Raw genomic sequence first — 113,193 nt, forward strand, 5'->3', positions numbered from 1 at the left:
AGAGGCCCGGCCCCCGCGCCCGTCCGGTACGCGTACCGGCCCGTCTGCGGCGACGGCACCGAGGCGTGCGAGCACTGGATCCTCGTCTCCACGCGGGGAGAGCGCTGGTGGCTGCCCTACGGCTTCGGCGACGGCCCGCTCGCCCTCAGCCGCGACGGCACGCGCGCCGCCTACTGGCACCGGAAGGAATGGCGGTACGCCGTCGTGGACCTGGCCCGGGGCACGACCACGTTCCTGCCCGAAGACCTCCCCCGGCCGCACGACCCGGGCGCCGGCGGCCAGGCCCCGTTGTTCTCCCTCGACGGCCGGTACCTGCTCGTCGCCGAGGAGCGGATCGACGTGGACACCGCGACGGTCGTCCCCGGCCCCCTCCGCGTCGTGGACGTGGCGCACGGCGGAGTGCGACGCCTGCCGCGCGGCGAGCGGGCCGCCGGCTGGACCGGCCGCGGCCTGGCCCTGGTGACCGTCGAGCGGGCCGGCCGCTCCCCCGGGCACGTCACCTCCGGCTCGTACGTCGTCCGCTCCCCGGACGGCGCGGTCGTCGGCCGCGCCGAGCTGACCGGCGGCCTGGCGGCGAAGGCCGTGCCGTCACCCTCCGGCGAGACCCTGGCCACGGTCGCCACCGAGCTCACCCCGGCCGGCCCCGCGTTCCGTGGCGTCGTCCTGACCGGGACGCGCACGGGGCGGCCGGCGCGCACCGTCGTGCCGCGGCTGCCCGCCGGATGGCGCGTCGACCGGATCGCGCGCTGGGAGGGCGAGGACGCGCTGGTCGCCGAGACGCGCGGCCCGCACCACGAGCTCGCGTACCACCTGCTCGGCCTGACCGACGGGAGCGCGTCACCGCTGGGCCTCGACGTGCCCCCGCCCGACGACCCGCCCACGGCGCTGCTCGACCCCTCGCTCACGGCCCCGCCCGACGACACGCGGCTCGTCATCGGCCGCGTCCGCTAGCACGGGGCCGGGCGCGCGTCAGTACGGCAGGGCGCGGGTCTTGTACGTGGTGCGCAGGAACGGGTCCTTGAACTTGGGGAACGCCACCGTCGTCACGTCGCCGTCCGAGGTGTAGCGCATGTCCGGGTTGTTCTTCAGCCAGTCCAGCCACGCCGTGGAGCAGAACTGGGCGCAGTCGCCCTTCTTGTCCATGGCCCTGATGCGCGGGATGCCGAGCGGGTCGAACGAGCGGCTGAACGGCGACGCCGCCGGGGTGTAGCCGGCCAGGAAGACGCCGCTGTGGTCGTAGGAGACGTTGCCGAGCTTGCCGCGGGCGGCCCACTCCTTGTGGCTCGGCTGGTTGCCGTACGGCAGGGCCAGCGTGACCGGCTTGACGTAGGCGAGGGCGCCGATCTGCTGGGCGATCGAGCCGATCTGCTCCTCGACCTCCTGCTTCGACTTGCCGCGCAGGTTGACGTGGTCGCGCGTGTGGTTGCCGATGTCGAAGCCGTTCTGCTTCAGCCACAGCAGCGTCTGCGCCTGCTCCTCCGGCGTCGCCTTGCCGAACATGTCGCGCGTCACGTAGAACGTCGCGACCGGCCGGAACCCGGGATGCCTGGCCGCCACCTCGCGCAGGATGGCGACCGCCGTGTCCGCCTTGGGCACGCCCACCTCGTCCAGGGTGACCTGGGACGGCGAGGAGTCGTCGAAGGTGAGCACGACCGGATGCGTGCCCGCGGGGATGTCCATCTTGCCGGTGACGAACTCGGCCGCGGTCACCGGCACGTAGCCGTCCCTGGCCAGCCGTTCGAGGTCGGCGCGGAACTGCTCGGGGGTCCTGTCGTCGGTGGTCGTCGGGTTCCTGATCACGCGGTGGAACATGAGCACCGGCACCTGGCCGAGCTCGTTGGCCTTGACCTTGGCCGCGGCCGCGAGCTTGGCCGCCCGGGTCTGCTTGGTCTGGGCCGCCGTGTCGGCCTTGCCGGTGCCGGACTTGGGCACGGGATCACTGCCACAGCCCGCGAGCGCGACCACCGCGGCCAGGCCCACCCCGATCGAGACACGCAGTCGCATCCGAACCCCCCGAGACAGGTACGACTCCTTTGGGAGGCTCCTACCCCGGTGATCAACTACGCCACGCCCGCCGGACTCCCAAGAGATGGCCCGGAACAGCGAAAAGGGCCGCCCTGAGGCGGCCCTTCCCCAACGGGACGATCAAGCCATCTTCTTCTTGAGGTTCTCGTCCAGCGCGGCCAGGAAGTCCTGGGTGGTGAGCCACTCGGCGTCGCCGCCGACCAGCAGCGCGAGGTCCTTGGTCATCTGACCGCCCTCGACGGTCTCGACGCAGACCCGCTCCAGCGTGTCGGCGAACTCGGTCACCGCGGGGGTGTTGTCGAGCTTGCCGCGGTGGGCCAGGCCGCGCGTCCACGCGAAGATCGAGGCGATCGGGTTGGTGGAGGTCGGCTTGCCCTGCTGGTGCTGGCGGTAGTGCCGGGTTACCGTGCCGTGGGCGGCCTCGGCCTCGACGGTGCGGCCGTCGGGCGTCATCAGGACCGAGGTCATCAGGCCGAGCGAGCCGAAGCCCTGCGCGACCGTGTCGGACTGCACGTCGCCGTCGTAGTTCTTGGCCGCCCAGACGTAGCCGCCCTCCCACTTCAGGGCCGCGGCGACCATGTCGTCGATCAGGCGGTGCTCGTAGGTCAGACCGGCCTTCTCGAACTCGGCCTTGAACTCGTTCTCGTAGACCTCGGCGAAGATGTCCTTGAAGCGGCCGTCGTACGCCTTGAGGATCGTGTTCTTCGTCGACAGGTAGACCGGGAAGTTGCGGGCCAGGCCGTAGCGCATGGACGCGCGCGCGAAGTCGCGGATCGACTCGTCCAGGTTGTACATGGCCAGCGCGACGCCGGGGCCGGGGAAGTCGTAGACGTCCAGCTCGATCGGCTCGGAGCCGTCCTTCGGGGTGTACGTCAGGGTCAGCGAGCCCTCGCCCGGGATCTTCAGGTCGGTCGCGCGGTACTGGTCGCCGAACGCGTGACGGCCGACCACGATGGGCTTGGTCCATCCCGGTACCAGGCGCGGCACGTTCGACATGATGATCGGCTCGCGGAAGATGACGCCGCCGAGGATGTTGCGGATCGTGCCGTTCGGCGACCGCCACATCTTCTTCAGGCCGAACTCCTCCACCCGCGCCTCGTCGGGGGTGATCGTGGCGCACTTCACGCCCACGCCGTACTGCTTGATGGCGTTGGCGGCGTCGATCGTGACCTGGTCGTCCGTGGCGTCGCGGTGCTCGATGCCGAGGTCGTAGTACTTCAGGTCGACGTCGAGGTAGGGAAGGATCAGCTGTTCCTTGATGAACTGCCAGATGATCCTGGTCATCTCGTCGCCGTCAAGCTCGACGACCGGACCCTCCACCTTGATCTTGGGCATGCGAATGGTTCCCCTTCAATGAATTGATGCGTCGAGGCTATCGGACCGCCGAGTCAGCGTGCGAAAAGGGAGAGGATGAGGGCTTTGAGCTCGTTGTTCCCCAGCAACAAGGAGGTCAGCACGAGCACGAAGCCGAACACGCCCAGCGTGACGACATCCGTCTTCTTGCTGCGCACGGCGAGCTGGCCGCCGTACCCCGCGAAGCGCAGGGCGGCGGCCACCATCACCGCGCCGCCCAGCGTGAACCCGCCCCACCGCGGGTCCACCAGCAGGGTCACGGCGACAGCCACGACCGCACCCGCCAGGATCAGCGGGTACGGCCCCCAACTCTCATCCGACGGAGTCACCTCTCCTCGATCGGCTTCCACTTCTGGTCCCGCTCTCCGATGTACTCGCTGTCGGGACGGATCAGGCGGTTGTCGGCGTGCTGCTCGATCACGTGGGCCGTCCAGCCCGCCATGCGGCTGATCGAGAAGACCGGCGTGAACAGATCCGTCGGGATGCCGAGGTAGTGGTAGACCGTCGCGGCGTAGAAGTCGACGTTCGGGTAGAGGCCCTTCTCCTCGAGGACGACCTCCTCCATCTCCTTCGACATCCGGTAGTACGTGTCGTCGCCCGACGCCTCCGCCAGCTCCCGCGACATGCGGCGCAGGTGCGTGGCCCGCGGGTCCTCCGTCTTGTAGACCCGGTGGCCGAAGCCCATGATCTTCTCGTGCGCGGCCAGCTTCTCCCTGACCGAGCGCGCCACGTCGTCCGGCGACAGCGACTCCAGCGTCTTCATGACCTGCTCGTTCGCGCCGCCGTGCAGCGGCCCCTTGAGCGTGCCGATGGCGGCGACGATCGCGGAGTGCATGTCGGACAGCGTGGCGGCGCACACCCGGGCGGCGAACGTGGAGGCGTTCATCGTGTGGTCGGCGTGCAGCACCAGGCAGGCGTCGAAGATCTCCACCTCGCGCGTCCCCGGCTCACGGCCCGTGACCTGGAGCAGGAAGTTGCCCGCGATGCTCAGCTCCGGGTTCGGCTCCGGCGGGGTGCCCCCCGTCCGGGCCGCGTGGTAGCCGGCCACGAGCAGCGGCTGCTGCGCGGTCAGACGGGCGGCCTTGCGCAGGTTGGCGTCCGGGGCGATCGAGTCACGGTCGGCATCGTCCGCGGCGGACAGGGAGACGAGGCTGCGCAGTGCCTCCATCGGTTTCTGCTTCTCGGCGATCTCGGCGATGTTCGCCGCGGCGAGCGCTCCGAGCTCACGGCCACGCGCCAGCTCTTCCCCGAAGGCGTCGAGCTCCTCCCGGTTGGGCAGTTTGCCCCGCTGGAGCAGATGGGCGGTCTCTTCGAACGTCGCTCTGCCTGCCAGGTCGTGGATGTCGTATCCCCGGTAGAACAGGCGACCGGCCTTACCGTCGATGTCGCTCAGCGCCGTGGACGCTGCTACGACGTCGGCCAGGCCTTTCGTGGGCTTGTCCGCCATGAGTGTTTCCTCCGGTTATCTTCGGTGGAAGTCTACCCGTGAGCAGGCAAAACCGTCCGCGAAGGTCCAGACCAATTTCACGCGTCATTCTCCTTATGGCAAAGGCGATTCCCCATCCCCTCGTTTGGGTAAGCCGGAGCTGTAGTAAGAGTTACGGCGGGCTACCTGGGGAGGAACTGCCGTGGAGGGGCCGTTCATACGCATCGAGGACACCGGCGAGGTGGTCCCGTTGCGCCCCGAGATCACGACGGTCGGGAGGGGCCGCGGTGTCGACATCCGGCTGACCGACCCCAGCGTGTCTCGGCTCCATGCCGAGTTCGTCAGGCGAGGACCCTACCTGTACGTCGTTGACCTGGGCCTGTCCCGCAACGGCACGCGGGTGAATGGCAGGCCGATCGCCCGGAGGGTCCTTGACGACGGCGACGTCGTCTCCTTCGGCGCGGCGCGCGGCCGCATCGGCGGTGTCCCCCGCGAGGACTTCGCCCCGGAGGTCGAGCTGCGCAGGGCCGCGGCGCCGGAGCTGACCAGGCGCGAGGTGGACGTCCTGACCTCGCTCTGCCGGCCGGCGCTGTCCGACGAGGCGTTCGTGGCCCCGGCGACGGCCCGCGAGATCGCCGACGACCTGGTCGTGACGGAGGCCGCGGTCAAGCAGCACCTGCTGCGGCTGTACCAGAAGTTCCGTATCCCGGAGGGCACCAACCGGCGCACCCGGCTGGCCAACGAGGTGGTCGCGCTGGGCCTGGTCCGGCCGACCCCCGTGGTGCCGCCGCAGCGCACGGGCACCCCGGCCGACCAGCCGTCCGCGGCGGGCCGCCGGGCCTCGTAGACCGGTTCCGTCCGATCGCCACACGAAGCCGATTCGGACGCCTACGTGAAGCGGATCGCCACCGGCGCCTCGGCCAGAGGCGCCGGCAGCGCCAGCGGATCGGAGCCCGGCGTCAGCGTGCCCAGCACCCGCGCCCCCGTGGCGCCGGTGCAGCTCGGCACGGTGGCGGGCAGGCCGTGCGCGGTCAGCCAGCCGAACAGCGAGAAGGCGATGGCCTCCTTGGCATCGGCGGGCACGCCGAGCTCGTCGCTGGTGAGCAGCCGGGTGTCCGGCACGCGGGCGCGCAGCATGCCCATGAGCGTGGGGTTGCGGACGCCGCCGCCCGACACGATCACCGTGTCGAGCCGGTGCCGGCGGATCTCGGCGGCCACGGTCTCGGCCGTCAGCGCCGTCAGCGTGGCCACCAGGTCGGGGAGCGGCAGGTCGGCCTTGACGTAGCCGGGCGCGAACAACTCTTTACCGGTGGATTTCGGCGGTTCCTCGGCGTAGTACGGCTCGGCCAGCAGCTCCGCCAGCAGTCTCTCGTCCACGGCGCCGGCCGCGCCGAGCGCCCCGTCCTCGTCGTACGGCGGGGCGGCGGCGTCGATGAGCGCGCACGCGGGCCCGGTGTCGTAGGCGATCGCGGGCTCGCGCACGGTCAGGTTGGCGATGCCGCCCAGGTTGAGCGCGCCCGAGCGGCCGGGCAGCCCGGCCATGAGCAGCAGGTCCAGGTACGACACGAGCGGCGCGCCCTGCCCGCCGGCCGCGACGTCGCGCGCCCGCACGTCCGAGACGACCGGCAGGCCGGTGCGCTCGGCGATCCAGGCGGGCTGGCCGAGTTGGAGGGTGCCCCTGACCCGGCCGTCCTCGACCCAGTGGAAGAGCGTCTGGCCGTGCGAGCAGATCAGCTCGGCCCAGGGCGCGCGCGCCGCCGCCTCGGCGAACGCCTGGCCGATCAGGGTGTCCAGCGCGCACACCTCGCCCATGTCCACCCGGTTCGGCGGCAGGGCGGCCACGATGCGGGCCCGCAGCCCGGCCTCGTACGGCTCCTCACCGGTGTGCTCGACCACGCCGGTGAGGACGCCGCCGCTCAGCGACCAGTCGACGACGGCGCTGTCGATGCCGTCGTGCGAGGTGCCGGAGATGAGGCCCAGAACCCGCATCGCGCTCCTTGCCCGTGCTAGATGACCACGAAGCCGTTGCTCGGCTTGCTGGTCCGGTTGACGCGGTCCACGGCCACCACGTGGTAGTGGTCTCCCCGCTTGCCCTCGGGGTCCACCCAGCGCACCTGCCGGTCGCCGGGGACGACGGCGACGAGGTTGCTCGCGTTGTCGAACGCGCCCTGGCCGGGCCGCCCGGAGAAGCGGAAGATCGCGAACAGGAACGGCTCGTCCCGGCCGGTCGCGACCGCCCGCACCTCGACGCCGCCGGAGCGGCGCAGCGCGTAGGCGAGCACGGGCCGGCGCGGCGGCTCCCCGCCGGCCAGGCGCGGCACGACCGGGGCGAGCGCGGGGCGCGTGTAGTGGTTGTTGACCGCCGTGCTGATCGAGCCGATGCGGTCGACGCGCACGTCGTTGGCGTTGTACCAGATGTCGCCGGACACCTGCGGATGCGCGCGGTTGAGCGTGAGGTGGTCGGACAGCTCCGCCGGGTCCTGCCAGTCGGCCGCCTGCGCCGGGTCGCCGGCCTTGTAGGCGGCCTGGCCGATCCACAGCAGCGTGTTCGTGCCGTTCGCCACGTCGGACCACCACGGGACGAGCTTGGAGTAGTCGGCCGGCGGCTGGCCCATGTACCAGTAGAGCTGCGGCGCGATGTAGTCCAGCCAGCCCTTCTTCACCCAGCCGCGGGTGTCGGCGTGCAGGCCGTCGTACGACTGCCCGCCGCTGGTGTCGGAGCCGAGCGGGTCGCTGGCCTTGTTGCGCCAGATGCCCGACGGGCTGATCCCCCAGGCGACCTCCGGCTTGGCCTCGCGGACGCGCTGCTGCATCTCCGAGACCATGAGGTCGACGTTGTGCCGCCGCCAGGTGGCCAGGTCGGGGAAGCCTGCGCCGTACTGGGCGAAGGCGGCGCTGTCGTCGAACGCCGTCGTGTTGGTCGGGTAGAAGTAGTCGTCGAAGTGCAGGCCGTCGATGTCGTAGCGGGTGAGCGCGTCGAGCATGGCGTCCTGGCAGAACTTGCGGACCTCCGGCAGGCCGGGGTTGTAGTAGAGCTTGCCGCCGAACGGCAGGATCCACTCGGGGTGCTTGCGGCCGGGGTGGTCGGGGTGCAGCTTGGACGGGTCGGTCTGCATCGACACCCGGTACGGGTTGAACCAGGCGTGGAAGGCCAGGCCGCGCTTGTGCGCCTCGGCCACGGCGAAGCCGAGCGGGTCGTAGCCGGGGTCCTGCCCCTGCACGCCGGTCAGCCAGTGCGACCACGGCTCGAACGGCGACGGCCAGAACGCGTCGGCGGTCGGCCGGATCTGCACGAACACCGAGTTCAGCTTGCGCTGCACGGCCAGGTCGACCCAGGCGATGAACTCGGCCTTCTGCTCGTCGGCGGACAGCCCCTGCTTCGAGGGCCAGTTGATGTTGGCCACCGACGCGATCCACATGCCGCGCATCTGGTGCAGCGGCGGGACGTACGCGGCCCCGTCGGCGGTGGGGCTGGTGGTCGGGTCGGCGTAGGCGGGCAGCGGCACCGCGGACGCGGCGGCGGCGAGGGCGAGACCTTTGAGGACTGTCCTTCTGCTCGGCATGGGGGGTGGCCTCTCGGAAGCGGTTGTGTCGAGGGCGACGATGACAGAAAATTACCTTCAGTTCAATAATCGTGAAGGAAAATGCCGCGCACGCCCGCCCCGGCGTCACCGGTGACATCCGTCCCCCACAGCCGCCTGGTCACGGGACCGGCGAAGGAGGTCCCATGACCACTGACCTGTACGGGCTCGCGTCCGCCGTGCTGCAACCCGGCTACGACGGCGTGGAGGTGCCCGACTGGATGCGCCGTGCGCTGGGCGAGGGCCTGGGCGGCGTGGTGCTGTTCGCCCGCAACCGGCCGGACGCCGAGGTGGTGCGCCGCCTGCGCGCCGAGAACCCGGCCGTCGTCGTGGCCGTGGACGAGGAGGGCGGCGCGGTCACCCGGCTGGAGGTCGAGCGGGGCAGCTCGTTCCCCGGCAACCGCGCGCTCGGCGTCGTGGACGACGTGAAGCTGACCGAGCGGGTCGGCCGCCAGATCGGCCGGATGCTGGCCGAGGCCGACATCACGCTCGACTACGCGCCCTCGGCCGACGTCAACGCCAACCCCGCCAACCCGGTCATCGGCGTCCGCTCGTTCGGCCCCGAGCCCGGTCTGGTGGCCCGCCACACGGCCGCGTACGTGCGGGGCGTGCAGGGAGCCGGGGTCGCCGCCTGCGCCAAGCACTTCCCCGGGCACGGCGACACCGTCACCGACTCGCACCTGGCGCTGCCCACCGTGCACGTCTCGCGGGAGACGCTGGCCGAGCGCGACCTGCCGCCGTTCCGCGCCGCCGTCGAGGCCGGCGTCCAGTCGATCATGTCCGGTCACCTGCTCGTCCCCGACCTGGACCCCGACGCGCCCGCGACGCTCAGCCGGACGATCCTGACCGACCTCCTCAGGGAGGAGCTCGGCTTCGACGGGATGCTCGTCACGGACGCCATCGAGATGCGGGCGGTCGCCGCGCTGCACTCCCCCGGCGAGATCGCGGTGCGCGCGCTCGCGGCCGGCGCCGACGCCGTCTGCGCCGGCCTGGTCACCGAGGACGGCCTGGCCGAGCTGCGATCGGCCATCGTGACGGCGGTCCAGGACGGGGTCCTGCCGGAGGAGCGCCTGGCCGAGGCGGCGTCCCGGGTGCGCGCGGTCTCCCGCTGGTACGCCGGGCAGGCGGCGGCCCGCGCCACGGCCGTCGCCGACGCCGACCCCGGCGTGGGCCTGGAGGCGGCCAGGGCCGCCCTGACCACGACCGGCACGGCCCGGCTCACCCGCCCGCCGCTCGTCGTGGAGGTCAACACGCGGCTCAGCCAGGCCGTGGACCCGTCCATGCCGACGGGCCTCACGGCGGCGCTGGCCGAGCTGCTGCCGGGGACCGAGCGGGTGCGCATGACCGACGGGGGCGAACTGCCGGCGTTCGACGAGCGGCCCGTCGTGCTCGCCGTCCACGACGCGGCCCGGCACGCGTGGGTGCGGGAACGGGTGGAGCAGGCCGTACGGGTGCGGCCGGACACGATCGTGGTGGACACCGGCATCGCCGGGCCGCCCCAGGGCGCGGCGCACGTCGCCACGCACGGCATCTCCCGCGTGTCGGCGCGCGCGGCGGCCGAATGGCTGACGCGATGACCGACCGCCTCACGGGCGCGGCGGCGGGCCGGGCCGCCCCGCCTCCCGAGCCCGCCAACCCCGCCGCCGCCGTCCGCGCCGTGCTCCCCTCCCTCACCCCGGCGGCGCGGGCCATCGCGCGCATCATCCTCGACGACCCCGAGCTGGTGGTACGCAGCACGATCACCGAGTTCAGCGCGGTGTCCGGCACGAGCGAGGCGACGATCGTCCGCACGGCCCGGGTGCTCGGCTACAGCGGCTACTCCCAGCTGCGCTTCGCGCTGGCGGCGGCCGTGGCGGTCGCCAAGGAGCCCGAACGCCTCGTACCGGGCGACCTCGGCCCCGAGGACCCGCTCACCGACGTGATCGCCAAGGTGGCGCGCGCCGAGTCGGAGGCGCTGGCGGACACGGCCGCCCAGCTCGACCCCGAACAGCTCGGCGAGGTCGTCACGGCCATCGCCGCCGCCCGCCGCGTGGACGTCTACGGGGTCGGCGCGTCGGGCCTGGTGGCGACGGACATGTCGCAGAAGCTGCTGCGGATCGGCCTGTCGAGCCACCCGTTCGCGGACGCCCACCTGGCGCTGACCAGCGCCGCCCTGCTCAAGGAGGGCGACGTGGCGGTGGCCATCAGCTGCAGCGGCGAGACGCCGGACGTGCTCGTCCCGGCCCGCACGGCGGCCGATGCCGGCGCCATGGTCGTCGGCATCACCAACAACCCGCGCTCGACACTGGCGGGACTGGCCCACCACACGATGGTGTCGGCGGGACGGGAGACCGCCTTCCGGCCAGGGGCGCTGGCCAGCCGCATCAGCCAGCTCCTGATCGTGGACTGCGTGTTCGTCGGGCTCGCCCAGCGCACGTACGACACGGCGGACGCCGCCATCCGCGCCACCCGCGAGGCCACGGAGCGCTACCGGCTCCGCTGACGTCCGAAGAGCAAGGTCCTCACGGGGGGCGCGCTCCGCGCGAGGGGCATTCGGGCCGCGCCCCCCAGGGAGCTCCCGCCCCCTTCGACCCCCGCCAACGGCATGGCCCTCGCTCCGCTCGGACGCCCCCAGCAGGGCTCCGCCCCGCACCCCGACCAGGGGCCTGCCGGCCCCCGGACCCCCGAGTCGTTGACCGGCCATGCTGGCGGGGCGGTTGCACGACCACTGCGCGAAGGACGACGATCGGCGACGCGTCGGCATCCGTCGTGGCCGCCGCCCTCGAGAAAGGCTTCCCATGGACCAGACCGCGCCCCCGGCCGACCTCGGCGAGGTCTTCGCCCAGCCGTTCACGCCCCGCTTCTACGAGATCGACGGCCAGGGCGTCATGTTCAACATGTGGTACCTGGCCTATGTCGACGAGGCGGTGACCGGCTTCTTCGCCCACCGCGGCCTGCCGTACGACAAGTGGCCCGAGCTGGGTTTCGACGTGCGTGTCGCCCACGCCGAACTCGACTGGAAGGAGGGCATCGAGGGCGGTGAACGGTCCGAGGTGCTGATCAGCACCTCCCGTATCGGAGGCAAGAGCTTCACCTTGGACTTCGCCTTCCGGCGCGACGGGAGGACGACCTGCACGGGCCGCGTCGTCTACGTCACGGTGGCGACCGGCGATTCCGCCACGATTCCGCTGCCGTCCCCCCTGATCGACGCGCTGGGCGCGATCGCCCCGCTGCGCTAGGGCCTGTTTTGTGGATCTCATGCAAGCCATAGCAGCAGGCAGGCGATGGTGACAGCTGCCTGGTAGTGAACGGCGAGCTTGTCGTAGCGGGTGGCGATGCCTCTGAACTGCTTGAGCCGGTTGAAACAGCGTTCGACGACGTTGCGACGTTTGTAACGGGCAGGGTCGAACGCGCAGCGCCGGTGCCCTCGATGAGCTCGCCCAGCCAGCTGGTCGACGCGTTCAGGGATGGTCGCGCTGATACCCCGCCGGCGCAGATAGGTACGGATGGCCCGGGAGCTGTAGCCCTTGTCAGCGATGACGTGCTGAGGCCGGGTGCGGGGACGGCCAAGGCCGAGCCGAGGGACGCGAACGGCTGCCATCACACGGGTGAACTCGGTGCAGTCGTTGATGTTGCCGCCGGTGAGAACGAACGCCAGCGGCAGGCCGCGTCCGTCGGTGGCCAGGTGGAGTTTGGTGGTCAGTCCGCCGCGCGAGCGCCCGAGCGCCTGTCCGCCTTGATCCCCAACGTGATGGTTCGTCCTTGCCGGGTTCCCCCTTTACGGGCGCCCGCGGCGTGCTGGTGGGCCCGGACAATGGTCGAGTCGACGCAGACGGCCGACCAGTCCACCGCTCCTGCCGCATCCTCGTGAGCCTGGACATGCTCCAGCAGCCGCTGCCACGTCCCATCCGCTGACCAGCGACGGAACCGCTGATAGATCGTCTGCCAAGGGCCATACCGTTCGGGGATGTCCCGCCAGTCGGCACCGGTGCGGATCTTCCACACGATGCCGTTGAGCACTTGACGGTGATCCCGCCACCGGCCACCTCGTCCTGGGTGGGCCGGCAGTAGCGGCGCGATACGTTCCCACGCGGCATCGGTTAACTCATGGCGACGGACCATGTACCCATCGAGCCACACCCGAGCTCATCGCGCTGCCCGAATCGGCGAATCAGGAGGTTGAACCCACCTCCTGATCCACAAAACACGCCCTAGGACCGGCGGCCCCGCCTGGCGGCGACAGCCGGGGCCGCCAGGGTCGTCACCTGTCGGCGACGAGCGTGCCGCCCACGGCGTAGCCGTCGGCCGGGTAGTCCTGGATCCAGATGTGCACGCTGTCCGCCGGGATCTTGTAGGCGTCCACGAAGGCGTCGGTGATCCGGTTGACCAGGTCCCGCTTGAGCTCGGGGTCCTTGGGGAGCTGCTGGATCGTGACGGCAGGCATGAGGTGTCTCCTCCATGAGTGGTGTGGATTGCTGCGCTTTGCGCACCATCAGTCAATCGGCGCCGCGCGCCGGGAACCAGACGCAGTCCGGACCTGCTGCGATCACTGATGCTGATCGTCACTTATGCTCGGGCCCGTGGAGCTTCGTCAGGTGCGCTGCTTCGTGGCCGTGGCCGAGGAACTGCACTTCGGGCGGGCGGCCGAACGCCTCCTGCTCGGCCAGCCCGCGGTCAGCCAGCACATCAGGCGGCTGGAGCGGGAGCTGGGGGTCGAGCTGTTCGACCGATCCCCCCGGCATGTCCGGCTCACCGCCGCCGGTGAGCTGTTCCTGCCCGGCGCCCGCAAGATCCTCGCCGCCGAGGAGGAGGCGCGGGCCGCCGTCGCCGCGCTGGCCGGGCCGGGAGAGGGGCGGGCGGGCGTGTTCCGGCTCGGCACCGTGACCGGCCTGGGCCCGCGGCTGGACCGGATCCTCGACGCCTACGAGCAGCACGCGCCCGGCGTGCGGGTCGAGCTGGTCTCCCTGCCCGTCAAGGAGAGACTCGCGCGGCTCGTCGGCGACCGCCTGCACGCCGCGTTCGTCCGCGCCGCCGTGCCGGACGACGACCCCGAGCTGCGGTTCATCCCGCTCTGGGAGGAGGAGCTCCTCGTCGCGCTGCCCGCCCGCCATCCCCTCGCCGCGGGGGACCCGCCGGCGCTGGCGGACCTCGCCGGCCTGCCGCTGCGGCTCACCGACCGCCGTACCAACCCGGCCCTGGTCGATCTGGTGGTGAACGCCTGCCATGAGGCCGGCTTCGAGCCCGTTCCGGCTCCGGCGGCCAGCACGATGCACGACACCCTGGCCGCCGTCGGGGCGGGCGCCCCCACCTGGACGGTCGTCTACGCGGCCAACGCCGCGATGACCAGTGTTCCGCGGGTGGTCTTCCGCCGTCTGCGCGACCGCGTCCTCACCCTGCCGACCTCGCTCGCCGTGCGACGCTCGCGTGCCGTTCCCCGTGTCCTGCTCGCGGCCTGCCGTGGTGACAGGACCTGACGACAACCTGTTCGCCTCGGGTCAGCCCTGCCCCATCCGCCTCCTGAGACGGAATAGGCTCATGCCTGCAGTCGGGCCTGGGCGCAAGGTAAGGGGAACAGGTGAGCGATTCGTTCGTGCATCTCCACGTACACACCGAGTACAGCATGCTGGACGGGGCGGCCAAGATGTCGCCGCTGTTCGGCGAGGCGGAGCGGCTAGGGATGCCGGCGATCGCGATGTCGGACCACGGGAACATGTTCGGCGCCTACGAGTTCCACAAGGTCGCCAAGGGCGGCGGCGTCAAGCCGATCATCGGCATCGAGGCCTACGTGGCGCCGGAGAACCGCTTCCACAAGAAGCCCGTCTTCTGGGGGTCGCGGGCCGAGACCGGCGTGGCCGACGGTGAGGGCGGCAAGGACGTCTCCGGCGGTGGCCGCTTCACCCACATGACGATGTGGGCCAAGGACGCCGACGGGCTGCGCAACCTGTTCCGGCTCTCGTCGCTCGCCTCGTTCGAGGGCTACTACAGCAAGCCGCGCATGGACATGGACCTGATCTCCCAGTACGCCTCGGGCATCATCGCCACCACCGGCTGCCCGTCCGGCGCCGTGCAGACCCGGCTGCGGCTCGGCCAGTACGAGGAGGCCGTCAAGGTCGCCTCGGCCTACCAGGACATGTTCGGCAAGGAGAACTACTTCCTGGAGCTGATGGACCACGGCATCGACATCGAGCGGGAGGTCCGGGCGGACCTGCTGCGCCTGGCCAAGCAGCTCGACATCCCCCTGCTGGTCACCAACGACAGCCACTACGTGACCGAGGACCAGGCCGACGCCCACGACAGCCTGCTGTGCGTGGGCGTCGGCAAGAACAAGGACGACCCCAACCGGTTCCGGTTCAACGGCTCGGGCTACTACCTCAAGAGCGCCGCGGAGATGCGGGAGCTGTTCTCCGAGCTGCCCCAGGCGTGTGACAACACGCTCCTGGTCGCCGAGATGGTCGGCGACTACAGCGAGGTGTTCGCCTACGTGGACCGCATGCCGCAGTTCCCCGACGTCCCGGAGGGGGAGACCCAGGAGTCGTGGCTGCGCAAGGAGGTCGAGCGCGGCCTGGAGCTGCGTTACGGCACTCCGATCCCCGATGAGGTGCAGGAGCGCTACGAGACCGAGATGAAGGTCATCGGTCCGATGGGGTTCTCCTCCTACTTCCTCGTCGTGGCCGACATCTGCAAGTACGCCCGCGACAACGGCATCCCCGTCGGGCCCGGTCGTGGAAGCGCCACCGGCTCGATCGTCGCCTACGCCACCCGCATCACCGAGCTCGACCCCCTTGAGCACGGCCTGCTGTTCGAGCGCTTCCTCAACCCCGAGCGCATCAACCCGCCGGACGTCGACCTCGACTTCGACGACCGCCAGCGCGACCGCATGGTGGCCTACGTCACCGAGAAGTACGGCAAGGAGATGACCGCCCAGGTCAACACCTTCGGCACGATCAAGGCCAAGGCCGCCGTCAAGGACGCCGCCCGCATCCTCGGCTACCCGTTCGTCGTCGGCGACAAGATCACCAAGGCGATGCCGCCGGACGTCATGGGCAAGGGCGTCCCGCTGGCCAAGCTGTTCGACAAGGACCACCCCCGCTACGTCGAAGGCGTGGAGATCCGCGCGCTGTACGACAACGACGCGGACGTCAAGAAGGTGATCGACACCGGCCGCGGCATCGAGGGCCTGATCCGCGGCACCGGCGTCCACGCCGCGGCGGTCATCCTGTCCTCGCATCCGCTGCTGGACCTGATCCCCATGCACATGCGGGACAAGGACGGCGTGGTCATCACCGGGTTCGACTATCCCTCGTGCGAGGAGATGGGCCTGGTCAAGATGGACTTCCTGGGTCTGCGGAACCTGGGCATCATCGACCACGCCATCAAGATCATCGAGCAGAACCGGGGCGTCAAGCTCGACACCCTCACCATCCCCCTGGACGACGAGACCACGTACAAGCTGCTGGCCCGCGGCGACACCCTCGGCGTCTTCCAGCTCGACGGCGGCCCCATGCGCCAGCTCCTCAAGCTGATGGAGCCCACCCGGTTCGAGGACATCGCCGCCGTGCTCGCCCTGTACCGGCCGGGCCCGATGGCCGCCAACGCCCACACCAACTACGCGCACCGCAAGAACGCCCGCCAGGACATCGAGCCCATCCACCCCGAGCTGAAGGACGCGCTCGACCCCATCCTCGGCCCGACCTTCCACCTGCTGGTCTACCAAGAGCAGATCATGGCCGTCGCCCGGGAGCTGGCCGGCTACACCCTCGGCGGCGCCGACCTGCTGCGCCGCGCCATGGGCAAGAAGAAGCCCGAGATCCTGGCCAAGGAGTTCGTGAACTTCCAGGCCGGCATGCGCGGCAACGGCTACAGCGACGAGTCGATCCAGGCGCTGTGGGACGTCATGCTGCCGTTCTCCGGCTACGCCTTCAACAAGTCCCACACCGCCGGATACGGTCTGGTCGCCTACTGGACCGCCTACCTGAAGGCCAACTACCCGGCCGAGTACATGGCCGCCCTGCTGACCAGCGTCGGCGACGACAAGGACAAGGCCGCCGTCTACCTGGCCGAGTGCCGCAAGATGGGCATCCAGGTGCTCCCGCCCGACGTCAACGACTCCCAGCTCGACTTCGTCGCCGTCGGCGACGACAAGGTCCGCTTCGGGATGGGCGCGGTGCGCAACGTCGGCGAGAACGTCGTCGAGGGCATCGTCAAGGCGCGCAAGGACAAGGGCGCCTACACCGACTTCAACGACTTCCTCGACAAGGTGCCGCTGGTGGTGTGCAACAAGCGCGTCATCGAGTCGTTGATCAAGGCGGGCGGGTTCGACTCGCTCGACCACCCGCGCAAGGGCCTGCTCATGATCCACGAGCAGGCCGTCGACTCCGTCATCGACATCAAGAAGAACGAGGCCCACGGCCAGGACTCCCTGTTCGGCGGCCTGTCCGACGCGGGCGACGACCAGAGCTTCACCATCGCCATCCCCGACCTGGCCTGGGACAAGAAGACCCAGCTCGACTTCGAACGCGAGATGCTCGGCCTGTACGTCTCCGACCACCCGCTGGCCGGCACCGAGCGGCTCCTCGCCCGCAACCGCGACACCACGATCGCCGACCTGCTGGAGAGCGGCCGCGACGACCGCGGCGACGTCCGCGTGTGCGGGCTGATCACCAAGGTCGACAAGCGGGTCAACAAGGCCGGCAACATGTGGGCGATCGCCACGGTCGAGGACATGGACGCCGCCGTGGAGTGCCTGTTCTTCCCCAAGACCTACGAGCTGTACGCGCCGTACCTGCGCGAGGACCTCGTGGCATCGGTGGGCGGGCAGATCAACAACCGCGACGGCGCCATCTCGGTCTTCGCCCAGGACCTGACCACGATCGACATCTCCAGCGTGACCAGCGACTCCGGGCACCCGGTCACCATCCAGATCCGCGAGGAGCGCCTCAACGAGCGGCTGGTCGAGGAGCTGCGCAACGTGCTGAAGATGCACGAGGGCAGCGTGCCGCTGCGGATCAACCTGCGGCGGCTGTCCGGCCAGACCATGGTGCTCGCCGTGCCGGAGTTCCCGGTCAACGCCGAGACGTCGTTCGCGGCCGACATCAAGGCGCTGTTCGGGCCGGAAGCCATCACCCTGTGACCGCGCGGCGGCGCATCGACCTGGCCGTCAGCGACGAGCCGCCGACCTGCCCCCGGTGCGCCGGCCGGGGGCTGGCTCTGGTGCGCGTCCCGTACGGCTGGACGAACGCCGCCGGCGTGCCGGTGCGCAGCCGTACCGGGATCGTGCTGTGCGAGCGCTGCGACGCCGACACGCCGCACGCGGCGCCGCTCATCACGTGGTTCCACGTGCACGGGCGGGTGCGGGACGACACCGGCGCCGAGTTCGCGCGCGTGCTCAGGGCCTGGGCCGAGCACGCCGAGGTGCCGCCGCTGGACGAGCGGGCGCTGGAGGACGAGATCGCGCTGTGGGGGCGCGGCGCGCTGTAACCCCATGGTTCTGCCCGACAGGCTCGACCGGGTGGTGAGAACTCGATCCGCCACATCGGGGAAAAACGGGCATGACACAAACGCACCCGGCGGAGACGGCCGAGGTGGACGACGCCGAACTGATCCGGTGGTCACGTGACGACCCGGAACAGTTCGGCGGCTTGTTCGACCGCTACATCGAGCAGATCCACCGTTTCGTCGCCAGACGGCTCGGCACCCAGGCGGCCGACGACATCGCGGCCGAGACGTTCCTGACCGCTTTTCGCAGCCGCGCCTCCTACGACCCCGCCCAGCGGCTCGCCGGCCCCTGGCTTTACGGCATCGCGACCAACCTCATCGCCAAGCATCGGCGCGGCGAGGAGAGGTTCCTGCGCGCCCTGAGCCGTTCCGGTACGAGCCCGATGCCGGAGCCGCCGATGGCCGACAGGGTCGTCGGCCGCGTGGCCGCACAGGAGGTGGACCGCCGGCTCGCGGGGGCGCTGGCGTCCATGTCCTCCGGCGACCGCGACGTGCTGCTGCTGGTGGCGTGGGGCGAGCTGACGTACGAGGAGGTCGCGGCGGTGCTCAGGGTGCCGATCGGGACGGTCCGCTCGCGTCTCCACCGAGCGCGCAAGAAGGCACGGATCGCCCTCGGGGGCGACGATCCGACAAGAGAGGTCGCATGATGGACGAGATCAAGCAGTTCCTCGGATCCACCCCGGTGATCACCCGGGAGGCGAAGGACGCGGCACGCGCCCAGCTCCAGCGGGCGATGCGGGACCCGCTCCCCCAGCCGGCGAGGCGGCGCACGTTCCGCCTCCCGCGCCTGGCCTGGCGGTTCGGGATCGCCGCCGTGGCGGCCTCGGCCCTGCTCGTCGGCTACGGCGTCGTGCGCGGTGGCGACCGGTCGGTCGCGTACGCCGACGTCAGGGACCTCGGCGAGCGGGCCGCCGAGGCAGCCGAACGTCACTCCGACGACGCCTACACGAGAACCCCTTCTCCGGGTCAGTGGCTGTACGTGAAGGAGTCGATCGCCCCGCTGCTCGCCGAGCCCCGGCCCGAGGTGGATCGCGACAGGCGCGAGACCCTGGAGCTCTGGTACAGCCTGGACGGCAGGCAGGTGGCGATGGACGACGGCGCGGGCAAGCTCGTCATCGAGGAGGTGAGCACCGGTCTCAAGGCCGCCGACCTGGCCCGGGAGCCGGTCACGCCCGACGGGGTGCTCGCCAAGGTCAAGGCGGCCGTCGCCGCGACCCCCGCCTCGCCGTTCGACCAGGGCAGGTCCGAGCAGGAGCGCGCCTTCCAGACGATCAGCACGCTCATGGGCGGGCAGCCGCTCACACCGCCGGTCCGCGCGGCGCTGTTCCGGGCACTGCCGAAGATCGACGGCGTCTCGGTCAAGCAGGACGCCGTGGACGCCGCGGGCCGCCACGGCGTCGCCTTCGCCTACACCGGGCCGCGGGAACGTTCTGAGATCATCCTCGACGCCGAGGACTACCGCTTCCTCGGCCTCTACGGCGAGAACCTCTTCGACCAGGCATGGCCGGGAGAGGGAATGCCGTTCTCCCCTCCTCCCGGGACGAAGAGGGGTACCGTCAAGGCCGGCGCTCCCCTGGTGTGGAGCGCGCAGCTGGAGACGAAGGTCGTCGACAAGCCGGGGAACCTTCCCCAGCGATAGGCGCCCCGCCAGGAGCGGACGCCGGCGGCGCGCGGGCGGTGATCCCGGTGGGTAGGGTCGGTCGCAGAGCCGGGCGAAGGGCTGGTGACGCGGTGGCCGACTCCGACGGACGCGACCTGCGGTTGCGCACCTACTGGGACCGCCAGGCCGTGACCTACGACCAGCGGATGGCGTTCGCCGAGCGGCGCTTCTTCGGCGACACCCGAGCGTGGCTCTGCCGCCAAGCCGTGGGCGAGGTGCTCGCGCTGTGCGCGATCCCCGACGAGTCGCGGGCGCTGGCCGAGATGGACCGGGTGCTGCGGCAGGGCGGCCTGCTTCTGCTGGCCGACCACGTCGCCGCGTCCTCCTGGCCGGTCCGGGTGGTGCAGGCGGCGGCCGACCTGGTGAGCGTTCCATTGCAGGGAGAGCACTTCCGGCGCCGGCCGCTGCCGCGGGTCACCGCCATGGGGTTCGCGGTGGAGCGGCACGACCGGTTCAAGCTCGGCGTGATCGAACGCTTCGCCGCCCGCAAACCCGCCCGCTGACGGCGTCCTCGGCGTGCCGGTCGGGCTGTCGCCGGAGCGCGGGCGACACTGGGATTCCGCACGCGAGGGGACCGCGAGGGGGACACGGTGAGCGTACGGGAAGCGACCTTCGACGTCCTGCGCAGAGCCGGGCTGACCACGGTCTTCGCCAATCCGGGATCCACCGAGGTCACGCTGCTCGGCGGGCTGCCGGACGACCTGAGGTTCGTGCTGGGGCTGCACGAGGGGTCCGTGGTGGGCATGGCCACCGGATGGGCCATGGGGCACGACGCGCCGGCGCTCGCCGTGCTGCACACCACGGCCGGGCTCGGCAACGCGGTGGGCGCGATCGCGACCGCCCGGGTCAACCGGGTGCCGCTGATCGTCCTCGTGGGCCAGCAGGACCGGCGGCACCTGGCGCTGGAGCCGTTCCTCGCGGGGCACCTGGCCGGGCTGGCGGGCGACTACCCGGTGTGGGCGGACCAGCCGGTCCGGGCCCAGGACGTGCCGGGCGCCGTGGCGCGGGCCGCCCATGAGGCGGTCACGTTCCGGGGGCCGGCGCTGGTCGTGGTGCCGATGGACGATTGGGACGCGCCGTACGAGGGCGAGATCCTCGCCGCGCCGGCGCGCCTGCTGCGCCCGCCCGCCCAGCCGGGTCCCGGTGGCGGCAGCGGCTCGGAGGCGGACCCGGCGCCGCTGGCCGAGCTGCTGGGCGGGGCGCGGGCGCCGGTCATCGTGGCGGGGGCGGGGGCGTGCGGCGCGTGGGAGCCGCTGGTCGCGCTCGCCGAGCTGCTCGGGTGCCCGGTGTGGCAGGAGCCGTTCGGGGCGCGGGCCGGGTTCCCGCAGGACCATCCGCTGTTCGCGGGCGTGCTGGCGGCCGACCGCCCGGGGCTGCGGGCCGCGCTGGCGGGGCACGACGTGGTGCTCGCCGTGGGCGCGCCGGTCTTCCGGCAGTACGCGTACACGCCGGGGCCGCTGGTGGAGCCGGGCACGACGGTGGCGCTGGTCACGGACGACCCGTCGGAGGCGCATCGCAGCCCGGCCGACCTGGCCTACCTCGCGGACCCGGCGGCCACCTGCGCCCGCCTGGCAGCCCTCCTCCCCGCTCGCCTTCGCGGGGCGGCGGGCGACGGCCCGGCCGCGCGGGTCCGGTCCGCGCGGGAGGCCGTGCCGCCCGTGCCCGCCGACGGGCGGCCGCTGCGGTCCGCGCACGTGCTGCGGGAACTCGCCCGCCGCCTGCCCGGCGACGCCGTGCTCGTGGAGGAGGCCCCGTCGGCGCGGCCCGACCTGCACCGGCTGGTGCCCGCCCGCAACCCGCTCGGGTTCGTGTCGGCCGCGATGGGCGGGCTGGGGTTCGCGCTGCCGGCGGCCGTGGGGCTGCGCATGGCCCTGCCCGACCGGCCCGTGGTGGCGGTGACCGGCGACGGCTCCGCCCTGTACGGCCTGCACGCTCTGTGGAGCGCCGCCCACTACCGGGTCGGCGCGCTGTTCCTGGTGCTGTCCAACAGCCGGTACGCGGTGCTGGACCGGCTCGCCGACCGCCACGGCGCGAAGGCCCCGTGGCCCGCCTTCACCGAGGTGGACGTGAGCGGCCTGGCCAGGTCGCTGGGCTGCCGGTCGCTGCGCGTTGAGACCCACGCCGAGCTGACCGCCGTCCTGGACGAGGTCGTGCCCGCGCTGGCCGTGCGGGAGGAGCCGCTGCTGGTCGACGTCACCGTGGCCGTGGACCACGACTACCGGCCATGACCATGTGACGGGTCAGGCGCCGACCCCGAGGAGCTTGCCGAGCAGCGTGCTCAACTGGCCGCGCTCCTCCGGCGTAAGAGCGTGGAAGGCGTCGTCGAGGAAGGCCGGGACGGACGTCTGGGCCTCGACCAGCCGCCGGCGGCCGGTGTCGGTGATGGTGACGGCGTAGGAGCGGCGGTCGCGGGGGTTGCGCTCCCTGCGCACGTGGCCCGCCCGTTCCAGGTCGTCGCAGACGCTGACCATGACGCTGCGGTCGATGCGCAGCTCCTCGCTGAGCGTCTGCTGGGAGCAGGGGCCGACGGCGTCGAGCATCTGGAGCACGAGATGCTGCCCGACCCCGAGGCCCTCCTCGGCGGCGTGCGTGTCCGCGGCGCGCGCGACGGCGGCTGATGCCCGGCACAGCGCGATGTCCAGCCGCTCGGCGGCGAGCTGCGGAAAGTACGTCAGCCGCGCGCGCTCGGCCGACCTGGTCGTGGTCGCCATCGGTCTCCTCTTCGCTCTGCCGCCACTCTACCGCAGACCATCTCCTCGCAGATCGTTTGACAGCAGATGATTTTTGGCCATACGGTCCCATTCGTCTGTCAGCAAATTGTTTGTACTCAGATGGAGTGTGGTCGTGCCACGAACCGACGGCCGCGAACGGACAGCCCTGGTGGTGCTGTGCGCAGCGGTGTTCCTGGACTCGATGGACCTGTCCCTGATGGGCGTCGCCCTGCCCGCCATCGGGCGCGATCTGTCACTGCCGGAGAGCCTCCTGCAGTGGCTGATGTCCGGTTACGCGATCGCCTACGGCGGGTTCCTGCTGCTCGGCGGCCGGATAGCCGACCTGTTCGGCCGGCGCCGCGTGTTCCTGCTGTCGCTGGCGGTCTTCGCCGCGGCGAGCCTGGCCGGCGGCCTGTTGTCGGACGGGTGGCCGCTGGTCGTCACCCGGGTGGTCAAGGGGGTGGCCGCCGCGCTCACCGCGCCCGCGGCGCTGTCGCTCATCACCACCACCTTCGCCGAAGGGCCGTCGCGCAACCGGGCGCTGGGGGTGTACGCGCTGGCCGGGGCGACCGGCTACACCGCCGGATTGATCGCCTCCGGCCTGCTGACCGAGATCAGCTGGCGACTGGTGTTCTTCCTGCCCGTACCGGTCGCGGTGCTGGTGCTGGTCGTGGCGCCGCTGGTGCTGCCGCGGGGCCTGCGGCCGCCCGGGGCACGTGAAGGCTTCGACGTCGCCGGCGCGGGAGCGGTCACCGGGGGCGTGCTGCTGCTGGTGTTCGCCCTGACCGAGCGGAACTGGCCGGCCGGCGTGGTGGCCGTGCTGCTGCTGGGCGCCTTCGTGCTCGTCGAACGCCGGCAGTCCGCCCCTCTCGTCCCGCTGGAGGTGTTCGGGGTCGCCACCGTGCGGGCCGCCAATCTCTCGGCGCTGGCCTGGGCGTGCGCGACCATCGGCTGGCAGTTCGTCGCCGTCCTGTACCTGCAGCAGGTGCTCGGCTACACCGCGCTGGCCACCGGGCTCGGGATCGTCCCGATGGGCCTGGCCATCGTCGTCACCGCCAACCTGGCCGGCAGGCTGATCGGCCGCTGGGGTCTGGGCCGGGTGGCCGCGACCGGGATGCTGGTCCAGGGCGCGGGAATCCTGCTGTTCCTGCGGGCCGGGGCCGGCGGCGACTACCTCACGGTGCTGCTGCCCGCCCTCGTCGTGCACGGCATCGGCAACGGGCTGTCCTTCCCCAGCCTCAACATCGCCGCCGTCGGCGGCCTGCCGGACGAGCGGCAGGGCCTGGCCTCGGGCCTGATCACCTCCTCCGTCCAGATCGGCGCCGGGATCGGCGTCGCGGCGCTGGCCGCCCTCATGACCCTGGGCGGCTCCGCGCTGGGCGGCTACCGGATCGCGTTCCTCACGGCGGGCGGCTTCTCCCTGCTGGGCGCCGTCATCGCCGCGTACGGCCTGCGCCCGCGCCGCCCGGCACCCGTACCCACCGCCTGAAAGGAGGCCCGTCGTGACGTTGCCCCTCACCCCCGACGAGCTGCTGAGCACCACCCGTGCCGTGCGCAAGCGCCTGGACTTCACCCGCCCCGTGCCGCGCGAGCTGATCGAACAGTGCGTGGACCTGGCCGTGCAGGCCCCGACCGGGCGCAACAGGCAGCGCTGGCACTTCCTCGTCGTCACCGAGCCCGCGCAGCGGCGGGCCGTGGCCGACATCTTCCTGCGCGCCCTGCCCCTGGCCGGCGGGCAGCCGCTCACCGAGCGCGACCTGTGGCGCATGAACTACCATCCCCGCTCCACCGAGCAGGTCTTCGACGGCCTGCGCCACCTGGCCGACAACATCCACCGGGTGCCCGCGTTCGTCATCCCCGCGGTGGAGGGCCGCACCGACCGCGCCCCGGTGACCGTGCAGGCGGGAGCATGGGGGTCGATCCTGCCCGCCGTGTGGAGCTTCATGCTGGCCGCCCGGGCGCGCGGCCTGGGCACGGTGTGGACCACCGCCCAGGCGCCGCTCGAACGCGAGCTGGCCCAGGTGCTCGGCGCGCCGCACGAGGAGGTCATGCTGGCGGCCTTCATCCCGCTGGCGTTCACCATCGGCACCGACTTCAGGCCGGCCCCCCGCATCCCACGAGAGGAGGTCCTGCACTGGGACCGGTGGTGAGCGCACCGGCCGGGCCGCCCCTGACCGCGCACCCGTCCGGCCGCGGCCGGTGACCGGGTCGTACCCTTGCCAGATGTCCTCGGCGAGATCCGCACTGCTGTACGCCGGCTTCGTGCTGGCCGCGCTCAACCTGCGCCCGGCCCTCGCCGGCCTCTCCCCCCTCCTCGACGAGATCATGACGGACGTCGGGCTCACGCCCCCGCAGGGCGGGGCGATCACCACGGTCATGGTGCTGTGCCTGGGCCTGTTCGGCTGGCTGACCCCGTTCCTGGCCCGCCGGACGGGGCTCGACCGGACGCTGCTCGCCGGCCTGCTGCTGCTGGCCGTCGGCGTGCTCGTCCGGGCGGCGGACGGCGCGCCCGCCCTCTACCTGGGCGCCGCCCTGGCGGGCACCGCCATCGCCGTCATGAACGTCGCCATGCCCGGCGTGGTCAAGCAGCACTTCCCCGACCGCGTCGGGCCCTGGACGTCGGTCTACGTCTCGGCCCTGGTCGTGGGCGCCGGGGCGGGGGCCGCGCTGATGGTGCCGCTGGAGCGGCTCACCGGGTACGGCTGGCGGGAGGTCTCCGCGCTGGCGGCGGTGCCGGCGCTGGCCGCCGCGCTGCTCTGGCTGCCCCAGGCGCTCCGCCGGCCCCAGGACGGCACGGACTCGCGGGGCGCGCCGCCCTGGGGCGCGGACTCGCGGGGCGCGGACTCCCGGGGCCCGGCCCCGGCCGTGCGGGCCAGGCCGTTCGCGGCGCTGTTGCGGAGCGGGACGACGTGGTGGGTGACCGCGTTCATGGGGCTCCAGTCGCTGACCTTCTACATCATGCTCGCCTGGCTGCCCACGATCTTCCAGGACGCCGGCCTGCCCGCCGACCAGGCCGGCTACCTGCTGAGCCTCACCAACCTGGCCCAGGTCGGGGCCACCTTCACGGTGCCGGTCCACGCGGGGCGGCGCCTGTCGCAGGTGCCGCACGTGGTGGCGTCGTCGCTGCTCACGATCGCCGGGTACGTGGGCGTGCTGGCCGCGCCCACCACCGTGCCGTGGCTGTGGATGATCGTGCTGGGGCTCGGCCAGGGCGCCTCGCTCGCGCTGGCGCTGCTCATCATCACCCAGCGCGCCCCCGACCCGGCGTCGGTGACGGCGCTGTCGGCGGTGGCGCAGTCGTTCGGCTACGTGCTGGCCGCGCTGGGGCCGCTGCTGATCGGCCTGCTGCGGCAGGAGTCGGGCGGCTGGACGGTGCCGCTGCTCGCGGGCGTCGCGGCCTGCGTGGTGCAGGCCGTGACGGGCGTCCGAGCCGCCCGCCCCCACCTGACCGCCTCCGGCGGTCGCTCGACGGCGGCGCGGACCTGAGCCTCGGCGATTCCGGCCAGGGCGGCGCGCGTCTCGGGCCGCCTCCCGGCGGGCGCGGGCCGGACGGGGGCGAAGAGCGTCACCTCGACGACCAGATGGCGGGTGGCGGCCACCCGCAGCAGGGAGGCGAGCAGCGAGTCGTCCCCTACGTAGCAGCCGCGGGTGGACGTCACCGCGCCCTCGCGGTAGCGCAGCGTCGCCGGGCGCACGGCGGCGCCCGCGTCGATCGCCGCCTGGAACACGGCCGGCCGGAACTCCCCCATCCCGCGCCCGCACCAGGTGGTGCCCTCGGGGAAGGCGACCACCGTGTCGCCCGCTCGCAGAGCGCCCGCGACCGTCGCGACGGCCGACGGCAGCGCGGAGAGCCGCTCCCGGTCGATGAACACCGCCCCGGAGCCCGCCGCCAGCGTACGGACGAGCGGCCATTCGCCGATCTCCCGCTTGGCCAGCGGACGTGACGGCACCACGGCGGCCATGACCAGCGGGTCCATCCACGAGACGTGGTTGGCCACCAGCAGGGTCCCCGTGCGCACGGCCGTCCGCGGTCCCGTGGGAAGAGTGGCGTCCGCCGCGATCGCGACCCTGACGCCGAGCGCGCGCAGCAGTGCCCGCGCCCAGGCCGTCGTGATCCGGGCCCGCCGGGACGTACGGGCCCGGCGGACCAGGAGGGCGACCGGGACACCGGCCAGCAGCACGAGCGCCGCCGCGAGGAGCCGCGACACGCGCCGGAGAGGCCCCGCGGCGGCGACCGGGGGCTCCACGCAGGCGGCGGGCGAGCACGGTCCCATCCGCAGCCACGGGTTGGCCTCCGCGAGCCGGGCGGCGGCGCTCACAGCGGCTCCCCGAGGAAGTGCCGCAGGTAACGGGTGTTCACCTGGGCCATCGAGAGCAGGACGAAGAAGTCGGCGGTGCCGAAGGCCCGGTCGTGCGCGGGCGCCCCGCACACCCAGGCACCCAGCCGCAGGTAGCCGCGCAGGAGGGCGGGGACCACGAACCGGTCGGAACCGGCCGTGCCCTTCGCCCGCCAGGGGTCGCGCGGCGTGACGCGATACTCCTCGGGGCCCAGGGGGACCCGTTGGGCGACACCGGCCGCGAGCGCGCCGCCGTCGTCGAGGGGGACCGAGCAGCAGCCCACCAGCCACTGGTGGCCGCCGCTCACCATGTACCGCGCGATGCCCGCCCAGAGCAGCCCGACCACCGCGCCCTTCCGGTGGCCGGGGTGGACGCAGGTGCGGCCCACCTCGACCAGGTTCCTCCTGAGGGGCGCGAGGGTGCCGAGATCGAACTCGGCATCGGAGTACAGCCGGTCGGCGCGCCCGGGAGGGAGCAGCCGGTAGGTGCCGACCACCGTGTCCCCGTCGCGCACCAGGAGGTGATCGCAGTAGGCGTCGAACCGGTCCACGTCCAGGCCGGAGACCGGGCTGTCGAGCCGCGCCCCCATCTCCTCCGCGAAGACCTGGTGCCGGAGGCGCTGCGCGGCCCGCACGTCGGCGGGGCTCGTGGCCAGGCCGACCGTGTACCGTCCGGTGTCGGGAGAGCCGGTGTCGAGAGAGCCGGTGTCGAGCGAGATGGTCATCGGCGCGAGTCCTTCCCTGGAGGCGTCTCGCGACAATGTCGACATATCGACGTGACGACGGAGTCTCCCGTCCGGGGCAGCGAGGCGTCCGCGGGATGAACCCATCGCCGCGCCCGCCGCGCCTCACCCTCCGTGCCTCACCCTCCGCGCCTCACCCCGCCGAGCGCGCCGGGGAGCGCCGGTCACCGCCCGGCACGGCCGGCTCGGGCAGCGTACGGAACAGCAGCCAGGCCAGGAACGGCAGCACGACCAGCGGCGCCAGGGCCGTGCGCAGGGAGGTGGCGTCGGCGAGCGCGCCGATGACCGGGCTGGCGAGCCCGCCGACGCTGACCGTCAGGCCGAGGGTGATCCCGCTGGCCGTGCCGACACGCGTGGGCAGGTAGTCCTGGGCCAGCGTGACCTGGAGCGAGAACGGGATGTAGAGGCCGGCGGAGGTCAGCGCCACGAACAGGTAGACCGCCGGCCCCGGCACGAACACGGTGCCCGCGACCGCCGCCACGGTGACCAGGTACGCCCACCGCACGACGGTGACCCGGTCCCAGCGCTCAGCGAGCCGGCCGCCCAGCACGGTGCCCACGGCTCCGCCCGCGTACAGCACGAACAGCGCGACCGTGCCCGCCGCCGTCCCGCTGCCGCCCACTTGTTCCGGCACGTACGACGAGATGAACGCGCTCAGCCCGACGAACACGATCGACCGGCAGACCACGGCCAGCGACAGCCGCGCGAACGCCCTCCTGTCGTCGCCCCCCTCGGACAGTCCGCGGCCCGCGCCGCCGCCCGCCGGCCGCCCCAGGGCGCGCAGGACGGGCAGGCACAGCACGGCGCCCGCCAGGGCGGGCACCACGAGCAGCGGCGTGAGCCGCAGCCCGCCGCCGGAGACGACGGCCGCGACCATGAGCGGCGCGCACGCGAAGCCGATGTTGCCGCCGAGCGAGAACCAGCCCATCGCGCTGTGGCTGCCCCCGCTGGCGATCCGGGCCACCCGGGCGGACTCGGGATGGTAGGCCGCGACCCCGATCCCGGACACGGCCACGAACGCCAGCGTCAGCGCGTACGAGCCGCTCAGCCCGCTCAGCGCGACGCCCACCCCGCCGAGGACCGTGCTCACGGGCAGCAGCCACGGCATGGCCCACCGGTCGGTGAGCAGGCCGAACACCGGCTGCGCCACCGAGGACAGCAGCGACGCGGCGAGCACGATCCCCGAGACGACGGCGTAGGTGTAGGCGCGCTCGGCCACGAAGAACGGCACGAGCGCCGCCACGGCCCCCTGGTAGACGTCCACGCAGGCATGCCCGACCGAGAGCAGCACGATCGCCCTGTTCTTCTCTCCCACCCCGCCATGCTCGCCCGGAGGCGGGGTGTCGTACTTCCGATAACCTGCCATGTGATGACGAACATCCGCCACCAGCCGACCGCGCCCACCCACGCCCGGTGGCTGGCGCCGGGGGCGGCCATCGACGCGCACCGCCACGACGACCACCAGATCGTCTACGCCGCGCGCGGGGTGCTGGCCATCACGACCGACGCGGGCACGTGGATCGCCCCGGCGACCCGCGCCATCTGGGTGCCCGCCGGGACCGTGCACGCGCACCGCGCCCACGGCGAGCTCGAACTCCACTTCGTCGGCCTGCCACCGGGCGACAACCCGCTCGGCCTCGGCGCGCCGACGGTGCTGACCGTCGGCCCGCTGCTGCGCGAGCTGATCCTCGCCTACACCCGCGCCCCGGACGACGACAGCCCTGAGCGCGGACGCCTGCGCGCGGTCCTGCTCGACCAGTTGCGGGCCTCGCCCCAGCAGCCCGTGCACCTGCCCGCCCCGACCGCGCCGCGGCTGAAGGCGCTGTGCGACATCCTGCGCGCCGACCCGGCCGACGACCGCACGCTCGCCGCCCTGGGCAAGCAGGTGGGGGCGAGCGACCGCACCCTGTCCCGGCTGTTCAGGAGCGACCTGGGCATGACGTTCCCGCAGTGGCGCACCCAGTTGCGGCTCTACCACGCCCTGGTCCTGCTGGCCGAGAACACCCCGGTGACGACCGTGGCGCACCGGTGCGGCTGGTCGTCGGCGAGCGCGTTCATCGACGTCTTCCGCCGCGCCTTCGGCCACACCCCCGGTGCTCACCTGCCCTGACGGGCCCGGTCCAGGAGGATGAACGGCACGGCCAGCACGGCGAGGCCGGCCCCGATCAGGCAGACCGAGGTGAGGGACGCCCCCTGCGTGAGGGAGACGGCCGCCACCACGGGGGTGATGCTGATGCCGAGCTGGAACGCCGACACGGTGGTGGCGCCGGCCAGGGTCGGCGCGTCGGCCGCGATGGCGAAGACACGTCCGTAGAGGGCGGGGTTGAGCACGAACGCGGCGACGCCGAGCAGGAAGACCGCGGGCACCACCGCCCAGACCTGCCCCATCACGACGGCCAGCACGACCGACAGGACCGCGATCGCCGGCGCGCCGGTGAGCAGCGCGAGGTGGGGCCGCCGGTCGGAGACGCGGCCCCCGATCGACAGGCCGGCGAAGGCGCCGACCCCGAAGAGCGCGAGGATCGCCGGGATCCACACCTCCGGGACCGCGGTGATGCCGGCCAGCATGGCCGCCAGGTAGTTGAACGTGATCATGTACGCGGCGGTGGTCAGGATCGTGATCGCGTAGATGCCCCAGAGGAGCGGCCGCCGCATCGTGGCGAGTTCCCGCGCGACACTCGGCCGGGCGGTCCGGTCGGCGCCCACGGGGGTGGCGGGGAGCCCGGCCAGGCAGCCGACGATCCCGGCGGCCGTCAGCGCCACGACGCCCCAGAACCCGCCGCGCCACTCGGTGAAGTGGCTGAGCAGCGTGCCCGCGGGACCGCCGGCGACCATCGCCACACTGAGCCCGCTGACGACGACCCCGGAGGCGCGGGCGTTCCGGTCCGGCGTCACCAGGCTGATCGCGGTCACCGACGCGACGGCGAAGAAGCCCGCGTAGGCGATGCCCGACACCACCCGCGTCAGCAGCAGGATCTCGTAGCCGCCGAGCAGCCCGGCCACGATGGCGGCGGCGAAGACGCCCTGGGTCACCACCAGGGCGGTGCGGTGCGGCCACCGCAGGCTGAGCACGGCGAACGGCGGCCCGCCGACCACGACGCCCAGCGCGAACGCGGTGATCAGGAACCCGGCCGAGGACAGCGTGACGTCCAGATCGACGGCCACCGCCGGCAGGACGCCGGCCAGCAGGAACTCCGCGGTCCCCATCGCGAACAGGCTGAACCCGAGCAGGTACACGCCGGCGGGCAACCGGTCGGCCGACGCGCTCCGGGACGTCGGCGCGGTGGTGGTCCCGGCCATCAGATCACGCTCCCGGCGCCGAGCCCGCCGGCCTGGACCGCGGCGGACAGCTCACGGTCGAGCAGCCAGGCCGCCATGTTGACGGCCGCGACCGAGCCGGCGCCCGCGGCGCTGACCACCTGCGCCCGGGGGTTGACCACGTTGCCCGCCGCCCAGAGCCCGGGGATGTCCGTGGCGCCGTGCGGATCGACGGCGACGAGCCCGCTGGCCGGGTCCTTGCCCGCGCCGAGCGCGGTCAGGATCGCGTCATGGGGGACGGGGCGGGGCGCCACGAAGACGGCCTCGCACGCGACCGTCCGGCCGTCGTCGAGCTCGATCACCGTCTCTCCCCCGCCTTCACCGTCACCGGTCCCGCTCACGCCCGGGGCGCCTTCCCTCGTCGCGATCCGGGTGACGCGCCCGTCGACCAGGCGCACCCCGTACGCGGTGAGCCGCCGCCGCTCGTCGGCGCCGACCTCGGCGCCGTTGACGCAGAACGTCACCAAGGAGCTGTAGCGGCGCATCAGCGCGGCCAGATGCACCGACACCGCCGCCCCGCCGATCACGGCGACGGCGCGCCCCCGCACCTCGTAGCCGTGGCAGTGCGGGCAGTGGTGCACCTCGGTCGCCCACCGCTCCGCCAGCCCGGGTATGCCGGGCAGTTCGTCCGTCAGCCCGGTCGCGACCAGCACCGACCGGGCGCGCAGGACGCGGTCGTCGCCCAGCGACGGCGCGTCGGCGCCATCCGGGACGCGGTCGTCGCCGAGCCGCAGCTCGAACGTGCCGTCCGGGCCGCGCCGCGCGCCGCTCACCGATGCCCTCATGAGCGTCCCGCCGTACCGGGCGAACTCGTCCTGCCCGGTGGCGACGAACTCCTTCGGCGCCATGCCGTCCCGCGTCAGGTAGCCGTGCATGTGCTCGGCGGGCCCGTTGCGGGGCTCACCCCCGTCGACGACCAGGGTCGTGAACTGTGCTCGCGCGAGCACGACCCCGGCCGTCAGGCCGGCGGCCCCACCGCCGACGATGATCGCGTCCCGCATCGGATCCGTTGTCGTGTCCACTCGGATCACCTCCACCCGGAGGATCGCGAGGATTGACCGGAATCGACAAAGTTCGTTGCTGTTTCCGGGACACATTGGTTGACTGCGTCCCATGGACGCCATGGACGAGCGCCAGCCCAGCGTCGGCGCCGTGATCGAGCAGATCGCCCCCCGGCTGCGGCGCGCCCGCGAGAAGAAGGGCGTCAGCCTGGCCGAGCTCGCGCGCGCCACCGGCATCTCGACCAGCACGCTGTCGCGGCTGGAGTCGGCGCAGCGCAAGCCGAGCCTCGAACTGCTGCTGCCGATCACCGCGGCCCTGGGCATCCCGTTCGACGAGATCGTCGCCGCGCCCCGGATCGTCGACCCGCGCGTGCCGCAGGAGCCCACCAGCAAGGACGGCCGGGTGCTGATCCCGCTGTCGCGCCAGCAGGGCGAGCCGCGCGCGTACAAGATGATCATCCCGGCGCACGACGAGGAGCCCCACCTGCGCACCCACGCGGGCCACGAGTGGCTCTACGTGCTGCGCGGGCGGCTGCGCGTCAAGCTGGGCGAGCACGACTTCGTCATGGGAGCCGGGGAGGCGGCCGAGTTCGACTGCCAGATCCCGCACTGGTTCGGCGCCGCCGGACGCGGCAGCGTCGAGGTGCTCAGCCTCTTCGGCAAGCAGGGCGAGCGCATCCACCTGCGCACGCAGCAGCGCTGACCGTCGCACCCGTCGGCACCGGCGGCCTCACCGCCAGGTTCGCCCTCACCGCCGCCGGCTCACCTCCGGCCGGTGACCGGGCCGGGATCACCGGAGCGGCGCGGCTCGCCCGGGATCGTGCCATCGGGCCAGGCGATGTCGTCGACCGCCAGGAACGGCTCGCCGGCCACCGCCGCCGGGGTCGTCCCGGTGAACGCCACGACGTCCCGATGCAGGTGCGACTGGTCGGCGTACCCGGCGTCGGCGGCGACCCTGGCCGGGCCCTCACCCGCGACCAGGCGGTGGACGGCGTGGTCGAAGCGGACCAGCTTCGCCGCGCGCTTGGGCGCCAGGCCGAGCTGCGATCCGAACCGGGACCACAGGCGCTTGCGGCTCCAGCCGACCTCGGCCGCCAGTACGTCGACCCGGAGCAGGCCGCGGCTGCCGACGATCCGGCGCCAGACCCAGGCCACCTCGGGGTCCACCGGCGGCCCCGACCCGTGCCGGCGGGCGAGCAGCGCGTCCGTCAACGCGAAGCGCTCCTGCCACGACCGGACGCTCCCCAGCCGCTCACGGATGCGCGACGCCTCCCGGCCCCACAGGTCGTCGAGGGCCACCACGGCGCCGTCCAGCTCGGCCGGGGAGACGCCCAGGACCGCGCGGGCGATCACCGGGGACAGGCGCACCTGCACGCACTCGACGTCCTCGCCGCGCGCCCAGAGCCCGCCTCCGGACCCGATCCCGGGCCCCGCGACGACGCTCCCCCGCTGCTGCCCGGCGGCATGGTCCATGACGGGCGAGCCGGCGCCGAACTCCAGCACCAGCGTGACGGCCGGGTGCGGGACCATCCGCAGCGCGGCGAGGTCACGTACGCCGAACCCGGCCATGGTGACACCGGCCACCCGGCTGGGCCGCTCGGGGCACGCGACATCCCACACGCCTTCACCATGGACGAACGTCCGCACGCTCCCATGCTACGAGCCGGCCGAGGGGGACATTCGTCCAATCCACCGGCCCGTACCGGCGGCGACAGTGGCCTCATGACCATCACGACCCTCCCCTTGGGCGACGGCGACCTGCACGTCCGCCAGGACGGCCCCCGCGACGCCCCCGCGCTCCTGCTCATCCACGGGACCGCCTCCTCGTCCGTCTCATGGAACGGGCTGGTCCCGCTGCTGACGGAGTCGCATCGCGTGATCCGGGTCGACCTGCCCGGGCACGGCCGGTCGGCCGAACCGGCCGGCGGCGACTACCGGGTCCCGCACCAGGCACGCCGCGTCGGCGAGGCCCTGGACCGGCTCGGCGTCGGGCACGCCGTGGCCGTCGGCCACTCCAGCGGCGGCCTGACCGCGACCGCCCTCGCCGAGCAGCGCCCCGACCTGGTGACCGCGCTCGCGCTCGTCAACACCGGCCCCGGCATGGACGCCTTCATCGCCCAGGAGACCGCCGCGATCGACCCGTCGCGGTGGCCGCCGTCCGACGAGCAGCTCCGCATGCTGGCGAGCACCGGTTTCGGCCGCGCCGACTACGAGATCCCCCAGGAGTTCATGGACGTTCTGCGCCACCTGAGCCTCGGCACGTTCGCCGCGACGACGCGGGCGGCCCAGGACTACCTGGAGCAGCGGAGGCTCCCGGACCGGCTGAAGGTCCTCGGCAAGCCGCTGCTGGTGATCTTCGGCGAGGACGACCGGAGATGGCGCTCCTCGTCGGCCGCCGGCTACCTCGCCGTACCCGGCGCGACCGTCGAGATGCTGCCCGGTGTGGGACACACGCCCATCGTGGAGGACCCGCCGCGCACCGCCGCCCTCCTCCTGGCCTTCACCGCGCTCCACTCCTGACGGGACCGCGCCGGCTACGCGCCCGCCTGGGGCTCCTGCGGGCCGAGGTCACCCTCAAGGGTGGTCCGGACGATCGGAGGGCGGTCCCAGAGTGCGAGGAGCTCGTCGGCGACGGCCACGATCGGCAGGGGGTGCCGGCCGCCGCGCACCTCGATGGCGGCAGCGGACAGACTCCGCGGGACGGCTCCCGCGTCGAGGAGGACCCGCCAGTCCTCCGGCCCGAGCTCCAGGAACTCCAGTCCGGTCAGCTTGGCGATCTCCAGCGGGTCGGCGAGCGTGCCCGGGTGTGCGGTGAGGGTCCGCAGGCGGGGCAGCCCGGCCACGGGCGCGAGACTGACGGGCTCACCGTCCAGGACGCCGACGCGCAGGACCTCCAGCTCCGGGTGAGCGGCGGCCTGGATGCTCGGCACGTCCCGGGCGTTGACGTCGGCCACGGCCGGTGTCTCGTCGATGCGACGGCGGGAACGCCGGCGCCTGCGCCGGTTCACCACCAGGTCGGTGAGGGAGTCGGCGAGCAGGACGGCGCCGATGTTCTGTTCGTGGTCGATCATGATGAGCTGCCCCACGTGCCCGCGCGGGCCCGGGGTGAGGTCGACCGCGATCCGGTCGCCGCCGCCGTTGTCGCCGAAGGCGATCCAGCCGGGCGAGCCGACCAGCCCCTGCACCGCCGCGTCGGGCGGGGTGACGACCGCCGCCGTCGCCGCGAACCGCCATGGGCAGGGCCGGGACGGCGCGTCGGCGACGTACAGGGCGTCCAGGGGGAACAGCTCGCAGCCGAGGGCCTCGTAGGCGCGCTCCGCCGCCGAGTGGTCGCCGCCCCAGTCCTGCCGTCGCCCTCGCGTCACCCGGTAGAGCACCTTGAGCTCGTCGGGCAACGTGACGCCGAGGCGCGCCTCCGTGGCGGCGATCTCCGCCTCGGTCGCGCCGACGGCGCCGGGGATCCGCTCGCGGAGCGTCCGCTCCAGAGCCGCCGTGTCCACCGACGGGGCCGGCACCGCCCCTGGGACCGGATCGGGACCGCGCCGCCAAGGCTCGGGGACGGAACCCTCGACCAGGATGAGAGAACCCGGGTACGGCCCCATGCCGAGCTCGACGGCGGGGCCGGCGTCGAGCAGGTGGAGCGCGGCTCGTCCGGTCGGCCGGATCTCCGCCACGAAGGAGATGCCGTCGGCGCCGGCGTCCGCGAGCGCGCCGCGTACCCGCTCCATCGCGTCGACCTCGTCCTGCATGTCCTCGACCTGGAGGGCCTGGCCGGGACGCGGGCGCCGCGGCGGAAGCGGCACGCTCCACCCGCCGAGGCCGATCCGCCCGGCCACGTGGCCGCCCGGGGCGGCGAGGCTCTCGGCGTTGCCCGCGCGCAGCAGCCGCAGGAGCGGCTGCCACGTCGCGAAATCATGGATCGAGGGCAACGGTGGCCTCCAGCCGTTCGGGTGATCGTGGTGGAGGCGATTATCACGGATATCGCACCATAGGGGCGTCACGCCCTGGGGGCCGGGGAGCGCGCGTGCCGTCACGCCGAGGCGGCGTCCCTCTTCAGCGGGCGCGGGTCGTCGGTGGGAGGTGGCGTCGGTCGGTCGGCGGGCGGGCGTGGGGTGCGAAGCACGAGGGCGGCGACCGCGATCGCGGCCAGGACGAAGCCCGCCCCGACCTGGAAGGCGAGCCGGTAACCGCCGGTCAGCGCGCCGGCCTGGGTGACGCCGCCGGCGAGCAGGGTGCCCGTGCGTGAGGCGGCCAGCGTGCTCAGGATCGCCAGGCCCAGCGAGCTGCCCACCTGCTGCATGGTGTTGAACATGCCCGAGGCCAGGCCCGCGTCGCTCGGTGCGGCGCCTGACATGGCCAGGCCGGCCAGGGACGGCATGGCCAGCCCGAACCCGACGCCGAGCGGGAACGTCGCGGGCAGGATGTCCGTCACGTAGGTCCCGTCCACGGAGATCCTGCCAAGGATGCCCAGGCCGAGCGCGATCAACGCGAGCGCGACGAGCAGGACGACGCGCGCGCCGAACCGGGCGATGAGGCGGGGGGCGAACAGGAGCGACATCAGGCCGATGAGCAGTGAGACCGGAACGACGCCCAGCCCGGTCTGCACCTCGCTCAGGCCGAGGACCTTCCGCATGTAGAGCACGGCGAGGAACTGGAAGCCGAACATGCCGCAGATCATGAGGGTGTGCGTGCCCAGCGCCCCCGGGACGTCGCGACCCTTGAACATCCGGGGTGGAAGGAGCGGATCGGCCGCTTTCGCCTGCCGCACGACGAAGGCGATCAGCAGCTCCACGGCGCCGATGCCGCATCCCAGCGTGTGGACGGAGTTCCAGCCGTGGCCGGAGACTCCCACGATGGTGTAGACGGCGAGCAGGAGCGCCGCGGTGGCCAGCGCCGCACCTGGCACGTCCAGGCCCGCGCCGAGGCCGGTGCCGCGCTCGGCCCGCAGGACGCGGACCGCCAATGCCAGTGCCGCGACGCCGATGGGCACGTTGACGATGAAGATCCAGTGCCAGCCGGCGGTCTGCGTCAACACCCCGCCCAGGAGCAGGCCGAGGGTGCCGCCCGCGGACTGGACGAAGCTGTAGACACCGAGCGCCCCCGCTCGGGCGCGCGGGTCGGCGTACATGGTCACGACCATGGCGAGGGTGACCGACGAGGCCACCGCTCCGCCCGTCCCCTGCAGGAAGCGGGCGGCCAGCAACATCGCCGGGCTTTCCGCCAGGCCGCACAGCAGAGACGCCCCGGTGAAGACGCCCAGCCCCGTGATGAACAGGCGCTTGCGGCCCAGGAGGTCTCCCATACGGCCGCAGAGCAGCAGGAGGCCACCGAACGGGATCAGGTAGGCGTTGACCACCCAGCCGAGCCCTGACGCCGAGAAGCCCAGGCTCTGCTGGATGGCCGGCAGTGCCACGTTCACGATCGTCCCGTCCAGGATCACCATGAGCTGACCGGCGCAGATGCCGGCCAAGGCCGGCCATCGTGGCGTCCGGCCGACGGGCGGCGAAACCGTTTGAGCAGACATGCAAACCTCTCCACAGGTGCGCTTTTGTGCCAAGGGACATCTTCTGTAACCATGGCCTGAGGTGGAAGGAGGCACTTTTTTGAGCCGCAGTAACACTCCTGTGACGGGCGCGGAGGAGAACCCGGCATGCCCGGTGAGCGAGGTCCTCGATCGTGTGGCGGGCAAGTGGGCGATCGGCATCCTGATCGCCGCCGCGAAGGGCCCGGTGCGCTTCAGCGAACTCGAGCGCGGCGTGACGGGCATCAGCCGGCGGATGCTCACGTTGAACCTGCGCAAGCTCGAACGTGAGGGTCTGCTTGTGCGGACGGTGTATCCGACGGTTCCGCCGAAGGTCGAATACACCTGCACGGACATGGCGCTGGAGCTGTGCGAAACGCTCCTGGGGCTGGTCGACTGGGCCAAGCGGCACGGCGCCGACATCGCCCAGGCCCACGCCGCCTACGACGCGGCGCAGGAGGCCCGGCCGTCGGTCACCGCTGCTCTATGACACACGCGGGGTCCGGCAGGCGCATCGAGGCGAGCCTGGCGGGGTCGGCCACGATCGCGATGGCGGCGATCCGGTCGTCCGCGACCGTGAAGGAGATGATCGAGAGCGGGGTGCCGTCCTCGCGCCACGAGACGTACCCGGGAAGGCCGTTGACGAGCACCGCGCGATGGCGGGCGACGGCGCCGGAGAGCATCTTCGCGCCGGTGGCCACCGCGGTGGCGCCGAGGGTGACGACCGTCCCGCCCGGGGTGTCGACGGACAGCCGCACGTCCGGGTCGAGAACGCGCAGCAGCGCCTCGAAATCCCCGCCCGCGGCGGCCGCGCGGAAGGCTCTGATGACGCGTCGTTGTTCCGGCCCGACAGTCGTCGGCCGCTCGGTTCCCCGTACCTTCCTGCGGGCGCGGCTGGCGATCATCTTGGTGGCGTCGGCGGACTTGCCGAGGATCTGGCCGATCTCGGCGAACGGCACCCCGAACAGGTCGTGCAGCACGAACGCCAGCCGCTCGCCGGGCCCGAGCGAGTCGAGGACGACGAGCAGCGCCAGCCCCACCGAGTCGGCGAGCGCCACGGTCTCCTCGGGTTCGGCGCCGTGGTCGATCGTGATCACCAGCTCGGACAACCCGTCCCCGTAGGACGCCTCGCGGCGCGACCGCAGGACGTCCAGGCTGATCCGGCCGACCACCGTGGTCAGCCAGCCCGCCAGGTTCCCGATGGTCGTCGCGTCCTGGCGGGCGAGCCGCATCCAGGCCTCCTGGACGACGTCCTCGGCGTCGGCGTGCGACCCGAGCACGCGGTAGGCGACCGCGCTCAGCCGGTCGCGCTGGGCCTCGAACGCCTCGGCCAGCAGGTCCGTCCGGTTGGGGTCAGTCATGGTGCGGTCTTCCTCGGGTGGGCTTGCTCATGGGTCATGACGGGCCGGCTCGTCGCGCGGCCCACGGCCGGTCAGCCGTCGGCACGGTTCCGGCGGCGCTGCTGGCGGAGCGAGATCTGGTTGCCGTCCGGATCCACCGCCTCGATGCGGACGCCGAACGGGTAGTCCTCCGGTTCGGGCCGATCGAAGGTCACGCCTCGCTGCCGGAACACCTCGACATCCTTCCTCAGGTCGTCCGACTCGAGGATGACCGGCCCGGCCGCGACACGCGGCCGCCTCTCGACCGGCTGGTCCGCCTCGGGTGCGTGCGGCCAGAGGAGGATCTCGACCGGGCCGCCGGGGACGCCCACGGTGAGGAAGCGCCCTTCCGGGCCGGGGTAGTCGATGCGCTTCTCCAGGCCGAGCCCTTCGGTGTAGAACTTCAGCGCGCGGTCCTGGTCGGTGACGTTGATCGTCACGTACATGATGTTCGTCAGCATCCTGGTCTCCAGTCTCGTTGTCGGATCGACGACCTTGGGCGTACGCGGCCGTCGCCCCTATGACGGAGGCGGACATCGGAAGGTAACGAAGGCACCGAACCTTTCGGCACGTCACCGGAGTCGGTAACGGTCGAGAGGAGTCTTCTTGGACCGCAATGACAGCTTCCGCGAGTTCGTCGCCGGCCATCAGCAGACGCTGATGCGCACCGCGTACCTGCTCACGGGAGACGCCCACCAGGCCGAGGACCTGCTGCAGAGCGTCCTGCTCAAGGTGCTCGGACGCTGGTCGAGGCTGTCGCGCGTCGAACGCCCCGAGGCGTACGCGCGCAAGGCGCTGCTGAATCAGTACATCTCGTGGCGGGGGCGGCGGGTCAGGAGCGAGCTCCCGACCGCGGAGCCGCCCGACCGGCCGTACTCGAGCGAGGACTCCACCATCGTGCGGCTCGTCATGCGCCGGGCTCTCATGCGGCTGCCGCCCCGGCAGCGGGCGGTGATCGTCCTGCGCTACTACGAGGACCGGACCGAACGTGAGACTGCCGAGCTGCTGAGCTGCTCGATCGGCACGGTGAAGAGCCAGGCCCACTACGCGCTGGCCCGTTTACGCGAACTCGCGCCCGAACTGGCGCCGAAGCTCGCCGACATGGAGATCGAGGAGGCCTACCGATGACCTGGCTGCGGAACGTGCTCGTCGACCTGGCCGACGACTCTCCACAGGTGGACCTGGCCGAACGCACCATCGCGACACATGACCGCAGGCGGCGTACCACGCTCTCCCTCCTCGCGGCGGGCATGGTCGTGGTCATCGCCTCTGGCTTGACGGCCGCCGTCCGGTTGCTGCCGGACAGACCGCAGGAGGCCGCCGCCCAAGGCGACGACCTGCCGGCCCGCGGGGTGGAGCCGCTGAGCCACGCGTACAAGACCTTCTGCAAGCCGGACAAGGGGAAGGCGCCGAAGGGCTGCCGGGACGGAGGCTGGCGGGTGGTCACGCGGAGCGGGAAGGCCTACGACGTCACCGAGGCGCTGCCCAGCCTCAGCTCCGGGCGTGGCGGAGTACGGGACAGCCCGCTGGCGATCAGCCGCGACGGCCGGAAGATCGCCTACTACAGCGCCAAGGAAGGCACCTTCCAGGTCCGCGACCTGGCCTCGGGCCAGACGACGACGGCGGCCGACAAGGTGCCGGAGGGCCGGCTGGGCAGCATCTCGCGCCTGATGCTGTCGGACGACGGCCGGTTCGTGGCCTTCAGCAAGGTCCCGGACTTCAAGGACCCCGCGCTGCTCATCGACATGCGCGACAGGGTCGTCCGCCGGCTGCCGAACCGCTGGGTCCCCATCGGCCTGTCCCAGGACGGCGCCACGATCACGCTCGCGGAATACTCACCCCACTCGCAACTGCGGACGATCTCGAACCTGTGGCCGCCGTCCTCGGCGGGCAAGTCCACATCGGTCATCCTGCCGAAGGACTACCGCTTCAGCCCGCTCGCTCCCGACGGGAAGACCGTCGCGGTGATCGAGAACCTCAGCGCCGCCGAGAAGCCATGCCGCCATGGGGACCTCGCCCTCATGGACACGCTCACCGGCAAACGGCGGAAGGCGACGGCTCTCAGCGGCCTGGCCCCGGACGTCTCCACCATCTCACTGCGTACCTGGATCGACGCCGAGGAGGTCACGGCTCTCACCATGTCGGTGCGGTGCAGGCCGGCGTCCCAGGTGCCGGACGACGAGCCCCCGGTGATCGACCCGCCCTATCAGAGCATGACCGCCTACGCGGTGAACGTCAGGACCGGCAGGGCCAGGAAGATCGCCACGTACAGAGCTCGGAACTTCTTCGAGATCGTCCTACCTGGGCCCCCCGGGGCGCCGTGACCTCAGGCGCCGCAGCCTGGTCTATGCCGTTGCCACTGAGCTCCTTGCGACCGTCCAAGCCGCCTCGATCATGCGGAAGATCTCGTCCACAGCGGTTCGCGGGTCGTCCGATTCGCGGGCGACCGAGAAGGCGTCCACCACGAAGCGCGCGATCGCGCCGCAGGTCGGCGTGGTCTGCGGCAGGTCCAGGTCAGCGGCGATGGCCGTCGCCAGCGACCGGGCGTGGCGCTGTCTCATCGACTCCTCGTACTGCCGCAGCGCCGGTGATTCCTCGATCATGCGCCACAGCGGGGCGGCGCCGTCAGCCGTGCAGTGCCGCACCATGGCGTGGATCTCGCGGCGCAGGGCGGGGATGAGCGCCTCGTGCGGCTCGCGGTCGGTGACCGCCCGCACGAGGCGCTGCTCGAAGTCCTCGTCCTGCTCGAAGACCAGGGCCTCCTTCGAGCTGAAGTGGGAGAAGATCGTGGTCACGGCCACGTCGGCCGCGGCGGCCACCTCGCGGATGCCCACCGCGTCGTAGCCGCGCTCGGCGAACAGGAGCCGGGCGGCGTCGGCGATCTTCTGGCGGGTTGCGGCCTTCTTGCGCTCGCGGCGTCCAGGCTGCTCGATCACGCGCCAACCCTATCAGGTCCGAAAACCTAACCGTTTCAAAACCCTAACCGTTAGTGCTACGGTCGGCGGCATGAGGAAAGTGAACTTCACCGAGTTCGGCGGTCCGGACGTCCTGCACGTCATCGAGACCGAGGAACCCCACGCCGGCCCCGGCCAGGTACGCATAGCGGTGCGGGCAGCGGGCGTGAACCCCGTCGACTGGAGGATCCGTGAAGGCCAGATCCTGAAGGCCCATCCGATCCGGCTGCCCGCCGGAGTCGGACTGGACGCCTCAGGAGTGATCGACGAGATCGGGGAGGGTGTCGAAGGGTTCGACATCGGCGACCGCGTGTTCGGTGAAGGCGCCGACACCTACGCCGAGTACGCCGTGCTCTCGGCCTGGGCTCGGATGCCCGACGGCCTGTCCTTCGCAGAGGCGGCCGGCTATCCCTCCGTGGTCGAGACCGCGCTGCGCATCATCGGCCAGGTCGGCGTCCAGCCCGGGCAGACGCTCCTCGTCAGTGGCGCCTCCGGCGGGGTGGGGTCCGCGGTGCTGCAGATCGCCCGCGACCGTGGCATCACGGTGATCGGCACGGCTGGGGCGGCGAACCAGGACTATCTACGCAGCCTCGGTGCCCTCGCCACGACATACGGCCCCGGCTGGGTCGACAGAGTGCGGCGGCTCGGTCCCGTCGACGCGGCCCTCGACCTCGCCGGCTCGGGCGTGATTCCCGAACTCCTGGAGCTGACCGGGGACCCGCGGAAGGTCGTCTCCATCGCCGACCTCGGCGCGCCGCAGTTCGGCGTCCGGTTCTCCGGCGAGGCCGGAAGCGTGCCGGAAGCACTCGCGGAGGCCACCGCGCTCATCGCGCGGGGGAAGCTCCACATCCCGGTCGACAAGACGTACACGCTGGACGAAGCCGCGAAGGCACACATCGACAGCCGCGCCGGCCACACACGCGGCCGCCGCGTCATCCTCGTCTAGCGCCGCCTTATGCGGCGTTGGGCCTGGTGGCGCTCCGACGGAGGCGGACGTTGTCCACATACCGGTTCCGCTCCGGCGGCGTGACCATCACACCGGCAAGGCGAACGCTGCCGCATGTCCGTCCGCGCCGGCAGGCCATCGACTGCCTCGCCGAGGTTGGGCCCACGCTGGGGCGGCCACTCGTCGACACTCTGGAGCACAGCAACCTGAGGAACCTGAAGGAGCTGCGGCGGGCTCACGCAAGCGATCAGAGATCCGAATGCTCTTCGTCTTCGACCCCGACCGAGCAGCGATCTTCTTGGTCGCGGGCGATATAGCGGGACCATGGTCCCGATGGTACGACGAGGCAATACCGCTCGCCGAAGCCCGCTACGCCGATTACCGGGCCCAGCAAGACAAGGAGGCCGATCGATGAGTACCGCCCGCCGGTGGCAGGACGTCAAAGCCGAGGCACACCGCCGTCACCCCGAGTTGGCAGACCCTGAACGTCAGGCCACGGCCCGCGCCGAACTGGAGGCATACGTCGCCGGCCACCACCTCAAGGAACTCCGCAAGTCCATCGGAAAGACCCAGGCCGAGATCGCCCAGATCCTGGGTGTGTCCCAATCCCGGATCTCGCAGATCGAGAACGGCAACATCGAGGCTATGGAGCTGGAGACCCTCCGCGCCTACGCTGCCGCGCTCGGCGGACAGCTGGACATCACCATCAGCGTCGGCCCCCACTCGGTGAAGGTGGCATAGCTCTCTTTGTCGCGTCTATGGAGACAACCACGGTCACTCGCAGCGGGCCTCACTCCCAGGTCGCAACCCAACGAATGGAATCTCTGCAAGTCCCCGCCACGTTCACGGCATCGACGCTGTCCGTCTGGCGACCTGCTTCGACAGTAGGCGATTCGGCATACGGACAGCGCTTTTCGTGCTTCAAGCAGGTGCGCGAGCGTCCGCATGACCGCGTGTGAAACGGCCAGCACGGAAGGAGGAACCAGTGTCATACCCGCAACTGCTCACCCCCGAGGAGAAGCTCGCCGACGCGAAGAAGCAGCTGGACCTCCCGCATATCGTCGTGATCTGCGGCTCCACCCGTTTCATGACCGAGATGACCGAGGCCGATCTGCGGGAGACCGCAGCCGGAAAGATCGTCGTCAAGCCGGGGTGCGACCTGAAGTCGCCGCACGAACTTTGGTGCGATCCTGTCGAGGTCGAGGCGCTGAAGGTTCGACTCGACGATCTGCACCGGGCGAAGATCCGGCTCGCTGATGAGGTGCTCGTAGTCGGCGACTACATCGGAGACAGCACCCGAGCCGAAATCGCCTACGCCCGGTCGCTGGGCAAGCCCGTGCGGTTCACGCACCCCGAAGTCGACCCCGACGCCTGACCGACCGCCCAGGCCGCATCGGGGCCCGCCGCCGCATCACTCGAAGCGATGCCGTCCGGCTGCCCACCATTCGGCTCCACCGAAGCGGCCGACTCCGGCGATCAGATGTCGCCTGGAGCCCGATTCGCCTACGACCTTGCCTCTCGCCGATCTGCTCCGGAGTTGGGGCGGTAAACCCGCGGCGAGGCGGTCGCAGAACGGATCGCGGGAGACGCTCGGGAAGCATCGTCGAGGATGGCTTCATGACCCACGTGATCGAAGCTCCCCGTGCTGACGACGCCGCGTCTCTGGGGCCGCTTCAGTTGAGGGCCTGGTTGCAGACGTATCCCTGCGAGGACGTGGGGATCGACGAGAACTGGATCCGTGAGCACCGTGGCTCTTCTGCCACAGAGGAGGGAATCGCCCAGTGGCGGGAGTTCATCGAGGCGACGAGACAGCAGCCGGATCTGCTGTTCTGCCGCGTCGTCCGCTCCGGGACGGAGATCGTCGGCTTCCTCTGCGGCCGAGCCGCATAGTCTGCACGGCTGTGGACAGGGAACGCAGCGCTCGGCAGCTTCGAATGATCGGCGAGACGGTGGAACTGGCGAAGGCCCTCAGCGTGGAGGTCTGGCTCCGCGGGGGGTGGGCCATGGACTTCTTCATCGGTGAGGTCACGCGCGACCATGTGGACATCGACTGGTTCACCTGGGCGGAGGACGCCTCCGCGCTGACCGACGGCCTGCTGCGTTCCAGCTATGAACCCCTGTCCGGGCCGCCCGCCGACCAACAACTCGATTTCCGCAAGCAAGGCGTGGAGAGCAGCTTCGCCCTCCTGGACAAGGACCGGTTCGGGCGCGTTGTGGTCGCCGGCGGCCCTTGGGCCGGGGAGGTATGGCCGGAGGGCATGCTCGATGCCCCTGAGGGCCGTATCGGGGCGCTGCGGTGCCGGGTCATCAATCCGCACGCCCAGATCGAGATCAAGCAGATGATGCCGGTGTGGGTTCCAGGCCGGCCTCGCCGCACGAAGGACGCCGAGGACATCACCCGGTTGAAGGCGGCCCTGCGAGAGGACACCCACCGGGCATGAGGACGTGAACCCGCAGGGTCGATGACGATGAGGCCCGGCGACTGCCTGAGGATCATTCGCCGCTGCTCCGGCCCGATGGCCGCAGGTTCACGAGACACTGCCGCTGCGCCAAGGGCAGGGACCGGGTGCGGGGCGGGGCCCCGCTCGGAGCGTGGGCCATGCCTTCGGGAGTGGCGGGTCACTCCTAGCGCTATGACGGTCAGAGCAGACGAATGCCGTCGTGGCTACGGATGGCCGGTACCTGGACATGGTGCATGGCATCAAGGACCCGGACGGCGAATGCCTCGGACGCGAGTTCCCGAACCTCTTTCTCAGTGACCCAACGAAAGGCGCGGGTCTCGTCGGTTTCGGTGAGCCGGCCGCCGATGACCTTGCAGCGGAAGACCAGGGCGACGACACCGCGCGTCATGTTCTTGTAGACACCGGTCAGGCCGACGGGTTCGACATCCAGGCCGGTTTCTTCATGGATCTCGCGAAGGAGGCCCGTGGTGATCTCCTCGCCACGCTCCAGGATGCCGCCAGGGGCTTCCCAGTGGCCGTTGTCGCGGCGTTGCGTGAGGAGTGCGCGGCCCTGGTCGTCAATGATCACGCCTGCCACGCTGACCGAGTGCTGCGCGCTGTGATGATCCATCGGACGCCCTCCGGACTGCTGATCGCTACTGAGGGGTGGTCGTGGCCGACCTGCCCTTGCCCGATCTGGACCCGACCAGCGACCGGGCCGTCTTCAGACAGACCCGGTGTCATCTCCCGGTACGGTACGCTCTCGCGGCCCACCGCCGGCGACGGCGTTCGCGAGGTCGAGCCAGGTCTCGTTGTCTGTAGTGTGCGGAAATGACGAGAAGCGAGCGACTCGCGGACCAGCTGGACCGGCACTGGCACAAGAACCTGCGGCCGCGGCTGCACGGTCTTACCGATGAGGAGTACTTCTGGGAGCCGGTGCGCGGCTGCTGGAGCATCCGCCCACGTGGCACGTCGGCCGCACCGATGTCGGCGTGTTCGGGGGAATGGACGATGGACTTCGCGTCCCCTGACCCGGTGCCGGCGCCGGTGACCACGATTGCCTGGCGGCTGGCGCACATCATCGTCTCCTGCCTGGGCTATCGGGTCGGATGGCACTTCGGCGGCCAGGACATCGACTTCCAGACGTTCGCCTACGCGGGGACCGCTGATGAGGCGCTGAAGCAGCTCGATGAGATGTATGGGAGATGGAACGCGGGGGTCCGCGAGCTCTCGGACGCTGACCTGGAGAATCCGCCCACGGTGGGTCACGAGCGGTTTCCCATGGAGGGCATCGTCCTGCACGTCAACAGGGAGCTGATCCATCACGGCGCCGAGATCTCCCTGCTGCGCGACCTCTACCGCTGGCAGGACGGAGCCGTACCGCGCCGGATATGACTCTCCGGCAACCGGCGATCGAGCTTCGGAAGCCTACACGGATTCCGTGACGCTCCGTGACTGTGAGCTTCAGTGACGTCTGGGCATGGCAGACCGGACGCATCATTCGCCGCCTGCTCCGGTTCCGTGGTGACCTGGCGGCGGGCTCCCGAGACAGCGCTTGTGAGCCACGGCCAGGGGCCGGGGGTCCGGGGGCCGGTAGGCCCCCGGATGGGGTGCGGGGCGGAGCCCCGCTCGGAGCGTCCGAGCGGAGCGAGGGCCGTGCTTTTGGGGGTCGAAGGGGGCGGAGCCCCCTGGGGAGCGCTGTCCGAGCTCCTTTGCGCGAAGCGCCCCCTGTGAGGGCCTTGCCTTGAGGCCCTTAAGACCTTGACCTACGCGAGGGCCTTCTCGGCGGCTTCCACCACGTTGGACAGCAGCAGTGCGCGCGTCATCGGGCCCACGCCGCCCGGGTTGGGCGTGAGGAAGCCCGCCACGTCCTCCACGTCCGCCGCCACGTCGCCGGCGATCTTGCCGTTGACGCGCGAGACGCCCACGTCCAGAACGGCCGCGCCCGGCTTGACCATGTCGCGGGTGATGAGGTCGGGGACGCCGGCCGCGGCGACGACGATGTCGGCCCGGCGGACGTGCCCCGAGAGGTCCTGGGTGCCGGTGTGGCAGAGGGTCACGGTGGCGTTCTCGCTGCGGCGGGTGAGGAGGAGGCCGAGCGAGCGGCCCACGGTGATGCCGCGTCCGACCACGGCCACCTCGGCGCCCTTGATGGGCACGCCGTACTCCTGAAGGAGCAGCACGATGCCGTGGGGCGTGCAGGGCAGCGGGGCGTCGACCATGTGGACGAGCCGGCCGAGGTTGACCGGGTGCAGGCCGTCGGCGTCCTTGGCCGGGTCCATGCGCTCCAGCAGCGCCATGGTGTCGAGGTGCTTGGGCAGCGGGAGCTGGACGATGTAGCCGGTGCAGGCGGGCGAGGCGTTGAGCTCGTCGATGGCGGCCTCGACGTCGGCCTGGGTGGCGGTCTCGGGGAGGTCCACGCGGATGGAGGCGATGCCGACCTCGGCGCAGTCGCGGTGCTTGCCCGCGACGTAGATCTGGCTGCCGGGGTCGTCGCCGACGAGGACGGTGCCGAGGCCGGGCGTGACACCTCGCTCCTTGAGCGCGGCCACCCGCTTGGTGAGGTCGTCCTTGATGCGGGCGGCGGTGGCCTTGCCGTCGAGTTTCACTGCGCTCATGCCAACCCATCCTTCCATGTCGGGGCGGGAGTCAGGCAAGCCGGGGGGCATGGATTGACATCGTTGTCATCGAGCCGCGGACGGCATAGTGTGACGCTCGCCAGCCACCTGTTCACCGACCCGAAGCCATCGGGACGCGACGGCGCCGGCTCGACCCCGCCCACGGCGGAGCCGACCGGCCGTCACACTCGACCAGCGCGCCGAAAGGATCCGACCCGTGCCCGGACTCGACCACCCCCGCGCCTCCCGCCGGCCCGACCCCCTCCGCCGGCACTGATGGGCCGCGTCCTCGCGATCGACATCGGCGGCACCAAGCTGGCCGCCGCGCTGGTGGACGCCGACGGCTCCGCCGCCCGCTCCGCGACCCGGCCGACGCCGCGTACCGAGGTCATGGCCGCCCTGGCCGGGCTGATCGGCGAGGTCGTCGGCGACGGCCCGGCGCCGCTCGCGGTCGGCATCGGCTGCGCGGGACCGATCAACGTGGCCGACGGCACGGTCAGCCCGGTGAACATGCCGAGCTGGCGCGGGTTCCCGCTGCGCGACGAGGTGCGGGAACTGACCGGGGCTCCGGCGGTGCTCGCGGGCGACGCCCAGTGCTTCGCTCTGGGAGAGCACTGGCTCGGCTCGGGGCGGGGCAGCTCCGCGTTGCTGGGCATCGTGGTGTCCACCGGCATCGGCGGCGGGCTGGTGATCGACGGCGCGCCGCTGCTCGGCCCGACCGGCAACGCCGGGCACGTCGGTCACATGACGATCGACCCGTACGGCGAGCTGTGCGAGTGCGGCGGACGCGGCTGCGTCGAGCGCTACGCCAGCGGCCCCAACCTGGCCCGCTGGGCGCTGGCCAACGGCTGGAAGGCACCCGACGGCGAGCCGGCCGACGCGCGGACCCTCGCCGCCGGCGCCGCGAGGGGCGAGCCGGTGCCGGTGGCCGCGTTCGAGCGGGGCGCGCGGGCGCTGGCCGGGATGATCGCCTCCACGGCCGCCGCCGTCGAGGTGACCAGGGTGGTCATCGGCGGCGGGGTGTCGGCGGCCGGGCGGGTGCTGTTCGAGCCGCTGGATCGCGCGCTGGACGAGGTGGCGGGGCTGGCGTTCGTCCGGGCCGTGGAGGTGCAGCCGACCACGCTGGGTGTACGGGCGGCGCTGGCGGGCGCGGCCAGGCTCGCGTGGGACCACCACGCCACCACCCGTTAGCGACACCACCCGTCAGCGGCACCGCGGCCGGTTCGAGCCGGCCGCGGAAGAGACAACGGTGAGACGCGGCCGGCCCAGGATCTACTCGGCCTCGCCGGTCGCGGCGTTGCGCCGCTCGATGATCCTGCGCGTGAACGGGATGATCTCGACGAGCCGCGCGCCGAGGTAGGCGCCCACGAACGCCAGCGCGATCAGCACGAAGGGGCTCGTCGACAGGCCGTTCAACGTCACGAAGGCGTACAGGATCGAGTCGAGCAAGGCCATAGGGACACTCCGAGGCGAGGTTTAAGGCGGGACCCACAGGGTAACCGCCCGCCCCCCGTGCTCGGAGCCCTTCTGACCTGGTTCAGTGGAAGAAGTGTCGGGTCCCGGTGAAGTAGAGCGTGATGCCCGCCTTCTCCGCGGCGTCGATGACCTCCTGGTCGCGGATGGATCCGCCGGGCTCGACGATCGCCTTGACCCCGGCCGCGATCAGCACCTCGGGGCCGTCCGCGAACGGGAAGAACGCGTCGGAGGCCGCGACCGACCCGGCGGCGCGCTCACCGGCGCGGGTCACCGCGAGGCGGCAGGAGTCGACCCGGTTGACCTGCCCCATGCCGACGCCCACGGTCGCCCCGTCGGAGGCCAGCAGGATGGCGTTGGACTTGACCGAGCGGGAGGCCCGCCAGGCGAAGGCCAGGTCGGCCAGCACCTCGGGCGAGGCGGGCGCGCCCGCCTTCAGCTCCCAGGTCTCGGGCGCGTCGCCGGGCGCGTCGACCTTGTCCACGGTCTGCACGAGCAGGCCGCCGTCGATCTGGCGCCACTCGGCGGGCCGCGACGGGCCCTGCGGGCAGAGCAGCAGGCGGATGTTCTTCTTCTGCGTCAGGATCGCGAGCGCCTCCTCGGCGAACGCGGGAGCGACGACGACCTCGGTGAACACCTCGGCGATCTGGCCGGCCAGCTCGGGCGTGACCTCGCCGTTGACCGCGATCACGCCGCCGTACGCCGACACCGGGTCGCAGGCGTGGGCCTTGCGGTGCGCCTCGGCCACGTCGGCGCCCACCGCGATGCCGCACGGGTTCTGGTGCTTGATGATCGCCACGGCGGGCTCGGAGAAGTCCCAGGCCGCGCGCCAGGCCGCGCTGGCGTCGAGGTAGTTGTTGTAGGACATCTCCTTGCCGTGGAGCTGCTCGGCGTTGGCCAGGCCGCCCTCGCCCTCGGTGTAGAGGGCGGCGCGCTGGTGCGGGTTCTCGCCGTAGCGCAGCGGGGTCTTCAGCGTCCAGGTCTCGCCGGCGAACGCGGGCCAGGCGTCGCCGCCCTCGGCGGCGGCGGCCGAACCACCCTCGGCGGAGCCGCTCCCGGCGGCGGTGGCCGAGAACCAGTTGGCCACGGCCACGTCGTAGGAGGCGGTGTGGGAGTAGGCGAGGCCGGCCAGCCGGCGGCGCTCCTCCAGTGTGAAGCCGCCCTGGGCGAGCGCGTCGAGCACGCCGCCGTAGAAGGACGGGTCGACCACGACCGCGCACGTGCTGTGGTTCTTGGCGGCGCCGCGGATCATCGCCGGGCCGCCGATGTCGATCTGCTCCACGCACTCGGCGTCGCTCGCGCCCGAGGCGACGGTCTGCCGGAACGGGTAGAGGTTGACCACGACGAGCTGGAACGGGTCGATCTCCAGCTCGTCGAGCTGGGCCACGTGGTGCGGCTTGGTGAGGTCGGCCAGCAGCCCGGCGTGGACGCGCGGGTGGAGCGTCTTGACCCGGCCGTCGAGGCACTCGGGGAACCCGGTGAGCTGCTCGACCTTCGTCACGGGCACGCCGTAGGACGCGATCGCGGCGGCGGTGCCGCCCGTGGAAACGATCTCCACGCCCGCGCCGTCGAGAGCCCTGGCCAGCTCCTCCAGGCCGGACTTGTCGTACACCGCGATCAGCGCGCGCCGGATGGCGATGCGAGTCACTTGGATTCCTCTCCTGTTTCTTTGCCGATGCGGACCGTGCGTCCGCTGACCGTCCAGCCCTCCCGGGCCATCCGGCCGACGATCTCCACGAGCAGGCGGCGCTCGACGACCTTGATGCGCTCGTGCAGCACCGCCTCGTCGTCGCCGGGCAGCACCGGCACGGCCTCCTGCGCGACGATCGGCCCCGAGTCGACGCCCGCGTCGGCCAGCATCACCGTGCAGCCCGTCACCTTCACCCCGTGCGCGAGCGCGTCGCGCACGCCGTGGGCGCCGGGGAACGACGGCAGCAGCGCGGGATGGGTGTTGAGCACCGTGTGGGCTTCGAGCGTCGGCGCGCCGAGGATCTTCATGAAGCCGGCCGACACCACGAGGTCCGGCTCGTAGGAGGAGATCCGGGCGGCGATGGCCTCGTCCCACTCGCCACGCGTCGGGTGGTCGCCCAGTTTCTCCACGAAAGTCGGCACACCTGCCCTGGTCGCGCGGGCCAGTCCTTCGATGCCGTCGCGGTCGGCCCCGACGGCGACGACCTCCGCCCCGTACGCCGGGTCGGCGGAAGCGTCCAGAAGGGCCTGTAGGTTGGTTCCAGAGCCGGAGACGAGGACGACGAGCCGCCCAGCCTTTGACACGCGCACTCCAATGAGAAAACCGGGGTGGGCTGCCAGCGTATCCGCTCCTCGCCCGGTCACGCAGAGGAGGTCAGGTGTCGTCACCGGTGCAGGCGCCGGCGGGTCAGCAACCCGCCGATTCCGCGGGCCGCCGCGCGATCTGGTTGTCCATCGCAGCGCTGGCCATGACGTTCATGCTGCCGCTCGCCGGGCTGGTGATGGCGGCGTTCGCCCTGATGGCGGGCATCCGGGCGCTGCCCAGGCTGAGGGAGGCGGGCCTGCCCACGGGCACCGCGGTCGGCGGCATCGCCGTGTCGGCCGTGGCGCTCGCCCTGTCGGCCCTGGCCACGGCGTTGCAGCTCTACCTGATGGACGAGTACTCCGCGTACCAGGAGTGCATGAAGGGCGCGGGGACCGTCTCGTCGCAGGGCGAGTGCTTCATCCAGTTCAGGGACGCGGCGCAGCGCAAGCTGCCCTCCGACGTGCTGGACGTGCTGGGCGCCGTCCAGCCCTGACGCTCCGCCTCTCGCGATCCCCGGGGCCGGTGAGAACGGCCGATCTTCTGTCTACACTATTCCTGTAGGTAATGTAGGCAATCGCGGAAGGGCTGTTGTCCTGCGCCTACGCGATGGCACGATCAGGGGCACCGACTGAGGAGACCGTCATGTCCGTGGCAGATGCGATCAATCGGTCAATAACGCCCACGTCGTCGCCCACTCCGACCGCCACAGCAACGCCCACCCCGACCCCGACGCAGCCGAGCCCCACAGGCACCCCCACGTCCGAGCCGACGGCGTCCCCGAGTCCGAGCCCCCCGACTCCCACACCGAGTCCCAGCTCCCCGACGCCCACGCCCACGCCCAGTTCCAGCTCACCGACGCCCACGCCGAGCCCCTCCACGCCGGATCCCACGCCGAGCCCCTCGACACCGGATCCCACGCCGAGCCCCTCGACACCGGATCCCACGCCGAGCTCCTCGACACCGGATCCCACGCCGAGCTCCTCACAGCCGACCCCCACCCCGACGCCGACCTTCCCCGCTCCCACCTACCCCCCTCCCACCATCCCGGCTCCGCCGACGTCGCCCTCTCTTGAACGCCCAGCCGGTCCGGGGCTGGACGTCCACGGGAGCACGTTCACGAAGGCGGCCGGCGGGTTCGTCACCGAGCACAGCGAGCTGGCCGGGTATACCCGCGCGATTCTCGACGCCATCGCCTCGCTGGGGAACTTCGCCGGCACGGACGACACGGCGAACACGTTCAGGCAGGGCTATTCCACGGCGCTGAAGAAGGTCGAGACGTACGTCAACGCGCTGCGCGACGTCTATCCCGAAGTCGCCGATCGGCTGGCGGGCATGAACAGCACCCTGGACATCGCCAACTGGGCCACCATCGAATCCCTGCCCAAGGTGTCCGACCCGCCGAAGTTCTCGGAGTCGGACGGAAAGCTCACACCCTGACGTTCCTGGAGACCTGATGACCACACCAGACGACGGCGCCTCCTTCCTCGACGCGGAGATGAGCCGTTTCCTCGCCCAGTTCGAGGCGGAGGTCCGGCCGCTGGAGGAGTTGCAGGAGCGCGTCCAGGCCGTTCGCGGCCGGGGCGAGGCGGCCGACGGCCTCGTGCGGGCCGAGGTGCTGGCGAGCGGCGCGCTCGCCGGCCTGCGGATCGACCCGCGGGCGATGCGGCTGGGCGCGGACGCGCTGGCGGAGGCGGTGCTCGCCGCCGCGAGCGAGGCCACCGCGGACCTGACCACACAGATGGCGGGGATGATGACGGACGGCCTGACCCCGTTCGCCGAAGAGGCCAGGCGTCTCAACGAGGACTGACTGCTTGGGCTACTTGGGCATCGCCGGGGCCGGGTAATACCCGCGCCAGCGCCTGAACTGGTCCTGGCCCGCGGCGACACCCAGCTTGGCGAGCATCTGGTTCCAGGTGGGCAGCAGGCTTATCGGATCGTCGACCACGTCGCCGGGCCTGCTGATCACGTTCGAGGTGGTGGTGAAGATGGTGGAGCCCGTCAGGAACATGACGGCGTTCCGCGCCGCCCCGTTCTGCGGCAGCACCTTCAGCTCCCTGACGCCCTTCGGCAGCCACTTCACGTTCCTGAGCCACCGGAAGTTGGCCGGGTCCACGTGGTAGAAGACCATGGCCGAGGCGAAGTTGTTCAACATGTACATGCCGTGGTCACCCCACGAGCCCATGTCCTCGCCCCTCGCCAGCTTGATCCCGTCGACGAGCACCTCGTCGAGGGCCGTGTAGGCGAGGCTGCCTCCCATGGCGAAGATGAACCGCTTCCCCACGGCGTTCTGGAAGATCCTGAGCAGCAGTCCCGCCTGCTTCTTCTTCATCGCCCAGTTGATCAGCGCCTGGACCTTCCTGTCGACCGTGGGCCAGCAGAAGAACATCATCAGCTCGCACCACTGGATGATGGCCATCGTCCGCAGCGCGTGCTGGGTCCGCTCCAGCATGTCGGCGTAGTCGTCGATCGCGTCGGCAAGCCCGCGGATGTAGGCGGACACATGCGGCGGATAGGGCGCGATCTTCTCGTTGAAGTACTTCTCGAACGCCTCGATGCCCGCGCCGTAGCTGGGCGGCCGCCACACCCTGCTCGCGATCTCCTGCACCTCTTCCAGGCTGACGTCCACCCGCGTGGCGAGCTGCCGCAACAGCCGCGCGGCCTCGCGCGCCTTGGCCGGGTCGCCGTCGGGGTAGGTGACGTCCAGCATTTTTTTGACCACGCCGGCGACGCCTACGGCGGAGAAGACGAAGCCCCCGATGGGAAGCGCCTTGGGGGATGGACTCACGTGTCAGACCCTTTCTCCACCGCCGGTCGTCCTGATCGTCCAGACCAGGATCATCCGGTCATCCTGCCAATATCATCCGCCACGTTAGTCCCACAGTTGGGCAAATCCCACCGAATGTGGTCTCCAGCGTCCGGACCGGTTCTAGTCGCGGTCCTCGCGGTCGCGGTCCCAGGCGTACGGGTCGACGTAGATGACGTGGCCGCCGCGGTCGTCCGACACGTCCACGATGTCGGTACGCGGCGCGCCCGCGCGGCCGACCCCCGGCCGGGGCCTGGCCTGGGCGCGGGTCTCGGCCTCGGCCGAGGCGTGCTCGTCCGTCCAGTCGTCGCGGATGACCGGGATGGGCTGCGTGTCGGCCTCGGTGGCGTCGAGCCAGTGGCCGGGCAGCGGCTTGCCGTCGGACTCGGCCAGCCCCACCTTGCTCGCCGCCCGGGCGATCGCGGCCCCGGCCTTGCGCACGGGCGCCGCCGCCTTGTCCAGGGGTACGCGGGCCCGCCGGTTGAGCAGCAGGATGTTGGTCACCCCGGCCGAGATGCCCGCCGCCACGCCCACCTCCAGCGCGACCGACAGGGCCACCTCCCACGGCGACGGGCCGACGGCCGCCAGCCTGCCGCCGCCGATCGGGCCGCCGGACAGCGCCGCGAGCCCCGCGGCCACCAGGCCGGTCGTGACGCCGGTCAGGAAGCCCCACAGCGGGGCGGCCTCGTACGAGGGCGAGGGCGAGATCCGGGCGACCACCACGCCCGCCACCGCGCCGGCCGCGAACGGCAGCGCGACGACGGCCATCATCCAGGCCGGCACGGGACCGCTGTCGGGCAGCGCGCCCAGCAGCGGCAGGCTCGGCACCGTGCCGAGCTGCACCCCCGTGGGAGCCACCAGCGTGCCGGCGCCGATCGCGAAGCCCGGCCCGGCGACGTACGACAGCGCCCAGATGACGACGTTGAGCAGGTACAGGACCTGCACCAGCAGGAGCAGCAACCCGCCGACGAAGCCGGGCGACAGCACGTCGGTCAGCTCGCGCACCTGCCCGAAGTTGACCACCACGGCCACCAGCACCAGCGCGAACCCCATGACGAGCAGCACCGCCGTGGCCACCGCCGTGCCGACGGTCAGCGCCCGTACCCGCTCCGGCAGCAGCCGCAGCATGGCCCGCCACGGCCCGATGGTGCGCGCGGTCGCGACCGAGCCGGCCAGGAACGCGAGCGTGAAGTGGCTGAGCAGCGCCTCGCCGATGAACGGCTGGGTCACCTCGTTGCGCGCGACGAGCGCGATCAGGCCGGCCAGCAGCGCGTACGGCGCGGCCAGCGACACCCCGGCCTGGACCACGAGCACGAGCTGCGCCCGCCGCCGGGCGTTGGCCTTCTCGCGCGGGCTGTTCTTCGGCAGCCGGGCCGGCAGCCGCAGCCGCAGGTCGGCGTCGCGCGCCATCCAGCGGGCGGCGCGGTAGAGCAGGATCGCGGGCAGCACCACGAGGCCGAGCGGCAGCAGCCCGACCCGGCCGCCGGGCATCGCGAAGCCCGCGTGGTGGGCGGCCAGCCAGATCTGCGCCGCCGTGCGGAACACCCCGGGCAGGCCCGAGCCGAGCGCCCCGCTGGGCGCGGCGATCCAGCCGACCAGGGTGAGCGTGGTGAGCGCCGCCAGCCCGACGCCGAGCGTGGCGGCCGCGGCGAGCATCCCCGAGACGGGCAGCGGCCGCCGGGACTCGTCGTCGTCCGAGACCCCGGGGATCTTGCCGAGGACCGAACGGGGGGCCGTCCGCAGCTGGTCGAGAAGCGCCGTCACAGTAGGCGATTTTCTCAATCTTTTCCGACCGGCGCTTGGTTGACGCGCCGCAGCGGCCAGCTTTATCCGGCTCTGCCGCCCTTTCGCGCCGTACGGGTCACGTCTCAAGCGCTTTCAGGCCGTACGGGCGCGCCGGGAGCTCTGCGGGCGGAGACGCGGAAGGCCCCGCACGGCCGGAGCCGGTGCGGGGCCTTCCGCGGATGTGCGCCGGGTCAGCGCGCCTGCATGATCTCGCGCATGAGACGGGCCGTCTCGGAGGGGGTCTTGCCGACGCGGACGCCGACCTTCTCCAGGGCCTCCTTCTTGGCCTGCGCCGTGCCGGCCGAGCCGGACACGATGGCGCCGGCGTGGCCCATCGTCTTGCCCTCGGGGGCGGTGAAGCCCGCGACGTAGGCGACGACCGGCTTGGTGACGTGCTGCTCGATGTAGGCCGCGGCCCGCTCCTCGGCGTCGCCGCCGATCTCACCGATCATCACGATCGCGTCGGTGCCCGGGTCGTCCTGGAACGCCTGGAGCGCGTCGATGTGGGTGGTGCCGATCACGGGGTCGCCGCCGATGCCCACCGCGGTCGAGAAGCCGAAGTCACGCAGCTCGTACATGAGCTGGTAGGTCAGCGTGCCCGACTTGGAGACCAGGCCGATGCGGCCCGCGGTCGTGATGTCGGCGGGGATGATGCCGGCGTTGGACGCGCCGGGCGAGGCGATGCCGGGGCAGTTCGGGCCGATGATGCGGGTCTTGTTGCCCTTGGCCACCGCGTACGCCCAGAACTCCGTGGAGTCGTGGACCGGGACGCCCTCGGTGATGACCACGCAGAGCGGGATCTCGGCGTCGATGGCCTCCTTGACGGCGTCCTTGGTGAACGCCGGGGGCACGAAGACGACCGACACGTCGGCGCCGGTCTTCTCCATGGCCTCCTGGACCGTGCCGAAGACCGGCAGGCCCTCGTGCGTGATGCCGGCCTTGCGGGCGTTGACGCCGCCGACGACGCGGGCGCCGGAGGCGAGCATGCGGCGGGTGTGCTTGGTGCCCTCGCCGCCGGTCATGCCCTGAACGATGATCTTGCTGTTCTCGGTCAGCCAGATAGCCATGTCTCACGCACCTACCGCAGCGAGCTCAGCGGCGCGCTTGGCCGCGTCGTCCATTGTGTCAACCAGCTCGACGCGCGGGAGCGCGGCGTCGGCCAGGATCTGCCGCCCGAGCTGGGCGTTGTTGCCGTCGAGGCGGACCACCAGCGGGTGGGTGACGGCCTCGCCGCGGCTCTCCAGGAGCTTGAAGGCCGCCACGATGCCGTTGGCCACGGCGTCGCAGGAGGTGATGCCGCCGAAGACGTTCACGAAGATCGACTTCACCGACGGGTCGGAGAGGATGATCTCCAGGCCGGCGGCCATGACCTCGGCCGAGGCCCCGCCGCCGATGTCGAGGAAGTTGGCCGGGGACGGCTTGCCGGGGAAGGCCTCGCCCGCGTAGGCGACCACGTCGAGGGTGGACATGACCAGGCCCGCGCCGTTGCCGATGATGCCGACGTCGCCGTCGAGCTTGACGTAGTTGAGGTCCTTCTCCTTGGCCCGGGCCTCCAGCGGGTCCTCGGCGGCCTTGTCGGCGTACGCCTCGTGCTCCGTCTGACGGAAGGAGGCGTTGTCGTCGAGCGTGACCTTGCCGTCGAGCGCCTTCACCTGACCGTCGGCCGACAGGATCATGGGGTTGACCTCGACGAGGGTGGCGTCCTCGTCGACGAAGCAGCACCAGAGCTTCTCGATGAGCTCGGCGGCGCCGTCGAGCGACTGCTCCGGCAGGCCGCCCGCCACCGCGATCTCGCGCGCCTTGGCCCGGTCGACGCCGTCGAGGGCGGAGACGGGCACCTTGGCCACCTTCTCGGGCGAGGTGTGGGCGACCTCTTCGATGTCCATGCCGCCCGCGGCGGAGCAGATCGCGAGGAAGGTACGGTTCGCGCGGTCGAGCAGGAAGGAGAAGTAGTACTCCTCCGCGATCGCGCTGGCCTCCTCCACGAGCACCTTGTGGACCGTGTGGCCCTTGATGTCCATGCCGAGGATGGCCTGGCCCTTCTCGACGGCGTCGGCGGCGTCGTCGGCCACCTTCACGCCACCGGCCTTGCCACGCCCACCGGTCTTCACCTGGGCCTTGACCACGACGCGGCCGGTCAGCTGCTCGGCAGCCGCCCGCACCTCCTCCACGGTGTGGGCGACGATGCCCTTGGGCACCGGGATGCCGTAGTCCGCGAAGAGCTCCTTCGCCTGATGTTCGAACAGGTCCACGAGGGTCCGTCCTTGCTTATCCGACTGATGTTCGACGGCCCGGGCCACCCCGTGCGTGCCGGGCGTTTCCGCCAGTGAAGCCTAGCCCCAAGCTTGACGTCCCCTGGTCACCGGGTCGTGGATATGCCGTGATGTGACGGTGATCTCACTTCCGCACCATGTCTGCCTCCATCGGAAGACCGGGGACGGCCAAAAACGCCCGTACAACGTCATTTACTGACAAAGCCCCGCAGGGGCCGGGCCTCCCACGAGATCGCGCCCCGGCGAGGACGCCGGGGCCGGTCTCCCCCGTCCGCCATGGCGGGGACGCCGTTTCCGCGTCACTCGCTCGAATACCCGTGGCAGAGGCCGAAATCAGAACGTGTTCCATCCACCGGGGAACCGGCGCGCACCGGAGACGCCGGCCCCGCGAGCGGCCCGCGCCGATCTTCACCCGCCGCGCCGCCGGCCACGCACCGGCCGCACGCGCGGAAACTCCGACGTGACGCGCCACTCACGCAGCGTCGCGCTTTCCCGCCCGCCGCAAACCGGCCATGTTCTGTACGCGTTCAGAACGAGATACAACCTGCACAAGAAATACACATATTTCCCGCCACTGCGCCCCTGTCACGAGATATCCTCGTGATCTTTCTTTGCCATGATCCACGAACGTCCGATTGAGAAACGACAAGGATGAAAATGAAGCGAATCCTCACCGGCGTCGCCTTGGCGTCCACCGCCATGATCATCTCGGCCGGCCCGGCCCTGGCCGCGCCGGTGAACCCGGTCGCGCCCGTGCAGAAGCAGTTCGTGGCCGGTCACGGCGTCAAGTTCGCCGAGAGCGTCAAGATCATCGCCGGTGGCCAGCGGCAGGTGACCATCCGGCGCAGCGGCTCCCTGGAGTTCGGCCCCTCCGGCGTCATCGCCTCCGACGTCACCGGCCAGTTCAACATCAAGAAGGAGGAGGCCGAGAAGCTCGCCGACGCGCTCAAGGAACTGGGCGACGAGGACTTCGGCATCGACCTCGTGACCGCGCTGACGATGCCCGAGCGGATCGTCACCAAGGGGCAGTACACCTACCTCACGGGCGGTCTGTGGAGCGCCGTGTTCAACTCGAACAAGTCCTGGATCCGGGTTCCCGGCGTCCAGCCGATCGGCGCGACCACCGCGTACAGCCAGCCGCTGAACATCCTGTCCGAGCCCGCCACGCTCAAGACCCTGCTCAAGGGCGCCAAGGCGACGAAGGACGGCTACGCCGGCAAGATCCAGGCCAAGGACCTGAGCAAGACCTCCCCGCTCTTCGGCGGGATCATGATGCTGGCGGCCCCCGCCAAGTCGTCCCCCAAGGCCGCCGGCGCCATCAGCTGGAAGCTGGCCGTGGACGCCAAGGGCCTGCCGACGCGGCTCGTGTCGGTCATCCCGGCGACGGCGCTGGGCGTCAAGGACGCCAAGGGCCTGGCCTTCAGCGTCGAGACCACCTTCAGCGACTGGGGCACGCCCGTGACCGTCACGGCGCCGCCGGAGCTGGAGGTCGCCAAGACCCTGGACGAGGCGATCGTGGTCCCCGGACCGAAGACGCTCCCGCTGAGCGCCATCGCCCACTGAGAACCGGTCGCGCCCGTCTCCCCCGTGCTGGCGCGGGAGGCGGGCGCGCCGCCTTTCCAGGCTCCGCCGAGCCGTCCGTCCGGACCCCTACGAAAGGCGGGAGTCGCGGACGTCCGCCCAGGCCAGCGAGTGCCTGATGCCCTCCTCCAGCGAGTAGCCCGCGCGCCAGCCCAGCAGCCGCTCGGCCAGGTCGCTGCGCGTGTACGCCCCGGCCACGTCACCCGGGCGGCGCTCGGTCTCCACCACCTCCACCGGGCGGTCCACCACGCGGTTGAACGCCTCGGCCAGCTCGCGCACCGTCGTGCCGGACCCGGTGCCCAGGTTGATGACCGAGCCCTCCGGGAACAGGTCGTCGAAGCGCCGCAGCGCCTCCACGTGGGCCTGCGCGAGGTCCCAGACGTGGATGTAGTCGCGGATGCCGGACCCGTCCCGTGTCGGGTAGTCGGTGCCGGTGATCTGGAACGGCGTGCCCTCCTCGTACGCCTCGATGAGCTTGCCCAGCGCGTGACTGGGCCGCCGGAGCTGGAGCCCGGTGCGCAGCCGCGGATCGGCGCCGATCGGGTTGAAGTAGCGCAGCGACAGGATCCTGATCGGCTGGGTGGCCGCGATGTCGGCGAACATGGCCTCGCACATCGCCTTGGTCCGCGCGTACGGGCTCTGCGGGTCGAGCGGCGACCCCTCGTCCACGGTGTGGTCCTCGCCGGTGCGGTAGATGGACGCCGACGAGCTGAACACCATCCGCCCGCACCCGTTGCGCAGCAGGTGGTCGACGAACTCCAGGCTCTTGGCGACGTTGGCCCGGTAGTAGCCGACCGGGTCGGCCACCGAGTCGGGCACCACGATGAGCGCCGCGCAGTGGATGACGGCCTCGATGTCGGACCGCTCGGCGAAGATCTTGTCGATCAGCGCGCCGTCGCTGATGTCGCCCTCGTAGAAGGCCCGGCCCTCGGCGAACTCGCGCCGGCCCGTCACGAGGTTGTCGAGGATCACCGGCTCGATCCCGGCGTCCAGGCACGCCGAGGCCACCGTGCTCCCGATGAACCCCGCGCCGCCGGAAATCAACACGCTCATGCCAGCCCCCTGCTTCTCACGCTCCACCGCCCCCCGGCCTGCCCGGCGGGGCTCCCCACCACACCCGCCGGCGATCGCCTCGGCCCGGCGGGGCCACGCGGCGCCCGCGCGCCGTGCCCGACCATCCTCGGCCACCGCGCGGAGCGCTCGTGACCATTCAGGACGGCCCGGCGGCGTCGCTCCGCCACCGGCCGGACAGCGTTACGTGATCGTTACAACTTCCGGCCCTCGCGACAGGCGTTTTGTTTGTCTACCTATGAGACGCATGCGAAGCACTTAGTCCTGGAGTACCCCGTGAATCCCCTCTTCCGGAAGCCGGCCCTGCTCGCCGTGGCCGCTCTGGTCTCGATGACGGCCTGCGCGGCGGAGAGCGCGCCCGCGACGCGGGCACAGGCGGCCCCCGCCGTCAGCGCCCCCGCCAAGGCCGCCGCCGCGGCGCCGACGCCGCTCCCCCAGGCGGCCGGCGCCGCCAAGCACACCGCGCCCAAGAAGCCCAAGCTGGAGATCGCCGACATCACGCCCATGGGCGAGGACAGCGAGAAGGTCGGCGTCGGCTTCCCGATCATCGTGACGTTCGACCGCGACGTACGCGACAAGGCGACGGCCGAGGCGGCCCTGGAGGTGGAGGCCGACAAGCCGGTCGAGGGCGCCTGGCGCTGGGTCAGCCCCCGCAAGGTCATCTACCGGACGAAGACGTACTGGAAGCCGCACCAGAAGGTGCTGTTCACCGCGCGCCTCAGCCAGATCCCCGGCAACGAGGCCGCCGAGGACGTCTCCCGCCGCTTCGCCGTGGGCACCGCCAACATCTCGGTGGTGGACACGCGCCGGCACGTCATGAAGACCTACCGCGACGGCAAGATCGCCAAGCGGATCGCGATCAGCGCCGGCCGCGGCGGCCTGGTGCGCAACGGCGTGGACGTGTACCTGACGACCAGCGGCACCCACCTGACCATGGGCAAGAAGCGGGTCGAGACCATGACGTCGTCCTGGATGGGCGTCACCGACCCCAAGGACCCGCAGTACTACAAGGAGGAGATCCCCTGGGCGGTGCGGATCTCCGACAGCGGCGAGTACGTGCACCAGAGCGCCGGCTACTACCAGTACCTCGGCCGCTCCAACCAGAGCCACGGCTGCGTCCGCGCCACCCCCGAGGGCGCCCGCTGGTTCTACACGATCGCCCAGCGCGGCGACGTCGTGAAGATCACCGGCACCAAGCGCAAGCTCGACTGGCGCAACGGCTGGAGCTACTGGCAGCTCAACTGGACCGAGTGGAAGCAGGGCAGCGCCCTGGGTCTCAAGATGACCAAGAAGAGCTGACGTCCCCCGGAGGCGGCCGGTGAGGAACGCACCTCACCGGCCGTCGCCCGTACGGGGCCTCAGAGCTTCTCCAGCGGGGCGTACGCCAGCAGCAGCGTCTTCTCTCCCCCGCTCCCAAAGTCGATCTTCACCTTGGTCTTCTCGGCCTGCCCGTCCACCGACACCACGGTGCCCAGCCCGAACGCGTCGTGCGACACCCGGTCGCCGGGGGTCAGCGACGGAAGCGCCTTGCCGCCCTTCTTCGGCGCGGCCGTCGCGGCGGCCGGCTCGCGGCGCGTCGCCGCGTTCCAGGCGGTCTTCTCCGGCGGCGTGCGCCAGTCGATGAGCTGGCCCGGCACCTCGCTGACGAACCGCGACGCCGGGTTGAACGACGGGGCGCCCCACGAGCTGCGCACCGCCGCCCGCGTCAGGTAGAGCCGCTTCTGGGCGCGCGTGATGCCGACGTAGGCCAGCCGGCGCTCCTCCTCCAGCTCCTTCGGCTCGCCGAGCGAGCGCACGTGCGGGAAGACGCCGTCCTCCATCGCCGTCAGGAACACGACCGGGAACTCCAGCCCCTTGGCCGTGTGCAGCGTCATCAGCGTCACCACGCCCTGGCCGCCGTCGGCGTCGGGGATCTGGTCGGCGTCGGCCACCAGCGACACCTGCTCCAGGAACTCGACCAGCGTGCCCTCGGGGTTGGCCTCCTCGAACTCCGAGGCGACCGAGACGAGCTCGTTGAGGTTCTCCAGGCGGGACTCGTCCTGCGGGTCCTCGGACGCCTCCAGCTCGGCGCGGTAGCCGGTGGCCACCAGCACCTCCTCCGCCAGCGCGGACGGCGGCACGCCCTCGGCCTTGGCGATCAGCTCCTCCAGCATGGCGACGAAGTCGCGCACCGCGTTGAGGGAGCGGGTGGCCATGCCCGGCGCCTCGCCGGCCCGGCGCAGCCCCTCCCAGAACGTGATCCGCTCGCGCGCGGCGAACGCCTCGATCATCGCCTCGGCCCGGTCGCCGATGCCGCGCTTGGGCACGTTGAGGATGCGCCGCAGCGACACCACGTCGGCCGGGTTGGCCAGCACCCGCAGGTAGGCCAGCAGGTCCTTGACCTCCTTGCGCTCGTAGAAGCGCACACCGCCGACGACCTTGTACGGCAGGCCGGTGCGGATGAAGATCTCCTCGAACACGCGGGAGGCCGCGTTGGTGCGGTAGAAGACGGCGACGTCGCCCGCCCGCACGCCCTCCTCGTCGGTGAGCCGGTCGACCTCCTGGGCGACGAACATGGCCTCGTCGTGCTCGTTGTCGGCGACGTACCCGACGATCTTGGGGCCGTCGCCCTGGTCGGACCACAGGTTCTTGGGCTTGCGCGACTCGTTGCGCGAGATGACCGCGTTGGCCGCGGCCAGGATGTTCTGGGTGGAGCGGTAGTTCTGCTCCAGCAGGATCGTGCGGGCGTCGGGGTAGTCGCGCTCGAACTCCAGGATGTTGCGGATCGTCGCGCCGCGGAAGGCGTAGATCGACTGGTCGGCGTCGCCCACGACGCACAGCTCGGACTGGTCGGCGCCCGACCGCACCAGCTCGCCGTCGGCGGTGCGCAGCTCGGGCCGGCCGACCAGCTCGCGCACGAGGATGTACTGGGCGTGGTTGGTGTCCTGGTACTCGTCGACCATGACGTGCCGGAACCGCATCCGGTAGTGCTCGGCCACCTCGGGGAAGAGCTGGAAGAGCGTCACCGTGTTCATGATGATGTCGTCGAAGTCCATCGCGCCGGCCTCGGTGAGCTTGAGCTGGTAGCTCTTGTACGCCTCGGCGAGGACCTTCTCCAGGTGCGAGCCCGCCTTGTCGAGCGCGGTCTCGTAGTCGATCAGCTCGTTCTTGAAGTTGCTCACCTGCGCCGAGAACGACCTCGGCGGGTAGCGCTTCGGGTCGAGGTCCATCTCGCGGCAGACCATGGCCATCAGCCGCTGGGAGTCGGCCTGGTCGTAGATGGAGAAGCTGGAGGGGAAGCCGAGCCGCTTGGCCTCGCGGCGCAGGATCCGCATGCACGCGCTGTGGAACGTCATCACCCACATCGCCTTGGAACGCGGGCCGACGAGCTTGTCGATGCGCTCCTTCATCTCGCGGGCGGCCTTGTTGGTGAAGGTGATCGCGAGGATCTCGCCCGGGTGGACGTTCCGCTCGGCGAGCAGGTAGGCGATGCGGTGGGTGAGCACCCGCGTCTTGCCCGACCCCGCCCCCGCCACGATCAGCAGCGGGCTGCCGTGATGGATCACGGCCTCGCGCTGCTGCGGGTTGAGGCCGTCGAGCAAGGGGTGGTCAACAGAGACGTGGGTCGGCACCCACCTAGGTTATGACTCCCCACCGACAAACGGCGCCCGGAATGCGGACCCCGGGAGCTCCGGTTGTCACGAGAAGACGTCCGATCGAGGACGCGAGGGAATGGAAAGGACCACCATGCTGGCCGAGAGCGAGATCACCCGGGTGCTCACCGTCACGGCGCACCCCGACGACGTCGACTTCGGCGCGGCGGGGACCGTGGCGCTGTTCGGCGACAGAGGCGTCGAGGTCACCTACCTGGTCGTGACAGACGGCGACGCCGGCGGTAACGAGCGCGAGCTGGACAACTCCGGCATGGCGGAGCTGCGCCGCGCCGAGCAGACGGCCGCCGCCAAGGCCGTGGGCGTCACGGACGTGCGCTTCCTCGGCTACGCCGACGGCAGCGTGGTGCCCTCGCTGGAGCTCAGGCGCGACATCGCCCGCGTCATCCGCCAGGTACGGCCCGACCTCGTGATCACCCACCACCCCGACCGCAACTACCAGTTCATCGCCCCGAGCCACCCCGACCACCGCGCGGTCGGCGGCTCGGCCCTCGACGCGGTCTACCCGGACGCCCGCAACCCGTACGCGTTCCCCGAGCTCCTGACGGAGGAGGGGCTGGAGGCGTGGACCGTGCGCGAGGTGTGGCTGACCGGCGGCTCGACGCCGGACCACTGGGTGGACGTGACGGACGCCATGGACCGCAAGATGACGGCGCTGCAGTCGCACGTCAGCCAGGTGGCGCACGTGGAGGGCTTCACCGACTTCGTCAGGAGCCGCTTCGCGAGCTGGGGCGAGCGCGCCGGCTTCGGCCCGGGCCGCTACGCGGAGGGCTTCCAGGTCGTGCAGACGGCCTGACGCCCGCTTGCTACGCGGAGGGCCTCCAGGTCGTTCAGACGGCCTGACGCCCCGGTCGCCACGCGGAGGGCCTCCAGGTCGTGCAGACGGCCTGACGCCTGCTCACCGGGGTGAGGACTTCGCGTCGCAGCGGGCGGCGAGGCGGGCGAACAGGTAGCCCAGGGAGTTGGTCGCCGTGTGCAGCATCGACGGCGCCAGCAGCCCGGCGCGGCGGCGCAGCTCGCAGAACAGCACCCCGGCCGCGCCCGTCGACAGCACGCTGCCCGCCACCACGCGTCCCGTGGCCAGCGGGCCCGGCTTCTCCCCCGCCGTGAGCGCGCCGAGGGCCGGGTTGGCGCGGGCCATGTCGATCGCGGGCAGCACGTGCCAGAGCCCGAACAGCGCCGACGAGACCGCCGTGGCCGCCGCCGTGCCATGGGTGCGGCGCAGCATGCCGTACAGGGCGCCCCGGAAACCGACCTCCTCCAGCAGGACCGTGCCGAAGGGCACCTGGATCAGGGCCTCCTCCAGGGCGCGGGCGTGCGACAGCGACAGGGCCCGCTCGTCGCGGAACAGCCGCCTGGTGGCGGGGACGGCGACGCCGGCCGTGTAGACGGCGGCCACGCCCACGGCCAGGACGCCGCCGGTCAGGACGCCTTTGCGGGGGTGCTCGAACCCGAGCTCCGCCCAGGACGCCCCGGACCGGCGCGCCAGCGCCAGCAGCGCGGCGGTCGCGGCGGCGGAGGTCAGGGGGGCCAGGCGGGGGGCGACCCGGTTGTTCAGCACGTTGGCCGCGGCCAGCACGGCGATCGACGCGATCAGCACCCCTGCAGGCTACGTCCCGGCCGACCGCCACGCCCTCCGCCGACGAACACCCGGCTTCGAGGGCGCGCGGCGCGGACACGGGGCGCCGAGCATGCCTTGCGCGGGCCCTGCCTGATCCGCCTAATCCGAGAGCACCGGACGCACCTGTCGCCAAGCGCGCCTTTCGCCAGGGCGCCTTTCGCGGACGCGGTCTGGTTCGCCGGTGCCGCGCACCCTTCGCCGCGCACCCTTCGCCGGGCGCGCTGCCTGCTCTCGCGTGCCGGGCGCACCTCTTGCGGGCGCGCGACCCGGTCCCGAGTGCCAGAGCGCGACATTCGCGCGCGACCTGGGCCGGTGCCGGGCTCACCTCTCGCGGGGCGCACCTCTCGCGGGGCGCGCGGCCCTATTCGCGAGTGCCGGGTGCGTGCTCCCTTCGCGCACGGACTGCCTTCGTGGGTCGAGGGCGTTCACGTGTGCAACGAGCGGGCGTCAGGCCGAGGCGCGGGTGCGCCAGCCTGCCGGGAAGCGGGAGCGGCGGCGCTCCTGGGGCGTGAGCCCGCCCCAGATGCCCTCCGTCTCCCCCGCGCGTAACGCGTAGGCCCCGCACTCCGCCAGAACCTCGCAGCGGGCGCACACCGCTTTGGCGCGCCGCTCCTGGGCCGACGAGGGCGCGAGCGGGAAGAAGAGCTCAGGATCGCTGGATCTGCACGCGCCCCGTCGCAGCCAGCCGGTCTCCTCCAATGGCATGGCGCCCACGGTATTGCCGGCCCATGATCGGCCGCATCATCCTCTGGGTTGACCTTCGTGTACGACCTGAGCGGGTGCTCCAGGCGAGCGGGGTCAGCAGGCCGTGACTCCCTCGTTGTAGCCGGTCGCGAAGGACTGCTGGCGCTGCTCGGCCGTGCCGTGGGCGGCCGGGTCGAGCCAGTCGTCCGTGGGGTCGCCGGCCGCCTCCAGGTTGAGCAGCAGCTCGTCCTCGTCCCCCGGCTCGGCGCGCAGCGCACCCGACCGGACCAGGGCCGACAGGGTGCCGCCCGCGTAGCAGTCGGCCTGCAGCTCCGCCTGGACGTTGAGCCGGAAGCCGGTCTGGAGCTGGGCCTGCACGGCGTGCCCGAACTCGTGGGGGATGATCAGGTAGACCGATCCGTCGCCCATCTCGTTCCAGAGGCTCTCCATCCAGTCCCGGTCGTAGGCGATGAAGTGGCCGTCCGGGCAGTAGAAGGCGTTCTGCGGTACGGCGGGCTCGCCGCCGCAGCTCGGGCCGTTGCTCCCCGAGTAGGCGACGAAACGGGAGATGGGCTGGTAGGTGCGCCCGGACGCGGCGAACTGCTGCTCCCAGAACGACTCCGTCAGCGACCGGGCCGCCCGTACGTCGCCCTCGAAGCTGTCGTCGCCCTGGACGTTGCGCGACGCGCGCTGGGTGAGGCCGCACGACGCCACCAGGGCGCAGGAGAGCAGGAGCGCGAGGGTGAGGACGAGCGCGCCGGGGCGTTTCACGCGCTTGACCGTTCCCGCGCCCGGGTCGGTCACACGTCCCACGTGTGCACCGGTTCGTTCGCGTGCATGTGCGTAATGTAGTCGAGCGTCATCCGCCGCAGCGCGTCGTACCTGTCGCCGCCCAGGGCGTTCACCTTGTCCACCTGCCAGCTCGCCCCGGTACGGCCGGTCAGGCAGCGCGCCTCGATGATCCCGAGCAGCCGGTCGGCGACGGCGGGGTCCACGCCCCGCACGGCGAGCCCCTCGTGGGCCATCGGGAGCAGGCGGCGCAGGATGAGCTCGGCGGCCGGCACCTCGCCGAGCCCCGGCCAGTACAGCAGGGCGTCCAGGCCGTGGCGGGCGGCGGCGTAGAGGTTCTCCTCGGCGGCGGCGAACGACATCTGGCTCCAGATGGGCCGTCCGGCGTGCGGCAGGACGCGCATCAGGCCGTAGTAGAACGCGGCGTTGGCGGCGATGTCGGCCACCGACGGGCCGGCGGGCAGCACGCGGTTCTCGACGCGCAGGTGGGGCCGGCCGCCGGCGACGGCGTACACCGGCCGGTTCCAGCGGTAGATGGTGCCGTTGTGCAGGGTCAGCTCGGCCAGCTCGGGGATCTGCCCGGCCTTGAGCGCGTCCTCGGGGTTCTCGGGCTCGCACAGGGGCAGCAGCGCCGGGAAGTAGCGGACGTTCTCCTCGAACAGATCGAAGACGCTGGTGATCCACCGCTCGCCGAACCACACACGCGGGCGCACGCCCTGTGCCTTCAGCTCGTCCGGCCGGGTGTCGGTCGCCTGCTCGAACAGGGTGATCCTGGTCTCGCGGTGCAGCTCCTTGCCGAACAGGTACGGCGAGTTCGCGGCGACGGCCACCTGCGGCCCGGCGATGGCCTGGGCGGCGTTCCAGTGGGCGGCGAACGCCTCGGGGCTGACCTGGAGGTGGAGCTGCACGCTGGTGCAGGCCGCCTCGGGCGTGATGCTGTCGGCGTGGGTGTCCAGGATCTCGGGGCCCTCGATGGACAGGTGGAGGTCCTCGCCGCGGGCGGCGAAGATCTGCTCGTTGAGCAGCTTGTAGCGGGGGTTGGCGGACAGGGTGGCCTCGCTGATGTCCTCCTCCCGCAGCGTGGGCAGGATGCCGATCAGGACGAGGTGGCCGCCCTGCGAGCGGGCGCGCGACTCGGCGTGGTTGAGGCGGGCGCGGACGTCGTCCTCCAGCCTGAGGGCGCCGTCGCCGCCGAGGTCCTGGGGCTCGATGTTGATCTCGATGTTGAACTGGCCCAGCTCGGTGGCCCAGTCGGGCTTCTGGATGGCGCCCAGGACGGCGGCGTTGCACATGGCGGGCTCGCCGATCGCGTCGACGATGTTGAGCTCGATCTCCAGGCCGGCCAGCGGCCGCTCGTCCTCGAAACGGGACTCGCGGAGCATCTGGGCGAAGACATCAAGGCATCGTCGTACCTTTTCCCGATATTTCCGGCGGTCGTCCCGGCTGAAAACGACGACCGGCACATCCCTTCCCATACACCGAAATTTCCCCAAGGCGGCCTTTTTAGGCCAGAAATCCCGGACTAAAGGAGGATTAAACGAGCCGACGTGCGGTGGCCCAGCGCGACAGCTCGTGCCGGTTCGACAGTTGCAGCTTGCGCAGCACCGACGACACGTGCGTCTCGACCGTCTTCACCGAGATGAACAGCTCCTTCGCGATCTCCTTGTACGCGTAGCCGCGCGCGATCAGCCGCAGCACCTCGCGCTCGCGCTGCGTCAGCGAGTCGAGCTCCGGGTCGATCGACGGCGCCTCCGACGAGGCGAACGCGTCCAGCACGAACCCCGCCAGGCGCGGCGAGAACACCGCGTCGCCGTCGGCCACCCGGCGGATCGCGTCGGTCAGCTCCCGGCCGCTGATGTTCTTGGTGACGTAGCCCCGCGCGCCGCCCCGGATGACGCCGATCACGTCCTCGGCGGCGTCCGACACCGACAGGGCGAGGAAACGCACCTGCGAGCCCGAGCCGAGCACCCGGCGCAGCACCTCCTGGCCGCCGCCGCCCGGCATGTGCACGTCCAGCAGCACCACGTCGGGCTGCAGCTCGGCGATCGCCTTCACCGCCGTCTCGACGTCCTCGGCCTCGCCCACCACCTGGATCGAGTCGCCCAGCTCGGCCCGGACCCCGGAGCGGAACAGCCGGTGGTCGTCCACGATCAGCACCCGCGTCATTGCTTCAGTCCTTCGTGATCTTCATCGTCAGCATCACCTCGGTGCCCTCACCGGGCTCGGTGCGCACCCTGGCCGTGCCGCCGTGGCGCTCCATTCTCCCGATGATGGACTCCCTGATGCCCATCCGGTCGAGCGGGACCGCGTCCAGGTCGAACCCCTTGCCGCGATCCTTCACGAAAATGGTGGCCTCGTCACCCTCGACTTCGGCGTACACCGAGATGGTAGGACTTTCCGAGTACTTGGCGGCGTTGACCATCGCCTGCCGCGACGCCTTCAGCATGGCGGCGAGCCGGCCGCCCGCGTCGATGTCCATGTCGCCGACGCAGACCACCTCGATGGCGACGCCGTGCGCGTCCTCCTCCTCGGCGGCGATCCGGCGGACGGCCGCGGCCAGCGTCGCGTCCGCGTCCTGCGCCGGCTGGTAGAGCCAGTTGCGCAGGTCGCGCTCCTGCGCTCGGGCGAGGCGCACCACCTCGCGCGGGTCGTGGGCGACCCGCTGGATCAGCGTGAGCGTGTGCAGCACCGAGTCGTGGACCATCGCGGCCACCTCGGCCCGCTCCTCCTGGCGGATGCGCTCACGCCGTTCAAGCTGGAGCTCCTTCCACAGGCCGGCCAGCCACGGCGCGGCGATCACGGTGAGGCCGCCGACCACGACCCCGGTGAACAGCAGTCCGGGCTGCGCGGCGGCCAGCTCCCCCTCGGCGGCCAGGAAGCCGATCGCGCCGATGACGACGAGCGTCACGCCGAGCAGCGTGCGCACCCGGTTGCCGCGGATGCTCTTGGTGGCGCCGCTCACCCAGCCCTTGCGCCGCTCGGGATCGGCCTGCTGCCACAGGATGAGCGCGCCGATGCCGCCCACCGCGAACGGCAGCATGCCGATGCCGCCCTTGGACGCCCCGGTCAGCCAGCCGAACGCGAGCAGCGCCACGCCGATCGCGCTGAACGCGGCGAGCTGGCTCCAGTCGCGCGGCGGCGGCGCCCCCTCGTACGGCTCGCGCGGCGCGATCATCCACAGCACCGCGTACGCCACCGCGCCCGCTCCGCCCGCCACGCACAGCAGCACGAACATCAGCCGGATCACGACCGGGTCGAGCTTGAGCTGCGCGGCGAGGCCCTGCGCCACGCCTCCGAGGAGGCGGCCCTCCATGGGCCGCGTCATCCGGCGGTAGGGCGCGTCGCCACCGGGCTCGGCAAGAGTCTTCTGGTCAGCCATAACACCGTCATCGTCACACGGAGCGGGCGAAAGCGGCATCAGGGAACGACCCCCGGGTCCGGTCAGGGGTGTCCCGGATGCGACGCGCCGCGCCCCCGCGCCACCATAGGGGCATGACAGAGGCACCGCCGAAGACGCCCGCCGCGCCTCCCCGGCCGCTGCGACGCAGCTCCGAGGGCCGATTCCTGCTCGGCATCTGCGCCGGCCTGGGGCGGCAGACCGGGATCGACCCGGTGGTGTTCCGGGTGGGGTTCGCGGTGCTGCTGTTCGGCTCGGGCATCGGCATGTTCCTCTACATCGCCGCGTTCCTGCTCATGAAGGAGCCGAACGGCCGGCCGGGCTGGATCGAGCAGTGGACCCGGCGCGACTTCGACGCCGAGACGGTGATGGCGCTGCTCACGGCGGTGTTCGGGTTCGGTCTGGCGATCAACCTCACGACGGTCTGGCTCGACACGGGCACGCTGGTGGTGGGGCTGCTGCTCGCGGTCTCGCTGCTCGCGGCGCACTCCAGGGGCGTGGACCTGCTCGGGCTGCTCCGCTCGATGCCGGAGCGGCTCAACCGCCGCCCGGCGCCGGGCGCCTACCCGCCGCCGCCGGTCTACCCGCCGGCGCCGGCCGCCTCCCGCCCGTACCAGCCGGGGCAGCCTGCGACGGGCGTCACCCGGGCCTTCGCCCAGGGGACGGCCCGCCCGTCCACCCAGGAGCGTCCGTCCACCCAGGAGTACGCGGGGCCGCCCTCCGGGCACGCGGCGAGCGCCGCCCCGGAGCAGGCCGCGCCCGAGCATGCCTCGGCTGCCGCGGACGTGCCGGACGCCCCCGAGTTCCGCACCGAGGAGCCGGGGGCCGGTGAGGGCGCCGAGCGGGCCGCCGCGCCGGCGGCCGGGCCGTTCGCGCCGCGTGGCCCGTTCCAGCCGAGCGGCCCGCAGCGGCCGCGCGACGCCTTCCCGCCGCGCCCCCCGTTCCCGCCGCCCCCGCCGGGCGACGCGTACCAGCCGCTGGACCCCCGTAGACGCGCCGGCGCCGGCTACTCCCCCTATGACCCGGTCCTGTACGGCCGGCCCGTTCCGCGCCCCCGCAGGCCGCGGCGGCCCCCGTCGTTCATCGGCCCCATCACCCTGCTGCTGGCCTTCATCGTTGGAGGGATCATCGTGGCCGTACAGGCCCGCTCGGGCGCGGATGTGAGCCCGGTCGTCGTCGGCGGCGCCGTGCTCGTGACGATCGGCGTCGGCCTGCTGGTGGCCGCCTGGTGGGGTCGCGGCGCGGGGCTGGTGGCGGCGGGCACGGGGGTGGCGTTCCTGCTGGCGTTCGCCATGATGGTGGGCGGCCTGCCGCGCAACGTCGGCGACTACGTGTGGACGCCGCGCACGGCCGCGGAGGCGAACCGCCCGTACGAGGTGGCGCTGGGCGAGGGCAGGCTGGACCTGTCGGAGCTGAGGATCGCGCCCGGCACGAGCCTGACCCTGAACGCGCGGGTCAACCTGGGCGAGCTGACCGTGATCGTGCCGTCGGAGACCCGGGTCGAGGTGCACGCGAGCAACAAGGTGGGCGACATCCAGATCGACCAGTCGATCAGGGGCGGCACGGACATCCGCTTCGACAAGGTGCTGGAGCCCGAGACGACGACCAAGGGGCCGGTGTCGACCATCGTGCTGAACCTGCGGAGCGGCTTCGGCGACATGGAGGTGCGCCGTGCCGCGTGAGCGTGAGGCGGGCGAGGACCTGGAGCCGGTGCGCGGCACCCACCGCACGGACTGGATGGCGCTGCTCAGCGGCATGCTGTTCGTGGCACTGGGCGCGCTGGTGCTGAGCGGCGGGCTGAAGGACCCGCTGGCGCTCGTGGGGCTCGTGGTGGTCGGGCTGGGCTTCTCGGGCCTGGTGGCGGTGATCGCCAGGGTCGCCAGGGGCCGCTGAGCGAGGCGGCCTCTTCGGGGACGCGGCGGCCTCCTCGGGGACGTGGGAACGAGTGGTACGGGGTAAGTGAACCCTTGACCGGGAAAAAGCCCGGCGTAATTTGGCATTTATCCACTTATTCCCCCCTGCCTCGAGGGAGGACTTATGCCCCGCATCACCATCACCGTCGATGGGATCAGGTACGAGGAGGACGTGGAGCCGCGGCTCCTCCTCGTCCACCTCCTACGAGAGCGCCTGGGCAAGACCGGCACACCCATCGGCTGTGACACCAGCAACTGCGGAGCCTGCACCGTGATGCTCGACGGCAGGAGCGCCAAGAGCTGCTCCGTCCTCGCGGTCCAGGCCGACGGCTGCGACGTCGTCACGATCGAGGGCCTCGGCGCGGACGGGTCCATGCACCCGATGCAGCGGGCCTTCCACGAGGAGCACGCGCTCCAGTGCGGCTACTGCACGCCGGGCATGGTCATGGCGGCGATCGACCTGCTCAGGGACGACCCCGACCCGTCGGAGGAGACGATCCGGCACGGCCTGGAGGGCAACCTGTGCCGGTGCACCGGCTACTGCAACATCGTGCGCGCGGTGAAGCGGGGCGCCCAGGAGATGGGGCAGGAGGTGCGGACGTCATGACCGAGCTGGACGCCGGACTGGTCGGCGAGCAGATCGCGGAGAGCGGCCAGATCGCGGAGCCGACGGGCCGCGGGGAGATCGGCCGGGCCCGCAGGCGCAAGGAGGACGCCCGGCTGCTGACCGGGCACACCCGCTGGACGGACAACCTCCAGCAGCCGGGCATGGTCCAGGTGATGTTCCTGCGCAGCCCGATGGCGCACGCCCGGATCACCCGGGTGGACGTGTCGGCGGCGAAGGAGCTGCCCGGCGTGCTGGCGGCCTTCAGCGGCCGGGACTTCGCCGACGAGCAGGGCAGCCTGCCGTGCGCGTGGCCGGTGAGCGAGGACATCGTGATCCCCGACCACCCGCCGATGGCGGTGTCGGAGGTGCGCTACGTCGGCGAGGCCGTCGCCTGCGTGGTGGCCACCGACCGCTACCGCGCCGCCGACGCCCTGGAGGCCGTCGAGGTCGACTACGAGCCGCTGCCGGCGGTCATGGACATGCACGACGCGCTCACCCCGGGCAGCCCGAAGGTGCACGAGAGCGGCAACAAGGCGTTCAGCACCACGATCACCTCGGGGGACGTGGAGGCGGCGTTCCGGGACGCGCCGGTGGTCATCGACCGGACCTACATCCAGCAGCGGCTGATCCCGAGCGCGATGGAGCCGCGCGCGGTGCTCGCGAGCACCGACGGCGACACGTTCACGCTCTGGTCGTCCACGCAGATCCCGCACGTGCTGCGGGTCATGCTGGCGGTCACGACCGGCATCCCCGAGCACCGGCTGCGGGTGATCGCGCCGGACGTGGGCGGCGGCTTCGGCTCCAAGCTCCAGGTCACCGCCGAGGAGGTGCTGTGCCTGCTGCTGACCCGCCGGCTCGGCCGCCCGGTCAAGTGGAGCGAGTCGCGCAGCGAGGGCAACCTGACGGTCCACCACGGCCGCGACCAGATCCAGCACATCCGGCTGGCGGCCGAGGCCGACGGCCGCATCCGCGGCCTGCGGGTGGAGCTGCTGGCCGACATGGGCGCCTACCTCATGCTCGTCACCCCCGGGGTGCCGATGCTGGGCGCGTCGATGTTCAACGCGATCTACAAGATGGACGCCTACGAGTTCGCCTGCACGGGCGTCTTCACCACGAAGATGCCGACCGACGCCTACCGCGGCGCCGGCCGGCCGGAGGCGACGTTCGCCATCGAGCGCGTCATGGACGAGCTGGCCGCCGAGCTGGGGATCGACCCGCTGGAGGCGCGGCGGCGCAACTGGATCCGGCACGACGAGTTCCCGTACACCACGATCTCGGGCCTGACCTACGACTCGGGCAACTACGAGGCGGCCACGGAGCGGGCGATGGCGCTGTTCGGCTACGACAAGCTGCGGGCCGAGCAGGCGGACCGGCGCGACCGGGGCGACCCGGTGCAGCTCGGCATCGGCGTCAGCACCTACACCGAGATGTGCGGCCTGGCGCCGTCGCGCCTGCTCGGCATGGCCAACTACGGCGCCGGCGGCTGGGAGCACGGCTCGGTGCGGATGCTGCCCACGGGCAAGGTCGAGGTCATCACCGGCACCTCGCCGCACGGGCAGGGGCACGTGACGTCGTGGAGCCAGATCGCCGCCGACGCGCTCGGCGTGCCGTTCGACGACATCACGGTGCTGCACGGCGACACGGCGGTCGCGCACAAGGGCATGGACACCTACGGCTCGCGCTCGCTGGTCATCGGCGGCGTCGCGGTGCTCCAGGCGTGCGAGAAGGTCAAGGACAAGGCCAGGAAGCTGGCCGCGCACCTGCTGGAGTGCTCGCCGGACGACCTGGAGTTCGAGGCCGGGGCGTTCAAGGTGCGCGGCACCGGGGCGAGCAAGACGATCCAGGAGCTGGCGTTCGCCGCGTTCACGGCGCACGACCTGCCCGAGGGCGTCGAGGCGCGGCTCGACTCCGACGCGACGTTCGACCCGGACAACTACTCCTTCCCGCACGGCACCCACCTGTGCGCGGTCGAGGTGGACACCGAGACGGGCATGGTCAAGATCCGCTCGTACGTCGCGGTGGACGACGTCGGCAAGGTCATCAACCCGCTGATCGTCGAGGGGCAGGTCCACGGCGGCATCGCGCAGGGCGTCGCCCAGGCGTTGTTCGAGGAGGCGGTGTACGACGCGGACGGCAACCTGCTGACCGCGACGATGGCCGACTACCTGCTGCCGTCGGCGGCCGACCTGCCGACCTTCACGACGGACCGCACCGAGACGCCTTCCACGGGCAACCCGCTGGGCGTCAAGGGCGTGGGCGAGGCGGGCACGATCGCCTCCACGCCGGCCGTCGTGAACGCGGTCGTGGACGCGCTGCGCCCGCGCGGCGTCCGCGACGTCCAGATGCCCTGCACGCCGGAGCGCGTGTGGCGGGCGGTCCAGGGCACCCGGGGAGGAGTGCGGTCATGATCCCTGCGCGGTTCGACTACCTGCGCGCCGGCTCGCTGGAGGAGGCGTGCCAGGCGCTGGCCGCCGACGAGGACGCCAAGGTGATCGCGGGCGGCCAGTCGCTGCTGCCGCTGCTGCGGCTGCGGCTGTCGTACCCGACGACGCTGGTCGACATCGGCCGGCTGCCCGGTCTGTCGGGCGTCGAGGACCGGGGCGACCACGTGCACATCGGCGCGATGACCACGCACGACGAGGTGATGCGCTCGCCCGTCGTCAACGCGGCCTGCCCGCTGGTGGCGATGGCCACCGCCACGGTGGCCGACCCGGCCGTGCGGCACCGCGGCACGTTCGGGGGCTCGCTGGCGCACGGCGACCCGGCCGGTGACCTGCCGGCGGTGGTGCTGGCGCTGGACGGGGTGCTCGTGGCCCGCTCGGAGCGCGGCGAGCGGGACATCCCGGCCGCGGAGTTCTTCGTGGACTACCTGGAGTCGTCGCTGCGGCCGGGCGAGATCCTGGCCGGGGTGCGCATCCCCAAGCTCGGCGAGGGCTGGGGCTACCACTACGAGAAGTTCCACCGCACCGCCCAGGCGTGGGCGATCGTGGGCGTGGCCGCGGCCGTCAGGCGCTCGAACGGCGCCATCCAGGAGGCGCGCGTCGGCCTGACGAACATGGGCTCGACGCCGTTGCGGGCCCGCGCGGTCGAGGCCGCGCTGCGCGGCGTGGAGGTCGGCGAGCAGGTACGGCCGGCCTGCGAGGCGGCGGCCGAGGGCACCTCGCCCCCGGCGGACCTGCACGCGCAGCCCGACTACCGCAGGCACCTGGCCAAGGTGCTGACCTACCGCGCGATCGGCAAGGCCGCCGGAGCGCCGTGACGCGAGCGGGGGCGCCCCTTCCCGGGCGTCCCCGTCCGGACGTAGTGTCGAAGGTGAGGAGCGTTCCGATGGCGATGCGGTTCGAGCACGAGTTCACCGTCCCGGTTCCGGTCGAGCAGGCATGGGCGGTGCTGCTCGACGTCGAGCGCGTGGCGCCGTGCCTGCCGGGCGCGACGCTCGACGTCTTCGAGGGCGACGAGTTCACCGGCCGGATGAAGGTCAAGGTGGGGCCCATCACCGTGACCTACCGCGGCTCGGCCCGGTTCGAGGACGTGGACAAGGACTCCCACACGCTCACGATCAAGGGGTCGGGCAAGGAGGCGCGCGGGGCCGGCACGGCGTCGGCCACGGTCAAGGCCCGGCTGACCCCGGCCGCGGGCGGCACGACCGCCGTGGCGGTGGAGACGTCGTTCCAGGTGACGGGGCGGCCCGCGCAGTTCGGGCGCGGCGTCATGGCGGAGGTGGGCCAGAAGCTCATCGACAGGTTCGCGGCGAGCCTGGCCGGGCTGCTGGCCGAGTCGTCCCACGAGACTCCGCTCGCGGCGCAGCCCCCGGCCGCGACAGAGGCCCAGGTCCCGACCCCGGCGGAGGTCCCAGTCGAGGCCCCGGTCCCGGCAGCCGGGGCGGTCGCCACCGGCGGGCCGGCGACCCCGGGCGCGGCGGGAGAGCGGCATCTCACCGCGGTCCCCGAGCCCGAGCCCGAGCCGGAGCTGCGGCCCGCGGGCACGCTGCGCACCTCGCGCAGCCCCGACGAGGAGGCCCTGGACCTGCTGGAGATCGCCGGCGCGCCGCTGCTGAAGCGGCTCGCGCCCGTCGCGGGCGCGCTGGTGGCGCTCGCGTTCGCGATCTGGCTGATCAGGCGGCTGATGCGATAGATATCCCCAAAACATCTTAAATCCGGACAAGTTACCCCGAACTTCGGGAATCCCCTCCCCACGTGACGCTCTCACGGGGGGAGGCGGCATGCCGGACTGCACCGTCGTCGTGATCACCTACAACGACGCGGCCCGCCTGCCCCGGGCCGTGCGCTCCGTCCTCCGCCAGACGCAGCGCGACCTGGAAGTGATCATCGCCGACGACGCGAGCACGGACGACACCGCGCGCGTCGCCGCCGAGCTCGTACGGTCCGACCCGCGCGTGCGCCACCTGCGCCGCGCGGTCAACAGCGGCGGCTGCGGCGCCCCGCGCAACGACGGGCTCGACGCCGCCACCTCGCCGTACGTCATGTTCCTCGACAGCGACGACGAGCTGCCGCGGCACGCCTGCAAGAGCCTGCTCACCGAGATCCGGCGCACCGGCGCCGACTTCGTCTCCGGCCAGATCTCCCGCCTGTACGAGTGGTCCGGCCGCAGCGAGCCCTACTACCCCGAGCTGTTCGCCACCCGCAGGGTCGTGGACGGCATCCGCGCGGAGCCCCGGCTGTTCCTCGACTCGTTCACCACCAACAAGCTCTACCGGGTGTCCTTCCTGCGCGAGCACCGGCTGCGCTTCCCCGAGGACATCAACTACGAGGACCACGTCTTCGCCACCGAGGCGTACGCCGTCGCCCGCCGTTTCGCGGTCGTGCCGTGGCCCGTCTACCTGTGGCACCGGGTGCGCGACGGCGCGTGCGGCCCGCCCAGCATCTCGCTGCGCATCCGCGAGATGGAGAACGTGCGCCACCGGCTGGTCGCCGCCTGGCGCAGCGACGACGTGCTGCGCGCGCACGGCCTGGCCGACCTGGTGCCGGACCGGCAGGAGCGGTTCCTGCGCCAGGACCTGCGCGTCTACCTCAACCCGCTGCCCCGGCGCGAACGGGTGTGGGTCAAGGAGTTCGCCTCGGTCGTACGGCCGTACATGGAGCGGATCCCCGCCGAGGTGCTCGGCCGGCTCGACCCGATGACGCGGGTGTGCTGCCACCTCATCCTGGAGGACCGGATCGACGACCTCATGGTGGCCGCGGGCTCGCTGACCGGCCACCACGCCCCGCCGCGCGCCGCGGTCCGGGCCGGCGGGCGGACGTACTGGGGCACCACGGTCTCCCCCGGCATGGACATCACCGCCCTGCGGCTGGCCGAGCTGCCCTTCAGCGCGAGCCGTCTGCGGCACGAGGTGACGGAGCTGTCCGCCGAGGGCGAGCGGGTGCGCATGACCGTGCGCACGTACGACCCGTTCGGCGCGCTGCCGCTGGAGTGGCGGGCATGCCTGCGGCTGGGCGGCGAGGAGGTGCCGATCCGGCCCGCCCCGTCGGGCGAGGGCGGCTACACCACCGAGGTGACCTTCACGGTGCGGCGCGGCTGCGAGCCGCGCATCGCCTTCACCAGCCTCGCGACCGGCCACACCACCTGCGACCGGCTCATCGTCCATCCCGGCGCCGAGCCGATCGACCTGCGCCGCGTGCGGCTCGAACCGTGCGGCCACACCGCGTACCTGCGGGTCCGCGAGCACCGGGGCGCCCGCTCGCTGCCGCGCCGGATCGCCCGCAGGCTGCTCAGGATCGCCGGCCGGCCGCGCCACAAGCTGCTGGTCTACCGCGCGCTGACCATGCTCCTGCCGGCGCGCCGCGACCTCGCCCTGTTCGAGTCGGACGTCGGCAAGGGCTGCACGGGCAGCCCGCGCGCCGTCCACGACGAGGTCAGGCGGCGCGGCCTGCCCGTCGAGACGGTCTGGTCGGTGGTCAGGGGCCGCGCGGACGTCCCCGCCGGGTCGCGGGCGGTGCGCCGCGGGAGCTGGCGCTACGTCTGGACGCTGGCCCGCGCCGGCATCTGGGTGGACAGCCACGGCTTCCCGCTCGACTACCCGAAGCCGCGCCGCACCCGCTACCTGCAGACCTGGCACGGCCAGGGCATCAAGTCCATCGGCTTCGACGCGCCCGACCTGCGCGCCGACTTCGACCGGCCGCGCGAGGTGTGGCGCGCCGCGGTGGCCCGCTGGGACGCGCTCGTCTCCCCCAGCGAGGAGTTCTCGCGGCTGTTCGCCCGCGCCAACGGCTACACCGGCCCCATCCTCCGGTACGGCACGCCGCGCTGCGACGCGCTGGTGCGCGGGGTGTCGCGGACCGACGTCCGCGCCCGGCTGGAGATCCCGCCGGACCGCAGGATCCTGCTGTACGCGCCCACCTACCGCGACCGGGCCAAGGGCGGGGGCGCGTCGGTCCGGGCCGACCTGGAGCTGATGGCCGAGGAGCTGGCCGCCGAGTGGGTGGTGGTCCTGCGCACCCATCCCGTCGAGCGGTACGCGGTGCCGGAGCACCTGCGGCACTTCGTCCGCCCGGCGGGGACGTATCCCGAGATCAACGACCTGATGCTGGCCTCCGACGCGCTGCTGACCGACTACTCGTCGGTGATGTGCGACTACGCAATCACCGGCAAGCCGATGCTGTTCCTCATCGACGACTGGGACGACTACCGGCTGCGCGAGCGCGGGGTGTACCACGACCTGCCGGCGATCGCCCCCGGCCCGTGCGTGACGACCACCGGGGAGCTCATCGACCGGCTGCGCGACCTGGCCGAGGTGCACGCCGCCCACACCGCCCGGTACGCGGCCTTCCGCGACCTGTGGTGCGCCGACGAGCGCGGCGACGCGGCGGCCCGGGTGGTGACCGCCTTCTTCGGCGACCTGCTCGGCCGGGGGACGGGGAGGGCCGGGTGAACGTCGTCTTCGCGTGCCTGGACGCCGACACGCTGGGCGGGATCCAGCGGGTCACGCACACCCTCGCGCAGGGCCTGGCCGGCCGCGGCCACGACGTCCGGGTGATCGGCCTGCACCGCTCGGCCGCGCCGTTCCGTTACGTGGCCGAGCCCCGCTACCGGCGGCACGTGGTCAGCCGGGCCCGGGCGGGACGGTCCGGCCGCCTGGCCCGGGCGCGGGCCGACCGGCGCCTGGCCCGGCTGCTGCGGGACTGCGCGCCGGGGTTCGCGGTGTTGACCTCGCCGAGCGTGGTGGCCCGGGTGGCGCCGCTGCTGCCGGACGAGCTGCGCTCGATCGGCCAGTACCACGGCTCGTACGAGCACGCGGGCGGCTGCTGGCACCTGGCCTCCATCCGCCGCCACTACCCGGAGCTCGACCAGGCGGTGTTCCTGAGCGAGGACGACGCCTGGCGCTTCTCCGAAGAGGCGCTGCTGCCCAACACCTGGTCGCTGCCGAACCCGCTGTCCGGCTGGCCGGAGCGGGTCTCCCCGCTGGAGGCCCCGCGCGTGCTCGGTGTGGGCCGCCTGGAAGGGGTCAAGCGGTTCGACCGGTTGATCACCGCGTTCGCGGCCTCCGGAGCGCCGCCGCCCTGGGAGCTGCATCTCGTCGGCGACGGCGCCGAGCTGGACCGGCTGCGCGCGCACGCCGCGCGTGAGGGGGTGGCCGACCGGGTGGTGTTCCGGGGGCGGGTGCCCGCCGAGCGGATGCCCGGCGAGTACCTGGCCGCCTCGATGGTGGCGCTGACCAGCGAGCACGAGGGACTGCCGCTGACGCTGCTGGAGGCGGCGGCGCACGGGGTGCCCGCGGTGGCGTTCGACGTGTCGGGCGGGGTGCGGGCCACGGGTCCGGTGCTGGTGCCGCCGGGCGACACCGGCGCGTTCGCCCTGGAGCTGGGCCGGCTGGCCGGCTCGCCCCGGGAGCGGCGGCGGCTCGGCGCCGCCGCCCGCGCCCGGGCCGAGGCGTTCCGCCCCGACCGCGTGCTGGACGCCTGGGAGACCCTGTTCGCCCACGTCAGGCGGTGACCGCGCCCGGCGTGCGTTTCAGGCGTGGGACCGCGCCCGGGTGCGTTTCAGGCGGGGACGGACGGTTGCGTCTCCTCGTGCCTGGACTCGGCCGGCAGCGGCGACAGCCCGGCCAGCGCCCGCTGGCGCGAGGTGAGCAGCGCCGCCACCGGGCCGGGCTCGCGCAGCCGCTGGAAGCGGTCGCGCAGGCGCTTGCGGGAGCGGGCGGCCTTGCGCTTCTGCATGACCCGCTGGAGGGTCGCGATGTGCTCCTTGGACGGCGCCGGCGCGCCGCTGAGCTCGTACCCGTTGGCCACCAGCCGGTCGCCGAGCGCCTGCTCGGCCAGCGAGATCTCCCAGGGCTCCAGCCGGCCGGTCCAGCTCCCCACCCGCGTGCGCAGCACGTCGCTGTGGGTGTTGCTGTGCCAGACCTTGTGCACGGGCACGGCCACCTGCGCCGCCTCGCGCGGCGAGACCATGGCCGGGTCGAAGTCCTCCTCCAGGAAGAGGCAGAGCTTCTTCAGCTCGGTCGACGGGTCGTCGGTCAGGTCCTCGTAGCGCAGCTCGTAGTAGCTGTCGGCGGGCAGGGTGCGGCGCAGCTTGACGCCCGCGTCCATGGCCTCGGCCCAGGTGGAGATGGCGTGGTAGGAGCTGTGGGTGTACCAGGGCATCTCCTTCAGGGAGGAGACGCAGTCGCGGCCGTCCCTGATGAGGTGGACGAACTGGGCGTCGGGGAAGAGCCTGCGCAGGATGTCCACCTGCTTGACGTAGCTCGGCCGCTTGTCGCCCCAGCGCGGCTTGCCGAACCTCGCCGCGTACATGCGGAACGTCGTGCCGATCACCGAGCCGAGCGAGCCGGGGCCCTCGACGCACTCACGGACGAACTCATCCTTGTCGATCTTGAGTTCCTTGAACTTCGTGGTGCGGTCGGTCGCGATCCACTCCGCGAGCGCGGCGCGGCGCTGGGCGAGGCGCATGTCGCCGAACTCGCGGCGGCGCTGGTACACGGGCACGACGTACCGCGTCTCCGGCGGGACCGCCATGCGCGGGTGGGAGTGCAGCATGAGCTGCAGCATCGTGGTGCCGGAGCGCGGGCAGCCCACGACGAAGACAGGCCGATCGGACATTACGTACTAACCCCCGAAAACTTAGACGAGAACGTGCTCTCGGCTCTCCTGCCGGGAGGACACGGTGTGCCGGCGCGTGAAGCGCCACATCCGGTAGACAAGGAAGATCTCGTTGGCGAGCAGCAGCACCCCGGCGACCGCGGACACCGGCACCAGCGCGGCCACGCCGACGACCGGCGCGACCACGAACACCGCGGCGTGGAACTCGATGCCGCTGATCACGTGGGTGCGGATGCGGCGGCGGGCGAGGTACCTGTTGAGCCGCCGGGAGAACTTGCGGTTGCGGCCCCTCCGGCGGGCGGCGGCCGCCACGTGCTCCACCGCCTCGTCGTCGTCGACGGCCGCGCCGCCGACCGGCTCGTCGTCGCCCTCGCCCAGCGACGGCTCATCGGTGATCCGCAGGTCGGGAACGGGCTCCCGGACGGCCGTCGCGTAGTCCCGATGCCAGACCCGGGCGGCCTCCCTCAGCTCGGCGGCCTCCACCCGCGACTCCCTGATGATCTCCCGCACCCGCTTCATCTGCGGCGCGTTGACGTACCGGAACAGGTCCAGCACGGCGACCCCCGCGCCAAGCAGGATGAACCGCACGTCACCGGTGAGCGCGTACTGCCCGTAGGCCAGGCCGGTCGCGCAGAGGACCACCCGCACCCGGTCGCCCACGTAGTCGAGCCAGAGCCCGAAGGGCGTCCCCGTGCCCTTCAGCCGGGCGATCTTCCCGTCCACGCAGTCGACCATGAAGCTGAGGTAGAACGCCGCCGCGCCCGCGACCAGCAGGTCCAGGGCGAAGCAGACGGCCGAGACCAGGCCGATGACCAGCGACAGCACGGTGAGCTCGTTGGGCGTGATCCGCGTCCGGTTGGCCACCAGCAGAGCCGTCCGGCAGGCCAGCGGGTCCACGAGGTACACGGTCCACCAGGAGTCTCTCCGCTTGCGTGTCGCGTGGACGTCATCGAGCGAATAGGACCTCATGGATTCCAGGATGACTACTCGCCGTGACCTCAGAACCACCGTCTGGAACTACTGGGTGATGTCCATGCCCGTTCTTGACCATCCCGGCACGGACAACCGCCACGTCCGGTTGCCGTCCCCGTCGCGGAAGCAGCCCTCCATCACCAGCCCACGCGTCTCCACCTGCGCGTGCAGGCGCCAGGTGGGGCCGCCGCGGCGCAGCCGGCGCGGGTCGATCTCGGCCACCAGGCGGCCCGGCCCGAGCCGCCTGGACGGCAGCGGCACCTTGCGGCTGCCGTCGCTCAGCCACACCTCGATCTTGCGCGGTCTGCGCTCCACCCGGTGCAGGGCCACCTCGCCGATCACGGCGAAGCCCTGACCGTCCCATCGGCACTCCTCGACCCGGGCCAGCACCTTGATCTCGTCGCGGGCGTCGTACACCTCGTCGGGGATGCGCAGCGACCGGTCACGGAAGTACGGGTAGTCGCCGTACCAGCCGACGCGGCGCAGCCCGCGCGGCACGATGCGCGCGGCCTCCTCCGACGACCTCCTGAACTCGCGCACCCGGCGCAGCTCCTTGACCAGCCCGCGCTCCACCAGGTGCAGCTCCAGCCGCCGCAGCGACGGCGCGGTCGCCAGCACGCCGGGACTGAGCACGGCCAGCCACTGGCGAGCGAGGTCCAGCAGCGGCTCCAGCTCGTCGGCCTCGGCGTGCTCCAGCGCCTGGAACAGGAAGACGATGTCCTTCTCCAGCACCAGGCCGTCGAAGGAGCGGGTCAGCTCCGGCGCCTCCTCCTGCAGGAACGACCGGACGGCCCGGATGGCCTCCAGCCGGTCGGCGAGGTTGGGCAGCTCGGCCCGCCGCTGCGTGATCGAGGCGCCCCCCGCCTCGCGCCTGCGCCAGTGGTAGACGACGTCCGGCAGCAGGTCCACGCTGGCGGCCAGCACGTGGGCGCGCATGCTGAGCGGCACGTCCTCGTAGATGCCCTGCCGGAAGCGCAGCCGGTGCTCGTACCAGAACTCCTTGCGGTAGAGCTTGTTCCACACCGTGCGGTCCCTGACCAGCGCCCGCCGGTCCATGATGTGCGTGCGCCGCACCTCACGCCTGAACAGCTTCTCGTGCAGCGACGACGGCGACAGCTCGCCGTCCTCCATGCGCCGCACCCCGCCGCACGCCAGGTCGGAGCCGGTCCGCTCCAGCGAGGAGACCAGCAACTCGTACGCCTCGGCCGGCACGACGTCGTCGCTGTCGGCGAACGCCAGGTACGACCCGCGGGCCCACCGGACCCCCTCGTTGCGGGCCGGGCCGGGCCCCCGGTTGGGCTGGCGCACCACGGTGAAGCGCGGGTCCCGGGAGGCGAACCCCTCCGCGATCCGGCGGCTGCCGTCCACCGAGCCGTCGTCCACCAGGATGACCTCGATGTCGTTCAGCGTCTGGGCCGCCAGCGACTCCAGGCACTCGGCGATGTACTGCTCCACGTTGAAGAACGGGACGACGACGCTGACCAGGGGCGCCATGCCAGGGCTCCTTGTGTGCGGGGGACGGGTCCGAGGGCAGCATGCCGCCGCCATGGCCCGGTGGCCGCTGTCGATGCCCCTCCCTGATCAGCTCTTTACCGGGCGCATAGTCCGCTACGGTGTGGACGTAACCAGACACAGAGCGTGAGGGGGTCCGGTGCTCCGACAGGTTCGCGACGACGATCTGCCCGCCATGCTCAGCTGGCGCAACCACCCGAGGGTTCGCCAGGCCAGCTTCACCACCCACGTGATCAGCGAGGAGGAGCACGCCCGCTGGTGGGCCGGGGTGCGCGCCGACCCGTCCCGGCTGGTGCTCGTCTACGAGCACGGCGGGACCGCCTGCGGCGTGGTCACCTTCTCCGGGCTCGGCCCGGAGCGGCCGATCGCCACCTGGGGCTTCTACCTCGACCTCGCGGGGCTGGAGCGGCGGGGCGAGATGATCGCCGCGTGGTTCGGCGTCGAGCGCGCGGCGATCCGCCACGCCTTCGACGTGCTGGAGCTGACGGCCCTGCGGGGCGAGGTGCTGGCCGGCAACCAGGCCGTCCGCCTCCTGCACGACCGCTTCGGCTTCAAGGAGACCGGCGGCTACCGGCGCGTCATCGACGGCACGACCGTGGACGTGGTGACCGTCGAGCTCACCCGCCCGGCCACCGGGAGGCGGGCATGAGGCCCCTGACGATCGCCGGCCGCCGCGTCGGCCCCGGCGAGCCGCCGTTCGTCGTCGCCGAGATGTCCGGCAACCACGACGGCAGCCTCGACCGCGCCCTGGCCATCGTCGAGGCCGTGGCCGCGAGCGGCGCCCACGCGCTGAAGCTGCAGACCTACCGGCCCGACACCATCACGATCGACGCCGACGGCCCGGCCTTCCGCCTCGGCTCGGGCCACGAGCTGTGGGGCGGCGAGCGGCTCTACGACCTGTACCTGCGGGCCCACACGCCGTGGGAGTGGCACGAGCCGCTCTTCGCCAGGGCGCGGGAGCTGGGGCTCGCCGTGTTCTCCTCGCCGTTCGACCCGACGGCCGTCGAGCTGCTGGAGAAGCTCGGCTGCCCCGCGTACAAGATCGCCTCGTCCGAGCTGGTGGACCTGCCGCTGATCCGGCTCGTCGCGGCCACCGGCAAGCCGCTCGTGCTGTCCACGGGCATGGCCACGGCCGGCGAGATCGACGCGGCCGTGACGGCGGCCCGCGAGGCCGGCTGCGCCGAGCTGGCCGTGCTCGCCTGCACCGCCTCCTACCCGGCCTCGCCCGCCGAGAGCGACCTGCGGCGGCTGCCGCTGCTGGCCGGGCTCACCGGCGCGGTGGTCGGCGTCTCCGACCACACGCCGGGCATCGGCGCGGCGCTCGCGGCGGTCGCCCTCGGCGCCTGCCTCATCGAGAAGCACGTGACGCCGGACCGGGCGGGCGGCGGGGTGGACGCGGCGTTCTCGCTGGAGCCGGCCGAGCTGGCGGCGCTGGTCGTGGAGAGCGAGCGGGCCTGGCAGGCGCTCGGCGAGGCCCGCCTGGGGCCCCGGCCGTCGGAGCGCGAGGGGCTGCGCTTCCGCCGGTCGCTCTACGTGGTCACCGGCGTGCGGGCGGGCGAGCCGGTGACGGAGCGCAACGTCCGCTCCATCCGGCCCGCGGGCGGGCTGCCGCCCGCGGCGCTGGCCGAGGTGACGGGGCGCCGCTTCACCCGCGACGTGCCTGCGGGCACGCCGCTCACCTGGGACCTCATCTGACGGTTCACCTGAGCCCGAGGAGGGCGTCGGCGACGCGCTCGCGGCCCTTGCCGTCCACGAGGCCGCTGCCCCGCCTGCCGTACTCCTCGCGCAGCCCCGGGTCGGCGAGCAGCCGGGCCAGCATCTCGGTGGCGGCGGGGCCCGGCGCGGGGCCGAGCCCGGCCGCGATGCCGCCGCCCACCAGCGCCTCGTAGCCGATGAGCTGGTTGCCGGTCACCCAGGTCAGCGCGGCCGGCACGCCGAGGTAGAGCAGCTCCCAGATGGTCGAGCCGGCGGCGGTGAGCACGAGGTCGGCCTCCGCCATGAGCTCGGGCAGCCGGTCGGTGGGCGGGATGACGGTGATCGGCCCGTCCGCCGCGAACGGCCGCGGGCTCACCACCGTCGCGCGGAACGGCATGCCGGTCGCCCCCAGCGCCTCGGCCCAGGCCGGCGTCACGCCCGCGCTGTCGGTGCCGCCGAAGAAGCACAGCACGCGCGGCACGTCACCGCGCGGCCCGGCCACCCGGCGCAGCCCGCGGACGCTGTCGCGCAGCAGCGCGTAGCGCACCCCGGCCAGCCGCTCGGCGAGCAGCGGGAACGGCCGCAGCTCGGCCCCGAGGTTCTGGTCGAGGTAGACGTCGGCCTCCTGGCCGAGCGGGTCGCCGTCGACGATCGCCAGCACGGCCGCGCCCGTCTGCCTGACCCGCGCGCCCGTGCCGGGGGCCAGGTCGTAGGAGTCGAGCACGACCGCGTCGAGGCGCAGGTCGCCCACCAGCTCCGCGAGCCGCCCGGGCCCGTCGGGCGCCGGGACGAGCGGCAGGCCGCGCGCCAGGAGCTGGGCCCGCGCCCACGCCGAACCCGCCAGGTCGCCCAGGAAGCTGACCTCGACGCCGCGCCCGCGCAGCTCCTCGGCGAGCGCCACGCAGCGCACCAGGTGGCCGACGCCCCTGCCGGCGCCGGCGTCGCAACGGACGCCGACCCGGCCGATCATGCCTCCTGCAGCGCTTTCTGCTGGACGTGCGCGTTGAGCCGGCAGATCTCCGGCCGGGCGCGCAGCCAGCCCACGAGCGTCGCGTACGGCACGCACCGGTCGCCGAAGGCGGCCACCACCCGCGAGATCAGCGCCCAGTCGTCCTCGGTGTCGAGCGTGACCCGCAGGTCGGCGGCCGACGGGGCGTAGGCCAGGCCGAGCAGCCGCGACGCGCCCGGATGCGTGTAGACGTAGGAGGTGACGTGGACGCGGTGGTGGGCGGTCGCCTCCCGCCCGGCCCGCGCGAGCGCCTCCCGGCTCACGATCTCCACGTCGAGGCCGCGGGGCAGGGTGCGGGTCAGGCTCGTGCTCAGATAGTCGAGGCCCGGCACCGCCCGGTGGACCAGCGCGGCCTCGCGGACGATCGCCGGGTCGAGCAGCGGGCAGTCGGCGGTGAAGCGCATCACCGCGTCGGCCGGGTGGAGCTCCAGCGTCTGCAGGAAGCGGCCGAGCACGTCGTCCACCGGCCCCCGGTGCCACGCGACGCCGAGCCGCAGGCACTCGGCCACCACGGCGTCGTCGGCGGGCTCGGTCGTGGTGGCGACCACCAGCTCGTCCACCGCGTCCGCCTGCCGCACGGCCCGGGCCACCCAGCTCAGCACCGACCGGCCGCCCAGCTCGCGCAGGACCTTCCCCGGCAGGCGCGTCGACCCCGTCCGTGCCTGAATGATTCCGACAATCCGCACTGAAGCCCCATTCCCCCGTGTGACCGTGCGTTGCTGAACGATCGCGCTATGCTACCGGCTCAGCTCCGGCGACTACAGGGCGTGAACACGATTCAGGGGGTCACGTGAGCATTCTGAGCGGATCGTCCGTACTGATCACCGGAGGCACGGGGTCCTTCGGCAAGGCATTCATCCGCCACGCGCTGCACGTCCTCGACGTGCGGCGCCTGGCGGTCTTCTCCCGCGACGAGCTCAAACAGTGGGAGGCGCGCCAGACCTTCGGCGACGACCGGCGGCTGCGCTGGTTCATCGGCGACGTGCGCGACCGCGACCGGCTCACCCGCGCCATGCACGGCGTCGACTTCGTGGTCCACGCCGCGGCGCTCAAACAGGTCGACACCGCCGAGTACAACCCGTTCGAGTACGTCCGCACCAACGTCACCGGCTCGCAGAACGTCGTCGAGGCGGCCATCGACAGCGGCGTGCGCAAGGTCGTCGCGCTGTCCACCGACAAGGCGTCCGGCCCGGTCAACCTGTACGGCGCGACCAAGCTGGTGGCCGACAAGCTGTTCGTCTCGGCCAACCACTACGCGGCCGGCCACGCCACCCGCTTCGCGGTCGTGCGCTACGGCAACGTGGTGGGCAGCCGCGGCTCGGTGGTGCCGTTCTTCCAGCGGCTCGCCGCCGAGGGCGCCAGCCTGCCGATCACCGACAAGCGCATGACCCGGTTCTGGATCACCCTCGACCAGGCGGTGCGCTTCGTCGTCGACTCCTTCGACCTCATGCGCGGCGGCGAGCTGTACGTGCCGCGCATCCCCAGCATGCGCATCACCGACCTGGCCGACGCCGTCGCGCCGTACGCCCCCGTCTACGAGGTGGGCGTCCGGCCCGGCGAGAAGCTGCACGAGGAGATGATCGGGCCCGACGACGGCCGCCGCACGCTGCGGCTCGGCGACCGCTACGTCGTCCGCCCCGCCATCGCCACCTGGGGCTACGAGCCGCCGGCCGACGGCGAGCCGCTGCCCGACGGGTTCGCCTACCGCTCCGACACCAACGACCTGTGGCTGTCGGCCGACGAGCTGCGCCGCATGCTGGCGGACGGCCGCTGGTGATCCCCTACGGCCGGCAGTCGATCACCGAGGACGACGTCCTGGCCGTCGCCGAGGTGCTGCGCGGCGACTGGCTCACCACCGGGCCCGCGGTCACCGCGTTCGAGGCCGGGCTGGCCCGCTGGACCGGCGGCGTCCCCTGCCTGGCCGTCACCTCCGGCACCGCCGCCCTGCACGTGGCCTACGCCGCCGCCGGCGTGGGCCCGGGCGACGAGGTCGTCACCTCGCCGCTGACGTTCGTGGCCACCGCCGCCACGGCCGCGCTGCGGGGGGCGCGGGTCGTCTTCGCCGACGTCCGCGACGACACCGGCAACCTCGACCCCGAGGCCGCCGGCGCGGCGGTCACCGGCCGCACGAGGGCGCTCACCGCCGTCGACTACGCCGGCCACCCCGCCGACTACGACGAGCTGCGCGCCGTCGCCGACCGGGCCGGCGCGCTCCTCGTCGGCGACGCCGCCCACTCCCTCGGCGCCTCCTACAAGGGCCGGCCGGTGGGATCGCTGGCCGACGTCACCACGTTCTCGTTCTTCCCGACCAAGACCGTCACCACCGCCGAGGGCGGCGCGCTGGCCCTGCCCGACGGCGAGCGCTTCGCCCGCGCGGCGCGCTTCCGCAACCACGGGCTGGTGCGCGACCCGGCCGAGCAGCGCGACCCCGGCCACGGCGGCTGGCACCAGGAGGTGCACGACTTCGGCCTCAACTACCGGCTGCCCGACGTGCTGTGCGCGCTCGGCCTGAGCCAGCTCGGGCGGCTGCCCGCGTTCCTGGCGCGCCGCGGCGAGCTGGTGGCCCGTTACGACGCGCTGCTGGCCGGGGTGCCCGGGCTGCGGCTGCCGGGGCGGCTGCCGTACGTCGAGCCGGCCTGGCACCTGTACCCCGTGCGGATCGGCGGCGGGCGCAGGCGCGAGGTGTACGGCCGGATGCGGGCGGCCGGCATCGGGGTGCAGGTCAACTACATCCCGGCGTACTGGCATCCCGTGTTCGAGGACCTCGGCTACCGGCGCGGCATGTGCCCGCGGGCCGAGGCGTACTACGCGGAGGAGCTGTCGCTGCCGCTCTTCCCCGGCCTCACCGACGACCAGCAGGACCGGGTCGTGGAGTGCCTGCTGGCCGTCCTGGCGTGACGCTTCACAGCGGCGGGCAGTGCTCCACGAGCATCAGGCAGCCGTCGTCGCCCCGGTCGGCCACGAACCTGCGGCCCGCCACGGTCGCCGCCGGGCGGGCCCGGGTCCGCACCAGCGGGCGGATCTTCCTGCCCTGGTCGAGCAGGACGTCCCAGCGCGGCACCCGGCCCACCGGCGCCTCGATGTCGCCGAGCCGGATCCGGCCGGTGAACGCGTGGCCGTCCAGGGTGACCGGGAAGTAGATCTCCTCACCGTCGCCGCGCCGCACCAGCCGCAGCACCGGATCGCCGTCGCCCGGGTCGGCCAGCTCGCCCGCCACCAGCAGGTCGCCGCCCTCGATCCGGCATTCGCCGATCAGCGCCTCGGCGCGGCGCACCCGCAGCCCCCACACCCCCTTGCCGGCGCGTACGGGCACCAGCCAGGAGCCGGCCCTGCGCACCGGCGGCGGCACCGCCGGGGGCAGCCACCGGGGCCCCGCGACCTTCCCCTCCAGCCGCAGCCCGCCGGCCCGCAGCTCGACGCGCAGCTCCCAGTGGCCGCGCCGGGCCAGCCGCGCCGGTGACAGCGTGGCGGGGTCGAAGGCGAAGCCGAACGGGAAGCCGTGCTCGGCCGCCACCCGGCCGTCCTCCTGGGGCACGCCGAGGCTGGCCGGCGTCACCCTGTCCTCCGAGAGGGGCACGGTGTCGCCCGTGCCGCGTTCCCGCAGCCACACGCGGACGCGGGCGCGGCCCAGCCCCCGCGCGTCGAACCGGCCGACCGACATCCAGCCCTCGCCGCGCAGCAGGCCGTCCCGCCAGCCGGCGGACAGCAGCCGCGTCTCCAGGCCCAGCTCGTCGGTCACCTCCGCCAGGTGCGCGGGCAGGGCGGGATGCCGGCCGTACCAGCGCCTGCCGCCCAGCCCGAACCTCGTGGAGGCCAGGGGCGGCCACAGGCCGCCCGCGCGCTCCTGCGCGAACACCGCGGCCAGCTCCTCCACCCGTCGCCGGTGCAGCAGGTGCGTCAGCAGCCGGCGCTGGTACGGCAGGCTCAGCCAGTCGTCCGGGGCGACGCCGTCGAGGTAGCGGGCCGCGAGGTCCAGGATCGCCGGGTCGGCCGCCGTCCCCATGCGGGCCACCGCCTCCACCGCCACGCTCATGTCGATGTCGAGGGTGTCGCGGTCGAAGCGCGGCTTGACGCCCGGCGCCCGGCGGGCGAGCAGCGTGGCCGTCTCCAGCACCGACAGCAGGCGGTCGCGCACGTTGCCCGGCTCCAGGCTGCGCTGGGTGACCGACCAGTCGCGCCGGCGCCAGTAGTAGACGACGGCCTTCAGCACGTCCACCGAGGTCGCGCCCACGTGCGCGGCCATGGCCACGGGCTGGTCCTCGTACAGGCGTTCCGGGAACGTCAGGGCGAGGGCGTCCCAGAAGGAGCGCCGGTAGACCTTGTTCCACAGCATGCGGTCGCGGACCAGCAGCGGGTGGCGGGTGATGTGGGTCCGCTCCAGCCGCCTGGCGAACGCCTGCCGGTGCGCCCACGACGGCACGAGCTGGTCGTGGTGGAGGCGCATGACGTTGCCGCAGGCCAGGTCCGAGCCGGTGGACTCCAGGGACGCCACCAGGCGGCGGAAGGCGTCCCTCGGCACCAGGTCGTCGCCGTCCACGAACGCCAGGTAGCGGCCGGTCGCGTGCCGCACGCCGATGTTGCGCGCCCGTCCCACGCCGCCGCCGGCCTGCCGGACGAGACGCACGCGAGGGTCGGCCGCCCGCCTGGCCTCGACCACGGCCGGCCCGCCGTCGCGGCTGCCGTCGTCGACGCAGATCACCTCCAGATCGCGCAGCGTCTGCGCGGTCAGCGAGTCGAGGCAGGGGCCGAGGTACTCCTCGACGTCGTGGAACGGGACGACCACCGACAGGATCGGCACGGAACCACCTTCTCTTCTTGGGCCGTGGAGGTTGCTCGGGCTGTCTCGGCGGGACTCTTCGAAGGAGGGCGCCCCACTCGGAGGCGTGCGGGTGGGAGCCGCATGTGCGGACGCCCACCTGCCGCGGGGTCCGGTCGCCCGTTTCAGCGGGCCAGGAGGCGCAGGACCTTGCGGGCGGCCCGGCGCGGGCGCGACAGGCGGCGGGACAGCCGGTAGCCGAGCGTCCGGCGCAGCGCGGTCGCCTTCCGCTGGCTCCTGCGCAGCTTGGCGCGGGTGCGCACCAGCTCGCGCTCGCGGAAGCTCAGCTTCGTCTCCAGGCGCGCGATCCTGGCCAGCGCGGCGGTGAGCTGCTCGGTCACCCGGTCGCGGGCGCTCAGCAGGTCCCGGTACGTGGGGGCGGCGCCGGCCAGTTCGGCGGGTCCCACTGGTTGCCCCAGCTCGGCCTCCAGCTTGCGGGCCCGGTCGAGGTCGTCCTGGTCGCAGGTCTGGCCGGCCATGCCGCAGAGCGTCAGCGCGAGCTGCCCGGCGTCGAGCGGCCACGGCCACGGGTGGTGGTGCCCGGCCGCGAGCAGCCGTACGGCGAAGCGCCACAGGATCCGGCAGAGCACCACGGGCGCGGGCGCCGGGCTTCCGGGGGCGGGGACCGGGGTGATGGCGGTGAACCGCTCGCCGTCCCAGACGAGGTTGTCGGCGGGGGCGTCCCCGCCGTCGGCCACCCACGCGGCCAGCGCGGCCAGCAGGTCGCGGACCGCGCGCACGTCCTCGCGGGCGCACGCCTCGACCAGCACCTCCTCGACGATGCGACCGCGCGGGATGGGGCGCTCGGTCCCGCCGGGCAGGCGCCGGGTGGAGGTGGCGGTGACCTCGTGCACGGCCCGGCCCACCTCGACCAGCCCTTGCGGCAGGAGGTCGCGGGGTGCTCGGTCCACGACCGCCGCCTCGCCCGCGTCCTGGGATGGAGCGCCCTCGGCCTCGGCGGCTGCCTCGTACGGCCACTCTTCGGCAGCCGCGACGCCCGCGCCCGGCTCGTGAGCGCTCTCCTCGGCCCCCGCCCCGTCAGGACCCTCCTCGGCGGCCACGGCGTGGGGTTCGCCGGCGTGGTGGGCGGTGAGGCCCGGCTCCCCGGCGTGGTGGGTGGTGAGATCCGGCTCGCCGGCGTGATCGGTCGTGACGGCGTCGGGGACGGCGGCGCTGAGGGGACGGGTCGCCACCGTGAGCCACAGAGGCGCCAGGTGCTCCCCGAGCCCGTGACGGAACGCCAGCCTGGTCAGCCGCAGCGGGTCGGCCACGAGCATGGTGTCGCCGCCGGGCGCCGTGAGCGGCACCGTGAGCGCCTCGGGCAGGTCCTCGCGCAGGAGTTCACGTCCGAACAGGGCACGGGGCGCGCGCCGTGACGGGTAGGCGGCGTAGCACCGCTCGGCCACCAGCCCCGCCGCCTCCAGCGCCGCGTCCAGGGCCTCCGGGCCGCCGGGATGGCTGGGGTCGAAGCCGTGCGGCTCCCAGTGCCCGTCGGCGCCCTCACGGTCGGGCGGCCGGGCGTCCACGAACCGGTCGACGCCGAGGTCGTTCGGCACCGCGAGGACGAGCCGCCCGCCCGGCGCCACGAGCGCGGCGAGGGCCTGGAGCGAGGCCCGCCACGGCGGCGCCTGCTCCTCGGCGGAGTGCGTGCGTTCGAGGCCGTCCAGGGCCAGCACCAGGTCGTACGGCTCGACCCCGGTGAGCGCCCGGAGCCGCCCGCAGTGGACGTCCAGCGCGGGGTGACGCTCGCCGAGGGCGCAGGCGTCGGGGTAGGAGCGCACGAGCACGGCCACCGAGGAGGCGGCGCCGGAGACGGCGCCGATGAGGCCCCTCGGGTGCGGCCCGGCCACCAGCACCCTCCCGCCGGGAGGGACGAGCCGCCGGACCAGTTCCAGGCCCGCGCCGCGCCAGTCGGTGGCCGCGTCGGCGTCGGACCACAGCAGCATCTCGCCGCCGATCAACCGGACGTTGCCGGGGGCCTCGGTCATGCGCATCGCACCCGCTTCCAGCCGAACATTCGCCGTAGCTCCTCAGGTGTCGCCTGATACTCGAATCCCAGCTCTCGCCGCGCGGCCTCGGCGGCCAGGCCGCGGTCGACGTGCTCGCCGTGCAGCTCGGGCCAGAGCCGCATGCGACGGGCCGTACCTCCGTATTCGGGGCGTTCGCCCTCGAACTGCATCGGATCGCCGTACACGGCGATGTCGCAGCCCACCGACGCGCCGTAGAAGAGCGCGCTGCCGAGCCGGTTGGAGGCCACCCTGCGGTGGCGGCGCAGCTCGGTGAGCTGGCCCCGCAGGAAGTCGCGCCCGGCGTCGTCCCATCGGGAGCCGCGGCTGCCGTGGCAGATGACACGGAATCCGGCCGACTCGTACGCCGCCCTGATACCGATATTTGCGAATTCGAGCCAGTAAAGGCACACGGTCACCGGACCGGTTTCCACCTCGCGGATGTGCGCGGCGAGCCGGCCGTGGTCACCGATCACCGCGTTCTTCTCCCAGCCGTGGAACGGGTACCAGATCGTGCCCTCCCGCTCTTCTTCCGGCATGAGGCCGAGGTCGGGCTCCAGGTCGAGGAGGTAGATCCACGGCGCGCCGATGAGGTAATGGCCGCGGCGGCCCATCGACCAGCCGCGGCGACGCAGCACGTCGGCCCAGATGAACCGGGGATATCCGGGTGTGCACCAATGGTCGTTCGGTGGGTATCCGTGGAGATAGTTCCAGCCATGCTGGACGAATCCCTGTATTCGACGGGGAACGTCGTCCGGGTATCCGCAGTACCTGGCGAGTATGCGGGAGTGCCCGTACCAGTGATTGGATTCGTCCATCATTCCCCCTGTAGCGGTTGGCGCGCCCCCAGGGACATTCGCAGCCTCGCCCGGACATCACCCGGCTTTATACGGTTCCATTACTCGCGACGGGGGCTCGGTTTGAGCCATGGAGGATCGCCGATACACTACGTTCTGGTTCGACCACGGAGAGTGAGGGAGCATGGGCCACCTCGACCGCCTGCGCGGCGTCTTCCGCGCCGCGCTGAGCCTTCCGGACGGCGCCGACGTCGACGACCTCGAATACCGGGCGATCCCGCAATGGGACTCCCTCGCCCACATGGCGCTGGTCGCCGCCATCGAGGACGAGTTCGACATCATGCTCGATACAGACGAGATCATCGACATGAGCTCGTTCGCCCAGGCCGCCCGGCTGCTGGAGAAGCACGATGCCGGCGCCGCGTTCTGACCCCACCCCCGGCCCGGCGACGACGCCCCTCGCCGCGCATCACTCCGTTCCCCATCGAGGCGGCCGCCTCGGCGCGCAACCCTCCGACACGACGGCCGCCCCGCACCGTGCCACCGCACTCGCCGAGGCCGACGATGGAGCAGCGGGCGGAGCAGTGGGTGAGGCCGTCGGTGGGGCGGGCGACGGCGGCGACAAGTGCGGCGAAAGCGGCGAAGAGGTCCTGGAGCCCGTGGCCGCGACCCCGGTCCTGACGACCACCACGTCGCGGGTGACACTGGTCACCGGCTCGACCTCGGGCATCGGGCGGGCCGTCGCCGTGGCGCTCGCCGCGGCCGGTGACGAGGTGATCGTCCACGGCCGCGACGCCGAGCGGGCCGCCAAGGTCGCCGCGGAGGTGGCCGCCGAGACCGGCGGGCCCACCTGGTCGGTCCACGGCGACGTGGCCGACCCCGGCGCGGTGTCCAGCATGATGCGCCGGATCCGCGAACGCCACGGCCGCCTCGACGCGCTCGTGATCAACGCCGGCGCCCACGACGCGGCGCTGCTCGGCCTGCTGCCCGGCATGGCGGTGTCCCGGCTGTTCGACGTCAACGCGGTGGGCGCGGTCCACACGCTGCAGTCGGCGATCAGGCTGCTGCGCAGGGGCACGAGCCCGGCCGTGGTGCTGGTCTCCTCGATCATGGCCCGTCGCGGTTCGGTGGGCCAGGCCGTCTACTCCGCGACCAAGGCCGCGCTGCTGGGCCTGACCGTGTCCGCGGCCAAGGAGCTCGGCCCCGCCGGCATCCGGGTCAACGCGGTGGCCCCCGGCTTCGTGGAGACGGCCATGCTCGCCACGCTCGACGACCGGGCCCGCGCCACGACCGTCGCCGCGACCCCGCTCGGCCGGGTGGGGCAGCCGTGCGAGGTCGCCGCCACCGTGGCGTTCCTGCTCTCGGGCCACGCCTCGTTCGTCACCGGCCAGGTGCTCGGTGTCGACGGCGGGCTGGTGCTGTGAGGTCCCGACACGATGGATGGACGTCCCATGGATGGTTTCCCGCACCCTGACGCGCGGCTCGTCGTCGCCGGCGAGCCGGGCGAGCTCACGGGCGACCTGCTGGCCGCACGCGTCGAGCGCGCCGCGCAGGTGCTCGTGCGCCTGCCGCCGGGCCCCGTGTTCTGCGGCATGCGCAACGACCTGGCGTCGGTGGTGCGCTACCTCGCCGCGTGGCGGACCCGCAGGCCGGTGGCGCTGCTCGACCCCGACCTCTCGGCGGGGGCGCTGACCGGGCTGATCCGCAGGTTCCGGCCGGCGGCGCTGTTCGGGTTCGCGCACGCCGTGGAGAGCGCGCCGCGCGGGCGCCGCGACGCCGACGACCCCCACCCCGACCTGGCCGTCCTGCTCGCCACCTCCGGCTCGACCGGCAGCCCCAAGCTCGTGCGCCTGTCGCGCCGGGCCGTGCTGTCCAACGCCACGGCCATCGCCACCGCCCTGGCCATCGAGCCCGGCGACGTCGCGCCGACGAGCCTGCCGCTCTACTACAGCTTCGGGCTGTCGGTGCTCAACAGCCATCTGGCAGCCGGGGCCACGGTGGTCCTCACCGACGCGGGCCTGCTCGAACGCTCGTTCTGGACCCACCTCGACGCCCACGGCTGCACGTCGCTGGCGGCCGTGCCGTACCAGTACGAGATGCTGCGCAGGCTCGGCTTCGACCCCAAGGAGCACCCGACGCTGACCACGCTCACGCAGGCGGGCGGCCGGCTGCGTGCGGAGCTGCTGACGGAGTTCTCCGGCAGGGCCGAGCGGTTCTTCGTCATGTACGGGCAGACGGAGGCGACGGCGCGCGTCTCGGTCCTGCCGCCGGACCGGCTGGCCGCCAAACCGGGCTCGGCCGGGGTCGCCGTTCCGGGTGGCCGGCTCAGCGTGGCCGACGGCGAGATCGTGTACGAGGGGCCCAACGTGATGATGGGCTACGCGGAGACGGCCGCCGACCTGGCCAGGGGCGACGACCTGGGCGGCGTGCTGCGCACCGGCGACCTCGGCCACCTCGACGACGAGGGCTTCCTCTACCTCACCGGCCGGATGAAACGCATCGCCAAGATCTTCGGCGTGCGGGTCAGCCTCGACGACGTGGAGGGGCTGCTGCGCGACTGCGGGCCGGTCGCGGCGACCAGCGGGGACGACCGGGTCACGGTGTGGGCCGAAGGGCTCGACCGCGACGCGTGCGCCCGCCTGGCCCGCCGCCTCGGCACGGAGCTGCGGCTGCACTGGAGCGGCTTCGACGTCCGCGCGGTGGACCGCCTCCCGCTGCTGACCACGGGCAAGGTCGATTACGGCGCGTTGGAGGCACGGACGTGAGCGCGCGGAGGTGCGAGCGAGTGGCCGCCGTCTCCTCAAGGCGCGTGGAGACCGCCGTCTCCTCAGGGCGCGGGGAGACCGCCGTCTCCTCAAGGCGCGGGGAGGCCACCGTCTCTCCAAGGCGGCGGGAGGACACCGTCTGCCCAAGACACCGGGAGACCGCCGTTCGCCCAGGGTGCGGGGAGACCTCATGAGCGTCTTCACCCTGACGGCGGACGAGCGGGAGTGGACGCTGGCGCCGCGGCTGGCCGAGCTGACCGAGCGGCACCGGCATGCCTGCCCGCCGTACGGGCGGATCCTGGCGGCGATCGGGTCGCACGGGCCGTACGAGCGCGTGGCGGAGCTGCCGTGGCTGCCGGTGCGGATGTTCAAGACGCACGAACTGCGCAGCGTCCCCAAGGAGGAGGTGTTCCGGGTCCTCACCTCCAGCGGCACGACCGGGCAACGGCCCAGCCGGGTCCACCTCGACCGGAAGGCCGCGGCGGCGCAGCCGCGCATGCTGGCGGCGACGCTCCGGGAGGTGCTGGGCGAGCGGCGGCTGCCCATGCTGATCGTGGACACCCGCTCGGTCGTACGCGCCACCACACTGAGCGCGCGCGGCGCCGGAGTGCTCGGCATGATGAACCTCGGCCGCGACCACACCTTCGTGCTGGACGACGGCGGCGAGGTGGACGCGGCGGCGGTGAGGGCGTTCCTGGCGCGTCACGGCGGCGGGCCGTTCCTGATCTTCGGGTTCACGTTCATGGTATGGCTGCACCTGCGCGAGCTGGGGCTCGACCTGTCGCGCGGTGTGCTGATCCACTCCGGCGGGTGGAAGAAGCTGGCCGACCTGGCGGTGGGCGCGGCGGAGTTCCGCGGGCGGCTGGCGAGCGAGTGCGGGCTGACCCGCGTCCACGACTTCTACGGCATGGTGGAGCAGATCGGCACGATCTTCCTGGAGGGTCCGGAGGGAGACGGGCTGTACTGCCCGGACTTCGCCGACGTGGTGATCCGCGACCCGGAGACGTGGCAGGAGGCGCCGCCGGGCGTGCCGGGGCTGATCGAGGTGGTCAGCACGCTGCCGACGTCGTACCCGGGGCACGTGCTGCTGACCGAGGACCTGGGTGTGGTCCACGGGGTGGACGACGGCACCTGGCCGGGCAAGCGTTTCTCCGTGCTGGGCCGGCTGCCGCACGCGGAGGCGCGAGGGTGCAGCGACACGATGGGCGCACCGATGGGCGGGGCGCTGTCCTCCACAGCGGCCGAGCGTGGTGACAGCGTGCGGAAGCCGGCGTCTCATGAGGCGGGTGAAGGCGGTGACGCCGCGGACGGGACGGCGGCCGCATGACGGGCGGCGACGAGCCCGCGCCCGCGCGGGTTCAGGCCAAGGTCGGCGCGGCCGTGCTCGCCGGGATCGGGCCGCGCGGCGCCGAGGGGAATCACGGCGCGCGACCTCACTCCGACGGCGGCGCCGGCGCGCGATCACGATCGGAGGAGACCGTGGACGTGCGGTTTCCCTTCGAGGGGACCGTCGGCCTGTGGGAGCTGCTTGACGACATGGCCGCCGCGCCGAGGCTGGTCGTGGGCGACGAGCGGGTACGGGCGTTCCTCGTGGACGTCGGGCGGAGGTTGCGGGCGCCCGAGGTGGCGCGGCGGCATCCCGAGCTGGCGTCCCTGGGATTCTTCCTGCGGCGGAGCGAGCTGGAGCGAGCGGCGGGCCCACTGCCCGGCGCGGCGGGCTCGCTGCCCGGCGCGGCGGGAGTAGGCGGGGCCGGGGAGTTCGTGCGGGTGCCGCGCGGGTTGGTGTTCCATGTCGCTCCGGCGAACGTCGACACCGTCTTCGTCTACTCCTGGGCCCTTTCCGCCCTCATGGGCAACCGCAACGTCGTCCGGCTGTCGGCACGCGCGGGCGGCACGGCCCAGGCGATCCTCACGATCATGCGGGACGCGCTCGACGACGCCGATCCCGTCGTGGCCCGCACCCAGCGCATCGTCTCCTACGGCCACCCCAGGCCAGGCGCTCGCAGGATCCCTGTCGAGCCGCCCCACAAGCAGCTCGAACACGCCTCCCCCGGCCATCACGCTTCCAGCGATCACCATCAGGGCGAGCACTCCGGCAAGCCGCCCCGGACCAGCCCCGTCACGCACCCCGAGCCCGTCGCCCCCGCCGACGCCGGTTCCGGGGGTGCGGCGGGGCCCACCGCGGTGCTGTCGGCGGCGTGCGACCTGCGGGTGATCTGGGGCGGCGACCGTACCGTGAACGAGATCCGCCGGCACCCGCTGGCCCCCCACGCGCGTGACCTCACCTTCCCCGACCGGTCGTCGTTCGCGGTGATACGCGCGCGGGCGTGGCTGGAGGCGACGCCCGTGACGCGGGAGACGGTGGCCGACAGGTTCGCGATCGACGCGTACTGGTTCGACCAGGCCGCCTGCTCCTCCCCCGGCACCGTCTTCTGGGTGGGCTCCCCCATCGAGTGCGCCATGGCCCGCGACGGGTTCGCCGCCTGCCTGGCGGAGGCCGTGGCCCGGCGCGGGTGGACGGTGGGCACGGCGATGGCCGTCGAGAAGCGGGTGGCCGCGTACGGGCTGGCGGCCGACGGTGTGGCGGACGCGGTCGAGTTCCATGGGAACGTCCTGGCCCAGGTGATCCTGACGTCGCCCGGCGCGATCCCGCGGCGGTGGCTCGGCACGGGGACGTTCGCGCACGCCCGGATCGGCTCGCTCGATGAGCTGGCGGACGTGGCGCGTCGGAAGGATCAGACGCTGACGCACTTCGGGTTCGACCGCGATGAGCTGGCCGGGCTGGCTCGGGCGCTCGGCGGGCGCGGGGTGGACAGGATCGTGCCGATCGGGAACGCGCTGGGGTTCCACCGGGTGTGGGACGGCGTCGATTTGCCGGCCGAACTCTCCCGCCTGATCACCGTCCGGTGAGCGCTAGGGCAGGATCTCGACGTACCCGTTCGTCCCGTTCACCCTGATCCGCTGCCCATCACGGATCAGCCGGGTGGCGTGCTCCACCCCCACGACCGCCGGCAGGCCGTACTCCCGGGCGATCACCGCGCCATGCGTCATCAGGCCGCCCACCTCCGTCACCAGGCCCTTGATCCTCACGAACACGGGCGACCAGCTCGGATCGGTGTACGCGGTGACCAGGATGTCGTCCGCTTCGAGATCGGCCTCGGTCATGTCCAGGATGACGCGGGCGCGTCCCTCGACGGTCCCGGCCGACACCGGCAGGCCGGCCAGGGCGTCGGCCGGCACGTCCTGGCGCCGGTAGGACCCGGCGACGGCCTCGCCGTCCGAGGTGAGCACCCTGGGCGGCGTGAGCGCCTGGTACGCGCCGAACTCCTGCTTGCGCCGGCGGATGAGCCCGTCATCGACCTGTCCGGTGCGTACGGCGTCGTGAAACTCCTGGAACCTGAGGTAGAAGACGTCCTCCCGGTCTCGGAGCGCGCCGGCCCGCACGAGGCGATCGGCCTCCTCCAGCAGCGCCCGCTTGTAGAGGAAGTAGCGGCTGACCTTGAAGTACTTGGGATACTCCCGGTACCCGGCGAAGGTCCGCAGGCGGTCGATCATCGCCTTGGTCTCGTCGGCTTTGCGCTCCCCGTCCGGCAGGGCCCGCAGGCGCTCCAGCAGCTCCTGTTCCTTCTTCCGCGCTTCCTGCCGCCCGTGCTCGAAGCGCCGCCGGCCGGCGCCGGGCTCGGCGTTGTCGATGTTGCCGAGGATCACGGGCACGAGGGTGGTGGGGCGCTCGCTCCAGCGCGGCCGCGTGATGTCGATCTCACCGACGCAGCGCATGCCGTACTTGTCGAGGTAGGCCCGGATCGCGTCGCGCGCCTCGCGCCCGCCCGCGAGTTCGGGCAGCCGGTCGAGGAAATCGTCGTCCTCGACGTCCCGCAGGAAGGCCACCACCTCCGGATGTGGGCGGATCGCATCCGCGACGTCCAGGAGCGCGAGTCCCATCTCCGAGGTGACATTGTCGGGGACGGACTGGGTGAGGACGTCGGCCGCGTTCTCCTCGCCCAGCCACGTGCGCAGCTCCCGGTTGAGCCACCACGCCGCCTCCATCGCCGCCACGATCACCTGGAGGCTCCGCGGCTCGAACAGGAGCCGCTGGAGTTCCTGGAGGTCCTCCAGGATGAAGTCGAACAGGTCCGATCCGTGCTTGCGCTTGATGTCGCGTCCGACGGCGGCCAGGGACGCCCGGCTGCGCGCGATCAGCTCCTCGACGATGGCCGGATCGGTCTCGACCGGCGCCGGCGCGCCACCGGCGGGCGGCCCGCCGGCGCCGTCCTCCGGCGGCTGCGGGACGAAGTCGCCGCGGTCGAGGACGGTCTCCAGCGCGTCCTTGATCAGCGGATCGGACCTTCCCAGGGTCTCCAGGAGTGCGTCGCGGCCGGCCGGCGACGCCAGGCCCGCGGTGACGTCGACGAACAGCCTCCCGCCGGCCTCGGCCATCGGCCGTGGCGTGGTGAGCTGCCAGACGGACAGGCCCAAAGGCTTCATCGGGTCGGTCATCATCTGCTGGTGACCGACGGAGACGTAGACGTGGTCACCTCCGTCGCCGGCCTCCGGGATGGGGAACAGCGTCGTGATCGGCCGGCTCTGCACGATCTGGAAGTCGCCGTCGACCAGGCACCACTCGATGTCCTGGGGCCGGCCGAAGTGCGCCTCGATCCGCCGGCCCAGCCGCGTGAGCCGCACGACCTGCGCATCGGTCAGCGCCGGCCGCCGCTGGGACTCCGGCTCGATCGCCTGCCGCCGCGTCCCGCCGTCCGGCGAAGCGAGGATGGCCAGGTGCTTGGCGCCGACCGTCCTGTCGACGACCTCGCCGTCCCGCACCTTGTAGACGTCGGCGTTCACCAGACCGGAGACCAGGGCCTCGCCGAGGCCGAAGCCGGCCTCCACGCTGGAGACCTTCCGGTTCGACGTGACGGGGTCGGCGGTGAACAGGATGCCGGACGCGTCCGGCGCGACCATCCGCTGCACGACCACGGCCATGGTGACCTTGCGATGGTCGAAGCCGTTCCGCAGGCGGTAGGTCACGGCTCGCTCGGTGAAGAGCGAGGCCCAGCACGATCTGACGTGTTCGAGGATCGCCGCGGGTCCCACGACGTTCAGGTACGTGTCGTGCTGGCCCGCGAAGGAGGCCGTCGGCGAGTCCTCGGCCGTGGCGCTGGACCGGACGGCGTAGGCGGTCTTCTCGTTCAGGCGGGCGAGCGGGCGAGTGATCGCCTCCGCCACGTCGTCGGGGACGGGGATCCGCTCGACGACCTCGCGGATCTCGGCGCTGAGCGCGGCGATCGCGTCCCGGTCGTCCGGGCCCAGGCGCGACAGCCGGTCGAGCCGGTCGTCCAGCGACGGCGCGTCCGCCATGGTCCGCCGGAAGGCGTCCGTCGTCACGCAGTAGCCGGCCGGCACGTGGATGCCGTCGATCCGGGCGAGCTCCCCCAGGTTCGCGCCCTTCCCCCCGACGACCGCGAGCCGGCTCCGGTCGATCTCCTCGAAGTCCAGCACGTAGCGACCGAGCGAGAAGGGCGTCGTCACACTGCTGTCCGTGTCAACCACTGTTTCCCCCATGTACGTCATCACATCGCGCGTGATGCTGTTGATGTCGACGGCGTCCGTTCCGGTGGGTGATTCTGCGGTACGACCCGGGTCTTGCCGCAAGCCCCCCACCCCGCTATACGTTGAAAGTGGCGGGGAGGGCGCGGGCGCACGCGGGGCACGGGGTTTGGCCATAAGGTGGCCCTTGTGCTGATTCACGGCTTACTGGTGACGTCACTGGTGATGAGCGGCGCCCCGGCCGCGGGGGCGAAGGCGCGGGTCAACTGCGCGAAGGTGACCTGCCTCGCGCTGACCTTCGACGACGGTCCGGGCAAGCACACGGGCACCCTGCTGGACGTGCTCAAGCGCGAGCACGTGCCGGCCACGTTCTTCCTCATGGGCAAGCACGTGGAGGAGCTCCCGAAGGTCGTCAGGCGGACCATGGCCGAGGGGCACGCGATCGGCAACCACACCTACTCGCACCCCTCGTTGCCGACCCTGCTCGACCAGGAGATCATCGACGAGATCCGGCTCACCCAGGACGCCATCCAGGGAGTGACCGGCCGCCGGCCGCGGATGTTCCGGCCCCCGTACGGGCATACCGACGACCGGGTGCTGGGGCTCGCCGGCTCCCAGGACCTCTCGCAGGTGCTGTGGACGGGCACGACGCTCGACTGGAAGCTGCGCGACTCAGCGAAGATCAAGGCGACGGTGCTGCGGCTCGCCAAGCGCAACGGCGTGATCCTCATGCACGACACGGTCCCGCAGACGGTCCAGGCCATGCCGGCGATCATCAAGGAGCTGAAGAAGCGCGGCTACCACCTGGTGACCGTCCCCACCCTGCTCGGCGGCAGGACGCCGGACGCGGGTGTGAGTTTTCCCTAGTTCGCGGTAGTAAGCAGGTCGGGGCGCCGGCCCCGGCAGCCGGGATTGGGAGCACATGCTGACGGAGACCGCGAAGCCATCGCGCTGGGCGACGCTCGCGACCTTCCTCGCCATCCAGGCCGTGCTCGTGGGTTGGTGGCTCGCGTACTATCCGGGCCTGTTCAGCCGCGACTCGGTGCTGTACCTGAGCCACACCATGGTCGGCCCGTGGGTGAGCGACCACTCGGTGACCTACGACGCGCTGCTGTGGCTGAGCGTGCGCCTGACCGGCGACATCGGCGCGGTCACGCTGCTGCAGACGACCGCCATGGCCGCCACCCTCGCCTACCTGGCCGCCGCGCTGAAGGCGCTCGGCGCTCCTCGGCTGGCGACGACGGCCGTGGCCGTGCTGCTGCCGTTCCTGCCTCCGGTGGGGGCGTTCTCGGTGGCGCTGTGGAAGGACGTGCCGTTCACGCTGTGCGCGGTCGCGATCGCGGCGTCCTGCGCGGGCCTCGCGGCGGCCCGGCGCGTCACCGCGTGGCGGCTGGCGGGCCTCGGGGCGCTCATGCTGGCGCTCGGGCTGTTCCGGGCGAACGGCTTCCTCATCGTGGGCGTCGCCGTGGTCGTGCTGCTGGTCGTGGTGAAGGGCGCGCGGGTACGGCTGGCGGTGACCGGGCTGGTCGCGGCGGCGGTGCCGCTGCTGCTGACGAACCTCGTGCTGCCGCGCGTGGGCATCGAGGCCCCGTCGAAGACGTACGTCTACCACACGGCGTTCGGCGACATCGCGGTCCTCTACCGGGAGCACCCGGAGCTGTTCGGCGACCGCGACCGGACGCTCATGACCTCCGTCGCCCCCCTGTCGCGGTGGAGCGAGGGCGGCACCTGCTACACGATCAACCCGCTGATCTGGCGGCGCGACTTCAGCTGGCAGCAGGCCGACCGGCACGCCGGCGAGCTGCTGGACCTGTGGCGGCGGCTGCTCACGCAGCGGCCCCTGGACGTCGTGGACGCCCGCCTGTGCCGGGGCTCGATCGCCTGGAACCCGGTGGAGGACGCCTGGGCCGTGGGCGGGCAGACGTACCACTTCTCGCGCCGGCCGAGCGCCGAGACGTACGTCGGCCCGAACAAGGTGCCCGACTACCCGCAGCGGTGGATGTTCTCGCTGCGGCCGAAGTCGGAGCACCTGCACCGGGTGGCCGACTCGTGGCTGGTGACCACGGCCGAGCCGGGCTACGACTGGTGGCTGTGGCGGGGCGCGACGTGGGCGTACCTGGCGTACGTCGCGGCGGGGCTGGCGGCGTGGGCGCTGCGCAACAGGTACGTGCCGGCGGTGGTGGCGGTGGTGGCCGGGCAGCAGCTCGCGGTGCTGGCCAACATCTCGGCGCAGGACTACCGGTACATGGCCACGCCGATCTTCGTCGGGATGCTCATGCTGCCGCTGCTGGTCGGCAGCCTGGTACGGGGGCTGCTCGGGAGGAGGCGACCGGCCGCCGAACCGGCCGGGAGCGCCGGACCGCCGGAGAGCGCTGAAACACCCGAGAGCGCCGAGCCCGCCGAACCCACCGAGCGCTCCGACGCGCTCCCAGACAACGAATAAATTTTGCGGACTCCGCATATTTGCCTAGCCCGCAAGATTATGTATCGTGGAGATCGTGGGAAGTGACGATCGTGAGCGCACGGGTCTGCGTGAACGCAAGAAGCGAGAGACGCGCATCGCGCTGAGCTGGGCCGCCATCCAGCTCACCGTGGAGCGCGGGTGGGACAACGTACGCGTGGAGGACATCGCCGCCGCGGCGGGCGTCTCCCCTCGTACCTTCAACAACTATTTCTCCAGCAAGGGAGAGGCGATCGCGGCCCGGCACGTCGAGCGGGCCCACGCGATCGCGGCCGAGCTGCGCGCACAGCCGGCCGACAAACCGCTGTGGGATGCCATCACCGACGCGGCGCTCTCCCAGTTCGCGCTCGGCCTCGACCCGCAGGGTGATACGTCCGACGAGCGGGCGGCGGGGCTCAGGGTGATGCTCGGCGAGCCGGCGTTGCAGGCCGAGTTCGCCAAGGCGTACATGGCCGCGGAGGCCGAGTTCGCCGAGGTGATCGCCGAGCGCACGGGCACCGACGTCACCACCGACCTGTACCCCGGGCTCGTCGCGGGCGCCATCGGCGCGGCCATCTCGGCGGTCACCCGGCAGCGGATGCACACCCCTGACGCGCCCATGGAGGAGCTGATCCGCGAGGCGTTCGGCCGGCTCGCCGCCGGACTCACCGCCCCGTAGCCCCGCCACAAACTCACAAGATCCCACATCGTACGAAGCCCGGCGCCGCCGGGCCGATGCGTCATGCCCTTGCGACGATCAGGAGGATCGCCATGAGCACGGACACCTCCCCCCAAAGCAGCACAGACGACAGCAGCACAGACGTCCTCATCGCGGGCGGCGGCCCGAACGGGCTCATGCTGGCCTGCGAGCTCAGCCTGGCCGGGGCGCGCCCCGTGGTCCTGGAGCGGCTGACCGCGCGCGCCGAGGAGAACCGCGCCAACGGCCTGGTCGGCCAGGTGGTGCGGGTGCTCGACCACCGCGGCCTGCACGAGCGCCTCACCGGCAGCGCGGAGCCGCCCCGGCCCGTGCCCGGTTTCGTGTTCGGCGCCCTGCCGCTGGACCTGAGCGCGGTCGAGGACAACCCGCTGCACATCCTCGGGGTGCCGCAGCGCCGTGTGGAGCGGGCCCTGGAGGAACGCGCGACCGAGCTCGGCGCCGAGATCCGCCGGGGACACGAGCTGACCGGCCTGTCGCAGGACGCGGAGGGCGTCACGGCCGAGATCGCGGGGCCCGGCGGCCCGTACCGGCTGCGCGCCCGCTACCTGGTCGGCGCCGACGGCGGCCGGAGCCTCGCGCGCAAGCTGTGCGGCATCGGCTTCCCCGGCGTGACCAGGGACGACACGATCTCCCGATCCGCGCACGTGGCCATTCCCGAGTCACTGATCGACCCCGCCACCGGCGGGCTCGACGTTCCCGGCTACGGCGTCGTCCCGCCGTTCATGCACCATCGCACCGAGCACGGCCTGATCGCGTACGCCCCCTTCCCCGGCCGCCCCGCGATACTGACCACCATGGAGTGGGGCGGCTCCGACCGGAGCGAGCCGCCGCCGATGTCCCTGGACGAGCTGCGGAAGAGCGTGCGCCGGGTGCTCGGCGTGGACCTGCCCTTCCTGCCGCCGGAGGGCGAGGGCCCGCACCTGCTGCGCCTGCTGACCGGCGGCAACACGCGGCTGGCCGACCGGTACCGCGCCGGTCGGGTGCTGCTGGTGGGCGACGCCGCCCATGTGCACAGCGCGATCGGCGGCCCCGGGCTGAACCTGGGCCTCCAGGACACGGTCAACCTGGGCTGGAAGCTGGCGGCCGTCGTCCGGGGGCAGGCGTCCGAGGAGCTGCTGGACACGTACGAGAGCGAGCGCAGGCCGGCGGCCGAGCGGGTCGTCATGCACACGCAGGCGCAGTCGGCGCTCATCGCGCCCGGCGCCGAGACCACCGCGCTGCGCGTGCTCTTCGGCGAGCTGCTGCGCGATCCCGGCAACGCGCGCCACATCGCCGCCACGATGGCCGGGTCCGACGTCCGCTACGACATGGGGAGCGCGGACGCGCATCCGCTGGCCGGCCGCTTCGCGCCGGACCTGACGATCGAGGTGGACGGCGGCGCGGTGCGGCTCGCCGAGCTGGCCCGGGCGGCCCGGCCCCTGCTGCTGGACTTCACGGGGGACGCGGCGGCGGCCAAGGAGGCGTCCGGCCGGCAGGACCGGGTCCACATCGTCACGGGGCGCTGCTCCGGCTCCTCGCACGGGGTGAGCGCGCTGCTGGTGCGCCCGGACGGGTACGTGGCCTGGGCGTCGTCCTCGCCGGAGCCGGACGAGGGCGAGCTGGGGACGCTGCGCACGGCCCTCACCCGCTGGTTCGGCTCCGCGACCTGAGGTTCTCCGGTAGGGGCGGGCCTCCTCGTCCGACCGGCGTGGGTCAGGTGGACGTGGCGGCGGACTGGCGGGCGTCGTAGCTCCGGTGCGCGGACGCCACACCCGCTCCGTGCCGCCGCGCCCAGTCGGTCAGCGTGAGCAGCGCCTCGCGCAGCTCCAGCGCCATCGGCGTGGCCCGGTACTCGACCTCCGGCGGGACCGTCGGATAGACCCGGCGCTCCAGCAGCCCGTCACGTTCCAGGTGGCGCAGCGTGAGGGTGAGCATGCGCCGGCTGACGCCCTCGACCGCCCGCTCCAGGTCGGTGAACCGGATCGGGCCGTCCGAGGCGGCCAGGATGACCTGGATCGCCCCATGGCCGGAGACCCGGTCGAGGAGGTCGCGCGCCGGGATCGAGCCGGAGCCGGGCCCGTCCGGCGAGCCGCCGCCGGGGCTCGCCGTCATGAGCCACCGCCGGAGGCCGCCGTCACGAGCCGCCGCCGGAGGCCGCCGTCACGCGGCGGTCGCCGGGGCTCGCCGTCACTCCCACTCGATGGTGCCCGGCGGCTTGCTCGTCACGTCGAGCACCACCCGGTTGACCTCGCGGACCTCGTTGGTGATGCGGGTCGAGATGCGCGCCAGCACGTCGTACGGCACACGCGCCCAGTCGGCCGTCATCGCGTCCTCGGAGGTGACGGGGCGCAGCACGACCGGGTGGCCGTAGGTGCGGCCGTCGCCCTGGACGCCGACCGAGCGGACGTCGGCGAGCAGCACCACCGGGCACTGCCAGATGTCGCGGTCGAGGCCGGCGCGCGAGAGCTCCTCGCGGGCGATCGCGTCGGCCTCGCGCAGCAGCTCCAGCCGCTCGCGGGTGACCTCGCCGACGATCCGGATGCCGAGGCCGGGGCCGGGGAACGGCTGGCGCCACACCATGGCGGCGGGCAGGCCGAGCTCCTCGCCGGCGCGGCGCACCTCGTCCTTGAACAGGGTGCGCAGCGGCTCGACCAGCGTGAACTGGAGGTCCTCGGGCAGGCCGCCGACGTTGTGGTGGGACTTGATGTTGGCGGTGCCGGTGCCGCCGCCCGACTCGACGACGTCGGGGTAGAGGGTGCCCTGCACCAGGAAGTCGACCGGGCCGTCGGCCATGATGGCGCGCTGCTCGTCCTCGAAGACGCGGATGAACTCGCGTCCGATGATCTTGCGCTTCTCCTCGGGGTCGCTGACGCCCTCCAGCGCCTTGAGGAAGCGGTCGGCGGCGTCGACGACGCGCAGCTTGACGCCCGTGGCGGCCACGAAGTCGCGCTCGACCTGCTCGGCCTCGCCCTTGCGCAGCAGCCCGTGGTCGACGAAGACGCAGGTCAGCCGGTCGCCGATGGCGCGCTGGACCAGGGCGGCGGCCACGGCGGAGTCGACGCCGCCGGACAGCGCGCAGATGGCCCGGCCGTCGCCGACCTGCTTGCGCACCGCCTCGACGGACTCCTCGACGATGTTGAGCATGGTCCAGGTGGGGCGGCAGCCGGCCGCCTCCAGGAAGTGCTTGAGCACCGCCTGGCCGTGCTCGGAGTGCAGCACCTCGGGGTGGAACTGCACGCCGTACAGGCCGCGCTCGCGGTGCTCGAAGGCGGCGACCGGGGTCTCGCGCGTGGAGGCGGTCACCTGGAAGCCGGCCGGGGCGGCCTTGACGCTGTCGCCGTGGGACATCCACACCTTCTGCACGGCGGGCAGGCCGGCGAAGATGACGCCCTCGGACAGCACGTCGAGCTGGGTGCCGCCGTACTCGGCGACACCGGTGCGGGCGACCTCGCCGCCGAGCGCGCGCGCCATCGCCTGGAAGCCGTAGCAGATGCCGAACGTGGGCACGCCCGTGTCGAACAGGCCGTCGGCGACGGCCGGCGCGTTGTCGGCGTAGACCGACGAGGGACCGCCGGACAGGATGATCGCCTTGGGCCGCTTGGCCAGCATCTCCTCGACCGGCATGGTCGAGGGGACGATCTCGGAATAGACGTGGCACTCGCGCACCCGCCTCGCGATCAACTGCGCGTACTGCGCGCCGAAGTCGACCACGAGAACTGTGTCGAACTCAGACACCGAAGAAACCCCCCAGAGGCGAATGCGGTGTCACCAGTCTATCGGCAGGCCGCGTTCGGCCCCGACCGGCCGCCCCCGCTGGTCACGCCCCTGTCCGGGTCACGCCTCCCGCGCCACCCCGCGCAGCGTGGGAAGGCCGCCGGACAGCAGGGTCTCGGTCTGCCGGCGCATGCTCCCGCCGTACTCCGGGTGGGTGAGGAGGAGGAAGCGCTCCTCGCGCACGGCGTCGACGACCATGTCGGCGACCCGCGCCGGGTCCATGCCGCCCGCGACGCCGGCGTCCACCCGCTCCTGGGATTCCAGCTCGTCGGGGCTGGGCGCGACGGTCAGGTCGAACGGGCGTACGCGCCCGGACCGGTTGATGCGCGTGCGGACCGCGCCGGGGCACAGGGCGGTGACGCGGAGCTTGGAGCCCGAGGCGACGAGGTCGTGGGCGAGCGCCTGGGAGGCGGCGAACGCGGCGTACTTGCTGACGGCGTAGCCGCCCGCGTGCGGCCCGGCGAACAGGCCGGCCACCGACACCGTGTTGACGATGTGGCCCTCGGTGTCCTGCTCGATCATGCGGGGGACGAACGCGTTGATGCCGTGCAGCACGCCCCACAGGTTGACGCCGAGCACCCAGGTGAAGTCCTCGCGGGTACGGGTCCACAGGTGGCCGCCCTGGTAGACGCCCGCGTTGTTGCACAGCAGATGGACGGCGCCCAGCTCGCCGAAGGTCCGGTCGGCCAGGTGGAGCACGGCGGCCTCGTCGGAGACGTCGGTGATCTGCGTGAGCACCTTCGTGTCACCCGCCAGCGTCGCCGTCTCGGCGAGCCCGCCGGGATCGACGTCGGCCAGCATCAGGGACATGCCCTCGCTCGCGAATCGGACGGCCAGCGCCCGGCCGATGCCGCTCGCCGCACCCGTGACCACCGCGACCTTGCCGGAGAGTTCCCGCACCGAATCCTCCCTAGCACTCGACCAGAACGCTACAGCAACTCACCGGTCAGTCCAGTGCATTTCATAGAATCTCCAACTTTATGAGTGCACCATTCTCACCATCAAAAGGAACAATCCCCGAGCGGCGGAAAAGCGCGGCATGACGCGAAGGGAAAAGCCTTCGCCATTGCGCAATACTCCGGGGGCGCCATTCCGCCGGTTGTCCGCATGCCGGGCGTCGGTGGTCGATCCGTCGGCGAACGGCTACCCTCCCCGAACGGGAGGCCGCGCATGAAGCATGACGCCGCACTGGATTCGATCGACCTGGCGATCCTCGCCGAGTTGCAGAACGACGCGCGGCTGCCCAACAAGGAGCTCGCCGAACGGCTCGGCGTGGCCCCCTCCACCTCGCTGGAGCGGGTGCGCTCGCTGCGCCGCCGGGGCGTCATCACCGGCTTCCGCGCGACGGTCGACACCGCGCGGCTCGGCCGTCCGCTCCAGGCGCTGCTCGCCCTGCGCGTACGGCCGCACGCCAGCCGGCTCGTCGATCCGCTGCGGGCGTTCGTGCTGGCGCTGCCGGAGACGATCACGCTGTTCCACGTGGCCGGGCCGCAGGACCTCCTCGTCCACGTCGCGGTGGCCGACGCCGACCACCTGCACCGGCTGGTGCTGGAGAAGTTCCTGGTACGCCAGGAGATCGTGCATCTGGAGACGACTCTGATCTTCAAGACCGAGCATCAGCCCGTGCAGCGGCCGTCCGAGATGTGACAATGTTCCGCATGCCATTGCGGATCACCACGCTCGCCGAGCGCCCCGAGTTCGCCGCCACGCTCTGGGACATGGACCACGCGTGGGCCGGGTTCATGATGAACGACCCCGTCGCCGACTTCTTCTACCCCGCCGCGACGCGCACCTTCGCCGACTTCGTGCTCGTGGCCGACGACGAGGCCGAGCCCGGCCGGCTCGTGGCGCGCGGCTGCATGATCCCGTACCCCTCCAAGGACGACCCGCTGCCCGACGGCGGCTGGGACACGGTCATCCGCCGCGGCCGGATCGCCCGCGACTCGGCTGCCGAGACCGACCGCGTCAGCGCCCTGGAGATCACGGTGCGCCGCGACCGGCTCGGGTCGGGGGTGTCGCCGCTGATGGTCGCCGCGATGCGCGAGCACGCCGCCCGGCTCGGCTTCTCCGAGTTGGTCGCGCCGGTCCGGCCCAACCAGAAGCACCTGGAGCCGCACACCCCGATGGAGGAGTACGCCTTCCGCACCCGCCCCGACGGCCTGCCGCACGACGCGTGGCTGCGGGTCCACGTGCGGGCCGGCGGGAAGATCGTGCGGGTGGCGTCCCGCTCGATGGTGATCGCCGGATCGCTCGCGGAGTGGCGCGCGTGGACCGGCCTGCCGTTCGACCGCAGCGGCCCGGTCGAGGTGCCCGGCGCCCTCACGCCCGTCCACTGCGACGTCGCGCACGATCACGCCGTCTACGTGGAGCCCAACGTGTGGGTCAGCCACCCGCTCGCCTGAGGACGCGACGTCGCACCCGGAGGCGGGCGCGACGTTAGGCCCGGCCGCTCGGGGGCAAGCGCTCGGCATGGCCGAACAATCCAACAGCACACCACCCGAGCAGTCCCAGCCGTACCCGGGCCACAGCGGCGAGATGGCGCCCGAACCGCGCGACGAGATGCGCGACTACGTGGGGCGCGACCTGCTGGCCGGCCGCCGCGCCCTGATCACCGGCGGTGACTCCGGCATCGGCCGGGCCGTCGCCGTCGCCTTCGCCAAGGAGGGCGCCGACGTCGCCATCGCGTACCTGACCGAGCAC

At 72.3% G+C, this 113,193-nt stretch carries 106 protein-coding genes and 1 pseudogene (2 of these 107 cut by a window edge); 57 read left to right on the top strand and 50 right to left on the bottom strand.

Features of this window, described 5'->3' with window-relative positions:
• Positions 1–951 carry the 3' portion of a hypothetical protein gene (locus HD595_RS10735; RefSeq protein ID WP_253768086.1) on the top strand. The gene continues 153 nt to the left of window position 1, outside the view, so only the last 951 of its 1,104 coding nucleotides appear in the window; its start codon lies beyond the left edge, outside the window; it ends in the stop codon at positions 949–951.
• Positions 952–969: 18 nt separating this feature from the next.
• On the opposite strand, the gene HD595_RS10740 is transcribed toward HD595_RS10735, so the two are convergent.
• The 4 genes from HD595_RS10740 to HD595_RS10755 form a co-directional block, all read right to left on the bottom strand.
• Positions 970–2,004, bottom strand: coding sequence for a polysaccharide deacetylase family protein (locus tag HD595_RS10740; RefSeq protein WP_253768088.1), 1,035 nt, complete (start codon positions 2,002–2,004; stop codon positions 970–972).
• Positions 2,005–2,145: 141 nt separating this feature from the next.
• Complete coding sequence (locus HD595_RS10745) at positions 2,146–3,360, bottom strand: NADP-dependent isocitrate dehydrogenase (RefSeq protein WP_253768090.1); 1,215 nt, start codon at positions 3,358–3,360, stop codon at positions 2,146–2,148.
• A gap of 53 nt (positions 3,361–3,413) precedes the next feature.
• Entirely contained in the window at positions 3,414–3,707 is a 294-nt protein-coding gene (locus HD595_RS10750; protein WP_253768092.1) for a DUF3017 domain-containing protein, read from the bottom strand.
• Positions 3,704–4,825: a citrate/2-methylcitrate synthase gene (locus HD595_RS10755; protein WP_253768094.1), complete on the bottom strand. Its 1,122-nt coding sequence runs from the start codon at positions 4,823–4,825 to the stop codon at positions 3,704–3,706. The genes HD595_RS10750 and HD595_RS10755 overlap by 4 nt, the downstream gene beginning before the upstream one ends.
• A gap of 181 nt (positions 4,826–5,006) precedes the next feature.
• Here HD595_RS10755 and HD595_RS10760 point away from each other — a divergent pair, with 181 nt between their 5' ends.
• The gene (locus HD595_RS10760; protein ID WP_253768097.1) at positions 5,007–5,651 is read left to right on the top strand and encodes an FHA domain-containing protein; all 645 of its coding nucleotides are present in this window, start codon (positions 5,007–5,009) and stop codon (positions 5,649–5,651) included.
• Between the two features lie 41 nt (positions 5,652–5,692).
• Here HD595_RS10760 and HD595_RS10765 read toward each other — a convergent pair whose 3' ends face one another.
• Together HD595_RS10765 and HD595_RS10770 are read right to left on the bottom strand one after the other, a co-directional pair.
• Positions 5,693–6,793 (bottom strand): anhydro-N-acetylmuramic acid kinase, encoded by a 1,101-nt coding sequence (locus HD595_RS10765; RefSeq protein WP_253768099.1) that lies wholly within the window; start codon positions 6,791–6,793, stop codon positions 5,693–5,695.
• Positions 6,794–6,810: 17 nt separating this feature from the next.
• Positions 6,811–8,367, bottom strand: coding sequence for a glycoside hydrolase family 10-like protein (locus tag HD595_RS10770; protein ID WP_253768101.1), 1,557 nt, complete (start codon positions 8,365–8,367; stop codon positions 6,811–6,813).
• A 164-nt stretch (positions 8,368–8,531) separates the two neighbouring features.
• On the opposite strand from HD595_RS10770, the gene HD595_RS10775 reads away from it, so the two are divergent.
• The 3 genes from HD595_RS10775 (at position 8,532) to HD595_RS10785 (ending at position 11,603) form a co-directional block, all read left to right on the top strand.
• Positions 8,532–9,962, top strand: coding sequence for a glycoside hydrolase family 3 protein (locus HD595_RS10775; protein ID WP_253768103.1), 1,431 nt, complete (start codon positions 8,532–8,534; stop codon positions 9,960–9,962).
• A complete protein-coding gene (locus tag HD595_RS10780) occupies positions 9,959–10,867 on the top strand; it encodes a MurR/RpiR family transcriptional regulator (RefSeq protein WP_253768105.1) in 909 nt (302 codons plus the stop codon). The genes HD595_RS10775 and HD595_RS10780 overlap by 4 nt, the downstream gene beginning before the upstream one ends.
• A gap of 295 nt (positions 10,868–11,162) precedes the next feature.
• Positions 11,163–11,603 (top strand): acyl-CoA thioesterase, encoded by a 441-nt coding sequence (locus tag HD595_RS10785; protein ID WP_253768107.1) that lies wholly within the window; start codon positions 11,163–11,165, stop codon positions 11,601–11,603.
• Positions 11,604–11,620: 17 nt separating this feature from the next.
• On the opposite strand, the gene HD595_RS10790 is transcribed toward HD595_RS10785, so the two are convergent.
• A protein-coding gene (locus tag HD595_RS10790; RefSeq protein WP_420540749.1) for an IS5 family transposase occupies positions 11,621–12,486 on the bottom strand; the annotation gives its coding sequence in 2 pieces (ribosomal slippage) (positions 11,621–12,090 and positions 12,090–12,486; 867 coding nt in all).
• A gap of 139 nt (positions 12,487–12,625) precedes the next feature.
• Entirely contained in the window at positions 12,626–12,808 is a 183-nt protein-coding gene (locus HD595_RS10795) for a tautomerase family protein (protein ID WP_253768109.1), read from the bottom strand.
• Between the two features lie 136 nt (positions 12,809–12,944).
• On the opposite strand from HD595_RS10795, the gene HD595_RS10800 reads away from it, so the two are divergent.
• From HD595_RS10800 to HD595_RS10830, 7 genes are all read left to right on the top strand, one after another.
• Positions 12,945–13,838: a LysR family transcriptional regulator gene (locus tag HD595_RS10800; protein WP_253768111.1), complete on the top strand. Its 894-nt coding sequence runs from the start codon at positions 12,945–12,947 to the stop codon at positions 13,836–13,838.
• Positions 13,839–13,939: 101 nt separating this feature from the next.
• On the top strand, positions 13,940–17,494 hold the full coding sequence (gene dnaE / locus HD595_RS10805) for a DNA polymerase III subunit alpha (protein WP_253768113.1): 3,555 nt from the start codon (positions 13,940–13,942) through the stop codon (positions 17,492–17,494).
• Positions 17,491–17,841: a DUF6300 family protein gene (locus HD595_RS10810; protein WP_253768115.1), complete on the top strand. Its 351-nt coding sequence runs from the start codon at positions 17,491–17,493 to the stop codon at positions 17,839–17,841. Before dnaE ends, HD595_RS10810 begins: the two co-directional genes overlap by 4 nt.
• Positions 17,842–17,912: 71 nt before the next feature.
• Complete coding sequence (locus HD595_RS10815) at positions 17,913–18,506, top strand: RNA polymerase sigma factor (RefSeq protein WP_253768117.1); 594 nt, start codon at positions 17,913–17,915, stop codon at positions 18,504–18,506.
• On the top strand, positions 18,503–19,498 hold the full coding sequence (locus HD595_RS10820; protein WP_253768119.1) for a CU044_5270 family protein: 996 nt from the start codon (positions 18,503–18,505) through the stop codon (positions 19,496–19,498). The genes HD595_RS10815 and HD595_RS10820 overlap by 4 nt, the downstream gene beginning before the upstream one ends.
• Before the next feature lie 92 nt (positions 19,499–19,590).
• Complete coding sequence (locus tag HD595_RS10825; RefSeq protein ID WP_253768120.1) at positions 19,591–20,022, top strand: class I SAM-dependent methyltransferase; 432 nt, start codon at positions 19,591–19,593, stop codon at positions 20,020–20,022.
• 87 nt (positions 20,023–20,109) lie between these two features.
• Positions 20,110–21,747, top strand: coding sequence for a thiamine pyrophosphate-dependent enzyme (locus tag HD595_RS10830; protein WP_253768122.1), 1,638 nt, complete (start codon positions 20,110–20,112; stop codon positions 21,745–21,747).
• A 12-nt stretch (positions 21,748–21,759) separates the two neighbouring features.
• Here HD595_RS10830 and HD595_RS10835 read toward each other — a convergent pair whose 3' ends face one another.
• Positions 21,760–22,230, bottom strand: a complete 471-nt coding sequence (locus tag HD595_RS10835) for a MarR family winged helix-turn-helix transcriptional regulator (protein WP_253768124.1) — start codon at positions 22,228–22,230, stop codon at positions 21,760–21,762.
• A gap of 133 nt (positions 22,231–22,363) precedes the next feature.
• Here HD595_RS10835 and HD595_RS10840 point away from each other — a divergent pair, with 133 nt between their 5' ends.
• The 3 genes from HD595_RS10840 (at position 22,364) to HD595_RS10850 (ending at position 25,716) form a co-directional block, all read left to right on the top strand.
• Entirely contained in the window at positions 22,364–23,719 is a 1,356-nt protein-coding gene (locus HD595_RS10840) for an MFS transporter (RefSeq protein ID WP_253768126.1), read from the top strand.
• Positions 23,720–23,732: 13 nt separating this feature from the next.
• Positions 23,733–24,380: a nitroreductase family protein gene (locus tag HD595_RS10845; protein WP_253768127.1), complete on the top strand. Its 648-nt coding sequence runs from the start codon at positions 23,733–23,735 to the stop codon at positions 24,378–24,380.
• 73 nt (positions 24,381–24,453) lie between these two features.
• On the top strand, positions 24,454–25,716 hold the full coding sequence (locus HD595_RS10850) for a CynX/NimT family MFS transporter (RefSeq protein WP_253768129.1): 1,263 nt from the start codon (positions 24,454–24,456) through the stop codon (positions 25,714–25,716).
• A 206-nt stretch (positions 25,717–25,922) separates the two neighbouring features.
• Here the strand turns inward: HD595_RS10850 and HD595_RS45730 are convergent.
• The 3 genes and pseudogenes from HD595_RS45730 to HD595_RS10865 form a co-directional block, all read right to left on the bottom strand.
• Positions 25,923–26,504 (bottom strand): annotated as a pseudogene (locus tag HD595_RS45730) (lysophospholipid acyltransferase family protein); the annotation flags it as partial.
• A gap of 41 nt (positions 26,505–26,545) precedes the next feature.
• Positions 26,546–27,292, bottom strand: coding sequence for a GNAT family N-acetyltransferase (locus HD595_RS10860; RefSeq protein ID WP_253768131.1), 747 nt, complete (start codon positions 27,290–27,292; stop codon positions 26,546–26,548).
• 151 nt (positions 27,293–27,443) lie between these two features.
• Positions 27,444–28,625, bottom strand: a complete 1,182-nt coding sequence (locus HD595_RS10865) for an MFS transporter (protein ID WP_253768133.1) — start codon at positions 28,623–28,625, stop codon at positions 27,444–27,446.
• Positions 28,626–28,679: 54 nt separating this feature from the next.
• Here HD595_RS10865 and HD595_RS10870 point away from each other — a divergent pair, with 54 nt between their 5' ends.
• Positions 28,680–29,420 (top strand): AraC family transcriptional regulator, encoded by a 741-nt coding sequence (locus HD595_RS10870; protein WP_253768135.1) that lies wholly within the window; start codon positions 28,680–28,682, stop codon positions 29,418–29,420.
• Here HD595_RS10870 and HD595_RS10875 read toward each other — a convergent pair.
• Positions 29,408–30,610, bottom strand: a complete 1,203-nt coding sequence (locus HD595_RS10875) for an MFS transporter (protein ID WP_253768138.1) — start codon at positions 30,608–30,610, stop codon at positions 29,408–29,410. The genes HD595_RS10870 and HD595_RS10875 overlap by 13 nt on opposite strands.
• Complete coding sequence (locus tag HD595_RS10880; protein ID WP_253768142.1) at positions 30,610–31,650, bottom strand: NAD(P)/FAD-dependent oxidoreductase; 1,041 nt, start codon at positions 31,648–31,650, stop codon at positions 30,610–30,612. Before HD595_RS10880 ends, HD595_RS10875 begins: the two co-directional genes overlap by 1 nt.
• Before the next feature lie 91 nt (positions 31,651–31,741).
• Between HD595_RS10880 and HD595_RS10885 the strand changes: the two genes are divergently transcribed.
• Positions 31,742–32,332 carry a helix-turn-helix domain-containing protein gene (locus HD595_RS10885; protein ID WP_253768144.1) on the top strand — a complete coding sequence of 197 codons (591 nt, stop codon included), beginning with the start codon at positions 31,742–31,744 and terminating at the stop codon, positions 32,330–32,332.
• Between the two features lie 59 nt (positions 32,333–32,391).
• Here HD595_RS10885 and HD595_RS10890 read toward each other — a convergent pair whose 3' ends face one another.
• Positions 32,392–33,276, bottom strand: coding sequence for a helix-turn-helix domain-containing protein (locus HD595_RS10890; protein ID WP_253768146.1), 885 nt, complete (start codon positions 33,274–33,276; stop codon positions 32,392–32,394).
• A gap of 75 nt (positions 33,277–33,351) precedes the next feature.
• Between HD595_RS10890 and HD595_RS10895 the strand changes: the two genes are divergently transcribed.
• Positions 33,352–34,149 (top strand): alpha/beta fold hydrolase, encoded by a 798-nt coding sequence (locus HD595_RS10895; RefSeq protein ID WP_253768148.1) that lies wholly within the window; start codon positions 33,352–33,354, stop codon positions 34,147–34,149.
• 14 nt (positions 34,150–34,163) lie between these two features.
• Here the strand turns inward: HD595_RS10895 and HD595_RS10900 are convergent, their stop codons facing one another.
• Together HD595_RS10900 and HD595_RS10905 are read right to left on the bottom strand one after the other, a co-directional pair.
• Positions 34,164–35,558, bottom strand: coding sequence for an SMI1/KNR4 family protein (locus tag HD595_RS10900; protein WP_253768150.1), 1,395 nt, complete (start codon positions 35,556–35,558; stop codon positions 34,164–34,166).
• Between the two features lie 101 nt (positions 35,559–35,659).
• On the bottom strand, positions 35,660–37,099 hold the full coding sequence (locus HD595_RS10905) for an MFS transporter (protein ID WP_253768152.1): 1,440 nt from the start codon (positions 37,097–37,099) through the stop codon (positions 35,660–35,662).
• A gap of 133 nt (positions 37,100–37,232) precedes the next feature.
• Here HD595_RS10905 and HD595_RS10910 point away from each other — a divergent pair, with 133 nt between their 5' ends.
• Positions 37,233–37,640 carry a winged helix-turn-helix transcriptional regulator gene (locus tag HD595_RS10910; RefSeq protein ID WP_253768154.1) on the top strand — a complete coding sequence of 136 codons (408 nt, stop codon included), beginning with the start codon at positions 37,233–37,235 and terminating at the stop codon, positions 37,638–37,640.
• On the opposite strand, the gene HD595_RS10915 is transcribed toward HD595_RS10910, so the two are convergent.
• Entirely contained in the window at positions 37,624–38,511 is an 888-nt protein-coding gene (locus HD595_RS10915) for a sigma-70 family RNA polymerase sigma factor (RefSeq protein WP_253768156.1), read from the bottom strand. The two genes, HD595_RS10910 and HD595_RS10915, sit on opposite strands and share 17 nt — an antisense overlap.
• Positions 38,512–38,582: 71 nt before the next feature.
• Positions 38,583–38,990 (bottom strand): VOC family protein, encoded by a 408-nt coding sequence (locus tag HD595_RS10920; RefSeq protein WP_253768158.1) that lies wholly within the window; start codon positions 38,988–38,990, stop codon positions 38,583–38,585.
• 145 nt (positions 38,991–39,135) lie between these two features.
• Between HD595_RS10920 and HD595_RS10925 the strand changes: the two genes are divergently transcribed.
• Together HD595_RS10925 and HD595_RS10930 are read left to right on the top strand one after the other, a co-directional pair.
• On the top strand, positions 39,136–39,657 hold the full coding sequence (locus HD595_RS10925) for a SigE family RNA polymerase sigma factor (protein ID WP_253768160.1): 522 nt from the start codon (positions 39,136–39,138) through the stop codon (positions 39,655–39,657).
• Entirely contained in the window at positions 39,654–40,853 is a 1,200-nt protein-coding gene (locus HD595_RS10930; RefSeq protein WP_253768162.1) for a hypothetical protein, read from the top strand. Before HD595_RS10925 ends, HD595_RS10930 begins: the two co-directional genes overlap by 4 nt.
• Before the next feature lie 21 nt (positions 40,854–40,874).
• On the opposite strand, the gene HD595_RS10935 is transcribed toward HD595_RS10930, so the two are convergent.
• Positions 40,875–41,465 carry a TetR/AcrR family transcriptional regulator gene (locus HD595_RS10935; RefSeq protein WP_253768164.1) on the bottom strand — a complete coding sequence of 197 codons (591 nt, stop codon included), beginning with the start codon at positions 41,463–41,465 and terminating at the stop codon, positions 40,875–40,877.
• A gap of 70 nt (positions 41,466–41,535) precedes the next feature.
• Between HD595_RS10935 and HD595_RS10940 the strand changes: the two genes are divergently transcribed.
• From HD595_RS10940 to HD595_RS10965, 5 genes are all read left to right on the top strand, one after another.
• Positions 41,536–42,429 (top strand): NADP-dependent oxidoreductase, encoded by an 894-nt coding sequence (locus HD595_RS10940; RefSeq protein WP_253768166.1) that lies wholly within the window; start codon positions 41,536–41,538, stop codon positions 42,427–42,429.
• A 411-nt stretch (positions 42,430–42,840) separates the two neighbouring features.
• Positions 42,841–43,170, top strand: a complete 330-nt coding sequence (locus tag HD595_RS10950; RefSeq protein ID WP_253768168.1) for a helix-turn-helix domain-containing protein — start codon at positions 42,841–42,843, stop codon at positions 43,168–43,170.
• Between the two features lie 244 nt (positions 43,171–43,414).
• Positions 43,415–43,804 (top strand): hypothetical protein, encoded by a 390-nt coding sequence (locus tag HD595_RS10955; protein ID WP_253768169.1) that lies wholly within the window; start codon positions 43,415–43,417, stop codon positions 43,802–43,804.
• Positions 43,805–44,046: 242 nt separating this feature from the next.
• Entirely contained in the window at positions 44,047–44,319 is a 273-nt protein-coding gene (locus HD595_RS10960) for a hypothetical protein (protein ID WP_253768171.1), read from the top strand.
• Between the two features lie 11 nt (positions 44,320–44,330).
• Positions 44,331–44,870 carry a nucleotidyltransferase domain-containing protein gene (locus HD595_RS10965; RefSeq protein WP_253768173.1) on the top strand — a complete coding sequence of 180 codons (540 nt, stop codon included), beginning with the start codon at positions 44,331–44,333 and terminating at the stop codon, positions 44,868–44,870.
• Between the two features lie 199 nt (positions 44,871–45,069).
• Here the strand turns inward: HD595_RS10965 and HD595_RS10970 are convergent, their stop codons facing one another.
• The gene (locus HD595_RS10970; RefSeq protein WP_253768175.1) at positions 45,070–45,501 is read right to left on the bottom strand and encodes an NUDIX hydrolase; all 432 of its coding nucleotides are present in this window, start codon (positions 45,499–45,501) and stop codon (positions 45,070–45,072) included.
• A gap of 200 nt (positions 45,502–45,701) precedes the next feature.
• Here HD595_RS10970 and HD595_RS10975 point away from each other — a divergent pair, with 200 nt between their 5' ends.
• Positions 45,702–46,265, top strand: a complete 564-nt coding sequence (locus tag HD595_RS10975) for a DinB family protein (protein ID WP_253768177.1) — start codon at positions 45,702–45,704, stop codon at positions 46,263–46,265.
• A 371-nt stretch (positions 46,266–46,636) separates the two neighbouring features.
• On the opposite strand, the gene HD595_RS10980 is transcribed toward HD595_RS10975, so the two are convergent.
• Positions 46,637–47,488, bottom strand: a complete 852-nt coding sequence (locus HD595_RS10980; RefSeq protein ID WP_253768179.1) for a bifunctional methylenetetrahydrofolate dehydrogenase/methenyltetrahydrofolate cyclohydrolase — start codon at positions 47,486–47,488, stop codon at positions 46,637–46,639.
• Between the two features lie 276 nt (positions 47,489–47,764).
• On the opposite strand from HD595_RS10980, the gene HD595_RS10985 reads away from it, so the two are divergent.
• Complete coding sequence (locus tag HD595_RS10985) at positions 47,765–48,679, top strand: ROK family protein (protein ID WP_253768181.1); 915 nt, start codon at positions 47,765–47,767, stop codon at positions 48,677–48,679.
• Between the two features lie 81 nt (positions 48,680–48,760).
• Here the strand turns inward: HD595_RS10985 and HD595_RS10990 are convergent, their stop codons facing one another.
• From HD595_RS10990 to purN, 3 genes are all read right to left on the bottom strand, one after another.
• Positions 48,761–48,943: a hypothetical protein gene (locus tag HD595_RS10990; protein WP_253768183.1), complete on the bottom strand. Its 183-nt coding sequence runs from the start codon at positions 48,941–48,943 to the stop codon at positions 48,761–48,763.
• Positions 48,944–49,025: 82 nt separating this feature from the next.
• Entirely contained in the window at positions 49,026–50,609 is a 1,584-nt protein-coding gene (purH, locus tag HD595_RS10995; RefSeq protein ID WP_253768185.1) for a bifunctional phosphoribosylaminoimidazolecarboxamide formyltransferase/IMP cyclohydrolase, read from the bottom strand.
• Positions 50,606–51,235, bottom strand: a complete 630-nt coding sequence (gene purN, locus HD595_RS11000; RefSeq protein ID WP_253768187.1) for a phosphoribosylglycinamide formyltransferase — start codon at positions 51,233–51,235, stop codon at positions 50,606–50,608. Before purN ends, purH begins: the two co-directional genes overlap by 4 nt.
• Positions 51,236–51,309: 74 nt before the next feature.
• Between purN and HD595_RS11005 the strand changes: the two genes are divergently transcribed.
• Positions 51,310–51,729, top strand: coding sequence for a hypothetical protein (locus tag HD595_RS11005; protein ID WP_253768189.1), 420 nt, complete (start codon positions 51,310–51,312; stop codon positions 51,727–51,729).
• Between the two features lie 106 nt (positions 51,730–51,835).
• Here the strand turns inward: HD595_RS11005 and HD595_RS11010 are convergent, their stop codons facing one another.
• On the bottom strand, positions 51,836–52,261 hold the full coding sequence (locus HD595_RS11010; protein WP_253768192.1) for a hypothetical protein: 426 nt from the start codon (positions 52,259–52,261) through the stop codon (positions 51,836–51,838).
• A 428-nt stretch (positions 52,262–52,689) separates the two neighbouring features.
• Here HD595_RS11010 and HD595_RS11015 point away from each other — a divergent pair, with 428 nt between their 5' ends.
• On the top strand, positions 52,690–53,043 hold the full coding sequence (locus HD595_RS11015; RefSeq protein ID WP_253768194.1) for a YbaB/EbfC family nucleoid-associated protein: 354 nt from the start codon (positions 52,690–52,692) through the stop codon (positions 53,041–53,043).
• 9 nt (positions 53,044–53,052) lie between these two features.
• Here HD595_RS11015 and HD595_RS11020 read toward each other — a convergent pair whose 3' ends face one another.
• The 4 genes from HD595_RS11020 to sucC all read right to left on the bottom strand — a co-directional run bounded on the left by HD595_RS11020 (position 53,053) and on the right by sucC (position 58,076).
• Complete coding sequence (locus HD595_RS11020; protein ID WP_253768196.1) at positions 53,053–54,021, bottom strand: hypothetical protein; 969 nt, start codon at positions 54,019–54,021, stop codon at positions 53,053–53,055.
• Positions 54,022–54,162: 141 nt separating this feature from the next.
• A complete protein-coding gene (locus HD595_RS11025; protein ID WP_253768198.1) occupies positions 54,163–55,803 on the bottom strand; it encodes a cell division protein PerM in 1,641 nt (546 codons plus the stop codon).
• 212 nt (positions 55,804–56,015) lie between these two features.
• Positions 56,016–56,891, bottom strand: coding sequence for a succinate--CoA ligase subunit alpha (sucD, locus tag HD595_RS11030; protein WP_253768200.1), 876 nt, complete (start codon positions 56,889–56,891; stop codon positions 56,016–56,018).
• A 3-nt stretch (positions 56,892–56,894) separates the two neighbouring features.
• The gene (gene sucC / locus HD595_RS11035) at positions 56,895–58,076 is read right to left on the bottom strand and encodes an ADP-forming succinate--CoA ligase subunit beta (protein WP_253768202.1); all 1,182 of its coding nucleotides are present in this window, start codon (positions 58,074–58,076) and stop codon (positions 56,895–56,897) included.
• Between the two features lie 678 nt (positions 58,077–58,754).
• Between sucC and HD595_RS11040 the strand changes: the two genes are divergently transcribed.
• Entirely contained in the window at positions 58,755–59,660 is a 906-nt protein-coding gene (locus HD595_RS11040) for a hypothetical protein (RefSeq protein ID WP_253768204.1), read from the top strand.
• An 87-nt stretch (positions 59,661–59,747) separates the two neighbouring features.
• Here the strand turns inward: HD595_RS11040 and galE are convergent, their stop codons facing one another.
• On the bottom strand, positions 59,748–60,731 hold the full coding sequence (galE, locus tag HD595_RS11045) for a UDP-glucose 4-epimerase GalE (RefSeq protein ID WP_253768206.1): 984 nt from the start codon (positions 60,729–60,731) through the stop codon (positions 59,748–59,750).
• Positions 60,732–61,025: 294 nt separating this feature from the next.
• On the opposite strand from galE, the gene HD595_RS11050 reads away from it, so the two are divergent.
• On the top strand, positions 61,026–62,048 hold the full coding sequence (locus tag HD595_RS11050) for a L,D-transpeptidase (protein ID WP_253768208.1): 1,023 nt from the start codon (positions 61,026–61,028) through the stop codon (positions 62,046–62,048).
• Positions 62,049–62,107: 59 nt separating this feature from the next.
• Here the strand turns inward: HD595_RS11050 and pcrA are convergent, their stop codons facing one another.
• On the bottom strand, positions 62,108–64,330 hold the full coding sequence (gene pcrA / locus HD595_RS11055) for a DNA helicase PcrA (RefSeq protein WP_253781124.1): 2,223 nt from the start codon (positions 64,328–64,330) through the stop codon (positions 62,108–62,110).
• Positions 64,331–64,475: 145 nt separating this feature from the next.
• Between pcrA and HD595_RS11060 the strand changes: the two genes are divergently transcribed.
• Positions 64,476–65,195 carry a PIG-L deacetylase family protein gene (locus HD595_RS11060; protein ID WP_253781126.1) on the top strand — a complete coding sequence of 240 codons (720 nt, stop codon included), beginning with the start codon at positions 64,476–64,478 and terminating at the stop codon, positions 65,193–65,195.
• 102 nt (positions 65,196–65,297) lie between these two features.
• Here the strand turns inward: HD595_RS11060 and HD595_RS11065 are convergent, their stop codons facing one another.
• From HD595_RS11065 to HD595_RS11090, 6 genes are all read right to left on the bottom strand, one after another.
• Positions 65,298–65,999, bottom strand: coding sequence for a CPBP family glutamic-type intramembrane protease (locus tag HD595_RS11065; protein ID WP_253768210.1), 702 nt, complete (start codon positions 65,997–65,999; stop codon positions 65,298–65,300).
• Between the two features lie 468 nt (positions 66,000–66,467).
• The gene (locus tag HD595_RS11070) at positions 66,468–66,725 is read right to left on the bottom strand and encodes a WhiB family transcriptional regulator (RefSeq protein WP_253768212.1); all 258 of its coding nucleotides are present in this window, start codon (positions 66,723–66,725) and stop codon (positions 66,468–66,470) included.
• Between the two features lie 93 nt (positions 66,726–66,818).
• The gene (locus tag HD595_RS11075; protein WP_253768214.1) at positions 66,819–67,517 is read right to left on the bottom strand and encodes a neutral zinc metallopeptidase; all 699 of its coding nucleotides are present in this window, start codon (positions 67,515–67,517) and stop codon (positions 66,819–66,821) included.
• Positions 67,505–68,875 carry a glutamate-cysteine ligase family protein gene (locus tag HD595_RS11080; RefSeq protein ID WP_253768216.1) on the bottom strand — a complete coding sequence of 457 codons (1,371 nt, stop codon included), beginning with the start codon at positions 68,873–68,875 and terminating at the stop codon, positions 67,505–67,507. Before HD595_RS11080 ends, HD595_RS11075 begins: the two co-directional genes overlap by 13 nt.
• Positions 68,876–69,026: 151 nt before the next feature.
• Positions 69,027–69,659: a response regulator gene (locus HD595_RS11085; protein ID WP_253768218.1), complete on the bottom strand. Its 633-nt coding sequence runs from the start codon at positions 69,657–69,659 to the stop codon at positions 69,027–69,029.
• Positions 69,660–69,663: 4 nt separating this feature from the next.
• On the bottom strand, positions 69,664–70,872 hold the full coding sequence (locus HD595_RS11090; protein ID WP_253768220.1) for an ATP-binding protein: 1,209 nt from the start codon (positions 70,870–70,872) through the stop codon (positions 69,664–69,666).
• A 113-nt stretch (positions 70,873–70,985) separates the two neighbouring features.
• Here HD595_RS11090 and HD595_RS11095 point away from each other — a divergent pair, with 113 nt between their 5' ends.
• The 8 genes from HD595_RS11095 (at position 70,986) to HD595_RS11130 (ending at position 81,360) form a co-directional block, all read left to right on the top strand.
• Entirely contained in the window at positions 70,986–72,572 is a 1,587-nt protein-coding gene (locus HD595_RS11095) for a PspC domain-containing protein (RefSeq protein WP_253768222.1), read from the top strand.
• Entirely contained in the window at positions 72,562–72,783 is a 222-nt protein-coding gene (locus HD595_RS11100) for a hypothetical protein (RefSeq protein ID WP_253768224.1), read from the top strand. The genes HD595_RS11095 and HD595_RS11100 overlap by 11 nt, the downstream gene beginning before the upstream one ends.
• Before the next feature lie 144 nt (positions 72,784–72,927).
• Positions 72,928–73,410: a (2Fe-2S)-binding protein gene (locus HD595_RS11105; protein ID WP_253768226.1), complete on the top strand. Its 483-nt coding sequence runs from the start codon at positions 72,928–72,930 to the stop codon at positions 73,408–73,410.
• Positions 73,407–75,818, top strand: coding sequence for a xanthine dehydrogenase family protein molybdopterin-binding subunit (locus HD595_RS11110; protein WP_253768229.1), 2,412 nt, complete (start codon positions 73,407–73,409; stop codon positions 75,816–75,818). The genes HD595_RS11105 and HD595_RS11110 overlap by 4 nt, the downstream gene beginning before the upstream one ends.
• On the top strand, positions 75,815–76,669 hold the full coding sequence (locus tag HD595_RS11115) for an FAD binding domain-containing protein (protein WP_253768231.1): 855 nt from the start codon (positions 75,815–75,817) through the stop codon (positions 76,667–76,669). The genes HD595_RS11110 and HD595_RS11115 overlap by 4 nt, the downstream gene beginning before the upstream one ends.
• Positions 76,670–76,737: 68 nt before the next feature.
• Complete coding sequence (locus tag HD595_RS11120) at positions 76,738–77,544, top strand: SRPBCC family protein (protein WP_253768233.1); 807 nt, start codon at positions 76,738–76,740, stop codon at positions 77,542–77,544.
• An 88-nt stretch (positions 77,545–77,632) separates the two neighbouring features.
• Positions 77,633–80,299, top strand: coding sequence for a bifunctional glycosyltransferase/CDP-glycerol:glycerophosphate glycerophosphotransferase (locus HD595_RS11125; RefSeq protein ID WP_253768235.1), 2,667 nt, complete (start codon positions 77,633–77,635; stop codon positions 80,297–80,299).
• On the top strand, positions 80,296–81,360 hold the full coding sequence (locus HD595_RS11130) for a glycosyltransferase (RefSeq protein WP_253768237.1): 1,065 nt from the start codon (positions 80,296–80,298) through the stop codon (positions 81,358–81,360). Before HD595_RS11125 ends, HD595_RS11130 begins: the two co-directional genes overlap by 4 nt.
• Positions 81,361–81,407: 47 nt before the next feature.
• On the opposite strand, the gene HD595_RS11135 is transcribed toward HD595_RS11130, so the two are convergent.
• Genes HD595_RS11135 through HD595_RS11145 form a run of 3 tightly spaced genes read right to left on the bottom strand, consistent with a single transcriptional unit; the run spans position 81,408 to position 84,932 of the window.
• A complete protein-coding gene (locus HD595_RS11135; protein WP_253768239.1) occupies positions 81,408–82,466 on the bottom strand; it encodes a sulfotransferase family protein in 1,059 nt (352 codons plus the stop codon).
• Positions 82,467–82,487: 21 nt separating this feature from the next.
• Positions 82,488–83,435 (bottom strand): CDP-alcohol phosphatidyltransferase family protein, encoded by a 948-nt coding sequence (locus tag HD595_RS11140; RefSeq protein ID WP_253768241.1) that lies wholly within the window; start codon positions 83,433–83,435, stop codon positions 82,488–82,490.
• A gap of 48 nt (positions 83,436–83,483) precedes the next feature.
• Positions 83,484–84,932: a glycosyltransferase family 2 protein gene (locus tag HD595_RS11145; RefSeq protein WP_253768243.1), complete on the bottom strand. Its 1,449-nt coding sequence runs from the start codon at positions 84,930–84,932 to the stop codon at positions 83,484–83,486.
• A 157-nt stretch (positions 84,933–85,089) separates the two neighbouring features.
• Between HD595_RS11145 and HD595_RS11150 the strand changes: the two genes are divergently transcribed.
• Both HD595_RS11150 and pseI read left to right on the top strand, forming a co-directional pair.
• Positions 85,090–85,599: a GNAT family N-acetyltransferase gene (locus tag HD595_RS11150; protein WP_253768245.1), complete on the top strand. Its 510-nt coding sequence runs from the start codon at positions 85,090–85,092 to the stop codon at positions 85,597–85,599.
• The gene (pseI, locus tag HD595_RS11155) at positions 85,596–86,645 is read left to right on the top strand and encodes a pseudaminic acid synthase (protein ID WP_253768247.1); all 1,050 of its coding nucleotides are present in this window, start codon (positions 85,596–85,598) and stop codon (positions 86,643–86,645) included. The genes HD595_RS11150 and pseI overlap by 4 nt, the downstream gene beginning before the upstream one ends.
• 4 nt (positions 86,646–86,649) lie before the next feature.
• On the opposite strand, the gene HD595_RS11160 is transcribed toward pseI, so the two are convergent.
• Together HD595_RS11160 and HD595_RS11165 are read right to left on the bottom strand one after the other, a co-directional pair.
• Entirely contained in the window at positions 86,650–87,615 is a 966-nt protein-coding gene (locus HD595_RS11160) for a PseG/SpsG family protein (RefSeq protein ID WP_253768248.1), read from the bottom strand.
• Positions 87,612–88,340, bottom strand: a complete 729-nt coding sequence (locus HD595_RS11165) for a cytidylyltransferase domain-containing protein (RefSeq protein ID WP_253768250.1) — start codon at positions 88,338–88,340, stop codon at positions 87,612–87,614. The genes HD595_RS11160 and HD595_RS11165 overlap by 4 nt, the downstream gene beginning before the upstream one ends.
• 104 nt (positions 88,341–88,444) lie before the next feature.
• Here HD595_RS11165 and pseB point away from each other — a divergent pair, with 104 nt between their 5' ends.
• Positions 88,445–89,431 (top strand): UDP-N-acetylglucosamine 4,6-dehydratase (inverting), encoded by a 987-nt coding sequence (gene pseB, locus HD595_RS11170; protein WP_253768252.1) that lies wholly within the window; start codon positions 88,445–88,447, stop codon positions 89,429–89,431.
• Positions 89,428–90,552 (top strand): DegT/DnrJ/EryC1/StrS family aminotransferase, encoded by a 1,125-nt coding sequence (locus HD595_RS11175; RefSeq protein ID WP_253768253.1) that lies wholly within the window; start codon positions 89,428–89,430, stop codon positions 90,550–90,552. Before pseB ends, HD595_RS11175 begins: the two co-directional genes overlap by 4 nt.
• Before the next feature lie 4 nt (positions 90,553–90,556).
• On the opposite strand, the gene HD595_RS11180 is transcribed toward HD595_RS11175, so the two are convergent.
• From HD595_RS11180 to HD595_RS11190, 3 genes are all read right to left on the bottom strand, one after another.
• A complete protein-coding gene (locus HD595_RS11180; RefSeq protein ID WP_253768255.1) occupies positions 90,557–92,452 on the bottom strand; it encodes a glycosyltransferase in 1,896 nt (631 codons plus the stop codon).
• A gap of 143 nt (positions 92,453–92,595) precedes the next feature.
• A complete protein-coding gene (locus tag HD595_RS11185) occupies positions 92,596–94,458 on the bottom strand; it encodes a class I SAM-dependent methyltransferase (protein ID WP_253768257.1) in 1,863 nt (620 codons plus the stop codon).
• On the bottom strand, positions 94,455–95,114 hold the full coding sequence (locus tag HD595_RS11190) for a hypothetical protein (protein ID WP_253768258.1): 660 nt from the start codon (positions 95,112–95,114) through the stop codon (positions 94,455–94,457). The genes HD595_RS11185 and HD595_RS11190 overlap by 4 nt, the downstream gene beginning before the upstream one ends.
• A gap of 343 nt (positions 95,115–95,457) precedes the next feature.
• On the opposite strand from HD595_RS11190, the gene HD595_RS11195 reads away from it, so the two are divergent.
• The 5 genes from HD595_RS11195 to HD595_RS11215 all read left to right on the top strand — a co-directional run bounded on the left by HD595_RS11195 (position 95,458) and on the right by HD595_RS11215 (position 100,948).
• The gene (locus HD595_RS11195) at positions 95,458–95,703 is read left to right on the top strand and encodes an acyl carrier protein (protein WP_253768261.1); all 246 of its coding nucleotides are present in this window, start codon (positions 95,458–95,460) and stop codon (positions 95,701–95,703) included.
• 154 nt (positions 95,704–95,857) lie between these two features.
• Positions 95,858–96,697: an SDR family NAD(P)-dependent oxidoreductase gene (locus tag HD595_RS11200; protein WP_253768263.1), complete on the top strand. Its 840-nt coding sequence runs from the start codon at positions 95,858–95,860 to the stop codon at positions 96,695–96,697.
• A 27-nt stretch (positions 96,698–96,724) separates the two neighbouring features.
• Entirely contained in the window at positions 96,725–98,038 is a 1,314-nt protein-coding gene (locus HD595_RS11205; RefSeq protein WP_253768265.1) for an AMP-binding protein, read from the top strand.
• A 190-nt stretch (positions 98,039–98,228) separates the two neighbouring features.
• Positions 98,229–99,365: a LuxE/PaaK family acyltransferase gene (locus HD595_RS11210; protein WP_253768267.1), complete on the top strand. Its 1,137-nt coding sequence runs from the start codon at positions 98,229–98,231 to the stop codon at positions 99,363–99,365.
• A complete protein-coding gene (locus tag HD595_RS11215; RefSeq protein WP_253768269.1) occupies positions 99,362–100,948 on the top strand; it encodes an acyl-CoA reductase in 1,587 nt (528 codons plus the stop codon). The genes HD595_RS11210 and HD595_RS11215 overlap by 4 nt, the downstream gene beginning before the upstream one ends.
• A gap of 3 nt (positions 100,949–100,951) precedes the next feature.
• On the opposite strand, the gene rph is transcribed toward HD595_RS11215, so the two are convergent.
• The gene (gene rph / locus HD595_RS11220; RefSeq protein WP_253768271.1) at positions 100,952–103,564 is read right to left on the bottom strand and encodes a rifamycin-inactivating phosphotransferase; all 2,613 of its coding nucleotides are present in this window, start codon (positions 103,562–103,564) and stop codon (positions 100,952–100,954) included.
• Between the two features lie 207 nt (positions 103,565–103,771).
• Between rph and HD595_RS11225 the strand changes: the two genes are divergently transcribed.
• The 4 genes from HD595_RS11225 to HD595_RS11240 all read left to right on the top strand — a co-directional run bounded on the left by HD595_RS11225 (position 103,772) and on the right by HD595_RS11240 (position 108,389).
• Positions 103,772–104,449: a polysaccharide deacetylase family protein gene (locus HD595_RS11225; protein WP_253768272.1), complete on the top strand. Its 678-nt coding sequence runs from the start codon at positions 103,772–103,774 to the stop codon at positions 104,447–104,449.
• Between the two features lie 55 nt (positions 104,450–104,504).
• Entirely contained in the window at positions 104,505–106,025 is a 1,521-nt protein-coding gene (locus HD595_RS11230; protein ID WP_253768274.1) for a hypothetical protein, read from the top strand.
• A gap of 55 nt (positions 106,026–106,080) precedes the next feature.
• A complete protein-coding gene (locus tag HD595_RS11235) occupies positions 106,081–106,701 on the top strand; it encodes a TetR/AcrR family transcriptional regulator (RefSeq protein WP_253768276.1) in 621 nt (206 codons plus the stop codon).
• Between the two features lie 92 nt (positions 106,702–106,793).
• Positions 106,794–108,389: an FAD-dependent monooxygenase gene (locus tag HD595_RS11240; protein ID WP_253768277.1), complete on the top strand. Its 1,596-nt coding sequence runs from the start codon at positions 106,794–106,796 to the stop codon at positions 108,387–108,389.
• Between the two features lie 43 nt (positions 108,390–108,432).
• Here the strand turns inward: HD595_RS11240 and HD595_RS11245 are convergent, their stop codons facing one another.
• The 3 genes from HD595_RS11245 to HD595_RS11255 all read right to left on the bottom strand — a co-directional run bounded on the left by HD595_RS11245 (position 108,433) and on the right by HD595_RS11255 (position 111,393).
• A complete protein-coding gene (locus tag HD595_RS11245; RefSeq protein WP_253768279.1) occupies positions 108,433–108,831 on the bottom strand; it encodes a winged helix-turn-helix transcriptional regulator in 399 nt (132 codons plus the stop codon).
• A 75-nt stretch (positions 108,832–108,906) separates the two neighbouring features.
• Entirely contained in the window at positions 108,907–110,454 is a 1,548-nt protein-coding gene (guaA, locus tag HD595_RS11250) for a glutamine-hydrolyzing GMP synthase (protein ID WP_253768281.1), read from the bottom strand.
• Positions 110,455–110,553: 99 nt separating this feature from the next.
• The gene (locus tag HD595_RS11255) at positions 110,554–111,393 is read right to left on the bottom strand and encodes an SDR family NAD(P)-dependent oxidoreductase (RefSeq protein ID WP_253768283.1); all 840 of its coding nucleotides are present in this window, start codon (positions 111,391–111,393) and stop codon (positions 110,554–110,556) included.
• Between the two features lie 270 nt (positions 111,394–111,663).
• Between HD595_RS11255 and HD595_RS11260 the strand changes: the two genes are divergently transcribed.
• The 3 genes from HD595_RS11260 to HD595_RS11270 all read left to right on the top strand — a co-directional run.
• Positions 111,664–112,140: an Lrp/AsnC family transcriptional regulator gene (locus HD595_RS11260; RefSeq protein WP_253768285.1), complete on the top strand. Its 477-nt coding sequence runs from the start codon at positions 111,664–111,666 to the stop codon at positions 112,138–112,140.
• Positions 112,141–112,151: 11 nt separating this feature from the next.
• Positions 112,152–112,895 (top strand): N-acetyltransferase, encoded by a 744-nt coding sequence (locus HD595_RS11265; protein ID WP_253768287.1) that lies wholly within the window; start codon positions 112,152–112,154, stop codon positions 112,893–112,895.
• 67 nt (positions 112,896–112,962) lie between these two features.
• On the top strand, positions 112,963–113,193 hold the 5' end (the start) of the coding sequence (locus HD595_RS11270; RefSeq protein WP_253768289.1) for an SDR family oxidoreductase. Its footprint extends 633 nt past the window's final position; the window shows 231 of its 864 coding nt (coding positions 1–231); it begins with the start codon at positions 112,963–112,965; its stop codon lies beyond the right edge, outside the window.

Origin of the sequence: Nonomuraea roseoviolacea subsp. carminata (assembly GCF_024172185.1) — a bacterium.
GTDB classification, from domain to species: Bacteria; Actinomycetota; Actinomycetes; order Streptosporangiales; family Streptosporangiaceae; genus Nonomuraea; species Nonomuraea roseoviolacea.

What these genes read in the sequence shown, in the direction of transcription:
- HD595_RS11205 (WP_253768265.1), top strand. Translation starts at nt 96,725, where the DNA reads ATGGATGGTTTCCCGCACCCTGACGCGCGGCTCGTCGTCGCCGGCGAG.
- HD595_RS10875 (WP_253768138.1), bottom strand. Translation starts at nt 30,610, where the DNA reads ATGGCCGGGACCACCACCGCGCCGACGTCCCGGAGCGCGTCGGCCGAC.
- HD595_RS11040 (WP_253768204.1), top strand. Translation starts at nt 58,755, where the DNA reads ATGAAGCGAATCCTCACCGGCGTCGCCTTGGCGTCCACCGCCATGATC.
- HD595_RS10835 (WP_253768124.1), bottom strand. Translation starts at nt 22,230, where the DNA reads ATGGCGACCACGACCAGGTCGGCCGAGCGCGCGCGGCTGACGTACTTT.
- HD595_RS10885 (WP_253768144.1), top strand. Translation starts at nt 31,742, where the DNA reads ATGGACGCCATGGACGAGCGCCAGCCCAGCGTCGGCGCCGTGATCGAG.
- galE (WP_253768206.1), bottom strand. Translation starts at nt 60,731, where the DNA reads ATGAGCGTGTTGATTTCCGGCGGCGCGGGGTTCATCGGGAGCACGGTG.
- HD595_RS11115 (WP_253768231.1), top strand. Translation starts at nt 75,815, where the DNA reads ATGATCCCTGCGCGGTTCGACTACCTGCGCGCCGGCTCGCTGGAGGAG.
- HD595_RS10765 (WP_253768099.1), bottom strand. Translation starts at nt 6,793, where the DNA reads ATGCGGGTTCTGGGCCTCATCTCCGGCACCTCGCACGACGGCATCGAC.
- HD595_RS11070 (WP_253768212.1), bottom strand. Translation starts at nt 66,725, where the DNA reads ATGCCATTGGAGGAGACCGGCTGGCTGCGACGGGGCGCGTGCAGATCC.
- HD595_RS11110 (WP_253768229.1), top strand. Translation starts at nt 73,407, where the DNA reads ATGACCGAGCTGGACGCCGGACTGGTCGGCGAGCAGATCGCGGAGAGC.
- HD595_RS10780 (WP_253768105.1), top strand. Translation starts at nt 9,959, where the DNA reads ATGACCGACCGCCTCACGGGCGCGGCGGCGGGCCGGGCCGCCCCGCCT.
- HD595_RS11125 (WP_253768235.1), top strand. Translation starts at nt 77,633, where the DNA reads ATGCCGGACTGCACCGTCGTCGTGATCACCTACAACGACGCGGCCCGC.
- HD595_RS10860 (WP_253768131.1), bottom strand. Translation starts at nt 27,292, where the DNA reads ATGACCATCTCGCTCGACACCGGCTCTCTCGACACCGGCTCTCCCGAC.
- HD595_RS11210 (WP_253768267.1), top strand. Translation starts at nt 98,229, where the DNA reads ATGAGCGTCTTCACCCTGACGGCGGACGAGCGGGAGTGGACGCTGGCG.
- sucD (WP_253768200.1), bottom strand. Translation starts at nt 56,891, where the DNA reads ATGGCTATCTGGCTGACCGAGAACAGCAAGATCATCGTTCAGGGCATG.
- HD595_RS11265 (WP_253768287.1), top strand. Translation starts at nt 112,152, where the DNA reads ATGCCATTGCGGATCACCACGCTCGCCGAGCGCCCCGAGTTCGCCGCC.
- HD595_RS11135 (WP_253768239.1), bottom strand. Translation starts at nt 82,466, where the DNA reads ATGTCCGATCGGCCTGTCTTCGTCGTGGGCTGCCCGCGCTCCGGCACC.
- HD595_RS11215 (WP_253768269.1), top strand. Translation starts at nt 99,362, where the DNA reads ATGACGGGCGGCGACGAGCCCGCGCCCGCGCGGGTTCAGGCCAAGGTC.
- HD595_RS10740 (WP_253768088.1), bottom strand. Translation starts at nt 2,004, where the DNA reads ATGCGACTGCGTGTCTCGATCGGGGTGGGCCTGGCCGCGGTGGTCGCG.
- HD595_RS10915 (WP_253768156.1), bottom strand. Translation starts at nt 38,511, where the DNA reads ATGACTGACCCCAACCGGACGGACCTGCTGGCCGAGGCGTTCGAGGCC.
- HD595_RS10940 (WP_253768166.1), top strand. Translation starts at nt 41,536, where the DNA reads ATGAGGAAAGTGAACTTCACCGAGTTCGGCGGTCCGGACGTCCTGCAC.
- HD595_RS10960 (WP_253768171.1), top strand. Translation starts at nt 44,047, where the DNA reads ATGACCCACGTGATCGAAGCTCCCCGTGCTGACGACGCCGCGTCTCTG.
- HD595_RS10775 (WP_253768103.1), top strand. Translation starts at nt 8,532, where the DNA reads ATGACCACTGACCTGTACGGGCTCGCGTCCGCCGTGCTGCAACCCGGC.
- HD595_RS10985 (WP_253768181.1), top strand. Translation starts at nt 47,765, where the DNA reads ATGGGCCGCGTCCTCGCGATCGACATCGGCGGCACCAAGCTGGCCGCC.
- HD595_RS11140 (WP_253768241.1), bottom strand. Translation starts at nt 83,435, where the DNA reads ATGAGGTCCTATTCGCTCGATGACGTCCACGCGACACGCAAGCGGAGA.
- HD595_RS11095 (WP_253768222.1), top strand. Translation starts at nt 70,986, where the DNA reads ATGACAGAGGCACCGCCGAAGACGCCCGCCGCGCCTCCCCGGCCGCTG.
- HD595_RS10755 (WP_253768094.1), bottom strand. Translation starts at nt 4,825, where the DNA reads ATGGCGGACAAGCCCACGAAAGGCCTGGCCGACGTCGTAGCAGCGTCC.
- HD595_RS10895 (WP_253768148.1), top strand. Translation starts at nt 33,352, where the DNA reads ATGACCATCACGACCCTCCCCTTGGGCGACGGCGACCTGCACGTCCGC.
- HD595_RS11015 (WP_253768194.1), top strand. Translation starts at nt 52,690, where the DNA reads ATGACCACACCAGACGACGGCGCCTCCTTCCTCGACGCGGAGATGAGC.
- HD595_RS10975 (WP_253768177.1), top strand. Translation starts at nt 45,702, where the DNA reads ATGACGAGAAGCGAGCGACTCGCGGACCAGCTGGACCGGCACTGGCAC.
- HD595_RS11060 (WP_253781126.1), top strand. Translation starts at nt 64,476, where the DNA reads ATGCTGGCCGAGAGCGAGATCACCCGGGTGCTCACCGTCACGGCGCAC.
- HD595_RS10920 (WP_253768158.1), bottom strand. Translation starts at nt 38,990, where the DNA reads ATGCTGACGAACATCATGTACGTGACGATCAACGTCACCGACCAGGAC.
- HD595_RS11105 (WP_253768226.1), top strand. Translation starts at nt 72,928, where the DNA reads ATGCCCCGCATCACCATCACCGTCGATGGGATCAGGTACGAGGAGGAC.
- HD595_RS10815 (WP_253768117.1), top strand. Translation starts at nt 17,913, where the DNA reads ATGACACAAACGCACCCGGCGGAGACGGCCGAGGTGGACGACGCCGAA.
- HD595_RS10770 (WP_253768101.1), bottom strand. Translation starts at nt 8,367, where the DNA reads ATGCCGAGCAGAAGGACAGTCCTCAAAGGTCTCGCCCTCGCCGCCGCC.
- HD595_RS11240 (WP_253768277.1), top strand. Translation starts at nt 106,794, where the DNA reads ATGAGCACGGACACCTCCCCCCAAAGCAGCACAGACGACAGCAGCACA.
- HD595_RS10785 (WP_253768107.1), top strand. Translation starts at nt 11,163, where the DNA reads ATGGACCAGACCGCGCCCCCGGCCGACCTCGGCGAGGTCTTCGCCCAG.
- HD595_RS10970 (WP_253768175.1), bottom strand. Translation starts at nt 45,501, where the DNA reads ATGGATCATCACAGCGCGCAGCACTCGGTCAGCGTGGCAGGCGTGATC.
- HD595_RS10930 (WP_253768162.1), top strand. Translation starts at nt 39,654, where the DNA reads ATGACCTGGCTGCGGAACGTGCTCGTCGACCTGGCCGACGACTCTCCA.
- HD595_RS11120 (WP_253768233.1), top strand. Translation starts at nt 76,738, where the DNA reads ATGGCGATGCGGTTCGAGCACGAGTTCACCGTCCCGGTTCCGGTCGAG.
- HD595_RS11080 (WP_253768216.1), bottom strand. Translation starts at nt 68,875, where the DNA reads ATGCTCCGCGAGTCCCGTTTCGAGGACGAGCGGCCGCTGGCCGGCCTG.
- HD595_RS11145 (WP_253768243.1), bottom strand. Translation starts at nt 84,932, where the DNA reads ATGGCGCCCCTGGTCAGCGTCGTCGTCCCGTTCTTCAACGTGGAGCAG.
- HD595_RS10950 (WP_253768168.1), top strand. Translation starts at nt 42,841, where the DNA reads ATGAGTACCGCCCGCCGGTGGCAGGACGTCAAAGCCGAGGCACACCGC.
- HD595_RS11230 (WP_253768274.1), top strand. Translation starts at nt 104,505, where the DNA reads ATGCTGACGGAGACCGCGAAGCCATCGCGCTGGGCGACGCTCGCGACC.
- HD595_RS11185 (WP_253768257.1), bottom strand. Translation starts at nt 94,458, where the DNA reads ATGACCGAGGCCCCCGGCAACGTCCGGTTGATCGGCGGCGAGATGCTG.
- pseI (WP_253768247.1), top strand. Translation starts at nt 85,596, where the DNA reads ATGAGGCCCCTGACGATCGCCGGCCGCCGCGTCGGCCCCGGCGAGCCG.
- HD595_RS10850 (WP_253768129.1), top strand. Translation starts at nt 24,454, where the DNA reads ATGTCCTCGGCGAGATCCGCACTGCTGTACGCCGGCTTCGTGCTGGCC.
- HD595_RS11245 (WP_253768279.1), bottom strand. Translation starts at nt 108,831, where the DNA reads ATGACGGCGAGCCCCGGCGGCGGCTCGCCGGACGGGCCCGGCTCCGGC.
- HD595_RS10990 (WP_253768183.1), bottom strand. Translation starts at nt 48,943, where the DNA reads ATGGCCTTGCTCGACTCGATCCTGTACGCCTTCGTGACGTTGAACGGC.
- HD595_RS11085 (WP_253768218.1), bottom strand. Translation starts at nt 69,659, where the DNA reads ATGACGCGGGTGCTGATCGTGGACGACCACCGGCTGTTCCGCTCCGGG.
- HD595_RS11090 (WP_253768220.1), bottom strand. Translation starts at nt 70,872, where the DNA reads ATGGCTGACCAGAAGACTCTTGCCGAGCCCGGTGGCGACGCGCCCTAC.
- HD595_RS10870 (WP_253768135.1), top strand. Translation starts at nt 28,680, where the DNA reads ATGACGAACATCCGCCACCAGCCGACCGCGCCCACCCACGCCCGGTGG.
- HD595_RS10745 (WP_253768090.1), bottom strand. Translation starts at nt 3,360, where the DNA reads ATGCCCAAGATCAAGGTGGAGGGTCCGGTCGTCGAGCTTGACGGCGAC.
- HD595_RS11195 (WP_253768261.1), top strand. Translation starts at nt 95,458, where the DNA reads ATGGGCCACCTCGACCGCCTGCGCGGCGTCTTCCGCGCCGCGCTGAGC.
- HD595_RS10795 (WP_253768109.1), bottom strand. Translation starts at nt 12,808, where the DNA reads ATGCCTGCCGTCACGATCCAGCAGCTCCCCAAGGACCCCGAGCTCAAG.
- HD595_RS10980 (WP_253768179.1), bottom strand. Translation starts at nt 47,488, where the DNA reads ATGAGCGCAGTGAAACTCGACGGCAAGGCCACCGCCGCCCGCATCAAG.
- HD595_RS10820 (WP_253768119.1), top strand. Translation starts at nt 18,503, where the DNA reads ATGATGGACGAGATCAAGCAGTTCCTCGGATCCACCCCGGTGATCACC.
- HD595_RS11160 (WP_253768248.1), bottom strand. Translation starts at nt 87,615, where the DNA reads ATGATCGGCCGGGTCGGCGTCCGTTGCGACGCCGGCGCCGGCAGGGGC.
- HD595_RS11260 (WP_253768285.1), top strand. Translation starts at nt 111,664, where the DNA reads ATGAAGCATGACGCCGCACTGGATTCGATCGACCTGGCGATCCTCGCC.